Origin of the sequence: Sphingopyxis sp. MC1, assembly GCF_000371385.1 — a bacterium.
GTDB lineage: Bacteria > Pseudomonadota > Alphaproteobacteria > Sphingomonadales > Sphingomonadaceae > Sphingopyxis > Sphingopyxis terrae.
Window position 1 is genome coordinate 1 of record NZ_AOUN01000002.1, and the last position, 115,343, is coordinate 115,343.

Here is a 115,343-nt window from a genome sequence, read left to right on the forward strand (position 1 = left end):
GCCTTGCGCTGCGTGCGGCGGAGGGCGGGCGTAGCCCGACCGGAGGCGCGCGCAGCGCAAGATAGATTTTTGAAGGGGCCGAAGGTGGCGGTCAGCTGCGGTTTTTGAAGCGCCAGCTGTCGTTGCCCGTCTCGATGATATCGCAGTGGTGGGTGACGCGGTCGAGCAGCGCCGTAGTCATCTTGGGATCACCGAAGACGGTAGGCCACTCGCCGAAGGCGAGGTTGGTGGTGATGATGACGCTGGTGCGCTCATAAAGCTTGCTGATGAGGTGGAACAACAACTGCCCTCCGGAGCGGGCGAACGGCAGATAACCGAGCTCGTCGAGCACGATCAGGTCGAGCCGCGACAGCTGCGCCGCCAGGGTCCCGCCCTTGCCGATCCGGGTCTCCTCTTCGAGGCGTGTCACCACCGAAGGGTCCTGATCTGGATCTCATCGAGATGCTGACACTGGATCGCCGGCACTTCGCGAATTCCGAGTTGCGTCGCCGCCGCGATGCGGGCCTGGCCATCGACAACCAGATTACCTGATATGAGGATCGGTACGCAGAAACCGTGGCTGGTGATCGAACGCGCGATTGCTTCAACATGTTTCTGGTCGAGCTTACGGACTTCATGTCCCGTGGACCGGAGTTCGGCGATCGCCGCCGTCTCGAACAGCAGTGTCGGAAGCGGATCGTTCCGCCCGCTACGCTCGGCCACCAATCGCCGCGACGCGAGCGCGTTGCGACGTCGTCCCGTCTTGTCGAGCTTGGCTCCCTTTAAACTACCTTCCTTCAAACGCTTTACAACCATTTCAACCTCCAAAGCAAAACCCCCGCCGGCGCTGGCGCGCGGCGGGGGTCTCGCGGAAGGAAACCGACCGGCCCGCGCGTCTGCGCAAACACTGGTCGACCGATCCTTCCTTGGCTGGTCGAAACGCCTTCTCTCGAAGGCTTGACCTTAATGGATACCTTCTCCGCTCGGTTTGCAAGAGCGCTTTGAAATTTTTCTGGCACTTCCCGTCTATGCCGTAGCTCATGCCGTTAAATCATCCGGGATTCCCGACAAATTCCCGTTATCGAGAAACAGGATTTTATCGGCGTGCCGCGGGAAATCCGGCGCGCATCGCGGAGCGCTCCAGCCTGATGGCACGCGAAATGCCGGAATTTCCCGTTATTTTCCCGTTAAGTTGGGAATCCGACCGGAGACCGGTTCGCACTGGACTACGTCCACCGCCATCAGGACTTGAACCCGCCCGCCGCAGCGTTAAACCCGCGGCATGCGTAACATTCTCGTCCCCAGCGCGCTCGCGCTCGCCGCCGCCCTTTCCACGCCCGTTCTCGCCCGGCCGATGACCGAGGTCGATCTTGCGACGCTCAACCGCGTCGCCGCGCCCACGGCTTCGCCCGACGGGCGATGGGTCGTGTTCCAGATGACCGAGACCGCGCCCGAAACCTACAAGCGCTCGACCGGCCTCTGGCTCGTCGATCGCAAGGCCAAGGACGCCAAGCCCGCTCGAATCGCCGATGCCCCCGGCAAGAACGAAGCATCGCCGGCCTTTGCGCCCGACGGCAGTCTGTATTTCATCTCGAACGCCTCGGGCAGCGATCAGGTCTGGCGGATCGATCCGAAGGCCGGCACGCCCGCGACGCAGGTTACCGATACCAAGGCCGATGTCGCGGGCTTCAAGATTTCGCCCGATGGCGCGCGGCTGCTCGCGTGGGGCGATATCCCCATGGAGTGCGCCGATTTCGGCTGCGACGCGAAGGACGTAAAGGACAAGGGCGCGCTTGTCGGCCCCGGCAGCGGGCGGCTCTACAAGGACGGCACCGGCTTCGTCCGTCACTGGGACACATGGGAGACTCCCGGCACCCACAGCCGCCCCTTTGTTTTCAATCTGGCCGACGGCAAGGCGAGCGCGGCGCGGCCGGTCGCGGCCGGACTGGTCGGCGACACGCCGTCGAAACCCTTTGGCGGCGGCGAGGAGCTTGCCTGGGGCGCCGACAGCCGCACCGTCTATTTCACACTGCGCAAGGCGGACCGCGACGAGCCGACCTCGACCAACCTCGACATCTATAGCTGGCTTGTCGACAGCCGGATGATGCCGGTCAATCTGACCGAGGCGAACCAGGCGACCGACACCCTGCCCACCCCGTCGCCCGACGGCAAATGGCTGGCTTATGTCGCGATGGCGCGGCCGGGGTATGAATCCGACCGGCAGGTGCTGATGCTGCGCAACCTTGCGACCGGCGACACGCGCAAACTCACCGACGCCTGGGACCGCTCGGTCGCGTCGATCGCTTGGGCCGCCGACAGCAAGGCACTGTTCGTCACCGCGCAGGACACGCTCGAACATCCCCTGTTCCGCGTCGACGCGGCGACCGGCAAGGTCGAACGGCTGAAGGCGTCGAACGAAGCCTTCGACGGCAATATCGGCGACGTCAGCGTGCTCGCTGGCGGCGCGCTGCTCTACGCGCGCAACACCGCGCTTGCCCCCACCGACGTCTATGTCCGCGATGCCAAGGGCAAGGTGACGCAGCTTACCGCGGTCAATGCCGATCGCATGGCCGAATTCGATCCGGTGCGGCTCGATCGCATGCAGTTCGCCGGCGCCAATGGCGACAAGGTGTGGGGGATGATCCTGAAGCCCGCGAATGCGACCGCCGCGAAGCTGCCGGTCGCCTTCATCGTTCATGGCGGTCCGCAGGGCACCTTCGGCAACAGCTGGTCGACGCGATGGAACCCCCGCCTGTTCGCGCAACAGGGCTATGGCGTCGTCACCGTCGATTTCCACGGATCAACGGGTTACGGGCAGGCCTTCACCGACAGCATCAACAAGGATTGGGGCGGCAAGCCGCTCGAAGATCTGAAGCTCGGCCTCGCGGCGGCGGGCAAGCAGGATGCGCAGCTCGACATCGCCAACGCCTGCGCGCTCGGCGCGTCCTATGGCGGCTATATGATGAACTGGATCGCCGGCCAGTGGACCGACGGTTTCAAATGCCTCGTCCAGCACGACGGCGTCTTCGACGCGCGTGCGATGGCCTATGAAACCGAGGAATTGTGGTTCGACGAATGGGAGCATGGCGGCCCCTATTTCAAGGTTCCCGAGGAATTCGAAAAATGGAACCCGGTGAACCATGTCGACAAATGGAAGACGCCGATGCTGGTGATCACCAGCGAGAAGGATTTCCGCATCCCCTACACGCAGGGCCTCGCCGCCTTCACCGCGCTTCAGCGCCGCGGCGTTCCGTCGCAGCTGCTCGTCTTTCCGGACGAAAACCATTGGGTGCTGAAGGGCGCGAACAGCGTCCAGTGGCATCAGACCGTATTTAATTGGTTGGACAGCTATCTGAAGAAATAGGCAAGACCGCGTGCTCCCGCGGAGGCGGGAGCCCATCACCGGCCGGTGCAAGTTGGAACCGGCAGAAGATGGGTCCCCGCCTTCGCGGGGGCACGCGATGGCTTGCAGTAAGTGCGTGTCCCCCCTTGCCGCTGCGCGTCCCGGCTGGCAAAGGCGCCCGGCTATGCCGATGGAAAAAACCTTCGATCCCGCCGCTATCGAGGCGAAATGGTCCCACGAATGGGAAAGCCGCGGGCTCTATCGCCCCGCGCGTCCCGACGCGACACCCTTCACGATCGTCAACCCGCCGCCGAACGTCACCGGCGCGCTGCACATCGGCCATGCGCTCGACAACACGCTGCAGGACGTTCTCGTCCGCTATGAGCGGCTGCGCGGCAAGGATGCGCTGTGGGTCGTCGGCATGGACCATGCCGGCATCGCGACGCAGATGGTGGTCGAACGCCAGATGGAAGCGCGGCAGGACAAGCGCACCAATTACAGCCGCGAGGACTTCGTCGAGAAGGTCTGGCAGTGGAAAGCGGAAAGCGGCGGCCAGATCACCGGCCAGCTCCGCCGCCTCGGCTGCTCGATGGACTGGTCGCGCGAACAGTTCACGATGGACCCGCACTTCACCCGCGCCGTGGTCAAGGTGTTCGTCGATCTCCACAAAAAGGGTCTGATCTACCGCGACAAGCGGCTGGTGAACTGGGACCCCAAGCTCAAGACCGCGATCAGCGACCTCGAGGTCGAAACGGTCGAGGTGAAGGGCGGCTTCTGGCACTTCAAATACCCGCTCGCCGACGGTGTGACGCTCGATGACGGGCGTAACTATATCGAGGTTGCGACGACGCGGCCCGAAACAATGCTCGCCGACATGGCGGTCGCGGCGCATCCCGATGACGCGCGCTACAAGAGCGTGATCGGCAAGGACATCCTCCAGCCGATCACCGGCCGCCGCTTCAAGATCGTCGCCGACGAACATGCCGATCCCGAACTGGGCAGCGGCGCGGTGAAGATCACGCCGGGGCATGATTTCAACGACTTCGAGGTCGGCAAGCGCGCGGGCTTCAAACCCGCCGAGATGCTCAACATGTTCGATGGCGATGCGAACGTCATCCAGACTGCCGACGGGCTGATCCCCGACGAATATCTTGGCCTCCACCGCTTCAAGCGCGATGGTGTCGATGGCGCCCGCGAACTGGTTGTGGCGCGCATGAAGGAAGCCGGCTTCCTGATCCCGCACGTCGACAAGGACGGGAACGAACATGACGCCGAACCGCGCACGATCCAGACGCCGTTCGGCGACCGCGGCGGCGTGGTGATCGAACCCTGGCTGACCGACCAATGGTATGTCGATGCCGAAACGCTCGCGCAGCCACCGATGCAGGCGGTGCGCGATGGCCGCATCAACATCGTCCCCAAGACGTGGGAAAAGACCTTCTTCAACTGGATGGAGAATATCCAGCCCTGGTGCGTCTCGCGCCAGCTGTGGTGGGGACACCGGATTCCGGCTTGGTACGGGCCGGTCGAAATGGAGAATGGCGAGTACGCCTATGCCGGCCGTGATAAAGTGGTTTCAGAACCCTTTGTTGGCTGTACGGACGAAGAGGTCATCGACATCGCGGCTGCTCATTATGGATGTGAGCGTGACAAAATCCGTCTCGTCAATGATCAGCAGGATATTGCCGATCAGATGTGGGACAAGCGTTGGATCTGGTTGCACCGCGACCCCGACGTCCTCGACACCTGGTTCTCCTCGGCGCTCTGGCCGTTCGCCACGCTCGGCTGGCCCGAGAATACCGACCTCCTCAAGCGCCACTACCCCAACGACGTCCTCATCTCGGGCTTCGACATCCTCTTCTTCTGGGATGCGCGCATGGCGATGCAGGGGATGGAGTTCATGGGCGATGTGCCGTGGAAGACGCTCTATCTCCACGGCCTCGTCCGCGCGCCCGACGGCGCGAAGATGTCGAAGTCGAAGGGCAATGTCGTCGATCCGCTCGGACTGATCGACCAATATGGCGCCGACGCGCTGCGCTTCTTCATGGCGGCGATGGAAAGCCAAGGCCGCGACATCAAGATGGATGACGCGCGCCTCGCGGGCTATCGCAATTTCGCGACCAAGCTGTGGAACGCCGCGCGCTTCTGCGAAGCCAATGGCATTTCGGCCTCGACCAGCTTCGAAGCGCCCGCCGCAACGCTGCCCGTCAACCGCTGGATCATCGGCGAAGTCGCCGCGACGGTCGCGGCGATGGAGTCCGCCTTCGCCTCCTATCGCTTCGACGAAGCCGCGAACGCGATCTACAGCTTTGCGTGGGACCGTTTCTGCGACTGGTATCTGGAACTGATCAAGGGCGCGATCGACGACGAGACGAAAGCCGTCGCCGGCTGGGTGCTCGACCAGATTCTCGTCATGCTCCACCCCTTCATGCCCTTCATCACCGAAGAGCTGTGGACGGGTCTCGGCGACCGCGCCGACTATCCGCTGATCACGGCCAAATGGCCTGCTCCGGCGGCCGAGAAGGACGCCGGCGCCAGCGCCGACATCGACTGGCTGATCAAGCTCGTCAGTGAGCTGCGGACCGCCAAGGCCGAGCTCGGCCTGCCGCCGGGCGCGCGCCTGAGCGCGCATTTCCCGGCATCGCTCAAGGGCCGTACCGACAAGCTCGCAGCGCAACTCGACCGCCTCGCGCGGCTCGAGGCGATCAGCTTCGACCCCGCGCCTTCGGGCGCCTCGGCACAGCTCGTCGTCGAGGGCGAGACGATCACCGTCCCGCTCGAAGGCGTGATCGACATCGCTGCCGAGCGCGAGCGGCTGACCAAGGCGCTTGCCGCCGCGGCCAAGGAACGCGACAGCCTCGCGGGCCGGCTGAACAATCCCTCGTTCGTCGAACGCGCCAAGCCCGAAGCGGTCGACAAGGCGCGCGCCGACCATGCCGCCAAGGAGGCCGAGGCCGACCGCCTGACCGCCGCGCTGGCCCGGCTGGGGTGAGCGAAGACGCGTCCGTTACGCCGGTAGCCGCCGCTGCCGACCCTGCCGCCGCGCCGGTTCCGCCGCGCCAGACCGCGCGTGGCGCCGGACGCATGAACCTGACCGAAGGGCCGATCGCGAAGACGCTGATCCTCTTCGCCTTGCCGACGCTCGCATCAAACGTGCTGCAGACGCTGTCGGGGTCGATCAATTCGGTGTGGGTCGGCCAGTTCCTCGGCGGCAGCGCGCTCGCCGCGACCGCCAATGCGAACATCATCATGTTCCTGATGTTCGCGACCTTCTTCGGCTTCGGCATGGCCGCGACGGTGCTGATCGGCCAGGCGATCGGGCGCGGCGATACCGACGCGGCGCGCCGCGCCACCGGTGCCGTCGTCGGCCTCGCGCTGATCTTCTCGCTCGTCATCGCCATCGTCGGCTGGTTCGCCTCGACCACCATCCTGCATTGGCTCAAGACCCCGCCCGAAGCCTTTGACCTTGCACATGATTATCTGCGCGTGACCTTCATCGCGATCCCGGCAAGCATGCTGGCGGTGACGCTGATGATGGCGTCGCGCGGCGCCGGCGACGCGGTGACGCCGCTGCGCTTCATGCTGTTGTCGGTCGTCCTCGACATCGCGCTCAACCCGCTGCTGATCCTCGGCATCGGCCCCTTCCCGCGCCTCGGCATCGCGGGCAGCGCACTCGCGACGGCGATTGCCGGGACGATCAGCCTGATCGCGATGCTCGGCTGGTTCTATGCCCGCGACCATGTGCTGCGGCTGCGCGGACCCGAACTCAAATATCTCCTCCCCAATATGGAGGAACTGCGCTTCATCATCGGCAAGGGGCTGCCGATGGGCGCACAGATGCTTGTCATTTCGGGCGCCGGGCTGGTGATGGTCGGGCTGGTCAATCGCGAAGGACTCGTCACCGCCGCTGCCTATGGCGCGACGCTGCAATTGTGGAACTATGTCCAGATGCCCGCGCTCGCGGTCGGCGCGGCGGTCAGCGCCATGGTCGCGCAGAATATCGGCGCCGCAAAGTGGAACCGCGTCACCACGATCACCAACAGCGGCATCGCGATCAACCTGATGATGACCGGGGTGCTGATCGCGCTGCTGCTCCTTTTCGACCGCGCGGCGCTCGCCCTCTTCCTTGGCAGCGACACCGCGGCGATCGATGCCGCGCGCCATATCCAGTTGCTCGCGACCTGGACCTTCCTGCCCTTCGGCACGACGATCGTGCTGATCGGAACGCTCCGCGCCAACGGATCGGTCGTGCCACCGCTCGTCATCCTGTTCCTGTCGATGTTCCCGATCCGCCTCGGCATCTATTATCTGGGTTACCCGGCGCTCGGCGGCGATGCGATCTGGTGGAGCTTTCCGCTGTCGTCGTTCGCGTCACTGACCATGGCGTGGATTGTCTATCGCCGCGGCAACTGGCGCCGCACGTTGCCGCAACCCCGGGTCGCCTGACCGGCCGCGTTTCGACCAAAAGGCGCGCGGCTTCGACTGACGCAGCGCACACACCTAGTTTTTCGCGCCATATTCGCGCAAAAGCGACGGCAATGAACATGACCATCCGTAAAGAGACGCTGCGCGACCAGCGCGCGCGCATGCTGGCCGCATCGCCGGGCTGGCGCGCGTCGGACGCCCGCGTCAATCCCCGCGTCGCGATCGGTTCGATCATCGCGATGTGGCTGATCTATTTCCTGATCACGACCGGCCTTGCATTGCTTGCGGGGGCCGCCGAGCAATGGGGTGCGATCGGCCGCCGCGCGATCGTCGTCGTCGCCGGTATCCTCTGCACCTTCACCCTCTATCAGCTGATCCAGCGGGTCCAGCCCAAAAGCTTTGGCGCGCGGCTCGCCGTCGCGATGGGGGCCGCGGTGCCGCTTGTCGTCATCTACGCGAGCATCAATCTGCTCGTCTTCTTCTACTGGTTTCCGTCCGACGACACGCACAAGATCATCGAAGAGGTGCAGTCCAAATTCCCCATTGCCTGGGAAACGGTGCTGATCCTCGACAGCTCGATCCGCTGGTATTTCTTCTTTGCGGTATGGGCCGCGCTCTATGTCGCCTTCGGCTATGCCAACGAGATGCGCGCGGTTGAACGCCGCGCGAACAGCTACCGGATCGAGGCGCAGGCGGCACAGCTGCGCGCGCTCCACTATCAGGTGAACCCGCACTTCCTGTTCAACACGCTCAATTCGCTGTCGACGCTCGTCATGCGCGGATCGCAGGCGGAGGCCGAGACGATGATCATGAATCTGTCGTCCTTCCTGCGATCGAGCCTCGCGATCGATCCCGAACAGCTCGTCAGCCTCGACGAGGAAATGGCGCTCCAGCGCCTCTATCTCCAGATCGAGCAGGCGCGCTTTCCCGACCGCCTGCAGGTCGAGGTGACGATGCCGAAAGCGCTGGAGAATGCGCGCGTTCCCGTGCTGATCCTGCAACCGATCATCGAAAATGCGATCAAATATGGCGTTGCTCCCAGCAAGGGAAGGATTGCGATCCGCCTGTCGGCGAGCAGCGAATATGGGCTGCTCGTGATCCGGATCGAAAATGACATCGACCCCGCCGCACCGACCCCCGAATCGGGCACCGGCCTCGGGCTCGGCAACGTCCGCGAACGGCTGATCACACGCTACGGCCCGGTGGCAGGCTGCGAATGGGGACGGTCGGACAGCGGCGGCTTCGCGGTATCGCTGTGGCTGCCGATCGCGGGCGAAGGACACTGACATGCTGCAGACGCTGCGCACCCTGATCGTCGATGACGAGCCGCTGGCGATCGAACGGCTTCAGATTCTGGCGGGGCAGCAGGACGGGGTTTCGCTCGTCGGTACCGCCAGCGACGGCGCATCGGCGCTGCGCATGGTCGAGGCGCTCGCGCCCGATCTGTTGCTTTGCGATATCGCCATGCCCGACCTCGACGGGCTGGAGGTGGCGACCGCGCTCGAAAAGCTCGATTGTCCGCCAGCCATCGTCTTCGTCACGGCGTTCGATCGCTATGCTGTCGCAGCCTTCGACGTCGCCGCGGTCGACTATCTGCTCAAGCCCGTGTCGCCCGATCGTCTTGCCAAGGCACTGGCGCGCGTGCGCGAATGGCGCAGCGCTGGGCGAACTGCCCCGCCGAAGAGCCGGTGGATCAACGAATTCTGGGTTCAGAACCGCGGTGAGATGCTGCGCATCGATGCGGCGCAAGTCGATCTGATCGAGGCCGAGCGCGACTATATGCGCCTCTATGTCGGCAGCCGAAGCTGGCTGATCCACCAGACGATCAAATCATTGGAAGAGCGGATGAACCCCGATCAGTTCATGCGCATTCACCGGTCCAAGATGGTCCGGCGCGACGGCATCGTCGGCCTCAAGCATCATGGCGACGGGGCGTGGAGCGTGGACCTGGGCGAAGGCGGACAGCACCGGATCGGTCGCACTTACCTGCACGACGTAAAGGCGATCATGCACGGCGCATGACCGCCTCTACCTCCGGTCAGCGAACAGCGAGTTCCGCCGGGCGTTCGAGCGCCAATTTCACATCGCCGCCGCCGAAGAGGACTGCCAACTGCGGTTCGGCGCTGCGCCGCGCGTGGGCGACACAGTCCCGCTCCAGCGCCCGCTGAGCCAGATTTGGCCGGGGATCGGTGCGGCACATGCCGCGAATGGCCGTGCGCACGCGCGCTTCGAGCCGCGCCTGCCCCTTTTCGCTAGCCAGATTGAGATCGCCATATGGAACGATCACCGTCGGCGTCGCATCGGGATCGGCGAAGCCCGCCTCGGCGGCATTCGCGACGGGGGCAACGGCGCCTGCCGACAATGCGGCGGCGCCTGTCATGAGCAAATATTTGGCAATACGGTCTGACATGGGGGAGTCCTCTCATCCGTTATGGGATGCGGGACACGCTGCGCCGTAACCGGGGAAGTCTGGTCGCCTCGTATCCCGCACCCAAGGAATGCGCCATTATTCCGCACCAGACATGCGGACTTCGATCAGCCCGACCAGCTCGTCGATCGACAGATGAAACGCCTCCAAAGGGCGACCAACGGACGAACGGAAGCGCGCCAAAGAAAAGGGGCCCCGACTTGTCGTCGGAGCCCCCTTAATCTCACGGGATCGCGTGCCGATTGGCAGCACTATTCCTTGGGCTGCGGCTTGGCACAGCGGCTGGTGTCGCCCGCCTTGCAGGCCGCGACATCGGCTTCCCACTTTTGGCGTTCTTCGGCGGCCATCGCCGCGACGCGAGCCTTTTCCGCTTCATAAGCGGCGGTTTCATCGGCATATTTCGCCTGCGCCGCGGCCGTCTGCTCGGCAATCGCAGCCTTTTGCTGCTCATATTGCGAAACGCTCTGCTGGTAGCGCGCGGTTTCGGCATCGGCCTTCGCAAGCTGTTCGGCATTGAGCTTGGCAGTATCCGCACGTTCCTGAACGGTCGTGCCATCTGGCAGCTTCTGAGCCATCGCCGGCGCCGAACTCATCAGCGCCGCGACGACCGCGGCGGCAAAAATCGATCTGGTCATCGAGAAATCTCCTAAATCCGAGCACCCTGCCCGTCCAACGCTTTGCCGCAAGATGCGTTCCGCAGCCAGCGGCATTGCGTGGGATGGGTAACGGGGCGCCGCCGGTTTACCAGATGCGCGTGCGATCCTCGGGCTTCAGATAATATTTGGTCCCCGGCGCGACGTTGAACGCCTTGTACCAGGCATCGACGTTGCGCAGCGGACCGATGATGCGCCAGCGCGCGGGGCTGTGGGGGTCGCTCGCTACCTGCTGCTTGGTCGCATCCTCGCGCGCCTTGTCACGCCACGCCTGCGCAAAGGCGAGGAAGAAGCGCTGATCGCCGGTCAGCCCGTCGATCACTGGCGCTTCCTTGCCGTTCAGCGACCGGTGATAGGCGTCATAGGCGACCTCGAGCCCCGCAAGGTCGGCGAGATTCTCGCCCATCGTCAGATCGGGGTTGATGAACGCACCCGGCGCCGCCTCATAGGTCGCATATTGCGCGCCGAAGCCCTTGGCCTGCGAATCGAAGCGCGCGGCATCTTCCTTGGTCCACCAGTCGCGCACGGCGCCGCTCGCATCGATCTTGCGCCCCTGATCGTCGAAACCATGAGTGATTTCATGGCCGATCACGGCGCCGATCGCGCCATAGTTGACCGCATCGTCGACCGTCTCGCTGAAATAGGGCGCCTGCAGAATACCGGCCGGGAAAACGATCTTGTTTTCAAGCCCGCCGTTGTAGGCGTTCACTTCCTGCGCGTTCATCGACCATTTCTTGCGGTCGACCGGCTTGTCCAGGTCGGCGAGCTGATAGGCATATTCGAACGCCGCGCTGCGCTTCACATTGCCGTAGAGGTCGGCGGGATCGATCTTGAGCCCCGAATAGTCGCGCCACTTGTCGGGGTAGCCGACCATCACGTCCATCTTGTCCAGCTTGGCGAGCGCGGCTTCCTTGGTGGCGGGCGCCATCCAGCTGTTGCCGCGGATGCGGTCGCCCATCGCCAGCTTCAGATTGGCGACGAGCGTTTCCATCTTCGCCTTGGCACTCGGCGGGAAATATTGCTTCGCATATTCCTCGCCGACCAGCTCGCCCAGGCTGCCATCGACAAGGCGCAGCCCGCGCTTCCAGCGCGGCCGCATCTCGGTCACGCCGCTCAGCGCCTTCGAGAATTCGAAGCGGCTGTCGACCCAGTCGTCGGACAGATAATTGGCCGCATTGTCGGCGACATGGAATTCCTGCCACAGCTTCAGCGTGTCGAGCGGCGTCTTGCCATAGAGCGCTGCGATGTCGCGGATCGCGGTATTTTCGTTGACGATGATGCGCTTCTGCGCCGGAATTTCGGCGCCCGCGAACCAGGCGCTCCAGTCGAGCCCGGGCGCATAGGCGGCCAGCGCCTCCGACGACATCGGGTTGTTGATCTTGCCCAGATCGCGGCGCTCGGCGATCGCCCAGCTCACCTTGGCGATCTCGGTCTCGAACGCCAGCACCGCATCGGCCGCCTTTTCGGGATCGGGGTTGCCGATCATTTTCATCGTCCGCGCGATATAGGCGCGATAGGCCTCACGCTGCGGCTTGAAGCTGTCGTTCAGATAATAATCGCGGTCGGGAAGCCCGATCCCGCCCTGCCCGAGCCACAGCACGTTGACCGTCGGCGTGTCGGGATCGGCATAGGGACCGCCGCCCACGATCGAGGCGCCGAAGCTTCCCTGCGACGCGCCCATGAAGCGCGCCATCTCGCTCTTGTCCTTGATCGCCGCGACGGCTGCGATATCCGCCATCAGCGGCTTGGTGCCGAGTTGCGCGACGTGCTTCTCGTCCATGAAGCTTTGATAAAGCCCGCCGACCTGACTGGTCGCGGGCGCGCCGGTGACAAGCTGGCGAAGCTGGCGCTGCGTCAGATTATAGACATCGTAGTCGACGCCCGCCGACGCCTGGTCGGCGGGAATTTCGGTGCGCGCGAACCAGCCGCCATTGGCATATTTGTCGAAATCGTCGCCCGGCTTTACTGACGTGTCGCGCGCGCCCAGATCGACGCCCCAGCTTCCGAAGGTCAGCGGCTTGAGCGACCCGTCTTCCGCGCCGGCCGCAGCATTGGTCGCAGCGACCAAGGAAGCGTCAGCGCCAGCATTGCGGGCCAGAACAGGTGCTGCGATCAGCGCGGCGGCGATAGCGACGGCAGCGGTGCCGCCCAAAAACATCTTCATTCCCCAGTCTCCTACCCCCGCGCACGGTTCAAGGGCCGATCCGCCGCAGGCCATGGCGACTTGTCCGCCCGCGCCAATCGCAGGTCAAGCAAGATGCAGGCCGCTGGTCGAACGCACTCGTTCGTTGGTGGAATCGACGCCCCGTTGCGCGCAAAGCAGCCGCTTCCTATCTAGGCGTTCGAGCGAGCGGCGCCCTCTTGCGCGGCCGGAACAAATCTGGAACATACCCACCCCATGAGTCTCACCCATATTTCGGTGCGCGGCGCGCGCGAGCATAATCTGAAGGGCGTCGACGTCGATCTGCCGCGCGATGCGCTGATCGTCATCACCGGCCTGTCGGGCAGCGGCAAGTCGAGCCTCGCCTTCGACACCATCTATGCCGAGGGTCAGCGGCGCTATGTCGAGAGCCTGTCGGCCTATGCACGCCAGTTCCTGGAAATGATGCAGAAGCCCGACGTCGAACATATCGACGGGCTGTCGCCGGCGATCAGCATCGAACAGAAGACGACGAGCCGTAACCCGCGCTCGACGGTGGCCACCGTCACCGAAATCTACGACTATATGCGCCTGCTCTGGGCGCGTGTCGGCATTCCCTATTCACCGGCGACCGGCGAGCCGATTTCGGCGCAAACGGTCAGCCAGATGGTCGACCGGGTGATGGACCTGCCCGAAGGAACGCGCGCCTATCTGCTCGCGCCTGTCGTGCGCGGGCGCAAGGGCGAATATAAGAAGGAACTCGCGCAGTGGCAGAAGGACGGCTTCACCCGCGTCCGCGTCGACGGCGAATTTTACGAGATCGAGGACGCTCCGGCGCTCGACAAGAAATACAAGCATGACATCGAGGTTGTCGTCGATCGCATCGTCGTGCGCGAGGGGATCGCGACGCGGCTTGCGGACAGTTTCGAGACGGCGCTGAAACTTGCCGAAGGGCTCGCCTATGTCGACCTTGCCGATGGCGAGGTTCCGGGGCGCGACGGCGACGTCGGCGGCGCCATGAAAGGCGCCGGCATCCCTGCCAACCGCATCATCTTTTCCGAAAAATTTTCCTGCCCCGTTTCGGGCTTCACGATCGCCGAGATCGAACCGCGGCTGTTCAGCTTCAACGCGCCGCAGGGCGCTTGTCCCGCATGCGACGGCCTCGGCGAGCGGCTGGAATTCGACCCCGAACTCGTCGTTCCAAACCATGCGCTCAGCCTGAAAAAGGGCGCCGTCGTGCCATGGGCGAAATCGAACCCGCCCTCGCCCTATTATATGCAGGTGCTCGAAAGCCTGGGCAAAGCCTATGGTTTCGGCCTCGACACGCCGTGGCAGGATCTGCCCGGCGAGGTACAGCTCATCATCCTTTACGGCAGCGGCGGCAAGCCCGTCGAGCTGACCTTCAAGGACGGCCGGCGCACCTATACGACGCACAAGGCGTTCGAGGGGGTGATCGGCAACCTCAACCGCCGGATGCTCCAGACCGAAAGCGCGTGGATGCGCGAGGAACTGGGCAAATATCAGACCGCACAGCCATGCGAGACGTGCCACGGCGCGCGCCTGCGCCCCGAACCGCTCGCGGTAAAGATCGCGGGCGAGGACATCAGCATGTCGGCGCAGCGCTCGGTCGCCGACGCGCTCGCCTGGTTCAGCACGCTCGACGAAAAGCTCAATGATCAGCAGCGTCAGATCGCGAAAGCGATCCTGAAAGAGATCAACGAGCGGCTCGGCTTCCTCAACAATGTCGGGCTCGATTATCTCAACCTCAACCGCACCAGCGGCACGCTGAGCGGCGGCGAAAGCCAGCGCATCCGTCTTGCATCACAAATCGGCAGCGGCCTCTCCGGCGTGCTCTATGTGCTCGACGAACCGAGCATCGGCCTGCACCAGCGCGACAACGACCGCCTGCTCGCGACGCTGAAGCGTCTCCGCGACCTCGGCAACACGGTGATCGTCGTCGAACATGACGAGGACGCGATCCGCCACGCCGATTATGTCGTCGACATGGGCCCCGGCGCGGGCGTCCATGGCGGCGAGATCGTCGCCGAAGGCACGCTGAAACAGGTGCTGGCGAACAAGAAGAGCCTGACCGCGGCCTACCTCACCGGCGCGAAGAAGATCGAGGTGCCGACGCACCGCCGCCCCGGCAACGGCTTCGACCTGGTGCTGAAGGGCGCGCGCGCCAACAATCTCCAGAATGTCACCGCGACGATCCCGCTCGGCACCTTCACCTGCGTCACCGGCCTGTCGGGATCGGGCAAGTCGAGCCTCGTCATCGACACGCTCTACGCCAGCGCGGCGCGCACGCTCAACGGCGCGCGGCTCGTCGCCGGGCCGCACGACAGCCTGACCGGCCTTGAGCATTGCGACAAGGTGATCGACATCGACCAGTCGCCGATCGGCCGCACCCCGCGCTCGAACCCCGCGACGTACACCGGCGCCTTCACGACGATCCGCGACTGGTTCGCGGGGCTGCCCGAGGCGCAGGCGCGCGGCTACAAGCCCGGCCGCTTCAGCTTCAACGTCAAGGGCGGGCGCTGCGAGACGTGCACCGGCGACGGCCTCATCAAGATCGAGATGCACTTCCTGCCCGACGTCTATGTGACGTGCGAGACGTGCCACGGCAAACGCTACAACCGCGAAACGCTGGAAGTGAAGTTCAAGGGGATGAGCATCGCCGACGTGCTCGACATGACGGTCGAGGATGCGGCGGAGTTCTTCAAGGCGGTGCCCGCGATCCGCGACAAGATGGAGATGCTCGTCCGCGTCGGCCTCGGCTATATCAAGGTCGGGCAGCAGGCGACGACGCTGTCGGGCGGCGAGGCGCAGCGCGTGAAGCTGGCGAAGGAGCTATCGCGCCGCTCGACCGGACAGACGCTCTATATCCTCGACGAACCGACCACCGGGCTGCATTTCGAGGATGTGCGCAAGTTGCTCGAAGTGCTGCAGGCGCTGGTCGATCAGGGCAACAGCGTGGTGGTGATCGAACATAATCTCGACGTCATCAAGACCGCCGACTGGATCGTCGACCTCGGCCCCGAAGGCGGGGTCAAGGGCGGCGAGATCGTCGCGGCCGGCACCCCCGAACAGGTGGTAAAGGAACCGCGCAGCTTCACCGGCCAATATCTGGCGCCGTTGCTGGCGAAATGACCAGTCCCCCTCCCGCCTGCGGGAGGGGTTAGGGGTGGGTGCGAGCGAAGCAAGCCTTGCCCTTGCCTATGCCCACCCCGCTGCGACTAGCGAGCAAGCTCGCAAGTCTCGCTGCCCCTCCCGCAAGCGGAAGAGGGAGAGAAATCAATGCCACACCGCCGACAGCGGATAGAGCGCGAGGAGCCAGATCAGGCAGGCGACGACGATGCGGCGGTCCTTTGCCGCGATCGCGAGCGCCGCGACGGGGAAGAAGGACCATGCAAGGATGAAGGCACGCACGGTGCCCGCCCTGGGGAGTCCGACAAAGGCCCAGGTGACGGCGACCAGCGCGATATTGGCCAGCAAGACACCGCCGATCACCAGCCGCCGCTGTTTGTCGAAATGGGCGTTAAGGTCGTCCCACGCCTCGGGATCGTCGGGAAAGACCAGGCTGGCCGCGACGAAATAGACCGCGGTGACGACGAAGCCGCCGAACAGGATCGGCCAGTTCAGCGGCAACAGCTCGCGCAGGCTCCATCCGTACATCCAGAAGGTCACCACATCGCACGACACGAACAGGCCGAGCAGCGCGGTCGGCCAGCCGATGCGGACGCGGTGGCTAGCCTTGAGCGCGCGCGCCAGCCCGCCCAGCCCCTCTGCCAGCGCGAGGCCCAGGATCAGGCCGAAAAAGGAAAAGCTGAATTCGAACCCCGTCATATGCCCCCGGCCTGATCTCTCCCCGCCCGCTTGCGGGAGGGGCTGCGAGACTTGCGAACCCGTTCGCTAGTCGCAGCGGGGTGGGCAATCAACATCGGATGCGCGCACCGGCGCGCGGCCCACCCCCAACCCCTCCCGCAAGCGGGAGGGGAGATTTACCCCATCAGCTTCGCCGTCATATCCTCGGCGGCATAGATGCGGATCGCGGGCGGCTGCGGCGAGAGGGCGCGCATGTCGGCGACGAAGGCGCGCGCGGCGGGCAGCGCAAAATGGGCGCGCACCGCATCGACGCTCTCCCACTCCTCGACGAACGTCAGACATTCATAAGCCGAGCCATCCCGAGCCTGTCGAGGCACCGCATCGATATGGCAATGATGCGCCAGACACCCCGGCTCGCCCCGCGACCGCGCGCTATGTTCGGCACCGAGCGCGATCATGCGCTCGCGATGCTCAGGGGTGAGAATGACGTGGCCGGTGATGAGGATCATAATTCCCTCCGATATGATACAAATCGCAGATATGTTGAAGATATGATGACTTGATCCAAATCTGCTTATGTAGATAGAACTTCCGCTAAGGGGGAAGGATATGAATTGGCTGCATATCGTTCGGATTCGTTGCGAACCACTTGCTCAAGCAGGACTCTTTACCAAGGCCAGACATCCGGTTTCTGTAATATCGGATGCTATCCTAGCGCGACCCTCTGCCAACGTTGGCCGCGGCTCGGAATGGCACGTTGGCCTCGCCGAACAGATTGAAGATGATGGCATTTCGTTTCAGATGGGCCGAGTCCAGGCAAGTAAGTCTCCGCAATTCGACGAAAAGGACCATAGCTTTTTTGAGGCGGACACGGAACGGGCGCCATTTACTTGGGGCGTTTTCGACCAGAAAAATCAGAGCTGTGGCATACTTAAGCGCACAGGTGTTTCGTTGAGCGCACGCGAGGTTTCGAGTAAATTAGAAATCTTATTAAACTCAACAAATATTCCTGAAGAAGCCGGATTCAGAATCGTGGTCGATCCGATCGTGGATCCAGAAGGCTTTATTGAACAGCTTCAAAGCGCACATACGATCGTAAAGTTCAGCTTCACAGCCGAATTCGAGAACCCGTTCGATGTCGAAACTCTGATCCAGCGCCCAGCCGAGAAGTTTAATGAAGCGGTTGGCGGATCGCGTACCAAAGTTGAGGTGGAAGGCGACAGTCTAGACAAAGAAATCCTAGAAGACCTGTCACGCGCCGTCGCAGCTACGGGTGATGATGCGGCCGCAAGCGTTCGCACCAGCGAGCGCTCGCCAAGCAAGCGCATCTACTTGAAAGGGACACCATTGCAGGAGCCTGTCGAGACGGAAAGTGCTCTTAATCCTCTTCACGTGATGCTGAAAGCCACTCGAGACGCATACAACCGCCTACGAAACTTGGCCTCGTGATTATCAACTTTTGGAAATGGCTAGCGATCAAAGGTCTGAACGGAAAGAGAGGGATCACGCCGCTTTTTGATCGATGGATATTGCTTCATTGCGCAATCGCCGCAGCATTAGTGGCTTTTCTCAATATCGATCCGTTCAAATTTGCAGGGAAGGCCCTCTTTCCTGCTGCGTCGATCTTGGTCGGCATGGCAGTCGCGTGGACATCGCGAGCTTCAACGATCCTGCACGACGCAAAATTTCGAGAAGCCATCATTTCTGATGACAATCCGCCCGAGAGCTATTTCTACAGCTACCAGCTATCGCTGCTAATAATGATATCAACAGTAGTATATATATCGATTATGGCAGCCGGAGGTTTTTCATTTTATGTTATCGACAGGAATATTTCATCATTATCCTCTGGATTTTTTCTCTACTTTTTATTGAGCGTGTCGATCAGAGAATGTTGGTCGATCGTGAATTTCTCAAGCCTTCTTTCCATCCTCAACGACAAAGCCACTCGCGAACAGCAGCGCCCTCCTCCATGACACTTCCATGACACTCCCTGTCACAAACGCGTCACACAAAACCCCCAAATGGCGCTCAGCGAGTCGCCGCGGGGGTGGCGGCTTGGTTCGGTAACGACCCCCGACAGGATCATTTCATGGTGAAGAAATTTGCCCGCACCACCGGCCTGCTCGCCTGCGCCGCGACCGCCGCGCTGGCGCTTTCGGCGTGTCAGGATCAGGCGTCCTCGGGCGGCGCCGCGCGCGATTATATCAGCGCCGTCGGCTCCTCGACCGTCTATCCCTTTGCCACCGCGGTCGGCGAAAAATTCGCCGAAGCCACGGGCAACAAGACGCCGAAGATCGATTCGACCGGCACCGGCGGCGGCTTCGAACGATTTTGCCAGGGCGTCGGCGGCGACACCCCCGACATCTCGAACGCCTCGCGCCGGATGAAGAAGAAGGAATTCGACACCTGCGTCAAGAATGGCGTCAAGGACATCGTCGAAATCCAGGTCGGCATCGACGGCATCGCGCTGGGCGAAGCGCAGCGCGGCCCCGGCTTCAAGCTGACCGAGGAAGATGTCTATAAGGCGCTCGCGGCGAACCCTTATGGCAAGCCGAACACCGCCAAGACGTGGAAAGACGTCAACCCGGCGCTGCCCGCGGTCGGCATTTCGGTCTTCGGCCCGCCGTCGACCAGCGGCACTTACGATGCGTTCAAGGAACTCATCATGGGCAAGGGCTGCGACGCCGACCCCGCGATGAAGGCGCTGAAGGACAGCGACAAGGACAAGCATGAAGCGGTGTGCACCGGCCTGCGCGGCGCGCCCTTCTATGTCGAACAGGGCGAGAATGATAATCTGATCATCTCGAAGCTCGACAAGAATCCCGACAGCCTGGGCATCTTCGGCTTTTCGTACCTCGATGCGAACAAGGACAAGATCAAGGCGGTGCCGGTGCAGGGCGTCAGCCCGACCTATGACACGATCGCAGGCGGCAGCTACCCCGGCGCGCGCCCGCTGTTCATCTATATCAAGAAGGCGCATGTCGGCGTGATCCCCGGCCTGGCCGAATATGTCGCCGAATTCCTGAAGGGTGCGGCGAAGGACGGCTATCTGGCCGCCAAGGGCCTGGTGATCTCGCCCCCCGACGTGTCGGCGAAGGCCGCCGCCGCGGCGAAGGACATGACGCCGCTCGACGGTTCGGAGCTTAAGTAATCTCCCCCGCCGGCGGCCGGGACGCGGGGGGCCACATCCCCCTGCCCCCGGCCGCCGCTTTTTGGGTCGCTCCCATCCCGTTCGTGTCGAGCGAAGTCGAGACACCCGTCGGGTCAGCGCATGGTCGAGGGGCATCTCGACTTCGCTCGATGCGAACGGACCAGAATGCGGGCGGATCGGAAATTATGACGCCGAGTCATCAAATTGCCACGCGCGGCCGCTTTGGGTTGCGGCGGGCCAGACGATAACGGGGACGATGTGACTTTCAACGCCGCCGCCTTATTGCTCCTGATCGGGGGGCTTGCGCTGATCGGCTGGCTGGCCGGCCGGGCGCGCTCGGCGCTGCTCGCGGGCCGCACGGGCACCCGGCTGCATTCGCGGCCGCAATATCATGGCTGGTATGTCGCGCTGTGGCTGTTCGCGCCCGCCGCGATCTTCCTCGCCGTCTGGTCGAGCATGTCGCCGGCGCTGATCACCAACGCGGTGCTCGCCAGCCCCGAGGCGCAGAGCCTGCCCGCCTTCGGCTTCGAACGCGGCGCGATGCTGTCCGACGCGCGCGCCGTCGCGCAGGGCAAGCAGGCGGCGGTGCGCATCGCCGAGGCGGCACCGCTCGTCAAACCCTATGCCGACGCGACGCACCGTTTCGCGTGGATCGGCATCGCGGCGATGCTCGCGCTGGCGCTCGCCGGCGGGCTTTATGCCTTTACGCGGATCAAGCCCGATTTCCGGGCGCGGACGCGGGTCGAGCGGATCGTGATGGCGCTGCTGCTCATCGCCTCGCTCGTCGCGATCCTGACGACCTTCGGCATCGTGCTGTCGCTGCTGTTTGAATCGATCCGCTTCTTCCGCCTCGTCCCCGCGACCGAGCTTTTGTTCGGCACTTATTGGAACCCGCAGAGCGGCGCGCCGCAGCCCGGCACCTTTGGTGGCATCCCGCTGTTCTGGGGCACGGTGTTGATCGGCGCGATCATTGCGATGATCGTCGCGATCCCGATCGGCATGATGACCGCGGTCTACCTCACTCAATATGCGGCGCCGACGGTGCGCAAATGGGTGAAGCCCTGCCTCGAGATCCTCGCCGGCGTGCCGACGGTCGTTTACGGCTATTTCGCGGCGCTGACCGTCGCGCCGGCGCTGCGCAATTTCGCGGTGATGCTCGGCGTACCGAATGCGAGCACCGAAAGCGCGCTCGCCGCGGGTATCGTGATGGGGGTGATGATCATCCCCTTCGTTTCTTCGATGGCCGACGACAGCATCAACGCGGTGCCGCAGGCGATGCGCGACGGCAGCCTCGCGCTGGGCGCGACGCCGAACGAGACGATCCGCCAGGTGCTGATCCCCGCCGCGCTGCCGGGCGTGATGGGCGGCATCTTGCTCGCGGTAAGCCGCGCGATCGGCGAGACGATGATCGTGGTGATGGCCGCGGGCCTCTCCGCCAACCTCACCGCCAACCCCTTCGCCAGCGTCACCACGGTGACGGCGCAGATCGTCAAGCTGCTGACCGGCGACCAGGAATTCGACAGCGCCAAGACGCTCGCCGCCTTCGCGCTCGGCCTCGTGCTGTTCATTGTTACGCTGCTGCTCAACATCGTCGCCCTGCGCATCGTCAAAAAGTATCGCGAAGCCTATGAATAGAGACGCTTCTTCCCGTTCCACGGCCCCGACCGACTGGAAAGGCGCGGCGATGCAAAAGCGCATCGCGGGCCGCTACGCCGCCGAACGCCGGTTCAAGGCGATGGGGCTGGGCGCGGTGCTGCTGTCGGGCTTTTTCCTCGCCTTCCTGCTGTTCGTGATGGTCGGCAACGGCGCGCGCGGCTTTACCTACACCCATGTCGCAGTGCCGATCGACTTCAAGGCGATGCCGCTGACAGTCGACAAGGCGCGATTGTCGGACGCCGACGCCGATCAGGTGATCGCCAACGCCGGGCTCGCCGACATCGTCGCCTTTGCCGCCGACGAGGCGCTGGGCAAGGACGGATCGCAGCTGATCAGCGAAAATGCGTGGAAGGAAGTCCGCACCCGGATCAAGGCCGATCCCGAACTGCTCGACGGCAAGTCGCTGTTCGAACTCCCCGCATCGAGCGCGGTCGACATCGCGGCCAAGGAAGGCGCGAAGGGCGCGCTGGGCGAACGGGTCGATGCGCTCGAAAAGGAAGGCAAGCTGTCGACGGGCTTTCACACGCCCTTCTTCAAAAATGCCGACGCGACCGATCCTGCCGTCGCGGGGATCTGGGGGGCGCTCAAGGGATCATTGATGACGATCTTCATCGCCTTTCTGATCGCCTTCCCCACCGGCGTGCTCGCGGCGCTCTATCTGGAAGAATATGCGCCGAAGAATCGCTGGACCGACCTGATCGAAGTGTCGATCAACAATCTGGCCGCGGTGCCCTCGATCATCTTCGGCCTGCTCGCGCTCGCGGTGTTCATCAACTGGTTCGGCCTCTGCCAAGCCAGCCCGCTCGTCGGCGGGCTGACGCTGGCGCTGATGACAATGCCGGTGATCGTCATCGCCAGCCGCAACGCGATCAAGTCGGTGCCGCCGTCGATCCGCGACGCCGCACTGGGCGTCGGGGCCAGTCCCGTGCAGGTGGTGTTCCACCATGTCCTGCCGCTCGCCCTGCCCGGCATCCTGACCGGCACGATCATCGGCATGGCGCGCGCGCTGGGCGAGACGGCGCCGCTGCTGCTCGTCGGGATGCGCGCCTTCATCGGCGACGTTCCGGGCGGCCTCTGCTCGCCCTCGACGGTGCTGCCGATGCAGATTTTCCTCTGGTCGGACGAGGTCGACCGCGGCTTCGTCGAAAAGACGTCGGCGGCGATCATCGTGCTGCTGTTCGTGCTGCTGTCGATGAACGCGCTTGCCATCTATCTCCGTAACAAGTTCGAAAAACGCTGGTAAAAATGAGCTCCCTGACCATGACCAACGACGACCTGATCATCGCCGATCCCAAGATGCGCGCCGAGGGCGTCAACGTCTTCTATGGCGACAAGCAGGCGATCAAGGACGTGTCGATCGACGTCGGCACCGACCTCGTCACCGCCTTCATCGGCCCCTCGGGCTGCGGCAAATCGACCTTTCTGCGGTCGCTCAACCGCATGAACGACACCGTCGCCAGCGCGCGCGTCACCGGCCGGATCGAGCTCGACGGCGAGGACATCTACGCGCCGTCGATGGACGTTGTGCAGTTGCGCGCGCGCGTCGGCATGGTGTTCCAGAAGCCGAACCCCTTTCCCAAGTCGATCTATGACAATGTCGCCTATGGCTCGCGCATCCACGGGCTTGCCGCGAACAAGGCCGACCTCGACGTCATCGTCGAGCGCGCGCTGACCCGTGCCGGCCTGTGGGACGAGGTCAAGGATCGGCTCAATGAAAGCGGCACCGCGCTGTCGGGCGGCCAGCAGCAGCGCCTGTGCATCGCGCGCGCGATCGCGGTCGACCCCGAAGTCATCCTGATGGACGAGCCCTGCTCGGCGCTCGACCCGATCGCGACCGCCAAGATCGAGGAGCTGATCCACGAATTGCGCGGCAAATATGCTATCGTGATCGTCACGCACAATATGCAGCAGGCGGCCCGCGTGTCGCAGCGCACCGCCTTTTTCCACCTCGGGACGCTGGTCGAATACGGTAAGACGACCGACATCTTCACCAACCCGAAGCAGGAACGCACCAAGGATTATATCACCGGCCGCTATGGATAAGGCGCGCGCCCCTCTCTTTCGTCATGCTGAACTTGTTTCAGCATCCATGGCCTGCGCTCTCCTGAGACGCTGCGTCGATCGGGAGGACCCACCATGGATCCTGAAACGAGTTCAGGATGACGAGGCAAAAAGTCGGGCGCTGATTTCCAGAGCGGCCGCCTAGGTAGGAAAAGAACGATGGCAGTTGTGAACGATCATACGGTCAAGGCGTTCGACGAGGACATCAATCGCCTCCGCGGCCTGATCAGCGAAATGGGCGGGCGCGCCGAACAGGCGCTCCTCCAGGCGATGACCGCGCTCAGCAAGGGCGACCTCGCCCTCGCGGCGCAAGTGGTGGAGGGCGACAAGAAGATCGACGCGCTCGAAGCCGAAGTCGAACAGCTCACGGTGCAGACGATCGCGCTCCGCGCCCCGATGGCCGACGATCTGCGCGAGATGATCGCGGCGCTCAAGATCGTCTCCGTCGTCGAACGGATCGGCGACTATGCGAAGAATATCGCCAAGCGCGTTGCGCTGATGGATCAGACGCGATCGATCGAATCGATCCCGGTGCTGATGTCGATGTCGGCCATCGTCGCCGAGCTGATCCACGACGCGCTCGACAGCTTCGCGGCGCGCGACGCCGACCTCGCGGTGCGGGTCACGGTGCGCGACAAGAATGTCGACGATTTCTACAACAGCATCTTCCGCACGCTCGTCACCTTCATGATGGAAAATCCGAAATATATTACCGAGAGCGCGCATCTGCTGTTCGTCGCCAAGAATCTGGAACGCATGGGCGACCATGCGACCAACATCGCCGAGATGGTCTATTATGTCGTCACCGGTGAGCGAATGGAGGAGCGCGAACGCGGCGAAACGCCCGAAGACAGCGCGACGGCGGAGAAGGAGCAAGGCTGATGCCGCAGCCCGACCTGCTGCTGATCGAGGATGACGAGGCGATCGCCGAACTCATCGTCTGGCATTTCGCCCGCGAAGGTTTTTCGGTCCGCCAGACCCCCGATGGCGAGCAGGCGCTCGTCCTCGTCGAGGAACGCGTGCCCGACATCGTCCTGCTCGACTGGATGATCGAAAGCCTGCCGGGGATCGAGGTGTGCCGCCGCCTGCGCCGCAACCCGAAATCGGCGAATGTGCCGATCATCATGCTGACCGCGCGCGGCGAGGAAGAAGATCGCATCCGCGGCCTCGAAACCGGCGCCGATGATTATGTCACCAAACCGTTCAGCCCGCGCGAACTGGTAGCGCGCGTCTCCGCAGTGCTGCGCCGCTTGCGCCCGGCGCTGGCCGGCGAGATCCTGGCCTATGCCGACATCGAACTCGATTCGGTCGCGCACAAGGTGGTCCGCGGCGGTCAGGTGGTCAGCATGGGTCCGACCGAATTTCGCCTGCTGCGCCACTTCATGGAGCATCCCGGCCGCGTCTTTTCGCGCGGACAATTGCTCGACAGCGTATGGGGCCAGGACAGCGACATCGAACTGCGCACCGTCGACGTCCATATCCGGCGCCTGCGCAAGGCGATCAACCTGCCGGGCACCGCCGACATCATCCGGACCGTGCGATCCGCGGGCTATGCGCTCGACGCGGGGAAGAGCGTCTGACCCTGCAGAATGTTCGGTTGCGGGGCGGCTCTGCGAATGTCGGCTAGCGACCGATTGCGGACTTATTCTCCTTCGTCATCCCGGACTTGATCCCGGATCCATTCGTCCGACGCTGCGTGAATGGATCCCGGATCAAGTCCGGGATGACGAAGGTATGAAAGTCTCGCGTTGATATTGTGTGCCCCGGCGAAGGCCGGGGTCCAGGGCTTCACAGCACCAACACCGACTTTTTAACTCTCTGGACCCCGGCCTTCGCCGGGGTACACAATGCGGTTAACCGTAACGTCCGCTTCCCTCCCCAAAGCAGACTCCCCCAATCAGAAGTCGATCTGCGTCCGCAGGCCGAAGGCGTCGGCCGAATAGTTGCGGTCGCCGCTCGTGCTGCCGATCGCGGCGTCGTCATACATCAGATGGCCGTAATTGGCGGTCAGGCGCAGATAGGGGATCGGTGCCCACACGACCGCGACGCCCAGCGTGCGCTGGCGCCCGCCGGCGATGCCGGCATCGCTGAGGTCGAGATGGTCGTACCGGGCGTTGATCTCGATCGCGCCGGGGCCGCCCGCGGTGATCGGGCGCGACGGTGCGAGCCGGTCGAAACTGCCGTCCTTGTACCCGCGGCGATCGCCGCGCGTCAGCACATAGCCGACTTCGGCATAGCCACCAAAGAAGGTCGGGTCGGCAAGGCCCGGACGGCGCGCGGTCTGCCAGAAGCCTTCGCTGGCGACGTGGAAGGGGCCGGCGATCAGCGCGCCCTCAAGCCCCAATCCGCGCTCGCTCGTCGCGGTGAAAGTGCCGGTGTCGACAAGGCGGCTGTTGGTCGTGTGGACAAAGGGTCGCGCGGCGTAGCGCACCGCGCTCGGTCCGTCGTTCGCCTTGCGCCAGTGCGCCGATGCCCCGAGGTGAAGCTGGGTATCGCCGAAGCGGGGCATCCACACCACCCGGCCGTCGACGCTCACGCTATTATCCGAATCGCTCAGCAGGTCGTTGGCATTGTCGCCGAACACCCCGCCCTGCACGAGCAGCGCCTTGCCCTTATACTGGCCCGACAGGCCGACGCGCCGCTCGAATCCGAACGCTTGGGTAAAGGCGGCGCGCTCGGCAAAGCTGGTGAAGAGGTCGCTCGTCATTTCCTCGAGCGACCAGAAAGGTTTGATCTGCCCGGCGGTGATCGAGAGCGGGCCGGTGCCATAGGTCAGATAGACGTCGGTCAGTTCGACCGAGCTGTTCGCGACATCGGCCTCGACGCGGTAGCTGATTCCGCCCGGAATCTTGCCGTCGACGCCCAGATAGACGCGGCGGAATTCGGTCGCGAGGCCGCCATGCGTGTCGGTAACGCCCGGCGGCGCGTCGATGCTGGCAAGATCGAGCTGGATGCGGCCGCGCGGCTTGAAGCTCCAGCCATCGGCGGTCTTGATCTCGGGCGCGCCCTTCCACGCGATGTCCGCGCCGGGTTTCGCTGGGGCTGCCGCGGCCGTTACCGGGGCGAGCGCTGGCGTCGCTGCGGTCACCGTGCCCGATGGAACGGCGCCCGGCGCGGTCGCGGCATCGAGGCGGTCTTCGAGCGTCTCGACCTTGGCCTTGAGGGCAGCCAGTTCGGCGCGCAGCGCGGCGGCTTCCTCCGCACTCATCGCCTGCGCATGCGCGGTCGTGGGGATGCAGAACATCGTCGTCGCCAACAGGGCGGCGGTCAGGGTCGGACGCATGCAGAAGGCTCCATTGCGAAAAGGTGACGATCCGGTGGCGCTGTTATGACGGTCAAATGACAGTCGCACGTCATTTTGGTTACATTTCGATGACAGATGACATTTTGTTGCACCCGCCAAAATTGCCCTTCCCCCCTTGCCTGCCCGCCGCGAGCGGTTAAGGACGTGCCAGTTTTCTTGGGCAACCTTTTGCGGGACGCCCCCGATGGGAGATCAGCATGACGATCAAATTTGACGGCCGCGTTGCCATTGTCACCGGCGCCGGCGGCGGCCTGGGCCGCGCCTATGCGCTCGAACTCGCCCGGCGCGGCGCGAAGGTCGTCGTCAACGACCTCGGCGGCGCGCGCGATGGCACCGGCCATTCGGACGCCGCACTGCAGGTCGTCGAGGAAATCCGCGCCGCGGGCGGCACCGCCATGTCGAACGGCGGCAGCGTCACCGAATATGAGCATATGGTCGAAATGGTGGCCAAGGCGAAAGAGGAATGGGGCGGCGTCCACATCCTGATCAACAACGCCGGCATCCTGCGCGACAAGAGCTTTGCCAAGATGACGATGGAGGATTTCAACCTCGTCGTGCAGGTCCATCTGCTCGGCAGCGCCAACGTCACCAAGGCATGCTGGGATCTGATGCGCGACCAGGCCTATGGCCGCATCCTGATGACCGCCTCGTCGACCGGCCTCTACGGCAATTTCGGCCAGGCCAATTACGGCGCGGCGAAGCTCGGCCTTGCCGGCCTGACCAAGACGCTGCACCTCGAAGGCGCGAAATATAACATCCGCTGCAACACGATCGCGCCGGTCGCGGGCACGCGCATGACCGAAGACATTTTCCCGCCCGAACTGTTCGAGAAATTCACCCCCGAAAATGTTGCGCCGGCCGCGCTGTTCCTGGTGAGCGAAGATGCGCCGTCGAACATGATCGTCGGCGCGGGCGCAGGCGCCTATCACGCCGCCTATATCACCGCGACCCCGGGCGTCGCCCTGCCCGAAGACCAGCGCACGCCCGAAGGCGTTGCCGCAGCGTGGGACAAGATCATCGACCGCACCGGCGAAATCGTGCCCCAGTCGGGCAGCGAACAGTCGATGGTGGTGATGAAGGCCTTGCAGGCGCTCGGCTGAGTGGTTGCTCCTCCCTGCCGCGCAGCGGTGGGGAGGTGGCAGCCCGCAGGGCTGACGGAGGGGCGAGGGCGCATCGCCCCCCCACCACCCTTCGGGCGGTCCCCCTCCCCATCGCTTAGCGACAGGGAGGATATGGCGCCCCACTGTATTGACACAGCAATACGCTTTCGCTATGCCCTGCATGGGGCAAGGGGATCGGTCTAAGAAGGACGACCCCGATGTATAGCGAAAGCGACCTGCAAGCTGCGGTCGATGCAAAAGTCTTGACGCCGGAGGCGGCCACCGCCTTTCGGACGCATATTGCATCGCTGCGCGACGCGCCCGGAGCGGATGAGGAATCCTTCCGGCTCATTACCGGTTTCAACGATATTTTCGTCAGCATTGCCGCGGTGATCCTGCTGGTCGCCGTGGCGTGGATCGGCGAATCGATCCATCCGGCGCTCGCGGGGGTCTTCGTCGCCGGGTCGGCGTGGCTGCTCGCCGAATATTTCACCCGCCGCCGCCGCATGGCGCTGCCCAGCATCCTGCTCGTCCTCGCCTTTTCAGGCGGCGTCGCCGCGACGATGATCGGCTTCCTCGTCAAGCATGGCGAGGCAATCTTCGGCAATCATCTGAGCGAAACGACCGGCGCGCTGATCGCCAGCGGCATCGCCTTCGTCACCGCGGGCGCGACATGGCTGCACTGGAGGCGGTTCATGGTACCCGTGACGATTGCCGCCGGCACCGCCGCGCTTGCCGCCACGGCGGTTGCGCTGATCCTTTCGGTCGTCGGGATGCCCGATCCGTCGCAGACGCTGTTGATGGCGCTGATCCTCGTCGCCGGTGTCGGCGTCTTCACGCTCGCGATGTGGTGGGACCGTAGCGACCGGACGCGCACGACGCGGCGCAGCGACGTTGCCTTCTGGCTCCATCTGCTAGCCGCGCCGATGATCGCGCATCCGGTGTTCCATCTGCTCGGTGTCACGAGCGGCGACAATATCACCAGCGGCGCCGCGGTGATGGTCGTCGGCATCTATATCGTCTTCGGACTGATCGCGCTCGCGATCGATCGCCGCGCGCTGCTCGTCTCGGCGCTGGCCTATGTGCTGTTCGCGATGACCGAATTGTTCCGTACCTTCGGCGCGGTCGAACTCAACGTCGCGCTCACGGCGTTCGTCATCGGTTCGGCGTTGCTGATGCTGTCGGCCTTCTGGCAGAATGCGCGGGCGGTGGTCGTCGGCATGCTGCCCGCGGACGTGGCGAACCAGTTGCCCGCTACGATCCGTCCCCAACCAGCTTCATAAGCTTGCGCTCGACGGGGGCGAGCACGTTAGAAAGCTCGTCCCCGCGCTTGAGCACTGCCCCGCCTTCGGAGACAAGGGCCCACATGCCCTGGCGACTCCGCAAGGCGGGGCGCTTTTCTATGCGATATTCGGGGCGTTCCGCGGTGCGCCGAAAGGCCGAAAAGATCGCGACGTCGCGGTGGAAATCCATCGCATAGTCGCGCCACTTCCCCGCCGCGACCATGCGGCCATAGAGGTCGAGAATGCGCATCAGCTCGTCGCGGTCGAAGCCGGTCTGTTGCGGCAATGCCCGCCCCGCATATGGAAGGGGCGTCACCGTCCCCATCAGGCGCTTTTCCGGCCTCCCTTGCGGCGCGGCGCATCATCGCCCTCACCCGGTGCGGCACGCTCTTCGAGCAACGCCTTGAGCTGCTTCTGCAGCACTTCGAGCTGGCATTGCAGGATTTCGAGCTTCTGCGTCGCAGGGTCGAAAGCCTCGCTGCACGGGGTGCCATAGGGCACGAAGTCGCGCGCATATTCGGTCGCATCGAGCAGCGTCGAACGCGCCGGAATGCCGACCATCACGGCGCCCTCGGGCACATCCTTGGTCACCACCGCATTGGCGCCGACGCGCGCGCGCGGATTGACGATCACCGGGCCCAGAATCTGCGCGCCCGACCCGACGATCACATCGTCGCACAGTGTCGGGTGGCGTTTGCCGCCGATGCCGTTCGCGGGATCGGTGCCGCCCAGCGTCACGCCCTGATAGATGGAAACATTGTCCCCGATCTCGGCGGTTTCGCCGATGACGACGCCAAAGCCATGATCGATGAACAGGTGGCGGCCGATCGTGGCGCCGGGATGGATGTCGATGCCCGTCAGCCAGCGCGACAGATGATTGACGAAGCGTGCGAGGAAGAACAGGTCCGCCTCGAACAGCCAGTGGGCAATGCGGTGCATGCCGACGGCGAGCAGCCCCGGATAGAGCAGAATTTCCCAGCGCGAACGCGGCGCGGGATCGCGCGCCTTGATCGAGTCCAGATAGGCGACGAGCCCGTTAAACATCGCAATTTCCCCTGCGACCCTATCTCGTGTGCGCCAAGATAGAGGCTCGGGGGCGGCATTTCCACCCCCGCCACGACACTTTCCCGTCAAAGGCCAGTCAGGCCGATCCGGAAAAGCAGCAAGCCTTCGCTGCGCCAGCGCCGTTCGCCGCCACGTGCCGCAATGGCCGCCGACCAGCGATCGAGCATCAGCAGCGCCCTGCCGCCGAGCAATCCGCGCGGCGGTGCCGCCCGGTTACAGGCATCGCGAAAAAGCTGCGCCGCGGCGTCCGCCGTTTCCTGCTGCCCGGCCAGCCAGACCAGCCCCCAACGCGCCCCGCCCGCGCCGCCCGACAGCGCGAACAGCGCCTCGCCGAACGCTGCGCCGGCCGCGGTCCGCGCTTCGGCGTCTTCGGCAAGCAGCACCGCCTCGGCGGCATCGACCAGCACCTCGAGCCCGTCCTGCCCCGCCCAGCTCTGCTGCAATTCGGCGAGCAGCGGCTCGCCCTTCGGCAGCGCGGCGGGATCGGACGCAAGCAACCCCGCCATGTCGCGCCACCAGGCGAGCTTGATCTGGCCGATCATCGGCTCGCGCGCATCGGCCAGCAATTTGGTCAACCGCTCCGCGAGCGCCCACAGCGCCGCCAGCGCCTCGCGCCGCGCGCGCGGCACCGCGACCATCACGCGCGGGTCGCGGATGTCGGGGTAGGCGCTGGGTTCAGCCGTCGCCCCCGCGAAGGCGGGGGCCGATGTCGGTTTACTCGGCATGGAAGGGTAAGGCCGATGACGGCCCCCGCCTTCGCGGGGGCGACGGACTAGCGATTGCAAACCGTCTTCGCCGCCGCGATCACGCGCGGGACATCGACCAGCGCCGCCTTTTCGAGATTGGCAGCATAGGGCAGCGGAACGTCCTCGTCGGTCACGCGCAACACCGGCGCATCCAGGTCGTCGAAGCCCTGTTCCATCGCCACCATCGCAAGTTCGCTGGCGATCGAGCAGGTCGGCCAACCTTCCTCGACGACGATCATGCGGTTCGTCTTCTTGAGGCTGGCGAGCACGGTTTCGGTGTCGAGCGGGCGCAGCGTGCGCAGGTCGATCACCTCGGCCTCGATCCCCTCACCCGCCAGCGCGTCGGCGGCCTCGAGCGCAAGCCCGACGCCGATCGAATAGCTGACGATGGTGACGTCGCTGCCCTCACGCATGATGCGCGCCTTGCCGATCGGCAGGACATAATCCTCGACGTCGGGAAGCTCGAAGCTGCGGCCGTAGAGCAGTTCGTTTTCAAGGAACACCACCGGGTCTTCGCTGCGGATCGCCGCCTTGAGCAGCCCCTTGGCGTCGGCGGCGTCATAGGGCGAGATCACGATCAGGCCGGGGACGCTGGCGTACCAGGGCGCATAATTCTGGCTGTGCTGCGCCCCGACACGGCTCGCCGCGCCATTGGGGCCGCGGAAGACGATCGGACAGCGCATCTGGCCGCCCGACATATAGTTGGTCTTGGCCGCCGAGTTGATGATGTGGTCGATCGCCTGCATCGCGAAGTTGAAGGTCATGAATTCGATGACCGGCTTCAGCCCGCCCATCGCCGCGCCGGCGCCAAGGCCCGCAAAGCCATATTCGGTGATCGGCGTATCGATCACGCGGCGCGGGCCGAATTCGTCGAGCAGACCCTGCGTCACCTTGTAGGCGCCCTGATATTCGGCGACTTCCTCGCCCATCACGAAGATGCGGTCGTCGGCGCGCATTTCCTCCGCCATCGCATCGCGCAGCGCCTCGCGAACGGTCAGCTTGACCATCGCCGTGCCCGTGGGGATCGACGGATCGGCGGCGCGCATGGCCGGCGCCGGCTTTTCGGCCGCCGGAGCGGGCGTGGCGGCCGGAGCCGGAGCCTCGGTGGGTGCCGGAGCGGCGGCAGGCGCGGGCGCCGGAGCCGCCTCTTCGCCCTCGCCCGAAATCGTCGCGATCACGGTGCCGACCTTCACATTGTCGGTACCTTCGGGAACCAGGATCTGCGCGATCGTGCCTTCGTCGATCGCTTCAAATTCCATCGTCGCCTTGTCGGTTTCGATCTCGGCGAGAATATCGCCCGATTTGACCGCGTCGCCTTCCTTGACGAGCCACTTGGCGAGCGTGCCTTCTTCCATCGTCGGCGACAGCGCCGGCATCTTCAATTCGATGGCCATCTCAATATTGCTCCACCAGCACGTCGGTATAAAGTTCGGACGGATCGGGTTCGGGCGCGCTTTCGGCGAAGTCGGCCGATTCCGCGACAACCGCGCGGATTTCCTTGTCGATGTCCTTGATGCGATCCTCGCCGATGCCGGCGTCGATCATCGCCTTTTTCAGATGCTCGATCGCGTCGCTCTTGTCGCGCACCGCCTGCACTTCCTCGCGGCTGCGATATTTGGCGGGGTCCGACATCGAATGGCCGCGATAGCGATAGGTCTTGAGTTCGAGCAGGATCGGTCCCTTGCCCGCGCGCACCCATTCGAGCGCCGCCTCGGCCGCGCCGCGCACCGCGAGCACGTCCATGCCATCGACCTGCATACCCGGAATGCGGAAGCTCTCGCCGCGGCGATAGAGCTGATCCTCGGCCGACGAGCGGTTGACGCTGGTGCCCATCGCATATTGGTTATTCTCGATCACGAAGATGATCGGCAGCTTCCATAGCTCGGCCATGTTGAAGCTTTCGTACACCTGGCCCTGGTTAGCGGCGCCATCGCCGAAATAGGCCATCGCAACGCCGCCGTCCCCGCGATATTTGTGCGCGAAGGCAAGCCCGGTGCCCAGCGCGACCTGCGCGCCGACGATGCCGTGCCCGCCGTAGAATTTATGCTCGACGCTGAACATGTGCATCGAGCCGCCCTTGCCCTTCGAGATGCCGGCCGCGCGCCCGGTCAGTTCGGCCATGATGACCTTCGGATCGATGCCATAGGCGAGCATATGGCCATGATCGCGATAGCCGGTGATCACGCTGTCCTTGTCGCCGTCGAGCGCCGACTGCAGACCGACCGCCACGGCTTCCTGCCCGATATAAAGGTGGCAGAAGCCGCCGATCAGGCCGAGGCCGTAAAGCTGGCCCGCCTTTTCCTCGAAGCGGCGGATGAGCAGCATCTCGCGATAGAATTTCTCGAGCTCTTCGGGCGTCGCCGCATAGGGGACGGGCTCGCGCGGGGTTTCGCGATTGCTCGCGGCAGCTGGGGTGGATGCAGTCTTTTTTGGCGCGGCAGTCTTGCGCGCGGGTGCTTTTGCCAAGGCGATATCCTTTGCGTTTGGCCGTTACGGCAAGGCCCCTATAGGAGAGCGACGCCCCGCTTGGCAACGCCCCGCGGGCATGGCGCGACTGCGTGGCTACCTATGCATTTATCGGCGGGAAAGCGCCGGTCAGCGCTGGCCGTCGGCCTTGGGCGCGGGGGCCGCGGGCTTTTCCGCGGGGTCCATCGGAATGGCGATCTCGTCGGGGTGCATCACGCCCAGCTTTTCGCGAACATATTCGTCGGCCAGATCGGGATCGACGCGCTGTCGCCCGAGCAGGTTCACCCGGTTCTGCAGCTCGTTCTGCTTCTTGGTGAGCTCGGACAGGATGACGCGCTTCTTTTCGACCGACTGGCCGTAATCGCCCCACGCATAAAGGCCGGTGGGCCCGAAAATGATATAGCCGATCATCGCCAGCACCGCGATCAGCGCCACCGTCGGCCCGACCGCCCGGCTCATCGATTTACGGAATTTGTGGCGCTGCGTCATTTCGGTTCTTGAATCAGAGTTGATTCGCGGCGTCAAGGCGGCAAACCGTAGTTTTCCAATATCATTTGCTATTCGAAAATGCAGGGTCGCAGACGAACCATCTCAAAATGATGCTTCCGACAGAAAGCACTCATATTAACAGCGCCACGTTCGCATCCTTCACGACGACAACGAGATGCCGCCCTTTCCTCACCCAAAGAGTCGTAAAACTCCCTATCCAGCTCTCGAAGAACAATATCTGCAGGGAGCGGATCAGGTGCGCCAAGGGACGGAAGATACGCGTCAAACTTCCAATAATATACGAACGCCTGAACGTAGACTTCATCGTCGGGAGAAGCGGACAACCTAGCAGCTGCATCGCAAACATCTTCAACTGTTTGCGTGTCCAGCCCCTCCCTCGGAAACCCGAGCTGACGCCCAATAACCCCCAGTTCCTCTTCATCCTGATACGCCTCATCGGCAATCAGGACGCAATCGGACGCGACGGTAATTTCGCCGTCAGGAAGATACACCCAACCTTGCGGAAGGCCCCTGCTCACTGCCGCCCTCAACATGTCGGGTAGCGACTTGCGAATAATTCCTTCCGACATACATGGTCACCCCACCCAAGCCATCACCCGAAAATCGCAGCCCCCGGATAGCGGGCCATGTCGCCCAGCTCTTCCTCGATGCGGATGAGCTGGTTGTACTTCGCAAGCCGGTCCGAACGCGCAAGGCTGCCGGTCTTGATCTGGCCGCAGTTGGTCGCGACCGCGAGGTCGGCGATCGTCGCATCCTCGGTCTCGCCCGAACGGTGCGACATCACCGCGGTATAGCGCGCGCGGTGCGCCATATCGACCGCGTCGAGCGTTTCCGACAGCGTGCCGATCTGGTTGACCTTGACGAGCAGCGAGTTGGCGAGGCCGGTCTTGATGCCCTCCTCCAGCCGCACCGGGTTGGTGACGAACAGATCGTCGCCGACGAGCTGGCACTTGTCGCCGATCAGGTCGGTCAGCGCCTTCCAGCCGGTGAAATCATCTTCGCTCATCCCGTCCTCGATCGACTTGATCGGGTAATCCTTGACCAGCGCGGCAAGATAGTCGGCCATCTGCTCAGGGCTGAGCGACAGGCCTTCGCCGCTGATCTCATATTTGCCGTTCTTGAAGAACTCGGTCGCGGCGCAGTCGAGCGCCAGCACCACGTCGCTGCCAAGCTTGAAGCCCGCCTGATCGATCGACGCGGCGATGAAGTCGAGCGCAGCGCGCGTCGACGCGAGGTTCGGGGCGAAGCCGCCTTCGTCGCCAACCGCGGTGGCGAGGCCCTTCGCCGACAGGCCTTTTTTCAGCGTGTGGAATATTTCACTGCCCCAGCGCACGGCTTCGGCGATGCTGCCGGCGCCGACGGGCATGATCATGAATTCCTGGACGTCGATCGGGTTGTCGGCATGTTCGCCGCCGTTGATGATGTTCATCATCGGCACCGGCAGCGTGCGGGCGGAGACGCCGCCGACATAGCGGTAGAGCGGCAGGCCGCGCGCGTCGGCCGCGGCCTTTGCCGCCGCCAGGCTGACGCCCAGGATCGCATTGGCGCCGAGGCGGCCCTTGTTGGGCGTGCCGTCGAGGTCGATCATCGCCATGTCGAGCTCGCGTTGATCCTCGGCATCGAGGCCGATCAGCGTCTCGGCAATCTCGCCATTGACGGCGGCAACCGCCTTCGTAACGCCCTTGCCCAGATAGCGGCCCTTGTCGCCATCGCGCAGTTCGACCGCCTCGTGCGCGCCGGTCGAAGCGCCCGAAGGAACCGCGGCGCGGCCGAAGCTGCCGTCTTCGAGCAGCACGTCGACTTCGACGGTCGGATTGCCGCGGCTGTCGAGAATTTCGCGGCCGTGAATGTCGATGATGGCGGTCATGGGTCGGGTCCTGCTGCGGGGCCGAAGGGGCGGCCGGTTGGAAAGGCGCCCGCCTGTTATCGGCGCCCCGCCGCCAAAGCAACACGTCGCATAGGAATTTCACGGGATTTTCGGCGCGCTATGGAACCAAATCGCCGCGCTTGCTATATAGATTGAGGTAGGACCGCGGACGGCGCGACGCGTGCGCGCCCCCAACAAGAATGAAGAGGACGATGTGATGGCCAAAGCCGCTACTCCCGCGACCAAGAAGGCAGCTCCCCGCCCCAAGGCACCCGCAAAGCCCGCCGCCACCAAGGCAGCGCCGGCCGCGAAGGCGAAGGCGGCGGCAAAGGATCATCCGATCCGCGACCAGCTCGCCGTGACCCGCGACACGATCAAGGCCGAAGCGTCGAAGAAGGCCGCATCGATCAAGGAAGATGCGACGAGCTTTGCCAATCAGGCATCGGCAAAGGCGCGCGAAGCCGCGACCAAGGGCAAGGACAAGGCGGCCGAAACCGTCGGCAGCCTCGCCAAGATGCTCGAGGATAGCGCTGACACGGTGGATTCGAAATTCGGCAAGCAATATGGCGATTATGCCCGCTCCGCCGCGACCACGGTGGCCGGCCTTGCCTCGTCCCTCGATCAGAAGGATCTCGACGAACTGGCGGGTGCGACCCGCGATTTCGTCAAGAAGAGCCCGGCGGTCGCGGTTGGTGCGGCGGCGGTGATCGGCTTCGTGCTGGCCCGTATGCTCAAGGGCGGGTCGAGCAACGACTGATCGCCCCTTGCCCGCACAGAAACCGACCCCTCCACCGACCTCTGCATCGGCGTCCGATCCGCACGGCTTCGGGGGCGTCAGCCACGGCTATGCGCCCGACGGGCCGCCCAGCACGCCGCCGCCGGTACCGCTCGAAGATATCGTCCGCGATCTCGTCGACGATGCCAAGCAGACGGTGCAGGCCGAACTGGCGCTTCTCGAAGCGCGCGGTGCGCTGGCCTCGCACGGGGTCAAATGGGCGTCGGCGTGGGGCTTCGTCGCGGCCTGCGCGCTGCTCGTGGCGTTGCTCGCGGTTGCCTTCGGCGCGATCCTGGTGCTCGCGCCGCACGTGGGCCCGCTGCTCGCGACGCTGATCGTGGTCGCGGCGCTCATCGGGCTCGCGGGCTTCGCCGGCTGGCGCGCAAAGCGAAGTGCGGGCGATGTGAAGCTTGCCCTGCGCAGCGACCTGTCACCGCAAGGGAGTGACGACTGATGTCCGCCGCCCGCAACCGCCTCGTCAACGCGCTGCGCCGGTCGATGCTGCAGCGCGCGGCCTTGCGGCGTCAGGCCGACACGGCGCGCGCCGCCTTCAAACCGAGTGCGCTCATCGATCGCGGCAAATATCGCTTGCAGGCAAAGGTCGACGACACCGCGCAGGCGGTCCGCGATGAATTTCGCAGCAACCGCCTGCCGATCGCGCTGGCCGCGGTCGCCGGTACGCTGTGGCTCCTGCGCGAGCCGATCAAGGAGCATGCCCCCCGCCTCGCGCGGCGCATCCAGAATGTGGCGAGCGATCTTGCCGACCGGCTGCGTCCCGCTACCGCGGGCGCGGCCGAAGATATCGAACAAATGGAGGAAGATGATGAAGCCCTTCGGTGAAACCGCCCGCGACGCGCAGGCAAAAGCGAGTGAACTTGCGGAGAAAACCGCCGAAAATGCGCGTGCGACCGCCGAGGCGGCCAAGGCGCGCATCCAGGAAGGCTATGGCCGCGCCCGTGCTGCGACGAGCGACCTCGCAGACCGCACCCGCGCCGCGTCGAGCGAGCTTGCCGCAAAGGGGCGCGAACAGGCCGACGCCGCGCGCGAAGCCGCCGGTCACGCCTATGAAAAGGGCAAGGCGCAGGCGACCCGCGCCAACGGCAAGCTCAAGGACATCGCGAAGGACCAGCCGCTGACGCTGCTCGCCGGTGCCGCCGCGATCGGCGCACTGCTCGGTTCGCTGCTTCCGAAGGGTCGCAAATCCGACTAAAGCCTATGCCGGGCCTACTTGCCCGGACGGCGCGGTGCTGTTAGGGGCCTCGGCCTCTCCCCTCCCCACGCCGTAGCGGCAAGGAACCTGAAAATGAGCAAACTGCATCTGGTGTTCGGCGGGCGCGTCAGCGATCCGCAGGGCCTCGATTTCGTCGACCTGTCGAACCTCGACGTCGTGGGCCTGTTTCCCGATTACAAGTCGGCCGAAAAGGCCTGGCGCGCCGCCGCGCAGCGCACGGTCGACGATGCCGAGATGAAATATGTCGTCGTCCACCTGCACAAGCTGTTGCAGCCCGACGCGGAATAAGCGCCGACAGGCGAATGGCCCGCGTCGCCCCCGCAAACCCGGGGACGACGATCAATCAACGGAAATTGTCGGCGTAAGCCTGGATCTTGAGCGTGCGCACCGGGGTCGGCATGACTTCGACCTCGATCCCGTTCTTCGCCGCATAGGCAATCGCTTCGTCGCGCGTTGCGAAGCTCAGACGAAGCTGCCGCTGCGTATCGCCGCTACCCGCCCAGCCCATCAGCGGATCGGCCTTGCGCGCTTCGGCAGGGGCATATTCCAGGAACCAGCGCTGGGTGCCGGCACGGCCCGACTGCATCGCATTCTTGGGCTTCTGGAAAATACGCGCTTTCATCGGAGAGTCCCTGACTGGATTGCTATGCCGTCGCCTTAGCGGCTCTGTCGCGCCGCGAAAAGGGGGCTATTGCGCATCGCGCCGCGCCTGCGCCGCCTTGGTCAGCAACGTCGGGCGCGCGGTCGCCGGATCGTCGGGCCAGCTATGCTTGGGATAGCGGCCGCGCATTTCCTTCGCGACCTCGCGCCAGCTTCCGCTCCAGAACGACGCGATGTCGCGGCTCGTCTGGATCGGACGGTGCGCGGGCGAGGTTAACGCCAGAACCAGCGGAATCGGCGGGTCGCCGACGGTCGGATGGCGCGCCAGCCCGTACATTTCCTGCACCCGCACGCTGACCGTCGGGCCGCCCTCGGCGCCATAATCGATCGCATGACGGCTGCCGGCAGGGGTGGTGTAATCGGCGGGAGCGAGCTTTTCGAGCAATTGCCGCGCCGGCCAGTCGAGCAACCCCATCAGCGCATCGGTAAGCCGGCGATCGCCAATATCGCGCAGCCCGCGCGCCCCATCGAGCAACGGTTCAAGCCACAGGTCGAGGCTGTCGGCGAGCGCGCCCGTCGACAACGCGTCGAGCCCGGCAAAGGACGCGCGCTGGCGCAGCGCCTGCGCCGCGGCCCCCCAGCCGATCAGCCCCAGCCCTTTGTCGCGAACCGCGGCAAGCCGGACCGCCACATCATCCTCCGCGCCCGCATCGCGCCCGGCCTTGCCGCTTGACAGCGCGATCGCGCCCAGTCTCCGCTCGCGCCGGTGATCGACGCGGTCGTTCGCGGCGTCATAGACGCTTGCGCTCTGCTGGACGATGCGATCAGCGAAGATCGCCTCGACCTCGGCCGCCGCGATCGGCGCAGCGGCGAGGATGCGGACGCCGGCGGCATGGCCCTGCGCATCGGCGATGGCGAGCCATTCGGCATTGGCGAGCGGGTCGACGGGATCGATCTTGTAGGCCCGTCCCCCGACGCTGAGATATTCGCCGCGCTGGCCGGCGCGCTGGCGCGCAACGCGGTCGGGCCAGGCGGTGGCGATCCAGCCGCCGATCGAGCGTGTTTCGTCCGTTCGCGGACCGGACGCCAATCGCCCGCCAACCCCGGCAAGCCGTCGCGCGAGCCGCCGCGCACCCTCGGCACGCTCGCCCCTGATGCCGCGCCAGCGCCCCAGCCGTGCCTCGACATCGGCGCCGCGGCCGCCGAGGCCCGGCTCGGTCAGCAGGACCGCCAGTTCCCCTGCCAGATCGCCCTCGCCCGCCGCCGCCGCGTCGAGCAGCATGTGCGCAAGCGGGACCGGCAGCGGCACCGCCGCGAGCGCCTTGCCATGCGCGGTAATCCGCCCATCCTCGCCCAGCGCACCGATCGCCTGCAACCGCGCCTTCGCCTCTGCGATCGCAGCGGGCGATGGCGGATCGAGCCAACCGAGCTGGCGCGGGTCGACGATCCCCCAGCTCGCGCAGTCGAGCACCACGGGCATCAGGTCGTTCTCGTGGATTTCGGGCGGATCGAAGGGGGGCATCCCGGCGGTCGCCGCCGCCTCCCACAGCCGGTAGGCAACTCCCGGCCCCTGCCGCGCCGCGCGCCCCGCGCGCTGCGTCGCCGACGCCTGACTCGCGCGTTCGGTGACCAGTCGCGCGATACCCGCCGCCTTGTCGAAGCGCGGACGCCGCGACAGGCCGGCATCGATCACAATTCGCACCCCGTCGATGGTCAGGCTGGTTTCAGCAATGCTCGTCGCGAGGATCAGCTTGCGCGCGCCGCCGGGGTCGCGGACCAGCGCCTTGCGCTGCATCGCGGGGTCGATCTGCCCATGAAGGCGATGAACCACGAGTGGCAGACCCGCCGCCTCGACCGCCGCCGCTGCGCGCTCGATGTCGGCGGCGCCGGGCAGAAAGGCGAGCATGTCGCCTTCCTTCTCGTCGGCCAGCGCCTGCCGCACCGCCGCAAGCACGCTCGCTTCCAGCCGATCCTCGGCGCGGCGCCCGATATGGCGCAGATCAAGCGGCCAGCTCTTGCCTTCGCTCTTGACCACCGGCGCATCGCCGAGCAGCGCTCCGAAGCGCGCGCCGTCGAGCGTCGCCGACATTGCGACGAGCCGCAGATCGTCACGCAGCCCCTGCTGCGCATCGATTGCGAGCGCGAGCGCGAAATCGCCGTCGAGGCTGCGTTCGTGGACTTCGTCGAACAACACCGCCGACACGCCTTGCAGTTCAGGATCGGCAAGAATGCGGTTGCGGAACAGACCCGGCGTCATCACCAGAAGGCGCGTCGCCGCAGACTGCTTGCTGTCGAGGCGCGTCGCATAGCCGACCGTCCCGCCGACCGCTTCGCCCATTTCCTCGGCAATGCGCTCGGCCGCCGCCCGCGCCGCGAGGCGCCGTGGCGAGAGCAGCCACACCGCGCCCTTGCACCATGGCTCGCGCAGCAAGGCCGGCGCGACGCGCGTCGACTTGCCCGCGCCCGGCGGCGCGACGACGACGGCGTTGGGCTTCAAGAGCAGCGCCGCCATGATGTCGGGCAGCACCGCGTCGATGGGCAGGAAGGGCCCGGCGGTCGTCATCGCCGCCTCAATAGGCGCGGGCGACCGCAAAGGCGACGGCTTCGGTCAGCGCCGCCTTGGCCTGGCTGCTGCGAAAGCCCCCGATGGCATCGACCGCGCGCTGACCATAATGCCGCGCGCGCGCCAGCGTGTCGGCGATCGTGTCGTGCTTGAGCAGCAGCGAGGTCGCATAGGCGAGATCGTCGTCCGAAGCGCGGTGGCCGACGATGGCCTGCTTCCAGAATTCGCGTTCTTCGGCGCTGCCGCGCGCGTAAGCGAGGATGACCGGCAGGGTGACCTTGCCGTCGCGGAAATCGTCGCCGACGCCCTTGCCCATCGTTTCGGCGTCCGAAACATAGTCGATCGCATCGTCGACAAGCTGAAAGGCGATGCCCAGATTGCGGCCGTATGCGTCGAGCGCTGCCTCGGTCGCCTCGTCGCGCTCGGCAACGACCGCGGCGATCTTGCACGCGCTGGCAAACAGTTCGGCGGTCTTGGCGTTGATGATCGCGAGATATTGGTCCTCGCTGGTTTCGACACGGCGCTGCGCCGAAAGCTGGTTCACTTCGCCTTCCGCGATCACCGCCGAAGCATGGCTGAGGATCTTTAGCACCTTGAGCGAGCCGTCCTCGACCATCAGTTCGAACGAACGCGCGAACAGGAAATCGCCGACGAGCACCGACGCGCTGTTGCCCCAGATGATGTTGGCGGTCTTGCGCCCGCGGCGCAGGTCCGATCCGTCGACGACATCGTCGTGGAGCAGGGTCGCGGTATGGATGAATTCGACCGCGGCGGCGAGCTTGCAATGGCGGCGCCCGGGATAGTCGAGCAACTGCGCGCAGGCGAGCGTCAGCATCGGGCGCATCCGCTTGCCACCGCCCGCGATCAGATGGCCGGCGAGTTCGGGAATGAGCGGAATTTCGGACTGCATTCGGTCGAGGATGACCGAATTCACCTCGTTCATGTCGGCGGCGACAAGCGCCATCATCGGATCGAGCGAGGGCGGACGGTCGCCGTGGAGCTGATGGATTTCGGCAGTCATGACACGGGCTGCCTTGGCCGTGCGCCTGCAATTTTGCAACGACTTTCGGCTTGCCACCCGCCCCCCGCCGGTGCCAAGCGTGCCCGACGCAAGAGGAGCCGCGCATGGACGATCAACTCAGCCGCTACCGCCAGAGCATCGACAATATCGACGCGGCGCTCGTCTATATGCTCGCCGAACGGTTCAAGGTGACGAAGGCGGTCGGCGAACTCAAGGCGAAGATCGACCTGCCCCCCGCCGACCCCGACCGCGAGGCACGGCAGGTCGAACGGCTGCGCACGCTGGCGCGCGAGGCCGACCTCGATCCCGAATTCAGCGAAAAATTCCTGCGCTTCATCATCGACGAGGTGATCCGCCACCACGAACATCTGAAGCGGGAGGCCGGCGCATGACCGCTGCACATCCCGTCTTCGCCAAATGGCCCGCACAGCATCCCGAGCGGCTGCAGCTTTTCACCGCGCCGACCCCGAACGGGGTCAAGCCCAGCATCATGCTCGAGGAATGCGGCCTGCCCTATGAAGCGCAGCGCATCGACATCATGGCCAACGAAAGTCATGACCCGGCCTTTCTGGCGCTCAATCCGAATGGCAAGATTCCCGCGATCTACGATCCCGACGGACCGAACGGCACCCCGCTGGCGCTGTTCGAATCGGGGGCGATCCTGATCTATCTCGCCGACAAGACCGGCCAGTTCCTGCCCGCCGAGGCGAACCGGCGTTACGAAGCGATCCAGTGGGTGATGTGGCAGATGGGCGGCATGGGACCGATGTTCGGCCAGCTCGGCTTCTTCCACAAATTCGCGGGTCGCGACTATGAGGACAAGCGCCCGCGCGATCGTTACGCGGCGGAATCGGCGCGGTTGCTGGGCGTCCTCGACGCGCGGCTCGATGGCCGGGACTGGGTGATGGACGCCGATTACAGCATCGCCGATATCGCGATGCTCGGCTGGGTGCGCAACCTGATCGGTTTCTATGGCGCGGCCGACATCGTCGGTTTCGATCGCTTCAAACATGTGCAGGCATGGCTCGACCGCGGCCTTGCGCGCCCGGCCGTCCAGCGCGGGCTGGAGGTCGGCGCGAGCTGATAGCGGCGCAGGCGGCATCCGGCCGAAACCCCCAAGGATAAAGAAAAAGCCCCGCCGGATCGCTCCGGTGGGGCTTTTCTTCGGTGGCGTATCTGCAGCCCCAGGGCGCGAGGACTTAGTCCTCGTCGCTCTGGATCAGATAATCGCCGGCATCGGCGTCGGTGCCGTGGGTTTCCCCTTCGACCGCGCCGAGCGGATCGTCGCCCATCGCCGCTTCGGGGCCCTGCGCCAGTTCGGCGGCATGCTCTTCGGCCGCGGTCTGCGGCGCGATGAGATGCGCTTCATTGGCAGCGCGCATGGCGGCACGCAGCGCCGCGTCCTTCGACGAGGCGGTGACGCGGATGCGGTTCATCGCCGCGCCGGTACCCGCCGGGATGAGGCGGCCGACGATGACGTTTTCCTTGAGGCCCATCAGCGAGTCGACCTTGCCCTGCACCGATGCTTCGGTGAGGACGCGGGTCGTTTCCTGGAACGATGCCGCCGAGACGAAGCTGCGCGTCTGCAGGCTCGCCTTCGTGATGCCCAGGAGAACCGGGCGCCCTTCGGCGGGCTTGCCGTTCTTCGGCAGCTTGGCGTTATATTCCATCATCTCCAGATAATCGAGCTGTTCGCCCGGCAGCAGCGTGGTGTCGCCGCCATCGGTGATCTCGACCTTCTGCAGCATCTGGCGAACGATCACCTCGATGTGCTTGTCGTTGATCTTCACGCCCTGCAGTCGGTAGACTTCCTGGATTTCCGCGACGAGGAATTCGGCCAGCGCTTCGACACCCATCACGTCGAGGATGTCGTGCGGATTCGGCGAGCCCGAGATCAGCGCGTCGCCGCGCTTCACATAGTCGCCTTCCTGCACTTCGAGCACCTTGGATTTTGGGATCAGATACTCGACCGCATCGCCCTCTTCCGGAACGATCGCGATCTTCCGCTTCGCCTTGTAATCCTTGACGAATTCGATGCGGCCCGAAAGCTTTGCGATGACCGCATTGTCCTTCGGAATGCGCGCTTCGAACAGCTCGGCAACACGCGGCAGACCGCCGGTGATGTCGCGCGTCTTCGACGCTTCGCGGGTGACACGGGCCAGAACGTCGCCCGCCTTCACTTCCTGACCGTCTTCGACCGAGATCATCGTGCCGACCGCGAGCAGATAGCGCGCTGCTTCACCCGAAGCATCGTCGAGCAGGGTCAGGCGCGGCTGAAGGTCTTCCTTCTTGCCGCGACCGGTGGTGCGATATTCGATCACGACGCGCTGGGCGATACCTGTCGCTTCGTCGACCTGTTCGGTCAGGGTCTTGGCATCGACCAGATCCTGATATTTCACGATGCCGTTCTTTTCGGTGATGAGCGGCATGGTGAACGGATCCCATTCGGCAATCCGGTCGCCCTTCTTCACCTTCTCGCCGTTCTTGTGCATGATCTGCGCACCATAGGGCAGCTTGTGCGTCGCACGTTCGCGGCCTTCGCTGTCGATGACCGCGATTTCGCCCGAACGGGACAGCGCCAGACGGCGACCGCGCTGGTCGACGATCGTTTCCATGTCGCGATATTCGATCGTGCCGTCCGAAATCGCTTCAAGGTTCGACTGTTCGTTGACCTGCGCCGCACCGCCGATGTGGAAGGTCCGCATCGTCAGCTGCGTGCCCGGTTCACCGATCGACTGCGCCGCGATGACGCCGACCGCTTCGCCGATGTTCACCGGCGTACCGCGCGCAAGGTCGCGGCCGTAGCATTTGGCGCAGACGCCCAGGCTGGCTTCGCAGACCAGCGGCGAGCGGATCTTCACCGCCTGCACTTCGGCTTCCTCGATCCGGGCGACCGTGGCTTCGTCGAGCAGCGTGCCGACGGGAGCGATGACATTGCCGTCCTTGTCGGCAACATCCTCGAGCGTCGTACGGCCCAGGATGCGCTCGCCCAGCGAGGCGATCGTCGAACCGCCCTGGATGATCGCGCGCATTTCCATACCACGGGTCGTGCCGCAATCATCCTCGATCACGACGCAGTCCTGCGACACGTCGACCAGACGGCGGGTCAGGTAACCCGAGTTCGCCGTCTTGAGCGCGGTGTCGGCCAGACCCTTACGGGCACCGTGGGTCGAGTTGAAATACTCGAGAACGGTCAGGCCTTCCTTGAAGTTCGAGATGATCGGCGTTTCGATGATCTCGCCCGACGGCTTGGCCATCAGGCCGCGCATGCCGGCGAGCTGCTTCATCTGCGCCGGCGAACCACGCGCGCCCGAGTGTGCCATCATGTAGATCGAGTTGACCGGAGCAAGCCGGCCGTCGTCGAGCTTCGGCGTCGCCCGGATTTCGTCCATCATCGCGTTCGCGACCTTGTCGCCGCACTGCGACCACGCATCAATGGCCTTATTGTACTTTTCCTGCTGCGTGATCAGGCCGTCCTGATATTGCTGCTCGAAATCCTTCACCAGCGCGCGGGTCTCGTCGACCAGCTTTTCCTTGGCGTCGGGGATGATCATGTCGTCCTTGCCGAACGAGATGCCGGCACGGAACGCGTGGCGGAAGCCCAGCGCCATGATCGCGTCGGCGAACAGCACCGTCTCCTTCTGGCCGGTGTGACGATAGACCTGATCGATCACATCGCCGATTTCCTTCTTGGTCAGAAGGCGGTTGACGACGTCGAAGGGCACGGTGTGCGACTTCGGCAGGCATTCGCCGATCAGCATGCGGCCCGGCGTTGTTTCGAAGCGGCGCAGATATTCATTGCCGGCTTCGTCGGTCTGCGGAACGCGGCTGGTGATCTTCGAGTGCAGCGTAACCGCGCCCGTGTAGAGCGCCTGGTGCACTTCGGCCATGTCGGCCAGCAGCATGCCCTCGCCCGGTTCGCCTTCGCGTTCCATCGACAGATAATAGAGGCCGAGGACCATGTCCTGCGACGGAACGATGATCGGCTTGCCGTTCGCGGGGCTGAGGATGTTGTTGGTCGACATCATCAGCACGCGCGCTTCCAGCTGCGCTTCGAGGCTCAGCGGGACGTGCACGGCCATCTGGTCGCCGTCGAAGTCGGCGTTGAACGCGGCGCAGACCAGCGGGTGAAGCTGGATCGCCTTGCCCTCGATCAGCACGGGTTCGAACGCCTGGATGCCGAGGCGGTGAAGCGTCGGGGCGCGGTTCAAGAGGACCGGGTGCTCGCGAATGACTTCGTCGAGGATGTCCCAGACTTCCTTGCGTTCCTTTTCGACCCACTTCTTCGCCTGCTTCAGGGTCATCGACAGACCCTTGGCGTCGAGGCGCGCGTAGATGAACGGCTTGAACAGTTCGAGCGCCATCTTCTTCGGCAGGCCGCACTGGTGCAGCTTGAGTTCGGGACCGGTCACGATGACCGAACGGCCCGAATAGTCGACGCGCTTGCCGAGCAGGTTCTGACGGAAGCGGCCCTGCTTGCCCTTGAGCATGTCGGACAGCGACTTCAGCGGACGCTTGTTGGCACCGGTGATCGTGCGGCCGCGGCGGCCGTTGTCGAACAGCGCGTCGACGGCTTCCTGCAGCATGCGCTTTTCGTTGCGGACGATGATGTCCGGCGCACGCAGCTCCATCAGGCGCTTCAGGCGGTTGTTACGGTTGATGACGCGGCGATACAGGTCATTGAGATCCGACGTCGCGAAGCGGCCGCCGTCGAGCGGCACCAGCGGGCGCAGTTCGGGCGGGATGACCGGAATGACTTCGAGGATCATCCATTCGGGCCGGTTGCCCGATTCGATGAAGCTTTCGACGACTTTCAGACGCTTGATGATCTTCTTGGGCTTCAGCTCCGACTTGGTCGTCGCCAGCTCTTCCATCAGGTCGACGCGTTCCTGTTCGAGGTCGAGCCCTTCGAGGAGCACGCGGATCGCCTCGGCGCCGATCCCGGCCGAGAAGGCGTCCTCGCCATATTCGTCCTGCGCGTCGAGCAGTTCGTCCTCGGTCAGAAGCTGGAACTTCTCGAGCGGCGTCAGGCCGGGTTCGAGAACGATATAGGCTTCGAAATAGAGGACGCGCTCAAGCTGCTTGAGCTGCATGTCGAGCAGCAGGCCGATGCGCGACGGCAGCGACTTCAGGAACCAGATGTGCGCGACGGGGGCGGCGAGTTCGATATGGCCCATGCGTTCGCGGCGGACTTTGGTCACCGTGACTTCGACACCGCATTTTTCGCAGACGATGCCCTTGTATTTCATGCGCTTGTACTTGCCGCACAAGCATTCATAATCCTTGATCGGACCGAAGATGCGCGCGCAGAACAGGCCGTCGCGTTCGGGCTTGAACGTACGGTAGTTGATCGTTTCGGGCTTCTTGATCTCGCCGAACGACCACGAGCGGATACGCTCCGGGCTCGCGATGCCGATCTTGATCATGTCGAAGGTTTCGGGCTTCGCGACCGGGTTCATGAAGTTGGTAATCTGGTTCATATTCTAGCTCCACTCTTCCCCCCTCCGCCGCTGGCGGAAGGGGGTGAGGAAAATCATTCGGCGGCTTCGGGAAGAGCGTCCGGACCCTGATCGTCGTCATCGTCCGAATAGGACGACAATTCGACGTTGAGGCCCAGCGAGCGCATTTCCTTGACGAGCACGTTGAAGCTTTCGGGAATGCCGGCCTCGAAGGTGTCGTCGCCTTTGACGATCGCTTCGTAAACCTTGGTGCGGCCGATCACGTCGTCCGACTTCACCGTCAGCATTTCCTGCAGCGTGTAGGCGGCGCCATAAGCCTGAAGCGCCCACACTTCCATTTCACCGAAGCGCTGGCCGCCGAACTGCGCCTTACCGCCCAGCGGCTGCTGGGTGACGAGGCTGTACGGCCCGATCGAGCGCGCGTGGATCTTGTCGTCGACAAGGTGATGGAGCTTCAGGATATACATATATCCCACCGTCACCTTGCGGTCGAAACGATCGCCCGTGCGGCCGTCGTACAGATCGACCTGACCCGACCGGTCGAGCCCGGCGCGTTCGAGCATCGTCGACACATCGCCTTCGCGCGCACCGTCGAACACCGGCGTCGCGAACGGAATGCCGAGCGACAGGCGGCCCGCCATCTCGACGATCTGATCATTGCTGCGACCCTTGATGTCGTCGGCATAATCGTCGCCATAGGCGGTGAGCAGCGCCTCACGCACCGCTTCAGGCGGCGCGCCCGCTTCGGGGTTCGGGTTTGCCGCACGCCAATCTTCGAGCGCCGCGGTGATCTGACGGCCGAAACCGCGCGATGCCCAGCCGAGGTGCGTTTCGAGGATCTGACCCACGTTCATACGCGAAGGCACGCCCAGCGGGTTGAGCACCACGTCGACATGCGTGCCGTCTTCGAGGAACGGCATGTCCTCGATCGGCAGGATGCGGCTGATGATACCCTTGTTCCCGTGGCGGCCGGCCATCTTGTCACCCGACTGCAGCTTGCGCTTGATGGCAACGAAGACCTTGACCATCTTGAGCACGCCCGGCGCGAGTTCGTCGCCGCGCTGCAGCTTTTCGACGCGGTCTTCATACTTCGCGTTGATCCGCTTGATCGCGTCGTCATACTGCGCCTTGATCGCTTCGAGCGCGGCCTGCGCCTTGTCGTCGACGACGGCGAGCTTCCACCAGTCGGCGCGATCGAGTTCGGCAAGCTGATCTTCGGTCAGCACGTCGCCCTTCTTCATGCCCTTCGGCACCGCGCTGGTGGCCTGGCCGACCAGCAGTTCCTTGAGGCTGGAGAAGGTCGCGCGGTTGAGGATCGCGCGCTCGTCGTCGGCGTCCTGCTTCAGACGCTCGATTTCTTCGCGTTCGATCGCGATCGCGCGTTCGTCCTTGTCGATGCCGTGACGGTTGAAGACGCGGACTTCGACGACGGTACCCGAAACGCCCGGCGGCAGGCGGAGCGACGTGTCGCGCACGTCGCTGGCCTTTTCGCCGAAGATGGCGCGCAGAAGCTTTTCTTCCGGCGTCATCGGGCTTTCGCCCTTCGGCGTGATCTTGCCGACCAGGATGTCCCCCGGACCGACTTCGGCGCCGATGTAGACGATGCCCGCTTCGTCGAGGTTGCGGAGCGCTTCTTCGCCGACGTTCGGAATGTCGCGCGTGATGTCCTCCGGCCCGAGGCGCGTGTCGCGGGCGGTGACTTCGAATTCCTCGATGTGGATCGAGGTGAAGACGTCGTCCTTCACGATACGCTCGGAAATGAGGATCGAGTCCTCATAATTGTAGCCGTTCCACGGCATGAACGCGACGAGCACATTCTTGCCGAGCGCCAGTTCGCCAAGCTCGGTCGACGGACCGTCGGCGATGATGTCGCCGGTGCGGATCACGTCGCCCACCTTCACCAGCGGACGCTGGTTGATGCAGGTGTTCTGGTTCGACCGCTGGAACTTCTGGAGGCGATAGATGTCGACGCCCGACTTGCCGGGTTCGACAAGGTCGGTCGCACGGATGACGATACGCGTCGCATCGACCTGGTCGATGATGCCGCCGCGGCGTGCCGCGATGGCCGCACCCGAATCGCGTGCGACGGTGCCTTCCATGCCGGTACCGACGACGGGCGCTTCGGCCCGCAACAACGGCACGGCCTGACGCTGCATGTTCGATCCCATCAGCGCGCGGTTGGCGTCATCGTTTTCCAGGAACGGAATGAGCGAGGCCGCAACCGAAACCAGCTGCTTCGGCGACACGTCCATCAGCGTGATCTGTTCGCGCGGCGCCATCAGGAATTCGCCGGCTTCACGCGCCGAGATCAGCTCCTCGACGAAGCTGCCGTCGGGGTTGAGATCGGCGTTCGCCTGCGCGACCGTGTGCTTCGATTCCTCCATCGCCGACAGATAGACGACTTCGCTCGTCACCTTGCCGTCGACGACGCGGCGGTACGGGGTTTCGATGAAGCCATATTTGTTGACGCGCGCGAACGTCGCGAGGCTGTTGATCAGACCGATGTTCGGCCCTTCCGGCGTTTCGATCGGGCAGATACGGCCATAGTGCGTCGGATGGACGTCGCGGACTTCGAAGCCCGCGCGTTCGCGGGTCAGACCGCCCGGCCCGAGCGCCGAGACGCGGCGCTTGTGGGTGACTTCCGACAGCGGGTTGGTCTGGTCCATGAACTGCGAAAGCTGCGACGAGCCGAAGAATTCGCGCACCGCAGCAACCGCCGGCTTCGCGTTGATCAGATCGTTCGGCATCACGGTCGAGACGTCGACCGACGACATGCGCTCCTTGACCGCACGCTCCATGCGCAGCAGGCCGACGCGATACTGGTTTTCGAGCAGTTCGCCGACCGAACGGACGCGGCGGTTGCCGAGATTGTCGATATCGTCGATCTCGCCCTTGCCGTCCTTCAGGTTCACCAGTTCCTTGACCACGGCGAGGATGTCCTCGCTGCGCAGCGTCGTCACCGTGTCCTCTGCATCGAGGCCGAGGCGCATGTTGAGCTTGACGCGGCCCACCGCCGACAGGTCATAGCGTTCGGGATCGAAGAACAGGCCCGCGAACAGCGCGTCGGCGGTTTCGCGCGTCGGCGGTTCGCCGGGGCGCATGACGCGATAGATGTCGCTCAGCGCCTGATCGCGATCCTCGGCCTTGTCGGCCTTCAGCGTGTTGCGGATCCACGGACCGGTGTTGTTGTGGTCGATGTCGAGCAGCACCAGCTTGTCGATGCCGGCGGCGTCCATCTTTTCCAGATTTTCCGCGGTCACTTCGTCACCGGCTTCGATGTAGATCTCGCCGGTCGATTCATTGATCAGGTCATAGGCGCTGTAACGGCCGAAGATTTCCTCGGTCGGGATCAGCAGCGTTTCAAGACCGTCCTTCGCCGCCTTGTTGGCAAGGCGCGGGCTGATCTTGTGGCCGGCAGCGAACACGACTTCGCCGGTCTTGGCGTCCACGATATCGAACGCCGGCTTCGCGCCGCGCCAGTTTTCGAGGACGAACGGAATCTTCCAGCCATCGGCCGCACGTTCGAAGATCATGCGGTCGTAGAAGAAGTTCAGGATTTCTTCGCCCGACATGCCCAGCGCATACAGCAGGCTGGTCACCGGAAGCTTGCGCTTGCGGTCGATACGGACGTTGACGATGTCCTTGGCGTCGAATTCGAAATCGAGCCACGAACCGCGATACGGAATGACGCGCGCGGCAAAGAGATATTTGCCCGACGAGTGGGTCTTGCCGCGGTCATGGTCGAACAGCACACCCGGCGAACGGTGCATCTGGCTGACGATGACACGCTCGGTGCCGTTGATGAAGAAGGTGCCGTTCTCGGTCATGAGCGGCATGTCGCCCATGTAGACGTCCTGCTCCTTGATATCGAGAACCGAACGCGTGTCGGTTTCGCTGTCGACTTCAAAGACGATCAGGCGCAGCGTGACCTTCATCGGCGCCGCATAGGTGATGCCGCGCTGACGGCATTCCTCGACGTCATATTTGGGCTCTTCGAGTTCGTAATGAACGAAGTCCAGCTCCGCGGTCCCGGCGAAGTCGCGGATCGGAAACACGCTGCGCAGCGTCTTTTCGAGGCCCGAGACGTAACCGACCGACGGGTCGGAACGCAGGAACTGTTCATAGGATTCGCGCTGCACCTCGATGAGGTTGGGCATTTCCACGGCTTCGTGGATGTTGCCGAACAGCTTGCGGATTCGCTTGGTTGCGGTTGCTTCGAGGGCCTTGCCCACCGACTTCGCCTTGGTCGCCATAAAGGATTGTCTCGCCTGTAAAAATTCGACTCGCGAGCGCGATAGAGACGCAAAAAAGCCGCAAGCAACCGTTGCCGGTTTACCGCAGCTTTCCAACGCATCTCGAAATCCCGACCGCCCTATTCGTGCCGCCTGCCGCGCAAAGTCAGGCCGCTTCCCGGACGGAAAGGTGTGCGGCGGATATAGGATCGGGGTCGGCCGCTGTCAATTGGCGGACACCAAGATAGCATTTCCTATCGCATCCATCCGTTCCCTGACGTCGCTGCGGGGCGAATATTCCGTGCCTGTCGCGCGCCGCGGCTCGCTTCGTCCCGGCTCTGCCACGGTTCGGCAGCTTTGGCATGGCCTTCGCGTCGCCGGGTGCGTTCAAGGTCCATGTCAATCCAAAAACCACCAAGGAGAAAAGAAGCTATGCGCAAGATCGCAGGCATTGTCACGTCCCTCTCTCTCGGCCTCGCGATGGCCGCCGGCGCGCCGGCATTCGCGCAGAGCGCGCCCGCCGCGGCGCCGACCATCAATCTCGCACCCGGCACGACCGTCTATGATTCGGCCGGCAAGGCGATCGGCCCGATCGCCAGCGTTGCCGACCCGAATGTCGTCATCACGGTCGACGGCAAATCGGTCGCGCTTCCCAAGACGTCGTTCATGGAAACCGACAAGGGTCCGGCGATCACGCTGACCCTCGAACAGCTCACCGCCTGGCTCGACCAGCAGGCCGCCGCCGCCACCGCGGCGCTGAACGCCGCGCTCGTCCCCGGCGCCGACATCCGCAGCGCCAAGGGCACCGCTATCGTTGGCAAGGTCAAGGTTGTCGAAGCCGACGCCGTCGTGCTGACGACCGCCGAAGGCGACATGCGCTTGCCGAAGTCGGCTTTCTTCCAGTCGCAGCAGGGTCTGGCGACCAGCTTCACCGCCGAGCAGTTTGCGGCGGCGATTGCCGAAGCCAAGGCTGCTGCGCAGCCCGCGGCGACCGCCGAAGCGGCAGCCGATCCGGCGCCCGCGGAAGCGACGGCAAAAGAAGCCAACTGATCGCAGCGCGATTGGTTAAAGGTGGGCGCGAGGGACATCCCTCGCGCCCTTCTTTTTGTCCGCGGATCAGGCCGCCATGCGCAGCCGGTTGCGCCCTTCGCGCTTGGCGAGATAGAGCGCCTTGTCGGCGCGGTGCAGCAATTCCTCGACGCTGGCGTCGGCGGCATAGGCCGCGAGGCCGATGCTGATCGTGACATGCGCCGGGCCTTCGGCCTCGACATCGGCCTTTTCAATCGATGCCCGAATGCGCTCGGCGACCAGTTCCGCCGACCGGGCGCTCGGCCCCTGAAAGATGCACACAAATTCCTCGCCGCCATAGCGGCCGACGACATCCTCTTCGCGCAGCGTAGCCTTCGCGCGCTGCCCCACCCAGCGGATGACCTCGTCGCCCACTGCATGACCGTGACGATCGTTGATCTGCTTGAAATGATCGATGTCGAAAATCGCCACTGCGAGTTGCGTCCGGCCCTCGCCTGCCGCCAGCAAGGCACGATTGAGCAGCGCGAGTGTCGAGCGCCGGTTGGGCAGACCCGTGAGCATGTCGGTGTTCGCAGCTTCTTCGGCGATGCTGCGCGCGGCTTCCAGGCTGCGGGCGTTTTCGACCGTCGCGGTGACATCCTGCACCGTACCGAAAATGCCGATGCTGCGCCCGCCGCGCCCGCGCTCGATCGAACCGTGCGATTTGACATAGCGTATCGCGCCGTCGGCGCGGATGATCCGTCCCTGATATTCGAAGGGTTCGCCGGTGCGCACCGCCTCTTCCAATATCGTCCTCACCGCGGGCTGATCCTCTTCGACATATTGCTCGACGCTGGTCGTCACACTGACCGGCGCGCCGGGTTCGAGCCCGTGGATGCGATAGGTCTGGTCCGACCAGTGGATCGTCCAGCGCATCAGATCGACGCGCCAATGGCCCACCAGCGCAGCCGCTTCGGCCTGCACCAGCCAGCGATTGCTCTGCTCGAGCCGTTTGGCGAGCCGGCGCTGGACGACGAGCGATGCAGCGAGCGGCAGCGCGGTCGACTGAAGCGCCAGCAGATAGAATTGCAGGAAGAAGACCTGCTCCTTGACGCTGGCCTCCATCGCCGCGACCGGCCCGTGCCCCTGCCCGGTCAGCCAGGCCGCGATGCCGGCGATGATGAGCATGCCGGCCGCGGCGCCGAACGGACCGACGCGATAGGCGGCGACGATCACCGCGATGACCGGAAGGAATGTCGCCGGAAAGTGCGATTGTTCGAAGCTGACCGCGGTAATCAGCGCCGCAAGCGCGAGCACCGAGATCGCTTCGATCTTCATGCGCATGGTCGCATTGTCGAGCGCCTTCGACGCGACAAGCCGCGTCAGCATGATCAACGGCGGCGCCACGATCAGCATGCCGAGCGCCACGGTCGTCATCCACGAGAGGAAGAAGTCGAGGCCGATGCCGCCGAAAGCCAGCATCGTACCGCCCCCCGCGATCAAGGCACTGGCCATGCTGGCCACGATCACCGCAAGGCAGAAGCTGGCGACGGCGCGCGGCACCATGAACGAGAGGTCCTCGCCCTCGCGGCGGCGAACGATCCAGAAGGCGAGCCCCGCCTCGACCGAATTGGCGAGCGTGAAAATCGCCGCCATCAGGAAGGGCGCCCCGCTCAGCATGTTCGCGGCAAGGCTGGCCGCCGCTGCGGCGCCGATCGCCGCCGGTCGTGCGCGCCCCGGCATCAACAGCAGCAACGCCAGGAAATAGCCGCTCGGCGGCCAGATCGCGGCGATATTGTCCTCCCCCTTCGTCGCATGCAGCGACAGGCTGGCGAGCATGAAATAGCCAAGCGCCATCAGCAGCGACCAGAACGTCGCTTCTACTCGTGGGGGGAGTGTCCGCGTCATGCCCGTTATCTGGCAAAAACTGGAAAACAAATGGCTAACATCGCCACCTGTTTAGCCGGGAACGGGCGCGAAATCTCTGCAAATCATCGCGTTAGTCGAACCCGCCGAAAGTCATTGCGACGACCTGTTCGACCCGCGCTTCGTCCCATTCGATCCGGCGGTCGAGAATCAGCATTGCCAGCCCGTGCACCAATGACCAGGCGTGGAGCGCCGCGACGTCGGGCGCATCGAGCTGCGGCAGCGCCTGCGACACCCCGACGCGCAGCAGGTTGAAGGCGGTTTCGCCGCCATCGGTCCCCGCTTCGCGATAGCGTTCGGGCATCTGGCGCGTGAAGCTGAGCCGAAAGATAGCGGGGTCTTCGTGCGCAAAGCGGACATAGGCGATACCGATCGCAAGAAAGCCCGCCTTGCCGCCGCCCGCCTTGAGCCACGCCTGCGCCTGCAACGCCCCCAGCCGCCGCAATCCTTCGTCGGCCAGCGCGTCGAGCAGCGCCTCCTTGTCGGGGAAATGCCGGTAAAGCGCGGTCGCGCTGACGCCGACGTCGCGCGCCAGCGCGCGCAGGCCGAGTTCCGCATCGTCGCCCTCGGTCAGCCGCTTCATCCCGGCGGCGATCACCGCAGCGCGCAGGTCGCCATGATGATAGCCCTTGCCACGCGGCGTCGCCACCGCATCGACATTTTCCATGTTGACACTGTTATCTTCGTCGATCATGTTTGCACTGTAAACATCGCGAGTCGGTCGCGCAAGCGAAAGGAGAAGGGCATGGCGAGCAATATGGAAACGCTGATCCGCGGCGCGGTCACCAAAGGAATCGGCAAGGTCGCCGATTTCAACCGCAAGCGCCTGCCCCGCCCCACCGACGCGCATCCCTATCTGACCGGCATCCACAAACCGATGACCGAGGAATTGACGATCGAGGCCCTGCGCGTCGACGGGGACATTCCCGCGGCGCTTTCGGGGCGTTATCTGCGCAATGGCCCCAACCCGGCTCTCCCCCCCGATCCCGCGAGCTACCACTGGTTCACGGGCGCCGGCATGGTCCACGGGCTGCGCATCGGCGACGGCCAGGCGCACTGGTATCGCAACCGCTGGGTGCGCGGGACCGAGGCATGCGCAAAGCTCGGCGAGCCGATCCCCCCCGGCCCGCGCACCGACGGCTTCGATGCCCCCAACACCAATGTCGTCGGATTGGCGGGACGTACCTTTGCGATCGTCGAGGCGGGCGGCAAGCCCGTCGAACTCGACGATCAACTCGCGACGATCGCCCACAACCCCTTTGATGGCACGCTCGCCGGCCCCTATACGGCGCACCCGCATCATGACCCGCTCACCGGCGAGACGCATGCGATCACCTACCGCGGCGACGAAATGAACAAGGTCTGGCACGTCGTACTCGACGACAAAGCGCAGGTGATCCGCGAGGAAGCGGTTGCAGTGAGCGACGGTCCGTCGATCCACGACTGCGCCATCACCGAAAATTACGTGCTGGTGTTCGATCTGCCGGTCACCTTTTCGATGAAGTCGCTGCTTGCGGGCTATCGCTTTCCCTATGCGTGGAACGAAGCCCATCCCGCGCGGGTCGGCCTCCTCCCCAGGAAAGGCCGTGGCGACGAGGTGGTGTGGGTGCCGGTCGATCCCTGCTATGTCTTTCACCCCGCCAATGCGTTCGAAACCACCGACGGCAAGGTCATCGTCGATGTCGTCGCGCACGACACGATGTTCGCGCGCTCGAAGCGCGGCCCCGACAGCGAACGGTCGCGCATGGAACGCTGGACGATCGACCCGGTGGCGGGGACGACGACGCGCACGGTTCTGCACGATCATCCGCAGGAATTTCCGCGCTACGACGAGCGCCTGACCACCCGCCCCTATCGCTATATCTACAGCGTCGCCATCCCGGGCGGTGACGCGGTCGAAATGGCGATCGCCGATACCCGCCTCTTTCGTCACGATCTGGAAAAAGGCACGACCGAAGCCCGCAATTTCGGTGCGGGACGCCACCCCGGCGAGTTCGTCTTCGTGCCGCGCAGCGCCGCGGGCGCCGAAGATGACGGCTGGCTGATCGGCCTGGTGGTCGACATGAACAAGGAAACGAGCGAACTCGTCATCCTCAACGCCGACGATTTTGCCGGCACGCCGCAAGCGGTGATCCATCTGCCGCACCGGATCCCGCCCGGCTTTCACGGCAATTGGGTCGCCGATTAGGACGGCCAGCGGTTGACGCGGCGGAGTCATTTCCACATTGATTGGGGAAAGGAGACAGACATGAAGCACTTTGCAGCCGCGTTTGCCGTCTTGGCGTTCCTCTCGTCGCCCGTCGCGGCCGACGAGAATGCGAAGACGCTCAAAGGGACGCTCACCCTTTTCAAGGGTCAAAAGTTCGACGGCGAATCCTATCGCATCGCCAAAGATAATCCCAGCCTGGGGCATGATTTCCTTGTCGGCAGCATAGCCGTCTTTCCCGGCGACGTCTGGGAGGTATGCGATAAGCCTAAATACAAGGGCAACTGCCTGACCCTCTCGGCAGACGAAACCGGTATAGGCAAGGCAATGCTGCAGTCCGCGCGCTTGATCAAAGCCGCAGGAGATTAAGCAGAGAAGCGGCAAATGGTGCTTGTCGTACATGTAAAGACCAGCACTAGACGCCAAGATTCTTCGTCCAATCGCCGGGCCGCCACGGCTCGTCGTGAAAAGCGCTGTCATTTGGCAGCGCTTTTCACGCGCGGTTCGTTTTCCTTTCACTATGACGAAGAAGCTCCCCCTCCTCCGCCCTGCCACGAGCGCGATGGCCGCGTTCCTGGTCCTGTCCACCCCGGCCGCCTTTGCGCAGACCGCGCCGGCCGAAACCACGCCCCCCGCGATGGCGCCCGAACCCGTCGCGCCGCCGGTTGTGATGGTGCCACCGGTCGCCGCACCGGCTCCGCAGACGACGCAGGCTGCGACGCCCGCACCTGCGCCGGTCATCCGCGTGCCGCTCGACGTCGCGCCCCCAGCTACCGAAGCAACGCCGAAGGTGGCGGAACCGCAGGCGGAGGCCGCTCCTGCGCCGCGCGCCGAACGTCAGGCGAAAGCCGCACCGGCCGAGCGGACCCGCGAGCCCGCGGCCGCCCCGGCAAGCCCGGCAACCGAACCGGCCGCACCGACTAGCGCAACCGCATCGACGCTCGCCGAAGACAGCGCGCTGACGCCGCCGCTTGCGACGCCGGTCGCCGAACCCGCAGATCCTATGGTCGCACAGCGCGCCGACGCGGGCGGCGACGCCTTCCCCTGGGAAATCGCAGGCGGTGCCGCAGCGCTGCTACTCGCTGGCGGCGCAGCGTTCGCCTTGATGCGTCGCCGCCGCACCGACTTTACTGTCGAGGACAAGCGCTACGAAGACGTCGCCACCGCTCCGGCGCCCGAAGCCAATCGTGCGCCTGTCTTTACGGCCCCTCCCGCCAAGCCGCGTTCGACGCCCGCCTTTGCCACGGCGCCGCACGGCAGCATGGGCCGCCATGAGGCGCTGGCGATGGCCGGGCCGAGCGAAGACAATCCGTTCCTGACGCTCAAGAAGCGGCTGAAGCGCGCGCGCTTTTATGATCGCCGCGAACGGATGGATTATGATGCGCTGCTTGCCGGACAGAAGGACATGCGCCGTCAGCCCGCCAGCGCGTGGGATATCGCCCAGCGTCCCGAACCGGCCCCGGCGCAGCAGGAAGTGCATCGTCCGGACACCCGCCCCGCGCTCCCGGGCCTGCGCCCCGGTTTCGCCAAGGGCTGAGCCAGAGGCTGACCAGCCGCGCGCGTCCGGTTCGTTCGTCGCTCAAGGAAAAAGGGCGGCGCCGCAAGGCACCGCCCTTTTTCTTGTCGCCATGGTTCCGCCGGGAGCCGGCGGCAACCGCTGCGAACGACAGCGAACTTACTTGAGTTCGACGGTCGCGCCGGCAGCTTCCAGCTTCTTCTTGATGTCTTCGGCTTCGGCCTTGTTGACACCTTCCTTGACGGCCTTCGGCGCGCCTTCGACGAGCGCCTTGGCTTCGCCCAGGCCCAGGCCGGTGATCGCGCGGACTTCCTTGATGACGTTGATCTTCTGACCACCGTCGCCGGTCAGGACGACGTCGAATTCGTCCTTTTCTTCAGCAGCCGGAGCGCCAGCGCCAGCAGCCGGAGCGGCAACGGCGACAGCAGCGGCGGCCGAAACGCCCCACTTTTCTTCGAGCATCTTCGAAAGTTCAGCAGCTTCCAGAACGGTCAGCGCCGACAGGTCTTCAACGATCTTAGCAAGATCAGCCATTTTCATTCTCCATCAGAACCGGGATAGCCCGGTGAATTGGTAAGGGTAGGTAGGGTTTATGCCGCTTCCTTGGCGCCATAGGCACCAAAGACCCGCGCCAGCTGACCAGCCGGGGCTGCCGCAATCTGGGCAACCTTGGTGGCCGGAGCCTGAAGCAGGCCGATAAGCGTGCCGCGCAGCTCGTCGAGCGACGGCAGCGAAGCGAGCGCCTTCACGCCTTCCACGTCGAGGACCACATCCCCCATGCCGCCGCCAACGATTTCAAGCTTGTCGTTGGTCTTGGCAAATTCCACGGCGATCTTCGCAGCCGCCACCGCATCGGTGGAAGCGGCAATAGCCGTGGGACCGGTCAGATAATCGCTGATGCCGGTGTAGGGCGTGCCTTCGAGCGCGATCTTGGCCAGGCGGTTCTTCGCGACCTTGAAGCTCGCGCCCGCGTCGCGCATCTGCTGGCGAAGCACCGTCGACTGGGCGACGGTAAGACCAAGGTTGCGAACGATCACAACCGAAGCCGCATTCGACAGCGTAGCGTTCAGCGAGGATACGGCATCGGCTTTTTGAGCACGATCCATGCCTGTTTCTCCACTCTGTGCCCGGATGCGCGCAACAGGGCGCGCCGCCGGGCGGCTAACGAACGCAAAGGCCAGAAAGGACGCATCCCGTCTGTCCGTTGCGTGGCGATGTCCGATGGGGTCGGTCAAGCCGCGGGCGCCTGGATACAGGCGGGCGACCGAAAAAGACTGTTCCCCGTCTAGGCTGGAAATTAAGCGGAGCAAATCCCCCGCACCAACTGTCTCGGACGGAATTGCCAGGATCGGAACCCTGACAACACGGGGGCGCCTAATAGCGGCGAGCGGCCGCGAGTCAAGGGAAATAGCCGCTCCGGCCACAGAGCGCTCGCGCATAAAATCGCAAAACCCCTTGCGCAATTTTATTTAAGATATATCTTAGAGCTATCTAAACACAGTCTGAAGGATAAAGACATGCACTTTCATGGACATAGAGGCGATCGCGGATGCGGCATGCGCCATGGCATGCGACACGGCGGGCGCGGATTCGGACCCGGCTTCGGCCGCGGGCGCGGCTTTGGCGGCCGTCACGGCCACGATGACGAGGGCCGCGGCCGGCGTCGCCGGATGTTCGACAGCGGCGAACTGCGCCTCGTCCTGTTGCGGCTGATCGCCGACGAACCGCGCCACGGCTACGACCTGATCCGGCGGATCGAGGAACTGACGGGCGGCGCCTACGCGCCCAGCCCCGGCGTGATCTACCCTACCCTCACCTTGCTCGACGACATGGGCCAGATTGCCGCTGCCGACAGCGAGGGCGCCAAGAAGCTCTTCGCGATCACGCCGGAGGGTCAGGCCGAACTCGACGCCAATGCCGCGCTCGTCGACGAACTGCTGGCGCGGCTGGCGGAAGTCGGCGATGAGCAGCAGCGCACCGACAGCGCTTCAGTGCGCCGGGCGATGGGCAATTTGCGTGCCGTATTGATGAACCGGCTGCGCGACCGCGAGCTCGACGAAGCCACGCTCCACGAGATTGTGGCGCGGATCGACGAAGCGGCACAGAAGATCGAGCGGCTTTGATGGAGGCTCAGATGACCCATACCGCCACCGCGCAGGTCCCCACGGCGCATGCGAGCAAATATCTGCAGCAGCTTTGCAAGCATTGGCAGCATAATCTGGCGGTCGCCTTCACCGCCGATCACGGCACCGTCACCTTTCCGCGCGACGCGCGCGGAGCGGACTGGCCCGGCGACGGGCTGGTCACCTTCGACGCCGGCGAAGCCGCGCTGTCGGTTCGCATCGATGCGAGCGCCGAAGGCCAGCTCGAGGCACTGGAAGGGCGCGGTCGCGCGTCATCTCGACCGCTTCGCCTTTCGCGAAGCGCCGCTGCGTGTCGACTGGCAATAGGCAAGGTCGAGCCGGGCGCGCGGTCTATACCGCCGGCCCGGCCGGTCAGCCGATGGTCTGCGTCATGTCAGTCGGCGCGCGCGGGAAGACCGTTGACGAGCTGATGCAGCTCACCGGCTTCCCACATTTCCATCATGATATCGCTGCCGCCGACGAATTCGCCCTTCACATAGAGCTGGGGGATCGTCGGCCAGTCCGAAAATTCCTTGATGCCCTGCCGGATTTCCATGTCCTGCAGCACATCGACGCTGGCATATTCGACGCCAAGCCGGTCGAGCATCGCAATGGCGCGCGACGAAAAGCCGCACTGCGGGAAAAGCGGCGTGCCCTTCATGAAGAGCAGGACGGGATTGTCGGCGACCAGCTTGGCAATGCGGTCGTGAGTGGCTTCGGTCATAACAGGTCTCCGGCACGGGCGCGGGCGCGCCGCATTGGGGTCATACCCCTATGAAGGGATGGCGGTGGTCAATTGCAAGGCGTGAAGTTCGCCGCCCATGCGCCCGCCGAGCGCGGCATAGACCGCCTTGTGCTGCGCGACGCGGCTCAACCCGCGAAAGGATTCGCTGACGATATGCGCCGCATAATGATCATTGTCGCCGGCAAGATCGGTGATCGTCACCTCCGCGTCGGGAAGCGCCGCCTCGATCATCGCCCGCAAATGGGATTCGCGCATGCCCATGCCGGATGTCCTGCCCGATTCCGCGATCAGTTCTGCGTGTCGATGAACTGGCGGCGCGCCTCGGCCGTCTTTTCGTTGAGCATCGAGCGGATTTCGGCGTCGCTGATCTCGACCGCGGCGGCGGTCAGGTCGCCAGCCAGCTTGCGGATCACATCCTCGTCGCCGGCTTCCTCGAAATCTGCCTGCACGACCGCCTTGGCATAGGCGTCGGTTTCCTCGGGCGTCAGCCCCATGCGCTCGGCGGCCCATTCGCCGAGCAGGCGATTGCGGCGTGCGGTGATGCGGAACTGCACCTCCTGGTCGCGGGCGAACTTCGCCTCGAAAGCCCGTTCACGATCGTCGAATCCGCTCATTTCACCCTCTTTTGGAAATTGACCCTGTCGGGATGGCAGATAGGTGGCCGCGCCCCGGCGCGCAAGCCGCCTGTGCGGCAGATCACTTCCCTTTTCGCCACAAGGGGTTTAGGGTCCGCCGCAACGGGAATGGGTCGTACCGCAGCAACAGACTGCGCCTTGCCGCCAACCAGATGGCCAGGTGCCCGATGCCGTGACCCTGGGGGAATATCGTGATGACCGTACGACCTGCGTTTCGCCTGTCCTTGCTGGCGCTGCTCGCCGCATCGGCGCCTGTCCCGGCCTGGGCGCAAGGCGAAGACCCGACGCTCCGCGACAGCTTTTCGATCGGCAGCCAGGGCGGCTCGCTGTGCGAAGTGCAGGCGACGGTCCGCGACGCCGTCGTCAAGGGCATGTTCGACCGCGCCTGGGTGATCGTCTGCCGCGACGCGAGCCAGCCCGTCGGTTATATCCGCGCGCTGCGTGCCAGCGAAGCCGACGCGGTGCAGCGGCTGGCGGCGGCGCGCGATCCCAACATTGCCTGCGGCGCCGACGGTCGCTGCACGATCAAGGGCAGCAGCGTCGAATGGGCGAGCCGCATCGAAATGGACGGCGCGACCGCCTACACCGCCGAAGGCTTTGCCGCTTATGGCGACGCGCTGACGCTCGCGCTCCAGTCGATCCGCCAGCACAAGGTCGCACCGGGCGTCATCAAGGTCGCGACCACATCGGTTGGCGGCGGCGACGAAGGCTTCGCGCGCACGCTCGCCGGGACGATCGACCTCGACCGGGCGCTCGCCGAAGGCTATCGCCGCAACCACAGCGGCGACTATGCCGAAGCGGCCGAATTTTTCGAATCGCTGTCGCGCCGCACCGCGAACGATGCCTCCACCGGCGACATTGATCCGAGCGAATTCACGCTTAACCGCGCGCTTCAGAAATCGAACCTCGGCGAATTTGCCGAAGCCGCGCGCCTGTTCGCCGAAGTCGATGCGATCCCGACGAGCGACCCGGTGCAATTGCGGCTGCGGCGCAATTTTCAGGCGATCGATGCGCTCAACCAGCGCGACTATGCGCGCGCCGCCGAAATCCTGCAGCGTCCGGTGCCGCCGACCACCGCGTCGATCGAAACCGCCGACGGCAGCGTCACGCTGACCCCTGCGATCACCGCGGGGGTCAACAGCGGCAGCAACGCCCGCGCCATCCGCCAGACATCGGACAGCGAGCGTCTGAGCCCGCTCGAGCGCGCGCAGATCATCGACGCACAGGCGACGCATCTGCTCGGCACCGTCGATCGCCTCCGCGGCGATGCGAAGACCGCCAAGCAGCTCCAGCTCAAGGGTCTGACCGACGCGCTGGCCGTGCGGCAGGGGCGTGTCACTTCGATCGTCCGGCTGCGTTCGCAGATGCTCGGCGAGCTTGCGCTGACCGAAGAGGCACTGGGCGACATGGGCGCGGCGGATGCGCGCTTCCGCGAATCGGTCGATGCGCTCGCGATCGAATATCCCGAAACCAATGCGCTCGCTTCGGCCCGCGCGCGCTACGCCGCCTTCCTGACCCGCCAGGGCCGCGACGACGAGGCTCTCGCCCTCTATCACGCGGTGGTAAAGGCGCTCGCCGACACGCAGCGGTCGTCGACCGGCATGGCGAATATCATGGCGCCCTATTACCGCCTGCTTGCGGCACGCGCGCCGACCGATCCCGCCGCCGTCGCCGATTTCTTCGTCGCCAGCCAGCTCCAGGTTCGTCCCGGCGTCGCCGATACGCAGGCCGTGCTGGCGCGCGAATTGTCGGGCGGCGACGGCGACGGCGCCCGGCTGTTCCGTCAGGCGACGACGCTCAATCGCGACATCGAACGCGCGCGGATCGAGGAAGCTCGCCTGATCCAGCTCCCCGCGACCGGCGAGGTCGCCGCACGGCTCACCGACGTGAAAACACAGATCGACAATCTGTCGTTCCAGCAGGCCGAAACCGTCGCCAAACTGTCGGCGTTCCCGCAATATCGCGTCGTATCGTCGGGCAAGCTCGATCTCGGCGAATTGCAGCAGGTACTGCGCCCCGACGAAGCCTATCTGAAGATGCTCGTCGTCGGCGACGCTGTCTATGCGATGCTGATCGAGCCGGGCAATGCCCAGCTCTGGCGCGCCGACATCGACGCCGACGGCCTAGAAAACGCCGTCGATGCGATCCGCTCGACGATTTCCACGGTCGAAAACGGGCGCCGCGTCACTTATCCGTTCGACGCGGCCACCGCGCGCAAACTCTATGTCCAGCTGTTCGGCCCGGCCGCTGATCACCTGCCGGCGGTCAAGCACCTTGTCTTCGAACCCGATGGCGCGATGCTGAAACTTCCCGTCAACCTGCTCATCACCTCCGACACCGGGCTCGCCGCCTATGAACAGCGGGTCAATGATCCCGCCGCCGACCCCTTCGACATGCGCGGCATCGCCTGGCTCGGTCGCTCGACCCGGCCGAGCACCGCGGTATCGGCGCTCGCTTTTCGCAACGCGCGCCAGGCGCCGCCATCGACCGCGCGGCGGCAATATTTCGGGCTTGGCGAAAATCTGCCGCTCGCCGGCGGTGTCCTGCCCTCACTCGGCATCCGAGGCGCGGCGAGCGACAGCGTCGATGGCACCTGCCAGTGGAGCGCCTCGCAATGGGCACGTCCGATCTCGGCCGCCGAACTCGTGACCGCAAGCAGCACCATCGGGCGCGACAGCTCGACCCTGCTCACCGGCGGCGCCTTCACCGATACCGCGGTCAAGGAGCGCGGCGACCTTAGCGACTATCGCATCATCCATTTTGCAACCCACGGCCTCGTCACCGCGCCGAAGCCGTCATGCCCGGCGCGCCCCGCCCTCGTCACCTCGTTCGGCGACAAGGATTCGGACGGCCTGCTCACCTTCCAGGAAATCTTCGACCTGAAACTCGACGCCGACCTGGTGATCCTGTCGGCGTGCGATACCGCGGGCGCCGCCTCGGTCGCCGCAACGCGCGAAGCCGGCGTCGCCAGCGGCGGCGGCAGTGCGCTCGACGGTCTCGTCCGATCGTTCATCGGCGCCGGTGGGCGTTCGGTCATCGCAAGCCACTGGCCGGCGCCCGACGATTTCGACGCGACCAGGCGGCTGATCGGCGGCCTGTTCGCGGCCCCTCATGGCGAAAGCGTCGCCGATGCGCTGTGGACGACGCAAAGCCAGCTGATGAACGACCAGCAAACCTCGCATCCCTATTATTGGGCCGGGTTCGCCATCATCGGCGATGGTGCGCAGCCGCTGCTGCACGGCCTCCCCACGACGACCGCAGCCGCCCCCGCCACCGGAGTTTCGACCCGACGCGCGGCGCGCTGAACCGATGGCCGCGAGCATCGCCCCGGACGCCGCGCCCGACGCGATGCCAGCTGCCGACGGCCCGGCGGCGATCCCGCTGCGCAAGCGGGTCCGGCGTCTCGTCATGCAGCTCGGTCCGTCGCGGATGGCGGCGACGATCCTGTTCCTGATCGTCGCGACGCTGTTCGCGCGCTTCAGTTGGGACATGCCGCTCGTCAACGATGCCGAACGCGCGCTCTACGATGCGCGCGCGACCCTGATGGCACCGCATGTCGCGCAGGATCAGCGCATCGTCATGATCACCTATAATGACGAAACGCTGTTCAACACCGGCATCCGCTCGCCGCTAGACCGGACGCTGCTTGCGCGCGCACTCGCCAATATCGACCGCATGGGCGCGAAAGCGATCGGCATCGATATCGCTTTCGATTCGCCGCGCCCCGACGACGATCTGCTCAAGACGCAGTTGCGCGCCATGACGACGCCGACATGGCTCGCCTATGCCGAACAGGCGAGCAATCCGAACACCATCTTCTACGAACAGCAGAGATTCCTTCAGTCCTTCATCGCCGACGTGCGCACCGACAAGACCCGGCCGACGAGCGTCCTGTTCCGCACCGACGGCGACGGCGTGATCCGCCGTTGGCCCGACCGGCCGAAGAATCTGCCGCCGCTGATGGCGAATGCGCTGGCGCCGGTCGACGCCGCCCACGCCGATTATCAGGGCAATATCCGCTTCCTCCTGCCCGCCCGCGCCAATGCCGGACAGGAGGAGCCGGTCTTCGCCAACATCCCGATCGACACATTTGCGGTGCCGATGGACGATGAAATGCTCGCCGGCCTCGCCGAGCTGGTGCGCGGACGCTATGTCCTGATCGGCGGCGACATCATCGACAACGACCAGTTCAACACGCCAATGAGCCGCTTTGTCGATCCGATCACCGGGCTGCACGAAACGATGATCGGGCTCGAAGTTCATGCGCATATGCTGGCGCAGCAACTCGACGGCGACTGGCCAGCGCCGGTGCCGGGGCCGTCGCTGTGGGTGCTGGCCATCCTCGTCGTCGTCGCCGGGGGACTGACCAGCCTGATCGACATGCGTGCGCGCTGGGTCGCGCTCGCCTTTCTGGGGCAGCTTGCCTTCTTCGTCGCCTTCCCTTTCTGGCTGCACCGCCACGGCATCGACACGACGACCCTGCCCGCCTTCGGCTGGGCGGTCGGCTGGCTGCTCGGCTATGCCGCGGTCGGCACCGCGGCGCGCACCATCGGCTCGCGTCAGCGCGCCTTCGCGCAGTCGGCGCTCGGCAAATATCTGCCTGTCGATGTCGCCGCGCAGATCATGCGCGATCCCGACCAGCTTTCGCTGCACGGCGAACGGCGCAACATCTATTGCGTCTTTACCGACCTCGAAGGCTTTACCAAGCTCAGCCATGCGGTGACGCCGGAGACGGTGGCCCGGCTGCTCAACGAATATCTCGACCGCCTGTCGGACATCGTCCTCGAGCATGGCGGGACGATCGACAAGTTCGTCGGCGACGCGGTCGTCGCCTTCTGGGGCGCGCCGATCAGCCGCCCCGACGATGGCGCGCGCGCCGCGGCGGCGGCGGTCGCCATGTACCAGGCGGGTGAAGCCTTTCGTGTCGATATGGCGGAGGGCGTGCCGCCGATCGGCATGACGCGCGTCGGCCTGCACGTCGGCGACGCAATCGTCGGCAATTTCGGCGGCGAGGACCGCATCCAATATACCGCGCTCGGCGACAGCATGAACACCGCCTCGCGGCTGGAGGCGGCGAACAAGAGCCTGAAGACCGGCGTCCTCATCTCGGCCGAAGCCGCCGAGCGTTCGGGGCGCGACGATCTGGTGCCGATGGGCCGCGTGACGCTGCGCGGGCGGGCGCAGCCGGTCGACGTCTTCACCCCGCGCGCCGACCTCAGCCCCGATCAGCGCGCCGCGATCGCCGCGCTGGTTGCCGCGCATGCGGCGGGCGATAAAAAGGCCTATGTGACCTGCGCCACAGCATTGGCGGCCGAATGGGGTAAGGATTTGTCCATCATGTTCCTGATCGAACGCCTGAACGATACCGACAAGGGAGAAAGCTATGTCCTTTCCTGACTTCCGGACCCGCCGCCTGGGCCTGACCACTGCCGCAGCCGCCATTGCCTTCGCGGTTGCCGGCACCGCCGCAGCGCAATCGATGGTCGTGCGATCGACCGGTCCGTCGGCGTCCAAATATCCGACCGGCGCAAAGCTGAAGGCCAGCGACAAGCTGACCCTCGTGGCGGGCGACAAGATCGTGCTGATGCAGGGCGGCAAGACGCGCACCCTGTCGGGGCCCGGCACCTATGGCGCCAGCGGCCCGATCCAGTCGAACCAGACGATGGGCAGCGCGGTGACGAGGATGCTCGCCAGCGGCCCGTCGATGCGATCGCGCGGCGGGTTTTCGCGCGGTCCCGACGAACCCAAGCCCGCCGAACTGCGTGCGCCGAACCTGTGGTTCATCGACTATCGCGAAGCCGGCACCTTTTGCGTCGCCGATCCCGCGACGCTGATGCTGTGGCGCCCCTATATGGACACCGACGAGCTTCTGAAGATCGAACAGGACGGCAAGACGCAGACCGTTGCTTTCGTCGTCGGCGCCAATTTCCGCAAATGGCCGTCCGATGCGATGCCGGTCAAATATGATGTCGATTATCGCCTGTCGGGCGGTGGTCTCAGCGCCCCCGTCACCATCCGCTTCAAGCCGATGGGAGAGGTGCCCGCGACCCCCGACGCGTCGGTCGATGCGCTGATGGCAAAGGGCTGCACCCCGCAGCTCAACCGGCTCGTCGACACGATGGCGGAAGCCGAAGCGAGCGGCGGCTGAACGCACGGCTGGCGGGCATTGAAGGGGCCGCGCCGGTCTGATATTTGTTGCAGACTATGCGGCCGGATAGAGCCGCAAGTCCTTTCCTTGGGTCGATAAATTGGTCTAGCTGCCCGTGGGGGCGGCAGGATCGCTGGAGCGCGTTCGAAAACGCCTGCGCTCGGGGTTGGGGGTAATATGACGGTCAAGGGCGACAGGACAGGTTTCGGTGCGGCGCTCGCCGGTTCGGTGGCGATCGCCGCCTTGATGGCGCCGGCCGCCGCATCGGCGCAAAGCGCGCCGCCGGTCCCGACGCGCGAGGAAATCGACCGCAGCGCACCGCCGCCGATTGCACCGACGGGCGAGCGCGTCGTATCGGCCGACGACAGCATCGAACACGCCCCCTGCCCGCTCGCCGCGCCCGAATTCGCCAATGTCCGCGTGACGCTGCGCAGCGCCGAATTCTCCGCCGCGCCGGGGATCGACACCGCCATGCTCGCGCCCGCCTGGTCGGACAAGGTCGGCCAGGATCTGCCGATCGCGGTCGTGTGCGACATCCGCGACCGCGCCGCGACGCTGCTGCGCGCCAAGGGCTATCTCGCCGCGGTGCGCGTCCCGCCTCAGACAATCAGCGACGGCATCGTCCGCTTTGACATTCTCTCGGCACGCCTTGCGCGCGTCGAAGTGCGCGGCGATGCCGGCAGCAACGAGCGGCTGCTGCAACGCTATCTCGCGCATCTCGACGATGCGCCGATCTTCAATGTCGAGGATGCCGAGCGCTATCTGCTGCTCGCGCGCGACATCCCCGGCCTCGATGCCCGGCTGACCTTGCGTCCCGGCAATGCGCCCGGCGAAGTGATCGGCGAGGTCACGGTCACGCGCACGCCGTTCGCTTTCGACGCCAATATCCAGAATTTCGGGTCGCACGACGTCGGCCGCTGGGGCGGCATGGTCCGCGCGCGCGCCGCCGGCCTGACCGGCTTGGGCGACCTGACGACCGTCAGCCTGTATTCGACCGCCGATTTCGAGGAGCAGCAGGTGCTGCAACTGTCGCACGAAATGCGTGTCGGCGGCGAAGGTCTGCGGCTTGGCGGCAGCTATACCTATGCATGGACGCGCCCCGATGTCGCGACGCTGCCGCTGAAATCGCATACGCAGATCATCAGCCTGTTCGCCGGCTATCCGCTCGTGCTGACGCAGGCGAAGCGAATTCAGATCGGCGGCGGGCTCGACATCATCGATCAGGACATCGCCATCGGCGGCGTCCCCCTCAACCGCGATCGCGTGCGCGTCTTCAACCTTCACATGGATGGCAACTGGACCGATCCGGCATCGATCGCGGGCCGGCACGGCTACACCCCGGCCGAGCCGCGCTGGGCCTTCGGCGCCTCGCTCGAAGCGCGCCAGGGCGTCGATTTCCTGGGCGCCAGCAAGGACTGCGGCCCCGGCGGCACGGCCTGCTTCCTGCCCGGCGCGGTTCCGCTTACCCGGATCGAGGCGAAACCCGATGCCTTCGTGCTGCGCGCCAACGCACAGGCCGACTGGCGACCGACGCCCAAATTCACCCTATCGGTGGCGCCGCGCGCGCAATGGGCGAGCGATCCGCTCGTCGCCTATGAAGAATTTTCGGGCGGCAATTTCACCGTCGGACGCGGTTTCGACCCCGGCACGGTGATCGGCGACAGCGGCGTCGCGGTGACGACAGAGGCCCGCTACGGCTCGTTCGTCCCCGCCAATACCAAGGCGCTCGCCATCCAGCCCTTCGCCTTTTTCGATGCGGCATGGGTCTGGAACAAGGACAGCAGCTTCAACGGGCTGAATCCGCAAAAGCTGTTCTCGGCCGGTGGCGGCGTGCGGCTTGCCTACGGGACGCTCGGCCGGCTCGACATGACCGTCGCCGTGCCGCTGAACCGTCCGGCGCTGATGGCGCAAAAGCCCGACCCGCGCTTCCTGCTGTCCCTGACGACGCAATTTGGTGTGAGGGCTCGTTGATCATGCAATTCGAACCGGAAACGATCGCCATGCGAAAGACCGCAAACACCGGCATTCCCGCCGCACGCTCGGCGAAGCGCCACTTGTTGCAGGGCTGCGCGATTGCCGCGGGCCTTGCCGCGCTTGCCTATGGCGGGCCGGCACTGGCGCAGGTGCAGGCGAACCCCGTGTTCGTCAATGTCGGGGTCGGCTCTTCGGTGTCGAGCAATGCGGGTACCAGGACGACAACGGTCACCGTCACCCAGAATCAGAGCATCATCAACTGGGTGCCCACCGACACGGCACCGACCGGCGGGGCAATCGACCTCCTGCCCGCCGACAGCACGTGGAATTTCAACGGCAACGGCAATTATGTCGTGCTCAACCGCTTCGTGAACGGATCGGGTGGGTCGCTGAGCCGGCAGATCGCGCTGAGCGGCACGATCAACAGTTTCGATTCATCCGTCAGCGCGCCGGGCGGCAGCATCTGGTTCTACAACGCCGGCGGCATCCTGCTGAACAGCGGCAGCGCGATCAACGTCGGCAGCCTTGTCCTCACCACCAACGATATCGACACTACGGGCGGTCTTTTCGGACCGACCGGCGAAATTCGCTTTCGCGGCGCGCCGGGCAGCACCGCCGCGATCCGCATTGACGCAGGCGCCTCGATCCTCGCCGATACCGGCGCGGCGGGCGGCAGCTATGTCGCGCTCGTCGCCCCGCGCATCGTCCAGGACGGCCGTGTCGAAGTCAACGGGTCAGCGGCCTATGTCGCCGCCGAACAGGCCGACATCCGCATTAACGCGGGCCTGTTCGACATCAACGTCCTGACCGGCGCCGAGGGCGGTCAGGTCATCAGCCACAGCGGCGTCACGACGGGACCGGAACAGCAGGTCAGCGGCGGCGCCCAGCGCATCTATATGGTCGCCATTCCCAAGAATGACGCCGTGTCGATGCTCGTGTCGGGCCAGATCGGCTATCAGGACGCCGTTTCGGCGGTGACCGATTCCGACGGCGCCGTCATCCTGTCGGCGGGCTACAATATCACCGGTGGGGCGATCGACACCGCGTCGGCGAGCGGCGTCGGCGCCAATATCAGGGTCAACGACACGCTGTTCCGCAGCCGCACTTTCGCGCACGCCAGCGGCGATTTTCTGGGCCAGCCCATCGATACGATTCCGCCGGTCGGCGGAGCCTTCGTCCCGCCGCCGCAGCTTGGCCGGATTCTCGTGGAGGGCAATGCCCTGTTCGAGGGCGACAACAGCGCGACGATCAACGTCGGCGCGGTTCAGGCCGTCGGCGCGACCGGCCAGTTCATCGTCCGTTCGAAAGCCGCCTCGGCAATCACCGTCGACGGCGGACAGCTGGCGGCGGGCACCGACATCCTCGTGTCGGCTTCGCGCGATGCCAATGTCGTGACCGGCGTTGGCGAGGGCGGCAATGCCAGTCTGACCGTCCTTAACGGCGGCAGCGTGTCGGCCAATAGCGTGACGGTCAGCGCGCGCGGCCTCGGCGGATTTACCGACAGCGGCGCTGGCGGAACCGGCATCGGCGGAACCGCGAGCATCAGCGTCAGCGGTCCCGGAAGCGCGATGAATGTCGGCTCGTTGATCGTCGATGCCGGCGCGCTCGGCGGCGGCGCCTATGTCGGGCCAAGCGGCCCCACGGTCACCGACGACAGCGGCGACGGCCAGGGCGGCTCAGCCACGCTCGATATCTCCGACGGCGCCACGGTTCAGGCCAGCAACTTCGTTCGCGTGACCGCCGATGGTCAGGGCGAGACCGGCCTTGTCCGCTCGGGCGACGGCGCAGGCGGGACGGCGCGGATCACCGCTGGCGGGCCTGGCACGACCTTCATATCGAGTTCGACCGACATCAATGCGCAGGGTTTTGGCGGCGGAAGCCAGTCGAGTTCCAGCGGATCGATCTTCTCCGCCTCCGCCGGAAACGGCGTCGGCGGCACCGCGTCCTTCGGCGCGAGCGGTGACGATTCGACCCAGATCGCGCCGGGGAACCTCTATCTGTCGGCAAGCGGCCTCGGTGGCGGCGCCAATGCGGACACGGGCCCGCAGGGCGGCAACGGCACCGGCGGCGACGCTTCGGTTTCGGCCGATGGCGCCTTCACGCTCGATCTCAACTCGCTGATCGTTCTCGCCAACGGCGAAAATGGCGGCGCGTCGAGTTCGGGCGGCGATACGGGCGTGTCGGGCGATTCGCTAGGCGGCACAGTCACCGTCGCCGCAAGTAACGGCGCGACGATCGCCAGCACCTTCTATATCCAGCTCGACGCCGGCGGCATCGTTTCGAGCAGCGAGAATATCGGCAACGGCCAGGGCGGCGGCGTCCGCATCGACGCGACGAGTGGCGGGTCGATCACCACCGACGGTATGCTGCAGATGACCGCCGACGGCGGCAGCTTCGGCGGCTTCACGGTGGCGACGAGCGGCGGAACGGGCGACGGCGGCAACATCCTCATCAACGCCGACGGCGGATCGGTCGGTGCGAGCTATTATTATCTGACCGCCAACGGCAGCTCGGCCAATTCGGCGGGCGCGACCGGCGCCGCACAAGGTGGCAATATCGACCTTTTCGCCCGCGGCGGCGGCAGCATCAGCGCTACCGACCCCAGCCAGTTAAGCAGCTTCAATGCCGATGGACAGAGCGGCTACAGCGTTGGCGGCGCCAACGGTTTCGGCGGCTTCATCGGGCTTCACGCCGACGGCGGGACGATCGATCTGGCCGGAACGATCCGGCTGTCGATGGGCGGCTATTCGGGCGGCAACACCGACCCCGCCGGTGGCGCGATCCCGGTGGGCCTCGGCGGCTATGCGCTGATCGAGGTGCTGAACGGCGGCACGATGACCCTCGGCGATTTTGCGGCCGATGCCGAGGGGCGCGGCTATGGCAATGTCGAATCGCCCGGCGGAGCGGGCACTGGCGCGGCCAATGGCGTCGGCGGCGATGTCGTCATCACGCTGAGCGACGGCACGCTGAGCGCAAGCCGCTTCGCCCTGTCGGCCAACGGTTTCGGCGGCCAACCCGGGTCCGGTAGCGGCACCGGCCAGGGCGGCACAATCAGCTATACGCAGACCGGCGGCGACGCGAGCTTCGGCGACATGTCGATCACCGCCAACGGATATGGCGGCTCGACGCTGACCGGCACCGGCAACGGTATCGGCGGCACCGCGACCATGACCCTGTCGGGCGGCAGCTTCGGCGCATCGACCGCAGCCGCCTATGCCGAAGGTTTCGGCGGCGAAGGCAGTTATGGCTACGACGATTTCTCGAACCCGGTTCAGCCTGCGGGCAATGGCGGCGATGGACAGGGCGGCACCGCGACGATCGTCATCGACGGACCGATCGCGATCGATACCGGCACGTTGGCGGCCTATGCGGGTGGCCGCGGCGGCAGTGGCGGCGATTTCAGCAGCATCGGCGTCGCGGTCGGCAACGGCGGCGATGGCGGTGCGGGCACGGGTGGTCAGGCATCGATCACCGTCACCGACGGATCGATCGACACCGGCGACCTGATCGCGGACGCTGGCGGAATCGGCGGCAATGGCGGCAACAGCTATGATTCGGGCAGCTTCGGCGCCCCTGCGGGTATCAGCGTCGGCGGCCGCGGCGGATCCGGCACCGGCGGGACGGCGACGATCAACCTCGCCGCGGCGGTCGGGGTCGCGGACACGCTGACGGCGCGCGCGGCGGCGTCGGGCGGGCTTGGCGGCTATGGCTCGGTCGGTAACGACGGCGGCGCGGCGACGGGCGGCCTTGCCCAGTTGATCGTGACCGATTTCGACGCCGGACCGCTCGGCGTCGTGCTCGACGCCACGGCGCTCGGCGGCGGCGGCGGAATTGGCTATGACGGCGCGGGCGGAGACGGCGGCGCGGCAACCGGCGGCACCGCGCGCGTCGAGGCGACCGGGGCCAACGGCGCGGCGTCGATCACCCAGGCCAACTTCCTGGCCAGCGGCACCGGCGGACGCGGCGGCGACGGCAATTCCACCTTCTTCCTGAACCCCGTCGGCCCCGATGGCGGCAAGGGCGGCGATGGCACCGGCGGCACGATCGAAGCCATCGCGAGCGAAAATGCGACGCTCACCCTCGCCGGCGCGAACGGCGGGCCGGTCACGCTGGCGAGCGGCGGCACCGGCGGCGATGGCGGCAACGGCGCTTTCAATGGCGAAATACCGGGCAGCACCGGCGGCGATGGCGGCGATGGCGGGGCGGGTTCGGGCGGCGTCGTCCATCTGCTTGCCAATGGCGGCACGGTCAGTTCGGCGGGTGCGCCGGTGAACATCAGCGTGGCCGGCACATCGGGCAACGGCGGCATCGGCGGCGACGGCAATGTCGACGCGGGCGGCAACGGTGGCAACGGCGCGAACGGCGCGATCTTCGCCGACCGCGGCGGGCGTATCGTCATCGAGGCGCTGGCAACCCAATCGGGCCCCGGCGCGATGGACCTTGGCGACACGACGCTGGTCGCAAGCGGCGCGCTCGCTGGCCGGATCGAGATCCGCACCGACGGCACGATCGACTTCGCCAGCCTCGATGCCGAAACCTACGGCATCTCCGATCCGACGAACAATGACACCGACGTTGCGACAAGCGGTATCTTCGTCGCGACGACCGATGGCACGATCAATGTCGGCGGCAACGCATCGCTCCGCAGCGACGGCTCGGTCGGCGTCTATGGGCAGGCCGCAGGATTGTTCGACATAACGGGTAATCTGACCATCGAAGCCGGCGACCAGATCGATATCCGCCACGATTTCGGCGAAGGCACGCCGCCGACGATCCGCACCGGCGGCGATTCCACTGCGACCGCGGGATCGGGCATCAGCGGCGCGACCGGTTCGTTCCTGATCGCGGGCGGCGACCTGTCGTTGACCGCGTCCAACGGCGCGATCGGCGTCGATCGGCTGCAGGGAAGCAATATTTTCGTGACCGCGAGCGGTGCGGGATCCGTCGAACATGCCGAAGCGGACAATGATTTCATCGCCAGCGCGGCAAGTTTCCGTACCGGGCTCAATTCGATCATCACCGGCGGCAATATCATCATCACCGCGCCCGGCGCGGTCGACCTCGGCAACTCCACTGCCGGCGGCTATGTCTCGGTCGACGGGGAATCGATCCAGTTCGCGAACATCGGCGCGGGCGGCTTCGTCACGCTCAACGCCTCGGGCACTGCGCTTGGGGCCGAAGGCATCGCCGGCGGATCGATCGACGCGGGCAGCTCGATCAACCTCTCCGGCAACAGCATCGCACTCACCGGCCCCGTCACTGGCGCCGGGCCGCTGTTCGCGACCGGCACCGGCGGCGCGGTAAGCATCAGCGATGCCGATGTCGCGGGGTCGATCGTCGTCGCCGCGGTGGGCAATATCAGCGGTAGCTATGTCTCGGGCGGCGACATCCGGCTCACCTCGGACGCCGACATCAACGCATCGGCGACGGCCAATGGCGGCTATACCGATCCGGCAACCGGCGCGATCGCCGACGGCAATGTTTTCGCCGATGCGGCGGGCAACGCCACGCTGACCGACAGCGGTGCGGCGCGCATGTTCGGCGTCAACGCGGGACAGGCGGCCACGGTCACCAATGCGACCGCCGGCGAGGATCTGCTCGTCCTTGCCGGTACGACCGCCAATCTGACCAATGTCACGGCGGGTGACGACATCGACGTCCGCGCCACTGGCGCGATCATCGCGAACGGGCTCGACGCGACCGGCGCCGGGCTCGACGGCTTCACGATCAACTATGTGCCAGGCAACGGCTTTACCATCGGTCAGGGCGAAGGCACGTCGAGCATCGACGGGTCGGACATCGATATCACATCGTCGGCGGCCTCGATCGACGCCACCAACCTTTCGGCGGGCGACGATATCCTGCTGTCGGCGGCGACGACGATCGCCGTTGACGGCGGCACGACGCTGGGCCTCGGCATCACCGGCGGCGACAGCAGCATCCGCACGCAGGGAGGCGATACGGTCCTCACCAACCTCGACGCGTTCGACGACATCGTCGCGACTTCGGCGGGTGCGATCAGCGGCGACGCCATCGCTGCGGGCCGCAATCTCGCGCTGACGGCCGTCGATGCCATCGATTTCGGCGCCATCACCGTGGGCGGGACGACCACCCTCACGAGCAGCGGCGGCGCGGTCGGCGTCGATGCGCTCAACGCCGCCGGGCCGATCACGGCAAGCGGCGACAGCATCGGCATTCGCGGCGGCGCGATGCAATTTGCGTCGCTTACCGCCAATGTCGGCAACGCGCTGATCCGCTCGACCGGCAATCTTTCGATCGCAAGCGGCAGCGTGGCAGGCAGCGCCGATCTCGCGGCGACAGGCGGCAGCATCGCCCTGACCGACCTGTCGGCGGGCGGCGACCTCAACGCGACCGCAAGCGGCGCCATTCAGGTGGATGGCATCGTAAGCGGTCCGCGCATCGCGCTAGCGTCGAACGACATCGTGATTGCCGGACAAGGCCGCGTCGGGACCGCCGGCACCACGCAGAGCCTGACGCTAACGAACAATGGCGCCGCGCCCACCTCCGTCGGCGGCAACGGCACACAGAACGGCTATCACGCCGACGCGACCGAGATGACGCGGCTGTTCGCGAAGAACATCATCGTCAACGCGCCCAACGGTGCAGCGGCGACCGACCTGATCGTCGACAGCTTCACGCTGGCGGGCAATTCCAATCTGGGCGCGGCGGGCTCGCTGACGCTGCAGACGCCCGGGCGGGCACGCGTGATCGGCGCGGTCGAACTGACCGGTCTGACGAGCGCGAACCGGCTGACGCTTTCGGGCGACGATCGAGTCGAGATCATTCTGGGTCAGGGCAGCATCCGTCTTTCGGCGAATGGCGCTCCCGAAGGCGTGCTGGATCTGCGCGGAAACGATATCTTCGTCGCCACCGCGGCGGCCATCACCGATGTCGAAGCCGCGACCTCGACCAGCGCGATCGACACGCGCCTCGCACAGAATGACGGCGTCACCAGCGACGAAGGCGCTTTGTTCGCCGGCCGCATCGACGTCACGACGTCCCGCAGCTTCTATGTCCAGAACAGCGGTGCCGGGACCGACTACGCACAGCGGCGCGGGCTGACCTTCGCCGCGGGCGGGCTGAACGTCGATGCGCCGTCTTCGGGCGTGCGGATCGTCATCAACGGCGTCCGGCTCGGCGCCAACGGGCAAGTCACCGGGCTCGACACCATCCCCTTCCTCACCGTCAACGGTTCGGCCCCGACCAGCGGCACGATCGACATGCGGTCGACCTTCAACGGGTGCCTGATCATCAGCACCGGCGGCTGCACCTTCGTCGATCCGGGCAATCAGTTCCCCGTGCAGGATGTCGTCGAGGACGAGGTTGGCGGCGATGAGGACGGCGACGGCGGCGGCACCGGCCTGCCCGTGCCGCTCATCACGATCCGCGGCATCGATCCGCTGAGCGGCGCGCCGCTGCTCGACGATCCGGTTACCGGCGCGGGCAACGACGATCTGTGGACGCCGACGACGCCCTGACGCGCGTGTGCACAGTTGACGCCGACGGGCGGGCCGGGGCATGGGCGCGGTCATGACCGATACCCCCGCCCCCGCTTCCGGCGCACCGCTGCGGCTGTTCAACAGCCTGACGCGCCAGTTGGAGCCCTTCGCGCCCGTCCACCCCGGCGAAGCGCGCGTCTATTCGTGCGGGCCGACAGTCTATAATTATCCGCATATCGGCAACATGCGCGCTTATGTTTTCGCCGACACGCTGGGCCGGACGCTGACCTACAAGGGCTACAAGCTCACCCACGTCATCAACATCACCGACGTCGGCCACCTGACCGACGACGCCGATGCGGGCGAGGACAAGCTGGAAAAGGCGGCGGCCGAACGCGCCCAGTCGATCTGGGACATCGCGCGCCATTATACCGAGGCTTATTGGGCCGACATCAAGGCGCTGAACATCCGCCAACCAGCGCATTGGTCGATCGCCACCGACTATGTGCCGCAGATGATCGACTTCGCGAAAGCGATCGCGGACAGACATTGCTACGAACTCGACAGCGGTCTCTATTTCGACACCACGAGCGTGGCCGACTACGGCCGCCTCGCGCGCCACGGGACTGACGAAGGCGAAAGCCGGATCGACCCCGTGGATGGCAAGCGGCATCCGGCCGATTTTGCGATCTGGCGCAAGACGCCGCCGGGCGAAACGCGCCAGATGGAATGGGATTCGCCTTGGGGCCGCGGCGCGCCGGGCTGGCACCTCGAGTGTTCGGTAATGTCGGAGGCGCTGCTCGGCTGTCCGTTCGACATCCACACCGGCGGCATCGACCATCGCGAAATCCACCACCCGAACGAAATCGCCCAGAACCAGGCGCATAGCTGCTCGGCCGACAGCGGCGCGCGGATGTGGATGCACAATAATTTCCTCGTCGAACGCAGCGGCAAGATGTCGAAGAGTTCGGGCGAATTCCTGCGTCTGCAATTACTGATCGACAAGGGCTACCACCCCCTCGCCTACCGCCTGATGTGCCTGCAGGCGCATTATCGCAGTGAGCTGGAATTTTCGTGGGAGGGTTTGGGCGCGGCGCTCACACGGCTCAAACGGCTGGTTATGGGCGTCGCTCCCGTGCGCGACATTCCCGCCGCAGCGGTCGAAGATCGCCGACTGACCGACCTGCTCGGAAAGTTCGACGCCGCCATCTCGGACGACCTCAACACCTCGGTCGCGTTGACGCTGCTCGAAGACGTCATCGCGATGAAAAAGACCGATGCCGGACAAAAGCGCGCCGCGATCGGGACCATCGACGCGGTTCTGGGCATCGGTCTTCTGGATTTGCTGCGCGAAGATCTGCGCATCCGCCCCAAAGCGGCGACGATCACGGACGAGGAAATCGAAACCGCTCTCGCCCGCCGCAAGGAAGCGCGCGCGGCAAAGGATTTCGCCACGTCCGACAAGCTCCGCGACGAATTGATCGCCGCGGGCGTCGAGGTGATGGACGGCGATCCGCTCGGTTGGGACTGGCGGCTGGAAAATTAAGTTCCCCTCCCGCTTGCGGGAGGGGTTAGGGGTGGGCATGAAGGGCCCGCCCGCAGTGCAGGACTGGCCCACCCCCGGCCCCTCCCGCAAGCGGGAGGGGAGATTTTTATGACCAAGACCGTCACCGTCCTGTCCGGCCTGATCCGCCCGCTGGTCGAAGGCCGCCTGCCCGATTGGGTCGAGCCGCGCTTCTTCACGACGAAGGACGAAGCGATGGCGATGGCGCCCGAGGCCGAGATCGGCTGGTTCGATATGTACGACAAGGACGACATGGCGGAAACGATCACCGCCGCGACGCGGCTGAAATGGCTCAACTCCATCTATGCCGGGGTCGATGGCATGCCGCTCGATCTGCTCGCGGAGCGCGGGACGGTCGTCACCAACGGCGCCGGGATCAACGCGATCACCATCGCCGAATATGTCGTGATGGGAATGCTGACCGTGGCCAAGGGCTATCGTGAGGTCGTGCGGGCGCAGGATCGCCGCGAATGGCTGATGGATTCGCCGGGCAAGGTCGAACTGTTCGGATCGAAGGCGCTGCTGCTGGGCTATGGCGCGATCGGCAAGCTGATCGAGGAGCGGCTGAAGGGCTTCGCGGTCGATGTGACCATCGTGCGCCGGTCGCCCCCTAAAGACTCAGGCGACCCCAACACGCTGACGCCCGACCAGTGGCGCGCGAAACTGGGCGACTTCGACTGGGTGATTCTGGCGGTTCCGGCGACGCCCGAAACCGATGGCATGATCGGCGCCGCCGAACTTGCCGCGATGAAGCCGACCGCCACGCTCGTCAACATCGCCCGCGGCAGCGTGGTCGATCAGGATGCGCTGGTCGCGGCGCTCGACGCGAAGCAGATCGCCGCCGCCTTCCTCGACGTGACGACCCCCGAGCCGCTGCCCGCCGACGATGCGTTGTGGAGCCTCGACAACGCGCATGTCACGATGCACCTGTCGGGCCGCGCGCAGGACAAGATGTTCGTCCGCTCGGCCCAGCGCTTCCTTGAAAATCTGGATCGCTGGCACAAGGGTGAAGCGGTCGAACCGCAGGTTGACCTGACCCTGGGTTATTGATCGCCCGCGCCGTCACCTTTCGATCCTTTCGCGCGAATGGGAAGAGACCTCTCCCATCGTGCAAAGGATTGCCATGTTTCCCCTTCTTCCTCGCCGTACGTTGCTGATCGGCGCCGCGGCTTCGACCGTTGCGGCCGCCCTTCCCGCGCGCGCCGCCGCCGCCGCCGCGCCGATCCGCGCGATCGGCTTCGACGGTTTTCCGATATTCGATCCGCGCGGCGTTGCAGCGCGCGTCAAAGCCATCGTGGGTGACAAGGGAGAGGCCTTCTCGGCCCAATGGTCGGCCAAGCTGTTCGGCTATAGCTGGCTCGAAACCGCCGCCGGCCGTTACCGCGATTTCCGCACGACCGCCGACGCGGCGCTGCGGCACACCGCCGCGGCGATGCAGGTGACGCTGAGCGATGCCGACCGCGCGGCGCTTGTCGGCGCTTACGACGCGCTTGACATCTGGCCCGATGTTCGTCCGGCGCTCGAAACGCTGCGCGGCGCCGGAGTTCGCCTTGCCTTTCTGTCTAACCTCGGCGCCGACTCGCTCACCGCCAATATGCGGCGCAACGACATCGCCCATTATTTCGACGCGCCGCTGAGTACCGACCGCGTGAGTGCCTTCAAACCGTCGCCCAAGGCCTATGCGATGGCGCTCGACGCGTGGGACATTCCGCGCGAACAGATCGGCTTTGCGGCGTTCGGCGGGTGGGATGCGGTGGGCGCGACCTGGTTCGGCTATCGCACCGCCTGGGTCAACCGCTTCGGCGTCCCCGCCGAACCGCTGGGCGTCGAACCGGCGATCACGAGCCGGGGGATCGAGGGCGTGCTTGCCCTTGCCGGGCTCACCTAAACCGGCCGCTCCGCCTTGAGTTCGCGCACCAGCGGCTGCAGCCGCGCGTCATATTTGGCGAGCATCGTGTGCGCGCCGGCATGGTCATAAAAGCTGACGAGCTCACGGCCGTTCCAGCGATGGAGCGCATAGGCCGGATCTTCGGCCACGATCATCGGGCGGTCGTCGGGATGATTTTCGTCGATCGGGCGCAGGTCGAGCGACACTTGCGGCGCGGTCGACGAACAGATCGCGACCGTCCGCCCCTCCCACGCCACGGTAACGCTGCGATGCAAATGGCCGCATATCAGGCCGCGGACATGGGGATGGCCGCGCACGACATCGGTGAAGCGATGCACCCATGGTTCGTCGGGATGGGTGTTCATCCACTCGATGCCGCTCTCGACCGGCGGATGATGCATGACGATATAGGTCGGCTTGGCAGTATCGCGGCCGAGCTCGGCGTCGAGCCATGCGGCGCGCGCGTCGCAAAAGGCGCCGCCGTGGCGCCCTTCCTCCAGCGTGTCGATCGTGACCAGCCGCACATCGGGCAATTCGATCGCATATTGCACGAAACCATTGCCGTCGTCGAAGCCCGGAAACTGCGCGTGGAAATTGTCGCGCAAATCATGGTTGCCGACGCTCGGCCAGACCGGAAAGGGGCAGCGCGAAAAGGCGGTGGCGAGCCGGCGATAGCTGTCGGCATCGCCGCGATCGGTGATATCGCCGGTCGCGAGCAACAGGTCGGGCCGGTTCGGGCCCTCGATGAGCACGTCGAGCACATCGTCGAGCCGCTTGCGGTTATATTCGGCCGGATTGTCCGGATCGAACCCGATATGGATATCGGTGATCTGGGCGATCAGCATATCCGTCCCCTGCTCGGCCTCTGGCGGCCTTCAATATCTCACCCGCCCCGCCTTGCCCCGTGCAAGGAAGGTGTGCGCCACGTCACATCATAAAGGCCCCGCCCCTCGGTGCCTGTGATCAGGCTCACATCATAGATAGCAGCCAGAGGTTTATGCGTGATTGCCGCGCTGTTAACCTTCCGCTGACGGGCGGGCATCCAGGGTTTGCCGCCGTCCGAATGATATTCGTGGCACATGGCGCACGGCGATTCGGTCGCGGTCTCGACCTTCACCAGCCGCCCGCCGCCCTCGCCCACATGGCAGTCGCGGCACTGGCGCAGCCCCGGCACCAGCAGGTCGCTGGCCGCCTTCGAACCCGGCGCGGCGGTATGACAGTCGGCGCACTTCGTCGCCTTGTGCGCATCGTGATCGAACCAGCCCTTTTCCAGATAGCGCGGGGTCTGATTCACCGCCATCACCCGCCAATTGTTGCCCGATGCGGGGGCAAAAATCGTGTGGCAGTCGTAACAGGCCCCGCCCTTGGAAAAGACCGCGCGCACCGCATCGGCGGCGCGATTGGGCCGCACCGCGACCTCGCGGAAATAGATATTGTAAAGCTGACCCTCGGCATATTGGCCGGGCCGCCGCCGTTCCATGCCGCCGAGTTGCAGCGGCCGGCTCGGCGGGGTCGAGCGATAATAGGCGTAGAGGTCCGCCACGACCTGATCGGGCTCGCCATGGCGCAGCGTGCGGGTGACGCCGCCGACGGTTTCAAAGGCCAGGCTGTGGCACATCGCACAGTCGCGTTCCATCACGACGGGTTTGATCCGCACCCCGTCGGCATCGGGGCGGTGGCAATTCTGACATTCGAGCTTCTTGCCGAAATCATATTGGCCGCGGAAACTTGCCGCCATCCGCGCCACCCCGCCGTTCGCGGCCAGATGGACGTCGTGCGGAAATTTCAGGCCGTCATAATCGACCAGCGGCCCCGTGCCGGGCATCGCGCGCGCCGGCTTGGCGCCCGGCGCCGCGCGGACGAGCGGGCGGAATTCGGGGTGCGCGGTGCCGAAATCGCCGGCATCGGCAACATCGACCTTGAAGCCTGCCGCCTTGAGCCGCGAAGCCATGCCGTCGTGGCAATCGGCGCAGAATTTTTGCGGCGTCGGCGGCATCGGCCCCGCGCCTTCATGTTCGGTATGGCATTCGACGCAGCGCCCCTGCGGCTTGTTGAACGCCTTGGCGAAGCCGGCGAGGACTTTCTCGCCGACACCCGGCGGGTGCCGTGCGGCGAGCAGCATCGCGGTCGAGGCATCGGCATGGCTCGCGCTCATCGCCTTATGCTCGCCCGTGTGGCATCCGACGCACGCCTTGTCGGTTACTGCGACGAAGGCATCGACATGGCAGGCCTGGCAATCATTCTTCAGGCTGGCGTGCGCGCTCGACAGCGGCCCCGACAGCCACGCCTTGTCGGCATGATAGCCCTGTGGCCGCGCATCGACGCTGCGATAGCTGTGCCAGGCCCAGATCGGCCCGACCAGAAAGGCAAGCAGCACGACCAGCGCAAAGGCCCAGGCGCCCATGCGGCGCCCCGGCATTACCGCGGCGAGCGAAAAGGCCCGGGCCTCGTCGACATCCTTCGACGATTGCGACAGTTCGTCGATCCGCTCGACGAGCAGGATGATATTCTCCCCCTCGCGCGCGATCGTCAGCCGGTGGCCGCCAAAGCGCAGTTCGGCCCCCGCCGCGCTGTCGATGTCGGCGATGTCGAGCGTCCGGCCGTTGAGGTCGAACCCCAGCCCTTCGCTCGCCTGCACCCGCACATGGCGGCCGTCGGCGCTGCTGATCGTCGCATGCTGCGGGTTCACCGCCAGATCGGCGACGTGGATCGTGTTGCCGCCGTCGCGGCCCAGCGTGATGCTGGCACCGGGCAGCGGCTGATCGCGAACGATCTGCTTGCCCGTCTTGGTCGTCGATATGCGGCGCAGGATGAAGCTCATGATCCCCGCCTCACCAGTAAAAGAAGACGCTGATGATATGTGCCGACAGCGCCGCGATCAGCGCGAAGGTCAGCGGCACATGCACATAGAGCCAGATCTCCAGCATCGCCCGGATGCGCAAATGCGCGCGCAGACGCGCCAGTGCAGCTTCCTTTTGCGAAAGCAGTCCGATGACCTTCTGCCGCGCGTCGGCGTTGCCCCCGTGCGAGAGCGACAACGCGCGCAGCGCCGCCGCCGTCGCGTCCTTCGGATAGCGCCCGGAAAGCCGTGCCCTTATGCCTCCCGCAAAGGGATCTTCGTCGAGCGAGGCGAGCACCGGTGCGGTATCCTCCGGCGACAGCGGCTGCGCGGCGGCGTGCAGTTGGCGGTCGAAGGCGCGGATCGCCTCCAGCATCTGCATCTGCGTCATCTCGTCGCGATTGTTCGACAGCGCCGCGGGCAGCGTCGCATAGACGATGACGCCATAAAGCCCCGACAATATGACGAGCATCATCAGCGCCCAAGCGAGCGTATGGACGTTCCAGCCGAGCTGGAAACCCGTGTGCCAGGTGGCGATGACGATCAGGCTCAGCCCCAGATAGACATGCGCCGACGTCCACGCCTTCAGCGACCAGGCATCGCGCGTCATCTTGCGCTTGCGATAGCCGAGCGCGGTGAGCCAGAGGATCAGCAACGCGCCGATGGTGCCGAGCGTATAGCCGTACCAGCTTCCGCCATTGGGCCGCGGCGTCACGTCGATCAGCGCATAGGAGGTGATGACGAGCAGGCAGAGCCCGCCCGAAATCTTCGCCCAGCGGAAATTGGCGTAGCGCAGAAAGCCCTCATGCTTGCGCTCGCGGACGCGTTCGGTCTGCGTGGCCCGGTTGCGGCGGCCCAAAAGCCTTCTGGGAAACAGACTCGCCATCAGCCCGCATCCTCCTCGAGCCGCGCGATCGACAGAAACTCCTCGGGCGACACGCGGATCGCGGCCCCGGTCGGACAGGCGCGCACGCAGGCCGGCCCGCCGGCAATGCCCTTGCACATGTCGCACTTCACCGCGATTTTCTTGGGCTTTTCGTCGCCGAGCTTTTTCTTGGTCCATTTGGGCGACGGTTCGCCCGGCCCCGGCCCCTTGCCGAAGAGCAGCCAGCTAAGCAGCCCCGGCTTCGGCGGCGGCGCGGCCTCCATGCGGATCACGCCATAGGGACAGTTGCGCATGCAGTTGCCGCAGCCGATGCAGCCCGGTTCCATGAACACCTCGCCGTCGGGGCCACGGTGGATCACGTTCGGCGGGCAGTCGGCCATGCAATGCGGATGTTCGCAGTGGCGGCAGCTTGTCGGCACATGCAGATGCGCGAAGGTCTTGCCCGCCTCGCGGTCGAGCCGCGACAGTCCCTCGTGGCTGTCGGCGCAGGCCTTTTCGCAATTGTCGCAGCCGACGCACAGATTTTCGTCGATCAGCAGCGCGTCGGTCGCCTCGCCCAGACCCTCCTTCATGATGAAGCTGGCGGTGTCCGAATAAAGATCGACCGCGCTCGAATAGCTCGCCTTGCGCGATTCGATGAAGGCGTTCATCGCCGCGCGTTCGGCGACCGCCGCCTCGGTGGCGGCGCGCACCTGCGGCCGCGCGGCGAGCATCTTGCGAAAGCTTTCGCCGGTCAGCTTGATGACCTCGCTGCCGACCGCGGCCTTGACCGTCGCATTGCGCGGCTCGCCGCTGAGCACGCCCATCTCGCCGAAATAGCTGCCGGCGGGCAGATAGCGTAGGAAGATCGGCTTGCCGCCGATATCCTTTTCGACGACCATCGAGCCTGACCGGATGACATAGACATCGTCGCCCTGCTCGCCTTCGGTCACGACCACCTTGCCCGCGGGCACGCGCACGACCTCGGCCTGGTCGACGACCTCCTGCAGATCATCGACGGTCAGGCCGCCCTTGAAGATTTGCAGCAACTGGCGTTCGAGCGAGATGCGGTTGATGACGCGTTTCGCCCCCGGCACCGCGGCCATCAGCTTGAGCGCGGCGGTGCGCGACACCTCGACGAAGATGCTGTCCTCGCCGGCGCGGATCGTCGCGCCGCGCTTGCGGCCCGATATCAGCCCGACCTCGCCGAAAATCGACCCCTGTTCGATCGGCACCGTGACACCGGGCGCCACTTCCACCTCGGCGTGACCGTCGGCGATCGCAAACAGTGACGATCCCGGCTCGCCCTTTTCGAACACCACCTCGCCGCGGCGATAGAAGGCGACCTTCGAATCGAGCATGAATTCGCGCATCTGCAGCGGCGACACATCGGCGAAGATGCGAACCCGCGTCCGCAGATAGTCGAGCCATTCGCTGACCGATTTCTTCTGCGGCAAATCGGCAAAGATCGCCGCCAGATCCTTTTCGTCGGCCGGGGTCAGCGCGCTGTTGCCATTGATGAACTCGACGACGTCATAGCCCTGGTTCATGCAATGCTTGATCAGCGGATAGCCCGCGAGTGCGCCGATCACGAAGATGCCGGGCACCGTCGATTCAAAGGTCGGGGACAATTTTGGAAAGGCTTCGCGGTCCGGGCCGGTGAATTCGATCCCCATCGATTCGACGAAGCCGCGCGGCGCGACCGACCCCAGCCGCGCGACGATCACGTCGCATTCGATCCGCTCGTCGCCGTTCGGCGTTTCCAGCGTCAGCCAGCCGGGCTCGACCAGCTTGGGCTGCGTTTCGGTGCGGATCGACAGAAAGCCGTTCTCGCCCGCCTCCATCATGTCGGAGACATTCTTCGCCTTGGCGCGCGCGAAATCCTTCGACCGGTTGAGGATGGTGACGGTGTTTTCGAGCGCTTCCTCGGCGACGCCGAGCGCATTCTCGATCCCCGCATCGCCCGATCCGACCACGGTGATATGCTGGTTCTTGAAATCCTCGGGGTCGTCGACCTGATAGATGATGTGCGGCAGATCATATCCGTCGCAGCGCAGGCGATTGGGATTGCCCTGCGTGCCGATGGCGAGGACGATATTTTCCGCCGCGATCACCGCGCCCTTGGCGGTCATGATCGAAAAGGCGCCCTTCTGCCCCGATACCTCGACGACCTCCGCCTGATAGGCGACATTGACGCCGTTATTCGCGGCATCCTGATCCCAATTGCCCAGGATCGTTTCGCGCGCGCCCTCGGCGAAACGGCAGTCGGACCGCAAATCGAGCCGTTCGGGCGTCGCAAGGACGCGCTTGCCTTTCTGATATTTGAAGATCGTATCCGAAAGATGGTCGGTCTTTTCCAGCAGCACATGCGCCAGCCCGAGCTGCGCCGCGCGCGCCGCGGCGCTCAGGCCGGCGGGCCCCGATCCGATGATCGCGACCTTGACCGCGTCGCTCATGCGCGATGGCTCCGCGACCCGTCGTCGCGCCCGTCGCCGTCGCTGCAGATGACCATGCGCACCAGCATCCCTTCCCCCTCTCGCCGGCCCCATTTGGCGATCAATTTACGGATGCGACCCGGACTTATGTCCTGGAAGGCGTAGCTATGCCCTTGAATGCGGGAAAAGGTCAATGCGGGAAAAGGTCGACCGGCGACGCGCGCACCGCGGCCGGCGAACATGATATTGAAGCGCTAAAGACGCGTCTTGGTCGGTCAGGCGATCTCGAACATCGCGGCAATGCGATCGGACGCCACGGGCTCGCACCGCGTCCAGCCTTCCGGGCCCAGCTTTTCCAGCGGGCGGAAGCGCGCCTTATACGCCATGCGGGCAGACCCTTCGATCCAATATCCCAGATAGACGTAAGGCAGCCCCGCCTTGGACGCGCGGCGGATATGGTCGGCGATGATGAAGGTGCCCAGCCCCTCGCGCAGCGGATGGGCGGCATCGAAGAAGCTGTAGATCATCGACAGGCCGTCGCCCTGACGGTCGGTCAGGCAGCAGCCGACGAGCCGGCCGCGCGAACCGTCGGTCGTCGGCTCGCGATATTCGATCATATAGCTGTCGACCGGAGTTTGCTCGACCATGTCGGCAAAATCCTGTTCATCCATATCGGCCATGCCGCCATCGGGGTGGCGCGCGCCGAGATAGGATCGCAGCAGCGCATATTGCTCCTCGGTCGCCCAGGGTTTGCACGCGGTGACGACCAGATCGGCATTGCGGCGGATCGTCCGCTTCTGCGATCCGCTCGGCTTGAACTCGCCCGCGCAGACGCGCACCGACACACAGGCGGTGCAATCGGCGCAGCTTGGGCGATAGGCGACCGACTGGCTACGGCGAAAGCCGATCCGGCCGAGCGCGTCGTTCAGCTCATTGGCATTATTGCCGCTCAGTTCGGTGAAAACCTTGCGCTCGGTCTTGCCGGCCAGATAGGGGCACGGCGCCGGGCTGGTCACGAAAAAGCGCGGAAAACGGAACGGTGCGGACACGCGGGCTCAACCTCCGGATTTGCAGAAGCGCCCCCACCGCGGTGCGCCGTCGCCTTCGTTCCAGCGACTATGCCGCGCACGGTCAATGGTGCAAAGTCCATTTACCATTTTAAAGCGTCTCGAACTGAATCAGCGCGAAAATTTTCTGAATCCGCCGCTAACTCTTGTCTCGATTTGAATCGACTCGGCCGCGCCGGCGTCCGGTTCAGCTATAGCCGCGCAGTTCGTCGCCGGTCAGCGTCGCGACGTGCAGCACATTGGTCGAACCCGGCGTCCCGAAGGGCACCCCCGCCATCATCACCAGCTTGGCCCCCGCCTTGCCGATGCCGTGGCGTAGCGCCATGCGCTTACCCTTGGCGATCATCTCCTCGAAGCTGCCGATATCCTTGGTCGGCACCGCATGCGCCCCCCACAGCAGCCCCATGCGCCGCGCCGCATCGCGCTTCGGGGTCAGCACGAGCAAGGGCGCATTCGGCCGCTCGCGCGCGACGCGGCGCGCGGTCGATCCCGATGCGGTGAAACAGATGATCGCATCGGCGGCGATCGTCTCGATGATGCTGCCCGCGGCCTCGGCCAGCGCATCGGCGGTGGTCGCATCGGGCTGCGTCTCGGTGAAGTGCAGCCGCCGGTAATAGTCGGGATCGCTTTCGACCGAGCGTGCGATCGAATCCATCATCGTTACCGCCTCGACCGGCCACGCCCCCGCCGCCGTTTCCGCCGACAGCATGATCGCGTCGGCACCGTCATAGATGGCGGTCGCGACGTCGGACACTTCGGCGCGCGTCGGCGTCGGCGAGACGATCATCGATTCGAGCATCTGGGTCGCAACCACCACCGGCTTGCCCATCCGCCGCGCCGCCGCAACGATTCGCTTTTGCAGAGGCGGCACCGCCTCGGGCGGCAATTCGACGCCCAGGTCGCCGCGCGCGACCATCGCCGCGTCGGCGATCTCCAATATTTCCTCCAGCCGCGCGACCCCCGCGGGCTTTTCGAATTTGACCAGCAGCGCCGCCTTGCCGCCGATCAGCCGCCGCGCCTCGGCGACATCCTCGGGCCGCTGGACGAAGGACAGCGCGATCCAGTCGACATGCTGGTCGAGCGCGAAGGCAAGGTCGCGGCGATCCTTTTCGGTCAGCGCGGCGAGCGGCACGACCACGTCGGGGACGTTGACGCCCTTGCGGTCCGAAATCTTGCCGCCGACCTCGACCAGCGTCTCGATGCGGTCGGGCGCGACGCTCTTGACGCGCAGCACCAGCTTGCCGTCATCGACCAGCAGGCGCGTTTCGGGTTCGAGCGCAGCGAACAGTTCGGGATGCGGAAGGTGGACGCGGCTGGCATCACCCGGCGCCTTGTCGGTGTCGAGAACGAAGGTGGCGCCCGTCGCCAGTTCGGCCGGCCCGTCGCGAAAGGTGCCCACGCGCAGCTTCGGCCCCTGCAGGTCGACCAGGATCGTCGTGGGCCGCCCCGTTTCCTTTTCCAGCGCGCGGATCGCCGCGATGACCTTGGCATGGCCTTCATGGTCGCCATGGCTCATGTTGACGCGAAAGGCGTCGGCGCCGGCGCGGTGCAGCGCCGCAATCATCTCGGCATTGGCGCTCGCGGGACCGAGCGTGGCAAGAATACGCACCTTGCGCTGGCGGGGGGTAAAGCTCTGGACCACGATTGCTCCGCTTGTCTCTTGATCTACAATATCGCTACGGCCGCGTGGCATGGCGCGTTGCCTGCCGAAGCGCAACCGCCGTATAGCTATTCATCCACAGACCGGAGAATGTCATGTCGTGCAGCGATGACCAACCGATGACCGCCGACCCCCTCGACAGCATCGACGATGCCGTCGCCGCGGCGGCCTTCCGCCGCCTTGTCCGCCTGCTCCGCCACCGCAGCGACGCGGCGAATATCGACCTGATGGGCCTCGCGGGTTTTTGCCGCAACTGCCTGGGCGACTGGATCGCCGAAGCGGGCGACCTCGACAAGGAAAGCGCCCGCGCCATCGTCCACGGCATGCCGACCGCCGAATGGAAGGCGCGCTTTCACGTTGCCGCCACCCCTCAGCAGCTTGCCCGCATGGAAGAAAGCATGGCCAAGAATCCCTGACCCCGCTAATCGGACGCCCGAGGCGATTCTCGCCACAACCATTCCAATCCATCGGAGCATAAAATGAGCGAAGCCACGACTGCCGACGAACAACTGCGCCTTTTCATCGAGCGCATCGAGCGGCTGGAAGAAGAGAAAAAGGGCATCGCCGACGATATTCGCGACGTGTATCTGGAATCGAAGTCGCAGGGCTATGATCCCAAGATCATGCGCCAGATCGTGCGACTGCGTAAAATGCCGGTCCATGACCGCAAGGAAATGGAAGCGATCCTCGACGTTTACAAATCGGCGCTCGGCATCGTCTGAGCCCGCCCCAAGCCAAGGAGAGTGACGATGTTCAGCACCACGACCAACGCTGTCGAAGGCCATCCGGTCCGCGAATATCTGGGCATCGTCACCGGCGAGGTGATCGTCGGCGCGAACCTGTTCCGCGACCTGTTCGCCAGCATCACCGACATCGTCGGCGGCCGCTCGGGCAAATATGAAGATGTCCTCGCCCGCGCGCGCAAGGAAGCGATTCAGGAAATGGAAGCCGAAGCCGCGCGCCTTGGCGGCAATGCCGTGATCGGCGTCGATCTCGACTATGAAGTGCTCGGCCAGAACGGGTCGATGCTGATGGTCAGCGCTTCGGGAACCGCCGTGGTTGTCTGATCGGCGCCGCCGCCCGTAGTTGTCTGCGACCGCGCTTCGCGCTAGGGGCGGCGCCAGATTTTTCCGTTAAGGGAGGTAGGCCGTGGCCGGCCATAGTAAATTCAAGAACATCATGCACCGCAAGGGTGCGCAGGACAAAAAGCGCAGCAGCCTCTTTTCGAAGCTCAGCCGCGAAATCACGGTGGCGGCAAAGATGGGCCTGCCCGATCCCGACGCCAACGCCCGCCTTCGCGCGGCGGTCAACGCCGCCAAAGCGCAGTCGATGCCCAAGGACAATATCCAGCGCGCGATCGACAAGGCCGCAGGCAATGATGGCGAGAATTACGAGGAAATCCGTTACGAAGGCTATGGCCCCGGCGGCGTGTCGCTGATCGTCGAAGCGCTGACCGACAATCGCAACCGCACCGCGACCAATGTCCGCACCGCGTTCAGCAAGAATGGCGGCAACCTCGGCACGTCGGGCAGCGTCAGCCACGGCTTCGACCGGCTCGGCATGATCAGCTATGCGGCAAGCGCGGGCGATGCCGACACCGTCTTCGAAGCCGCGCTCGATGCGGGCGCCGACGATGTCGAATCGACCGAAGATGGCCATGACATCTGGACCAGCGTCGATTCCTTGCACGAAGTCGCAAAGGCGCTCGAAGCCAAGCTGGGCGAAGCCGAAGGCGTGAAACTCGCGTGGCGCCCGACGCTGAAAAGCGAAGTCGCCGACGAAAGCGTCGCGCAGACGCTGTTCAAGCTGATCGACACGCTCGACGATGACGACGATGTGCAGACCGTGTGGGGCAATTATGAAATCCCCGACGCGGTGATGGAAAAGCTCGGATGACAAACCCCTCCCCTCCCGCTTGCGGGAGGGGCCGGGGGTGGGCCGATGCACGGCGCGCCGCTTGCCCACCCCAAACCCCTCCCGCAAGCGGGAGGGGCTTCTAACATGATCATCCTCGGTCTCGACCCCTCGCTCAGTTGTACCGGCTGGGGCGTTATCCGCGTCGAGGGCAGCCGGATCAGCCACATCGCCAACGGGCAGATCAAGACCGACGCCAAGGCGTCCCTGCCCGACCGGCTCGCCTATCTCGACACCGTGCTCGCCGCCGTGATCGCCGATCACGCACCGGCTTGCGCGGCGGTCGAGGAGGTCTTCGTCAACGACAATCCGCAATCGACGTTGAAGCTCGCGCATGCGCGCGGCGTCGTCCTGCTCGGCTGCGCGCGGGGCGGGCTGACCGTCGCCGAATATGCGCCGCGCCTGGTCAAGAAAGCCATCGTCGGCACCGGCGGCGCGGCGAAGGAGCAGGTGCAGGCGATGCTGCGTATCCTGCTGCCGGGCGCGAAGGTCGCGGGCGCCGACGCGGCCGACGCGCTGGCGGTCGCGATCTGCCATGCGAACCACCGGCCGCGTATTTGAAGGGTTCACGCGAAGACGCGAAGGCGCGAAGAGGCTGGCTCGGGCCGTCAGGCCCCTTTCTCCTTGACGCCGCGTCATCGCGCACCACCCGACGATGAATGCCGCTTTGCGGCAAATGCAACATCTTCCCGCCTTCGCGTCTTCGCGTGAACCAAATCTGTTCCCTTTTCATTCCTATCACGCTAGCACATCGCCATGATCGCAAAACTCACCGGACGGCTCGATTCAAGCGGCGCAGGCCATGCGGTGATCGACGTCGGCGGCGTCGGCTATCTGGTCGAGGCGTCGGCGCGCACGCTCGACGCGCTCGGTCCGGTCGGCGGCGATGTCACCATCCACACCGAAATGCTGGTGGGCGAGGATTTCCTCCGCCTGCTCGGCTTCGCCCGCGCCGAGGAACGCGACTGGTTCCGCCTGCTCACCAGCGTTCAGGGCGTCGGCGCAAAGGTCGCGCTCGCGATCCTCTCCGCGCTCGAAGTCGCCGACCTGCAACGCGCGCTCGCCAGCGGCGACAGCGCGATGATCGCGCGCGCCAACGGCGTCGGACCGAAGCTCGCACAACGCATCGCGCACGAACTGAAGGACAAAGCAGGCGCACTGGGCGGGATCGCGGGCAGCGGCCCCGCGGCCGTCCCGGCCGCCGGCCCGCTCGGCGATGCCGTGACCGCCCTCACCGGCCTCGGCTTCAAACCTGGCGAAGCGAGCGCCGCCGTCGCCGCGGCGAGCGAGGAACTGGGCGCGGGCGCCACTCTGGATGCGCTGGTTCGCGTCGCGCTCAAAAAGGCGGCGAAATGACCGCCCTCACCCGCCACGCCTCCTGCCGCTGCGGCCAGATCCGCATCGCCTGCACCGGTAAGCCGATCCGCGTGTCGGTGTGCCATTGCCGCGAGTGCAAGGCGCGCAGCGGCAGCGCCTTTGCCGCGCAGGTCCGCTTTCCCGTCGAGCAGGTCCGCATCGAGGGCGAAGCGAGCGCGAAGATGTGGCAATATACCGGCGAGAGCGGCAACACCGCCGACTTCTTCTTTTGCGGCACCTGCGGTTCGGGCGTCTGGTATCGCGCGCGCCCCTATCACGACGCCTACGCGATCCCGCTCGGCAATTTCGCACCCGGCCACGGCTTCGTCCCCGACTATTCGGTGTATGAAGAGCGCAAGGAGCCTTGGGTTTCGATCACCGGCGAGGGGATCGAGCATTATGATTGACCGTCGCCTCATCCATCCCGTCACCCTGAACTTGTTTGGCATATATCGCGCTCAAACAAGTAAGTGTTCCCCCGCGAAGGCGGGGGTCCAGCTTCGACGCGAAGCGTCGAAGGCCGCGCTGCCGCGCGTCTCCCTGTTGGAACTGGACCCCCGCCTTCGCGGGGGAACGCACCTTTCTTGTCGCAAGGGGATAATCGCCAACTTGTTTCAGGGTCCATGGCCTGCCCCTTCCTTCGGCGCAGTGCCGGACGAGAGTTCCGCCCGTGGATGCTGAAACAAGTTCAGCATGACGACAAATATGGGTATCGCCGTATCGTGACCGAGCTCACCACCCCTGTCCGCACCCCCGAGGATGCCGATGCCGCGCTGCGGCCGAAGTCGCTCGCCGAATTCGTGGGTCAGGCCGCGGCGCGCGAGAATCTGCGCATCTTCATCGAGGCGGCAAAGGCGCGCGCCGATGCGCTCGATCATGTGCTCTTCTTCGGTCCGCCGGGGCTGGGCAAGACGACGCTGGCACAGATCGTTGCGAAGGAGCTGGGCGTCGGTTTCCGGTCGACCAGCGGCCCGGTCATCGCCAAGGCGGGCGACCTCGCCGCGCTGCTCACCAATCTCGAGGACGGCGACGTCCTCTTCATCGACGAAATCCACCGCCTGTCGCCCGCGGTCGAGGAAATCCTCTATCCCGCGATGGAGGACCGCGCGCTCGACATCATGATCGGCGAAGGGCCGTCGGCGCGCAGCGTGCGGATCGACCTGCCCAAATTCACCCTTGTCGGCGCGACCACGCGGCAGGGGTTGCTGACGACGCCGCTGCGCGATCGCTTCGGTATCCCGGTGCGGCTCAATTTCTACACCCATGCCGAACTCGAACAAGTGATCGGCCGCGCCGCGCGCTTGCTCGGCCTCGGCATCGCGCCCGACGGCGCGCTCGAAATCGCGAAGCGTTCGCGCGGCACACCGCGCATCGCCGGGCGCCTGCTCCGCCGCGTGCGTGATTTTGCGACAGTGGCGGGGGCGCAGATCGTCGACGCGCGGGTGGCCGACGCGGCGCTCAACCGGCTGGAGGTCGATGCGCTGGGCCTCGACGCGATGGACCGCCGCTACCTTGCCATGATCGCCGACATCTATCGCGGCGGCCCCGTGGGGGTCGAAACGCTGGCCGCGGGCCTCAGCGAGCCGCGCGACACGATCGAGGATGTGATCGAACCCTATCTGCTCCAGATCGGCCTGATCGCCCGCACGGCGCGCGGCCGCTGCCTCAACGCCAGCGCATGGAAGCATCTGGGCCTCAATCCGCCCGCGGGGGTGCAGGACGGATTATTCGATTCTGGCGGCGGCGCGGCAAAATAGGACGGAAAAGTGCGGCTTTGAATCCGTCAACCGGCCCCGCGCTGCGACGAACCGTTCAAGAGGGCTTTGCGACGAGTCGAAGCATCGCTATCGCTCGCAACTATGGTTGACGTTCCGCCTCCTTTCATCCCCGGCGCCTTTGTCGGGGCCGCGCATCATTACCGGCTGCGCGTCTATTTCGAGGACACCGACCTCAGCGGCATCGTCTATCACGCCAATTATCTGCGCTATATGGAGCGTGCCCGATCGGACATGCTGCGCATCGCCGGGATCGACCAGCGCGCGGCGATGGAAGCGGGCGAAGGCGCCTGGGCCGTCACCGACCTTGCGATCAAATATGTACGCCCGGCCAAGCTCGACGACGATTTGCTGGTTATCAGCACCGTCGAGGCGGTGCGCGGCGCGAGCGTGATTATCGCGCAACGCATCCTTCGCGGTCAGGACGAGTTAACCAACGGGCGTGTTACCGCAGCCTTTCTGTCGCCCGAGGGCCGGCCGCGCCGCCAGCCCGCCGGGTGGGCCAGCTGCTTTACCGCGATCATGAATGGAGAGACCATCCCTTGCTAGACAATATCAAGCTGGCCGCCGACGCGGCGACCTTGTCCCCCATCGCGCTGTTCCTGCAGGCCGATATCATCGTGAAGGCGGTAATGATCGGGTTGCTTGCCGCGTCCATCTATGTGTGGGCGGTGATCTTCACCCACGGCCGCGGCGTCGGCAAAATGATGAAGGCGTCGGACAGCTTCGAGCGCGATTTCTGGCGCGCCGACAATATCGACAAATTCTATGACAAGAATGGCAATGAAGAATTGCCGAGCGCGAAGGTGCTGGCTGCGGGGATCGGCGAGTGGCGCCGTTCGACGCGGAGCAAGGTCATCGACCGTGAAGGAACGCGCGAACGGCTGGGCATTGCGATGAACAGCGCCGTCGCCGGTGAGGTCGACCGCCTCGCCGAAAAGATCGGCACGCTGGCCACCATCGGTTCGGTTGCGCCCTTCGTCGGCCTGTTCGGGACGGTGTGGGGGATCATGCGCAGCTTCACCGCGATTGCCGCGTCGAACAACAGCAGCCTCGCCGTCGTTGCGCCGGGGATCGCCGAGGCGCTGTTCGCAACCGCGATCGGGCTGTTCGCGGCCATTCCCGCGGTGATTGCCTATAACGCCTTTTCGCAGCGGCTGAACCGGCTCGAATCGCGGCTCGGCCGCTTTGCCGATGGCCTGCACGCGACCTTCAGCCGCGAACTGGAGGTCGAAGCCTGATGGCGATGACCGGACCTTCGGGCGGCGTCGGCGGCCGGCGTCGCGGGCGCGGCGGGCGCCGGGCGCCGATGTCGGAGATCAACGTCACCCCGCTCGTCGATGTCATGCTGGTGCTGCTGATCATCTTCATGATCACCGCGCCGCTGCTTGCCTCGGCGGTGCCGATCGACCTGCCCGAAAGCCGGGCCAAGCCGATCGAGACCGAGGAGCAGGAGCCGGTGCAACTGTCGATCAATGCCGACGACACGCTGTATATCGGCGATCAGGTCGTCCCCGAGGCCGAACTGCCGGCCCGCCTCGATGCCATCGCGCGCGAAACGAAGGACGGCGACAAGCCGCGACAGATCATGCTGCGCGCCGACAAGGGGCTCGACTATGGCCGCGTAATGCGGGTGATGGGCGAACTCAACCGCGCCGGCCTGTCGCGTATCGCGCTGGTGACGACAGGCGCCGACACCGATACCGCCGCTGCCGCCGAAAGCGCGGTCACGGACGGTTCAGAAACGCGGCCATAGGGTCAAGATCATGGCCGAAACGCGGGCATTTGGGGGGACACAAGGACGCGGCATCGCCGTGGCCGCCGCCGCGCATGTCGTGATTATCGTACTGTTGTCGGTGCAATGGACCGCGGGCCAGCGCCGTTTCGACAATCCGCCGATGGAGGTCGATCTGATCGCGGAGACGGCGCCGCAATCGACCGCGCCGGTCATCAGCGCCAATCCCCCCGCCGCACGGCTGGGCGAGGAGGATGCGGCCGATATCGCCGCGCCGCCCGAACCGGTGCCGACGCCGCCGCTGCCCGAGCCCGTCGTCCGCCCGACCCCCGCCCCCGCACCAAAGCAGGTCGCGAAACCCGTTCCGGCGACACCCAAGAAATCCCCGCCAGCGGCCCAGAAGGCGCCGCCGCGGCCGACACCCAAGGCCGAACCGAAAAAACAGTCGTCGCGGCCCACTGGCCGTCTCGACGGCATCGTCGACGGGCTGAGCCGTTCGCAGCCAAAGGCCTCGGCTTCCAAGGGCGCACCGGCCGCCGCGACGGCGGCCGAGGTCAAGCGCTCGATCGACGTCAGCATCAAGGCCGCCGTCGGTCCGCGCTGGAACGGGTGCCGCATCAGCGGCGTCGAGGTCGATCAACTCAAGACCGTGGTCAAATTCCGCCTGACCCAGTCGGGGGCGCTCGCCGGATTTACCAGCGTCGAGACGAGCGGCCAGAACGACAGCAACAAATTCCAGGTCCAGCGGCATCAGGAATGCGCCAAGCGTGCCATCGAACTCGCCGCCCCCTTCGACCTGCCCGAGGAAAATTACAGCTTCTGGCAGAATTACACGCTCGATTTCATCAAGAGGTAAGAGAGATGCCGCTTCGCTCCATCGCCCTCCCGCTCGCGCTCATGCTGTCCGTCGCCCCGGCGTTGGCGCAGGTCGCATCGCCCACACCCGCCCCTGCGATCCCCACCGAACCGCGCGAAACGATCGAAGGCACGCTGTCCCAGGACCGCACGGTCATCGCGGTTCCCGCTTTTGCCACGCCTGCCGTCACCACCGTCGCCGGGCTGCGCACCGACAATCTGGGGCGGCAGATCGCCGATGTGATCGCCGCCGACCTTGAACGCAGCGGGCTTTACGCGCCGCTCGGCCCCGGCAGCGTTCGCGCGATCAGCATGGCGGAAGTGCGCGCGCCACGTTTCGCCGACTGGCAGGCGCGCAACGCCGAAAATGTCGTCCATGGCTTCGTCCAGACGAACAGCACCGGCGGCTTCGTCGTCGGCTGCTATCTCTACGACACTCAGCTCGGCAGCGAGCTGGTGCGACAGGGTTTCGAGATCCAGCCCGGCGACTGGCGCCGCGCCGCGCACAAATGCGCCGACGCCATCTATTCGCGTCTGTCCGGGGAATCTCCCTTCTTCGACAGCCGCGTCGCCTATATCGCCGAGAGCGGCCCCAAGGGGAACCGGATCAAGCGCCTTGCGATTATGGATTCGGACGGCGGTAATCACCGCTTCATCACCAACGGCCAGGCGCTGGCGCTGTCTCCGCGCTTCTCGCCCGATTACAGGAAGATCGTCTATGTCAGCTATCTGAACGACCGCGTCCGCGTCTTCATCTATGACGTCAATGCGGGCACGCAGAAGCTGGTGACCGAAAGCCGCAACGCGACCTTCGCACCGCGCTGGTCGCCCGATGGCCGGCAGATCCTCTTTTCGATGGCAGTCGGCGACAACACCGACATCTATCGCATCTCGACCGAAGGCGGCACGCCGGTGCGGCTGACCAACGCGCCGGGCATCGACGTTGGCGGCAGCTTTTCACCCGACGGCAAGAAGATCGTCTTCGAAAGCGACCGGTCGGGCAGCCAGCAAATCTACACGATGAATGTCGACGGGTCCGATCAGCGCCGGATCAGCTTCGGCGGCGGTCGCTATGCGACGCCCGAATGGTCGCCGCGCGGCGACCTGATCGCCTTCACCAAAATGGGCGGCGGCGAGTTCCGCATCGGCGTGATGACCCCCAGCGGTAGCGGCGAGCGGCTGCTGACCAACAGCTGGCAGGACGAAGCGCCGACCTGGTCGCCCAACGGCCGCGTGATCCAGTTCTTCCGCACCACATCGGGCCGCGAGGGCAAATCGACGATCTGGCAGGTCGACCTGACCGGCGTGAACCTGCGCCGGTTGCCGACGCCGCAGGACGGGTCCGACCCGAGCTGGGGCCCGATCCTGCCCTGAGGCGCGCCGGCGCGCGCGGAACCAAAGGAAAACCGCGGGGTTCAATCCTGTGTTAAATTGACGTTCATCGCATTTCGCCACGACTGAAAACGCAACAAAAAGGACAGACGACATGACGATACGCAAAACCACCGCGATGATCGCGGCGATCACCATGCTGACTGTGGGTGCCTGTTCGAAGAAAGCCCCCGAAACGCTGCCGCCAGCCCCCGAAGGAACCGACACCGGGACCGGTACGGGAACCGACCCCAATGCGGTCATTCCGGGTTCGCAGCAGGACTTCATCGCCAACGTCGCCTCGGACCGCATCTTCTTCGGCTTCGATCAATATAATGTCGATGCAGAGGATATGGCGACGCTGCAAAGCCAGGCGCAATGGCTGCAGCGCAATCCCGCGGTGCGCGTGACGATCGAAGGTCATGCCGACGAACGCGGTACCCGCGACTATAATATCGCGCTCGGCGAACGCCGCGCCAACGCTGCGAAGAATTATCTCGCCTCGCTCGGCATCGACCCGAGCCGTATGAATGTCATCAGCTATGGCAAGGAACGGCCGGCCGAACTCGGATCGAACGAGGAAGCCTGGGCGAAGAACCGCCGCGCGGTGACGGTCGTTATCGGCCGCTGATCAACGGCCAAAGCGGCACCGTCGCCCAAGCGGCGGTGCAAGCGAACACACCGAAGGGGACGGCCCGCATCGACAGCGGGCCGTCCCCTTTTCGCTGCGCACCAAGCGCCCAGACCAGCCCGCCCAGGCTAGCGAGCAGCAACAGCAGCGGCAGCGCCTGCCACCCGATCCAGCACCCGATCGCCGCGACCAGCTTGGGATCGCCGCCCCCCATCCCCTCGCTCCCGCGCACGTGCCGGTAGGCGGCAGCGATGCCGGCGAGGACCAGCCCACCCGCCACCGCGCCGATCCAGCGATCGAGCAGACTTACTTCGAGCAGCGGCCCGGCGAGCAGCAGTCCGGCGAGCGCCAGCACCACGTTGAGCGGATCGGGCAGCCACATATGCCGCGCGTCGAGCAGCGCGAGCGGCAGCAACAGCCAGCCGAACAGCCCCCATAACCAGCCCGCCGTGCCGGGCATCAGCGCGAGCGCCGCTGCCCCGATCGCCGCCGACAACAATTCGACCCGCCAATGCAGCGCGTCAATCGGCGCGCCGCAATGACGGCAGCGACCACGCGCCGCGATGGCCGACAGCAAGGGTATAAGGTCGCGCACGGTCAGCGCCGTGCCGCATGCATCGCACAGCGAACGCCCGCGCAACACCGACCGCCCCAGCGGCCAGCGCAACACCAGCGTCGCCAGAAAGCTACCGAGCAGCAACCCCGCCAACGCGGCCAGGCCGACGCCCATGCCAAAGGGCAAGGCGTCGAGCGCCGCCATGTCAGAATTGACCCGTGGTCGCCAGCACGTAGCCGTCCGCCGCCGGACGGAAGCCGAGCATCGTCAACGCCGCCGCCATCGTCGGATCGTCGTCGACGGTGATCGCGAACTGCGCGCGCCACGCGCCACGACCGTCAAACCCCAGCGTCAGCCGCTCCATCCCCGACTGGCTGCTCAGCGCCGCCTGTGCACGCCCGTTCGCACAGCTCAGCGGGCCCGACAGCCCGCGCGCCAGATCCAGACCGGCGATCGGCGCCGCGATCGAAAGCTGCACCCGTCCGCTTGCTTCCACGCATTTCCCGTCATTGTCAAAGCGTGTGGTGGCGCCTTCGAAGCGGATGGTGTCGACGGGGATCGCGCCGAGGCCGCCCGCGAGCGTCGTGACGCCGTTGACGTCGGCGGCGCCGCGCGGGTTTGTGCCGTAGAGTCGGCCCGACAAGGCGCCCAGCCGATCGTCCTGGCGCGCAAAGGCGAGTTCGGTGCCGCCCGTCAGCAGCGCGAGCGGCGACAAGCTGGCCTTGACCGTGCCGAGCGGCAGCGCGCCCAATCGCGCGTCGACAAGTTCGCCCGACCAGACCGAGCCGCGCACCGTCCGCGCGCTGAAGCCCGCATCGGAGACCCCGGCGAGCGACAGCGCCAGCCGCATCGGAAAGGTCGCGGCGATCAGCAGCAGCGCGAACAGCGCCGCGGCCGCGATCCAGAGGCGGTGCGAGCGGGCCATCACTGTCCGCCCTTGCGCAGTTCGGCGGTCATGCCCACCGTGCCGTCGGCAGCGGGGGTGACCGTGAGCTGATCGACAACGAACCCCTGCGTCTCGAGCGCCGCGAGCCAGTCGTTGAGGACGGGCGCCTTCGCGGTCGCGATGGCGATGGTTGCCTGCGCCGTTCCGCGCGCTTCGTTACGGTCGAGGGTCAGGCCGATCTCGCCCGCCGATTGCGCCAGAAACTGGTCGATCGCTACCGCATCGGTGGCGGCAGCGACCGCCTTCGCCGGACGCTGCGACAAAAGATGCACCTTGGCCGCGACGCGCCCTTCGCGCTCGATTGCCGCGGCATGGTCGCTGCCAAGATCGACCAGCGCCGCATAGGCCGGACGGGCGAGCGCCCAGACGAGCACCGCCAGCGCCAGCGCCGCTGCAATGCCGACAAGCCAATGCTCGCGCCGTGACAAACCCGCCCACCAATTGCGCATCCTGTCGATCATGGCACCGCCCGAACCGTGATATTTGCCATCTGCTGGCCGTCGGTGCCCGCCATCGGCTGCGCGGTCACGCGATAGCCGCGCGCCTGCAGCGCCAGCAGCACCTTGTTAAGATCATCGACGCGCGGCCCCGCCAGCGTCGTCGTCAGCGTCCCGTCGGTGCGGTGCGACAGCGTCTTGAGCGTCACTCCCGGCGTGTCGCGCATCGCATCGAACAGAGCCGACGCCGGAACCGAAAAGGCGAGCGGCCCGCCGCCCGCGCTGGCCAGCCGGCGATCGACTTCGGCCTCCGCCGCGGTCGCATCGGGAGCTTCGATCCCCAGCGTCGCCGCAGCCGCAACAACTGCGGCATCGGCGCGGCGGGTGTCGGCGGCAAGGCGCACCGCATAAACGACCGGGACCAGCAGGCTGACGATCAGCAACGCCGCGAGCAGGCGCTTGCCGATCCGCACCAGATCCGGATCGGCCGCCCAGCGGCGCTTCGGCTTCCAGCTTCCGCTCAGCAGATCGAGCGGCGGCGCGGCGAGCGAGATCAGCAACGCTTCCCGCGCCGCATCGGCGCCCAGCGGGACGATCGTTCGCTCCTGCGCGACCAGCGCGTCGATTTCCGGATCGGAGCGCCATGCCCGATCGGCCGAGCGCAGGATCGCTTCGCCTCCAAGGTCGGCGGTCCACAAATGATCGGCGTCGGGCGGCGGCAAGATGGCGGCGGCGGGAAGGATCGCCGCAGCGGTCAGCCCCTCTGCCGCGAGCCAGCCGGTCCAGGCCGTCATCGCGGCGTGGGTGGTGACGGCCACCGGCACCGCCTGTCCGGTCTCGGCCGGCTCACCGGCCACGATGTGCAGTCCGGCCGCGTCGCCCAGACTGTCGCGCAGCGCGTCGATCCGCGCCGCCGCTGCCGCCTGCGCGGGGGCAGCATCGGGATAGGCGCGCCAGTGGATCGGCACGTCGCCCGCAGGGGCGAGCGCGACGAGGCGATCGTCGCCCGCGTCGTCCTGCGGTTTTTCCCAGGCGTCGACCCAGCCGTCGTCCTGCCCGCTGTCGACGATCACACCATCGTCGACGCGCAGCCAGGCAGGCCGTGCGGCTTCGTCGCCACCGAGCGCCGCCGCCGACGGCAGCCAGAGGATCAGCGTCCGCGCCACGTCAGTCGGCCTCGCCCCAGTCCCGGCGGACGATGACCGGCGGCGCCTGACCGGCGCCCGGCGCGCCGCCATTGACGTCGATAAGCGAATGTGCCGTCAAAAACCCGTCCCCAATCGTCACTTGCGTCGTCAGCGTGAGCCACCGGCTGGTCACCGCGGCCTGTTCGCCCACGTCGGTGGGCGGATCAAGCCGGGCGAGCGAGCGCGCCTCCCAGAATCGCACGCTGCTGCCATAGCCGCCAGCGGGTCGGGCCGCCAGCGCCGCCCGCGCATCGGCGATGCTGATCTGCCCCGGCATCAGCATCGCGATCAGCGGCGCCTGTTCGGGACGCAGCGTGTTGACGTTCAGCTTCACCGGTTCGGCGCGCGGCAAGGCGCATATCCACGGCTTCAGCCGCGCATAGATTTTGGGCGTCACGCCGCGCACCGTGCGCAATTCGCTGACATCGGCCATCTTGCGGTTTGCGGGCAGGTAGGCGCCGGGGAGCGCGCGATAGACGCCATCTTCGGCGCCGAGCGGCCCGTCGTTGCCGTCGCTGTCGATCCAATCCGCGGTCGCGCCGGAAATCGCCATCGCCTGTCCGCGGTCGATACCGAGCAGCACCATCAGCTCGGTAAATTGCGCGGTAGCGCCCGACCGCTGGCTGAGCTTTCCCGGCGCGGTTTCGGCGGCCAGGCTGTTGAGATTGAAGCAATTGTCGGCATCGCTCAGCCGCGCGCTCCCCTGCCCGCCCGGCAGCGGCAGGATAAAATCGCGGTCGAGCCAATCGCCGTCATTCGACAGTCGCGACGGATCGCGCGCCACCAGATTGGCGACGCGCCGCAGCGCAATCTGTTCGGCGGCAAAGGCGTAGGCGCGTCCCTGATCGACCGTCGCGGCGCTGGCCGCGATCCGCGTCGCAAGCGTCAACCGGTCGAGCGCGGTCGCTGCGATCACCGCCATGACCGCGACGAGCAGCAACACGCTGAGCAGCGCCGCCCCGCGATCGTCCTGTCTCGGCCCGGTCATGGCGTCCCCCCAGTCGGCGAAGGCAGCGGCGGTGGGAGCGTCGGCGCGGTCAGAAACAGCATCGTCAGCGGCGGTCGCCCGGCACGGGTCAATCGCACCTCGACCGCGCGCGGCAATCGGTCGTCAGGATCGCTCGACCAGCTTTCGCTCCAGTTGCCGCGCTCGTCGCGGTAGCGCACCGCAGCCGCCGAAACGTCGCCGACCAGCCGGTCACCGTCGCCGAGCGTCGTGCCGTCGAGCGTCGGCTGCACCGCGCGGCGCCACTCACCTCCGATCAGGGCATAGCCGACGCGTTCGACATCGGGCCGCGCGCCCCCCTCGATCGTAGCCGTACCCGCATGAACGAAGGCGAAGCCGTTCGCCGAGCCGGTGAAGGCCGGAACCGCCTCGCCCGCCGCGCCGCGCGTCGGCCGCTGCACCGCCTGCGCCAGATCGTTCGCCATGACCGCGCGGATGCGGTTCATCCCGCTCATCGCCTTGAGCCGCGTCTGTACCGCCTCTTGTGTGTCAACGCTGCTGCGTAGAAGGCTCACCCCCATCGCCGCGATCGCGGCAAAGAGCGAGAGCGCAACGAGCATTTCGACGAGGGTGAAGCCGTGCTGACCTATCGCAACCTCGGTTCGTGCTGAGACTGACGAATCACCGCTCTTTTCTTTGACGCCGAAGAAAGGACGACCCTTCGACAAGCTCTGGGCAAAGGGAGAAGAAATGCGAATGCGCCTCATCGCGCTACCCGGATGATCGTCAGCGCCGCCTGCCCGCGCCCCGCCTCGGGTCGGACGATCAGGTCGATACGCAGCAGGCTGTCGTCGGCGGTCGGGGCGACGCGTTGTTCGATCCGCCAGTTGCGCCCGGCATTGGTCACGCTGGTCGTACTGGCGCCGATCGTCGGTGGCGCCGGATCGGTCCAGAGTTCGACGGCACGATTTTGCGCGACGATGCCCGCGACGGTGCTTTCGTCGAGATCGCCCGCGGTTCGCACCGCATAGGCATCGAGTCTGACGAGCGTCAGCGCCGCAATGCTGATGATGCTGAGCGCGACGAGCATTTCGAGCAGCGTGAACCCGCGCTGGTCGGTGATGGACTGTCTAGCGATCACGGCTGACCTCTCCGGTTGCCGAGACGCGCACCACTTCGCGCGCGTCGCCGCCCGCCAGCACCACCGCCTGCGGCGTCGGGCTGGTACCGACACGGTCGAATAGGATGCGCGCCGCACCCTGCCCGTCGCCAGCGGCGAAGCGGATATCGGCGGGCCAATTGCGCTGCACAAAGGCCCGGCCGGGCAAGGGCGTCCAGGCGCCGTCGACGCGGCGTTCGAAACCATAGCCCGACGGCGCGAAATTGACCGCGACACTGCGTCCCTCGACCACCGCGACGTCGCGCGCCGCGGCGAGCCGCGCCGCCAGCCGGTCGGCCTCGCTGCGCACGCTGCGTTCCTCGCCCGGGATGGTCAGCACGACGGCGGTCGCGGCCAGCGCCAATATCGTCAGAACGACCATCAGTTCGACCAGCGTGAAGCCACGCGCCTTGCCGCGCCGGAGGCGACCGCGGTCAGCTGTCCCCGTGGATGTCGGCATTTTCGTCGGTCCCGCCGGGCGCGCCGTCGGCGCCGAGCGACCAGACGTCGAACGGCTTTCCGTTCGCGGCGGGCGCCTGATAATTATAAGGGCGTCCCCAAGGATCGCTCGGCAGTTTCTTGATATAGCCGCCGCGGCGGTAGCGTTCGGGCTGCGCCAGCGACGGCGGCGGCGTCGACAGCGCGTTCAGCCCGTCGGTCGTCGCCGGATACGTCAGATTGTCGAGCCGATATTGTTCGAGCGCATTCTCCAGCGTCGCAATATCGGCCTTAGCCTTCGTCACCATCGCCTTGTCCTGGCTGGGCAGGACGTTGATCAGCACGACCGTTGCGAGCAGCCCGATAATGAAGATGACGACCATCAATTCGGTAAGCGTGAAGCCGCGCTCGTCGCGCTTGCGGCGGCGCCGCGGCGGGCGTGAGGGATCGAGCATCAGGCGAAGGAAAAGCTGCATCAGCGACATCTATTATAGCCCTGCAAGGTTCTGCAACTGGAGGATCGGAAGCAGGATGGAAAGGATGATAAGCGCGACGCAAGACCCCATAATGACAATTATGACAGGTTCGAGTAGCGCCATCGAAGCGGCGGTAAAACGGTCGAATTCGCGTTCGAGATAATCGGCGGCGCGTTCGAGCATCTGTTCGAGTCGACCCGCGCTTTCGCCGCTTGCGGTCATGTAGACGAGCAGTGGCGGAAACACCCCGGCATCGCGCAGCGCCGACGACAGGCTGCCGCCCGCGCGCACCTGATCGACGATGCGGTCGGTTGCACTGGCAAGCGCGGCGTTGCGGATTGTCGGCACGGTGAGCCGCAACCCCTCGACCAGCGGCAGCCGGCTCGACACCATCGTCGCGAGCGTCCGGGCGAAGCGGGCGGCATAGAGGTCGCGCAGCAGGCGGCCGAGCAGCGGCAGGCGGAGCAACCGGGCATCGACCCCCGCCTTGAAGGCCGGGCGGCGCATCGCGCTGACCCAGCCGAAAATCGCGCCCGCGATCAGCAGCAGCATCAGCCACCACCAGTTCGCCGCAAAGCTGGAAACCGCGATGACCGCGCGGGTCAGGAAAGGCAGTTGCTGCCCGACGTCGTCGAATTGTTCGACAACGCGCGGGACGACGAAGATCATCAGCGCCGCGACAACCCCGACGGCGACAATCGCGAGCACCACCGGATAGGCAAGCGCGGCGATCAGCTTGCCGCGCACCTGCGCCTGGCGTTCGAGCAGGTCGGCGAGCCGCGCGAGGATCGTCGTCAAACTCCCCGTGGTTTCGCCCGCCGAGACCATCGCACGGTAGAGCGGCGGGAAACTGGCCGGCTGCCGTGCCATCGCATCAGCAAGGCGGCGGCCTTCGAGCAGGCCCGCATGCACATCGCCGATCACCGCGCGCGCGCTTTCGGCCTCGCTCTGGCGCGTCAACGTGCGCAGCGCCTCTTCGAGCGGCGCGACTTCGGCGAGCGTCGCAAGCTGGCGCGTGAAGAGCGCCAGTTCCTTCGCGCTCAACCGCGCGCTGCGAAAGGCAAAAAGCGACCGCGCGGGCGCGGCGCGCGTACCCGCTTCCTCGACCGCGACGATATGGAATTTTCGCGCGGCAAGGTTGGCGCGCGCAGCGTCGTCGTTGGCGGCGGTCAATCGTCCCTTGCGCTCGCGGCCCTGAGGATCGATCGCCACATAGCGATAATCAGGCATCGACATCCTCGCGCCGCGCGATGCGGATCGCTTCCTCCGGCGTCGTGATCCCCTTTGCGACCATCGCGCGTGCCGCGCTGGCGAGCGTCGGCGCCTTCAGAAAGGCGTGCTTCGCGATCATCGACTCGTCGCCGCCAGCGTAGATGTAGCGGCGCACCGTCTCATCGACCTTGATCGCTTCGAACACGCCGATCCGGCCCTTGAAGCCCGTATGTCCGCATTCGCCGCAGCCCTTGGGCCGCCAGATCACGGTGCCGATGTCGAGGCCGAGCATCGCGGCGATGCCATTGTCGGCCTGCACCGGCTCACGGCACGTCGGGCACAGCTTGCGCACCAGACGCTGCGCGAGCACGGCACGCAGCGTCGAGGCGAGCAGAAAGGGTTCGACCTTCAGATCCTTGAGGCGCGTGATCGCGCCGACCGCGTCGTTGGTGTGGACGGTCGACAGGACGAGGTGGCCGGTAAGCGATGCCTGCACCGCAATATCGGCGGTTTCGCGGTCGCGGATTTCGCCGATCATCACGACGTCCGGATCCTGGCGCAGGATAGCGCGCAGTCCTGCCGCGAAATCGAGTCCGACCTTCGCATTGACCTGCGTCTGACCGACGCCCTCGACCGCATATTCGACCGGATCTTCGACGGTGAGGATATTGCGCTGACCGTCGTTGAGTTGCTTCAGCGCTGCATAGAGCGTGGTCGTCTTGCCCGAACCCGTCGGCCCGGTGACGAGAATGATGCCATTGGGTTCGGCCAGCGCCTCGCGCAGGATGCGGTCGGCTTCGCCGGACAGGCCGAGGACGTCGAAATCGATCCCCGCGGTATCCTTGTCGAGGATGCGCATGACGACGCGCTCGCCCGCGCGACTGGGCAGCGTCGACACGCGGACGTCGATCGCCTTGCCCGCCAGCGTCAGCGCGATGCGACCGTCCTGCGGCACTCGGCGTTCGGCAATGTCGAGCCGCGCCATGACCTTGATGCGGCTGACGACGACGGGCGCGACATGCGGGGGCATGCGCAGATGTTCGCGCAGCACGCCGTCGGCGCGCATCCGCACGACAAGCCCGCTTTCATAGGGTTCGATATGGATATCGCTGACCCCCTGGCGCACCGCTTCGGCGATGATCGCGTTGATGAGGCGGATCGCCGGGGCATCATCGGCGCTGTCGAGCAGATCCTCGGCGCTCGGCATGCCGCTCGCAATCAGATCGATGTCGCCGCCATCGAGCGAGCCCGCCATTGCCGCCGCCGACGCGTCGACTGCATAATGGTCCGAGAGCAGCCGGTCGAAATCGGCGATGCTTGCCGTCACGACCCGCAGCGGGGCGGCAAGGTAGCGCTTCACCTCGATCAGCACCGCCGGGTCGCTCCCCTCGCGCAGCGTCGCGAGCCAGCCTTCACCGTCGGGTGCGATAACGACGCCGTGACCGCGCGCGAAGCTATAGGGGATGTCGACCGGCACCGCCTGCGGCGCGGCGGCCGGCACAGCGTCGGTCACGGTTGGCCTCCATCGGACGGCGGCACATCGACGGGCGTGACGCTGCCGTCCGGACGGCGCAGCGGGGGCTGCTCGCCCGGCCCGACCGTCACGTCGGCGGCCGTCGCCGCGCTCGGCAGCGGCGGCGTCGTGCCCATATAATCGCGCACCAGCGTGTCGATCGCGGGTTCCTCGCCGGGATTCCGGCGCAGCTGGAAGTCGCGGATATAGCCATAGCGGCGCGCCGTCAGTGCGGCGTTGTCCTCGGCATTTTTCAGGATCGTCGGGCGGATGAAGACCATCAAATTGGTCTTGGCACGGCTGCGGCTGCGCGATTTGAACAGTTCGCCGATCAGCGGGATGTCGCTGAGCAGCGGAATCCGCTCGATCGTCTTGCGTTCGTCGTCGTTGAGCAGCCCCCCGATCGCGAGGATCTGACCGTCGTCGACAGTCAGCGTCGTTTCGAACGAGCGCTTGTTGAGGATGAGGTCGCTGTTGCGCGACGACACGGGGCCGGCGACGCTCGACACTTCCTGACGCAGGAACAGCTTGACCTCGCCCGCGCCATTGACCTGCGGCGTGACTTCCAGCTTGATGCCGACTTCCTCGCGCTGGACGGTGCGGAAGGCATTGTCGAAATTCTTGCTCAACGCCTCGCCCGTCGTGATCGGCACTTCCTGCCCGACCAAAAATTTCGCGGCCTGATTGTCGAGCGTGACGATGTGCGGGGTAGCGAGGAGGTTCGACGTCGTGTCCGATTTCACCGCATTGATGATCGCGCCGAACACCGTGTTCTTGCCGATATCGCCCGCGAAGCCGGCGAATCCACCGGTTGCCGAGAGCAGCGACGCCGCCGCGGCTTCCTGCAGGCTGCTGCCGAGCGCGCTCGACGTCTGGGTGACGACGGTCGTGCCGTCGACGGTCGTCGAATCCTGCGTCAGCTTGGTCGCGGCATAAGCGCCCCCCAGCGTCAGGATATTGGGCTGGGCATTGCCATAGCTCGTCGCGGCGAAGGGGATATTCTTGCCGCCGAGCAGGAACTGGACGCCGAGGCGCTTTGCCGCATCGTCGCCGATTTCGACCACGATCGCCTCGACAAGCACCTGCGGACGGCGCGCGTCGAGTTGGCGGATCAGTTCGCCGAGCATCCGCTGCACATCGGCATTGGCGGCGACGATGATCGCGTTCGCACCTTCGTAGCGGGTGACGATCGCCGGACCGCGCGTCGCGATGCTGCCGCCCGCCCCGCTGACCGTGGTCGGCGCGGCGCTGGCGGTGGTCGTGGCCGCGGGGGCCGGAGTGCCGCCGCTGCCACCCGACGAAGACGATGAGGATGCCGGCGGCAATCCCGCCTTCTGCGCCGGGTCGCTGCCGCCGCCGACAAGCTGTTGCAGCGTCGGCAGCAGCGTTTCGGCATTGGCATGTTCCAGCCAGTAAACGCGCAATTCGGTCCCGCCCGCCGCGCGCATGTCGAGATCGCGCGCCATCGACACGAAGCGCGCAACCATCGCCTGATCGCCGCGCAGCGCCACCGCGTTGCTGCTGTCGATCGGAACGATCGCGACCGGCGCCTGCGCGCCCTCCCCCGCCGCCGGGACCAGCGCCTGAAGCGCGGCGGCGATTTCGCGCGCGCCGGCATTCTTCAGCGCAACGACCTCGCTGGTCGAGGTGTCGCGGTCGATGCTCGACGCGAGCGCACGGATGCGCCGGATATTGTCGGCGAAATCCGCGACAACGAGGCTGTTCGCATTGCGGTTTGCGGTGAGCGAGCCCTGCGGGCTGACCAGCGGGCGCAGCGTTTCGACAGCCGCCATCGCGTCGATATGGCGCAGCCGGATGATTTCGGTGACAAACTGGTTCTGCGCTGCGCCGCCGCTGCCGATGCGCGTCGGCTGCGTCGCCGCGCCGTCGATCGGCTGGATGCGATAGCTGCCGTTGGGATTGGGCACCGCGACCAGCCCGTTGGCGCGCAGCGTCGAGAGGAAAATTTCGAAATATTCGCTGCGCGACAGCGGCCGGTCGGTGACGACCGATACCTTGCCGTTGACACGCCCGTCGATCACGAACGTCCGCCCCGTGATCCGCGCCGCATCCTGGATGAAGGCGCGAACGTCCGCGTCGCGGACGTTCAGCGTATATTGGGCCAGCACCGGCACGGGCGTCGCCGAGACAAGGGCGGCGGCCAGCATGAGAGAGAGTTTGAGGCGCATAAAACCTATTGTTTCGAAAGGAACAGGGCGACGGGAACGACGCTCGCGCCGCGCTCGACCTCGAGCGAGACGCGCGCACCGGGCGCAAATTGGCTGGCGAGCGCGGCGGCATCGGCGGCCGATCCGATCGGACGGCCGTTCACCGAACGGATGACATCGCCGGGGCGCAGGCCCGCGGCGCGGAAGACGGCGCCGTCGCCCTGCGGCTGGACCGAAAGGCCGGTGACCTTGCCGCCTTCGGTGCGCGGCGCGAAGCCGATGCCGGCCTTGAGCGCGGCGGGCGACATCTCGCCGCTCGCCGTGGTGCCGTTGGCCGCCGCGCCGGGGGATCCGACCTCGGGCGTCGGGGCGGGCAGCGGCGTCGCGGGATTGGCGACCGGCGCGTCGCCGCTTTGATCGAGAAACAGGCTTTCGCGCGTGCCGCCGCGGTCGAGGAGCACATGGTCGAAGGCGACGCCGACCAGCTTGACGCCCGGCGCGATCTCGTCGCCGACGGCATAGCTGTTCTGCAGACCGTCATCGCCCGCGATGATCGCGGAGCCCCCGCCGGTCGCTTCGTTGAGATTGATCCCGAACAGCGTCAGGCCGAGCGACGTGACCGTCGCGCTGACCGGCCCTTGCGGCCCGCTGCGGAAGAAGGGGTCGAAGCTCGAGAAAATCGCGCGGCGTTCGGCCGACGATGCGATGACCGCGGTCTGCGGCTGCCACGCGCCCAGCGGGGCGAGCGGAACGATCAACGCCCAGAGGAGATTGACGCATTGCCAGATCAGCAGTGCGCCGAGGATGACGACGCCGATCAGCGGCGCGGCATCGCGCGGCGCCCGCCTGCCGGCACGCAGCCAGCGCGGCAGCCGAACGGCCGATCCCCTCATCAGCGTCGCCATGACCCTATCTGTCCCCCAGCTGAAACCTGTCTCGCGAATCGCCTAGGCGCCGTCCGTGACAATCAGTTGACGGGAAGATTACAGTTTTTTGTCAGAGGGGCGAGTCCGGGCTGGCGCCGGCACCCGCCAGTGCCGCCCCGGCGCTGCGGCCGGGGCGGCTGGCAAGGGATGCCTCAGAATTTCAGCGACCCGCCCAGCGAGAAGGTCGTGCCGGTCTTGTACAGGTTGTAATAGATGCGGTTGTCGCCGCTTTCCTGCATTTCCTTGTATTTCGTACCGAAGATGTTGCGGGCCTCGAACTTGAGTTCGAGTTCCTTGCCAAACAGCGGGATACCCTGGCGCGCGACGAAATCGACCTGGATTCCCGGCCGTTCGAAGATGTCGGGCTGACCCGACGGGCCGCGCCGCGTGACGCGATCGGATGCATAAGAGATCAGGAAAGTCTGCTGCGACAGCTTGTCGGTGTCTTCGAGGCCGAATTCCAGATTGACCAGATGATCCGACTGGCCGGTCAGCGGCGCGCCGTCGCGGAAGAACTGACTCGCCAGCGTCGCACCGGTGAACGGATAAGCCTGAACGGGATCGTTCGGCCCGACCTTCAGCTTCGATTGCGACCAGGTGTAGTTGCCGATCAGCACTGCGCGGCGGCTGGCCCAGAAAGCCCCGTTCATACCGCTGAGGTCGAAATATTTCTGCGCCTCGAACTCGACGCCATAAAGCGTCGCCTCGGGCGCGTTGGCAAAGCGCGTCGTGACGCTGTTGCCGTCGAAGCTGGCGTAGGTTTCGATCGGATTCTTGATCTTTTTCCAGAAGCCGCCGAGCGACACGCGCTGTTCGGGTGCGAAATACCATTCGAGGCGCGTTTCCGCGTTATAGAGCTGGCTGTCGACGAGCTGCGGATTGCCCTGGAACGTGCGGTTGCTGTCCGGATCATAATAGGTCTGGAATACCAGCTCGCGGAACTGCGGCCGCGCGATCGTCTTCGACCCGCTCAGGCGGAATTGCAGCTGCGGCGAGATTTCGTAGGTCAGCGTCGCGGCAGGAAGCAGATAGTCGCGCTTGAGGTTGGTCGCCGGCGGCAGCGTCGGGTTGACCGTATAGACCTGCACCGCGCTCACGCCCTGATTGGCGCTTTCGTAGCGCGCGCCGATGTTGAGGTTGAGCTGGTCGGTCAGATCGGCCTGGAGCTGGACATAGCCCGCATGGTTGCGCAGCGTCGCCTTGAAGGTCGGGTTCGACCCGGTGCTGTCGACGAGCGCGATCCCCGTCGCAACGGGGTTCGCCGGACAATCGGGCGCAACCGTCGCATCGACGCCGGGGAAGCAGATCACCGCCTGCGAGAGCAGCAGGTCGGGGCGCAGCAGCGAAATGCCGAGCGGGATGTTGTTGTTGCCCTGGAACAGGAAGTCGCGGCGTTCGGTGACGCGGTTGGTATCACTGAAGGCATAGCCGAGGATCAGCTTGACCCGCGCCGCCAGATCGTAGGTGACGTCGATACCGGCCGAATAGAGATCTTCGTTGAGGTCCGAAAAGGCGATCGTCGCGCTGCCCGGCCGCTGGCCCGTGTTCAGCGTGTTGGTGAAGAACTGCCCATAGGGATCGGTCGGGCTGTTCGAACGGCTGTACATGAAGCTCAGCTCGAACGGCGCCTCGCGCTGCGAATTGGCGTAGCCGGCGCGGATATCGACATCAAGGCCGTCCATCGGCTTGAACTCGCCGACAAACTGCGTGTCGATCAGCTGGCGGGCGTACCAGGCAGTGTCCTGATACTGGAAGCTGACGCCGGGGTTGGCGTCGGCGGTGTCGGGCCGGTCTTCGGCACCGAGGCGCGCCTGTTTGATCGTGTCGCGGATATAAAGGTTGGTCCAGCGGATCTTGTTATCGCCGAATTCGAGGCTGAGACCGAGCAGCGCGTTGGCAACGACACGGTTGTCGGTAACGACGCGGCGGACATTGGTGTTGAGCGACGACAGGTCGAGCGCGTTCGCAGTCTGCTGCGCAATATCGCGCGTGCGCCATTTGGTCGTGTAGCCAGCGGTCGCGATCAGGCCGAGTTCGGCATCGCCGATCGTCCACGATTTGCCGCCGGTGACGTTCACGCCCCAGTTGACCGGCATATTGTTGTTCTGTTGCAGCACCGCATTGCTGGCGTTGACGAACTGGCCGGCGATCGCCTGCTGGTTGACGCTGGGATCGTTGATGCGCAGCCCCGATGCGCGCCATGCCGCATAGGCGGGCGGCAGATTGCGGCCGCCGTCACCGAAGCCGGTCCAGTCGCTGCCGGTGCCATAATAGGTGTAGCCGAGCTGTCCGGTGGTTTCCGAATTGCCGCCGATGCTGCCGCCGATGGTCAGAAAGGGCTCACGCGGGACCGCCTTGGTCGTCAGGTTGATGACGCCGCCGCCGAATTCGCCGGGGAAATTCGCCGAATAGCTTTTCTGCACCAGCGACGAGGCAATGATGCTGCTGGGGAAAATGTCGAGCGGGACGACGCGCTTGAGCGGTTCGGGGCTCGGCAGCGGCGAACCGTTGAGCAGTGCGAGCGAATAGCGATCGCCAAGGCCGCGAACATAGACGAAGCCGTTGCCGACAACGCTGAGGCCGGTGACGCGGCCGAGCGCGCCGGCGATATTGCCTTCACCCGTGCGCGCGATGTCGGCGGCGCCGAGCACCGAGACGACCTGCGGCGCGGTGCGCTCGATATTGGCGCTGCGGCGGCCGGTGACGACGATCTCCGCGCCGGGGATCGAAATGTCGGTATCGTCCTGCGGCGCTGCTTCGGCAGAGTCTGCGGGCGCGGCGTCCGCGGCAGCTTCTGCCGCGGGTTCGGCCGGAGCGGGGTCGGTCTGCGCCATCGCCGTGGCGGGCGCGACGAGCGCCGTGGTGATCAAAAGCAGGCTGGCGAGCCGGTACGGCTTGGACATGGCGGTTTCCCCAGAATCCGGATCAGATATGCGGGAGGGGACGGCACGCGCCGCCCCCTCCCCGGTCGACGTTTCAATCTCAGCTGGTCGGCAGCGAGGTGCAAAGACCGCTGTTGCCGGTGCCGAAGCTGGCGGTGCCGCTGTTGCAGGTCCAGCCCTGGTACCAGGTGTCGTTGGCGTCCTTGACCGCACCGATATAGGTCGTCTTGTCGAAGAAGCCGGCGCGGGTCAGTTCGATGCTGTTGAAAGTCTGGCCGTTCAGCGTCGACATATCGAACGGCGTCACCGCGGTTTCGGTCGCACCATTGACGAAGAGGCTGGTCAGCGTCGGAACATATGTGTCGCTGTTGCCGTTGCTGCCGGCGCCGAAGATCGCCTGCACCTCGGCCGCGGTTACGCCGCTGCCGATATATTTGGTCGCCGAACACTGCATGAGCACCGACTGGAACACCGGCGCGCCATATTCGTCGATCGCAGCATTCTGCGTCGCCGAAGCCGTCTGCGCGCGGCTGATGCGCAGGCAGGGGTTGTTCGGGCTGAGCAGCACGCTGTTGTAGATGCCGTAGTCGGTGCCGCCGCGCAGCAGGATCGACGCCTGGTCGGACGAGGCGTTGGGCGAATTCTGGTAGAAAACATAGTTGGCGACGCGCGTGTTCTGGCGCGGATTGTCACCGTCGAGCGCATTGTCGGTATCGGCTTCGATCATCGCGTCGCCGATGTTCGCGCGCTGGACGACGATCCCGTACTGGAAGTTCGCCTTGGTCCCGACGTCGGTGTCGAGATTATCGTCCTCGGCGCCGACCGCGATGAAATATTTCATGTGCGCATGGCCACCGAACACTTCGACTGCGTCGTCGGAGCTGTTGTACGACATGATATGGTCGAGCTGGGTGC

98 protein-coding genes and 2 pseudogenes (1 of these 100 running past the window's edge) are annotated in these 115,343 nt (G+C 65.5%); 51 read left to right on the forward strand and 49 right to left on the reverse strand.

What is annotated here, in order from left to right:
- Window positions 1–91: 91 nt before the first annotated feature.
- Window positions 92–412: pseudogene (locus EBMC1_RS00600) on the reverse strand (ATP-binding protein); the annotation flags it as partial.
- Complete coding sequence (locus EBMC1_RS00605; protein WP_081611109.1) at window positions 406–795, reverse strand: ParB N-terminal domain-containing protein; 390 nt, start codon at window positions 793–795, stop codon at window positions 406–408. The pseudogene EBMC1_RS00600 and the gene EBMC1_RS00605, both read right to left, overlap by 7 nt.
- Window positions 796–1,261: 466 nt before the next feature.
- On the opposite strand from EBMC1_RS00605, the gene EBMC1_RS00610 reads away from it, so the two are divergent.
- The 5 genes from EBMC1_RS00610 (at window position 1,262) to EBMC1_RS00630 (ending at window position 9,769) form a co-directional block, all read left to right on the forward strand.
- Window positions 1,262–3,343, forward strand: a complete 2,082-nt coding sequence (locus tag EBMC1_RS00610; RefSeq protein WP_003039030.1) for a S9 family peptidase — start codon at window positions 1,262–1,264, stop codon at window positions 3,341–3,343.
- A 163-nt stretch (window positions 3,344–3,506) separates the two neighbouring features.
- Complete coding sequence (locus EBMC1_RS00615; protein WP_003039033.1) at window positions 3,507–6,314, forward strand: valine--tRNA ligase; 2,808 nt, start codon at window positions 3,507–3,509, stop codon at window positions 6,312–6,314.
- 92 nt (window positions 6,315–6,406) lie between these two features.
- Window positions 6,407–7,768 (forward strand): MATE family efflux transporter, encoded by a 1,362-nt coding sequence (locus EBMC1_RS00620; protein WP_003039036.1) that lies wholly within the window; start codon window positions 6,407–6,409, stop codon window positions 7,766–7,768.
- Between the two features lie 98 nt (window positions 7,769–7,866).
- Entirely contained in the window at window positions 7,867–9,033 is a 1,167-nt protein-coding gene (locus EBMC1_RS00625) for a sensor histidine kinase (protein ID WP_231292841.1), read from the forward strand.
- A 1-nt stretch (window position 9,034) separates the two neighbouring features.
- Window positions 9,035–9,769: a LytR/AlgR family response regulator transcription factor gene (locus EBMC1_RS00630; protein ID WP_003039043.1), complete on the forward strand. Its 735-nt coding sequence runs from the start codon at window positions 9,035–9,037 to the stop codon at window positions 9,767–9,769.
- Window positions 9,770–9,785: 16 nt separating this feature from the next.
- On the opposite strand, the gene EBMC1_RS00635 is transcribed toward EBMC1_RS00630, so the two are convergent.
- From EBMC1_RS00635 to EBMC1_RS00645, 3 genes are all read right to left on the reverse strand, one after another.
- Window positions 9,786–10,127 carry a UrcA family protein gene (locus EBMC1_RS00635; RefSeq protein ID WP_196795379.1) on the reverse strand — a complete coding sequence of 114 codons (342 nt, stop codon included), beginning with the start codon at window positions 10,125–10,127 and terminating at the stop codon, window positions 9,786–9,788.
- A 299-nt stretch (window positions 10,128–10,426) separates the two neighbouring features.
- Window positions 10,427–10,810: a hypothetical protein gene (locus tag EBMC1_RS00640; protein WP_003039050.1), complete on the reverse strand. Its 384-nt coding sequence runs from the start codon at window positions 10,808–10,810 to the stop codon at window positions 10,427–10,429.
- Between the two features lie 106 nt (window positions 10,811–10,916).
- Window positions 10,917–12,992 carry a M13 family metallopeptidase gene (locus EBMC1_RS00645; protein WP_003039054.1) on the reverse strand — a complete coding sequence of 692 codons (2,076 nt, stop codon included), beginning with the start codon at window positions 12,990–12,992 and terminating at the stop codon, window positions 10,917–10,919.
- Window positions 12,993–13,226: 234 nt separating this feature from the next.
- On the opposite strand from EBMC1_RS00645, the gene uvrA reads away from it, so the two are divergent.
- Complete coding sequence (gene uvrA, locus EBMC1_RS00650) at window positions 13,227–16,118, forward strand: excinuclease ABC subunit UvrA (RefSeq protein ID WP_003039057.1); 2,892 nt, start codon at window positions 13,227–13,229, stop codon at window positions 16,116–16,118.
- A 144-nt stretch (window positions 16,119–16,262) separates the two neighbouring features.
- Here the strand turns inward: uvrA and EBMC1_RS00655 are convergent, their stop codons facing one another.
- Together EBMC1_RS00655 and EBMC1_RS00660 are read right to left on the reverse strand one after the other, a co-directional pair.
- A complete protein-coding gene (locus EBMC1_RS00655; RefSeq protein ID WP_003039062.1) occupies window positions 16,263–16,814 on the reverse strand; it encodes a hypothetical protein in 552 nt (183 codons plus the stop codon).
- 155 nt (window positions 16,815–16,969) lie between these two features.
- Complete coding sequence (locus EBMC1_RS00660) at window positions 16,970–17,302, reverse strand: putative quinol monooxygenase (protein WP_003039066.1); 333 nt, start codon at window positions 17,300–17,302, stop codon at window positions 16,970–16,972.
- Window positions 17,303–17,402: 100 nt separating this feature from the next.
- On the opposite strand from EBMC1_RS00660, the gene EBMC1_RS00665 reads away from it, so the two are divergent.
- The 8 genes from EBMC1_RS00665 to phoB all read left to right on the forward strand — a co-directional run bounded on the left by EBMC1_RS00665 (window position 17,403) and on the right by phoB (window position 25,244).
- On the forward strand, window positions 17,403–18,242 hold the full coding sequence (locus EBMC1_RS00665; protein ID WP_156000833.1) for a hypothetical protein: 840 nt from the start codon (window positions 17,403–17,405) through the stop codon (window positions 18,240–18,242).
- Window positions 18,239–18,769: a hypothetical protein gene (locus EBMC1_RS18245; protein WP_156000835.1), complete on the forward strand. Its 531-nt coding sequence runs from the start codon at window positions 18,239–18,241 to the stop codon at window positions 18,767–18,769. The genes EBMC1_RS00665 and EBMC1_RS18245 overlap by 4 nt, the downstream gene beginning before the upstream one ends.
- 116 nt (window positions 18,770–18,885) lie before the next feature.
- On the forward strand, window positions 18,886–19,947 hold the full coding sequence (locus EBMC1_RS00670) for a substrate-binding domain-containing protein (protein WP_003039071.1): 1,062 nt from the start codon (window positions 18,886–18,888) through the stop codon (window positions 19,945–19,947).
- A gap of 258 nt (window positions 19,948–20,205) precedes the next feature.
- On the forward strand, window positions 20,206–21,582 hold the full coding sequence (pstC, locus tag EBMC1_RS00675; RefSeq protein WP_003039075.1) for a phosphate ABC transporter permease subunit PstC: 1,377 nt from the start codon (window positions 20,206–20,208) through the stop codon (window positions 21,580–21,582).
- Window positions 21,583–21,631: 49 nt separating this feature from the next.
- A complete protein-coding gene (pstA, locus tag EBMC1_RS00680; protein WP_003039078.1) occupies window positions 21,632–22,846 on the forward strand; it encodes a phosphate ABC transporter permease PstA in 1,215 nt (404 codons plus the stop codon).
- A 17-nt stretch (window positions 22,847–22,863) separates the two neighbouring features.
- The gene (gene pstB / locus EBMC1_RS00685) at window positions 22,864–23,646 is read left to right on the forward strand and encodes a phosphate ABC transporter ATP-binding protein PstB (RefSeq protein WP_003039081.1); all 783 of its coding nucleotides are present in this window, start codon (window positions 22,864–22,866) and stop codon (window positions 23,644–23,646) included.
- Between the two features lie 186 nt (window positions 23,647–23,832).
- On the forward strand, window positions 23,833–24,546 hold the full coding sequence (gene phoU / locus EBMC1_RS00690; RefSeq protein ID WP_003039083.1) for a phosphate signaling complex protein PhoU: 714 nt from the start codon (window positions 23,833–23,835) through the stop codon (window positions 24,544–24,546).
- Window positions 24,546–25,244, forward strand: a complete 699-nt coding sequence (phoB, locus tag EBMC1_RS00695) for a phosphate regulon transcriptional regulator PhoB (RefSeq protein WP_003039086.1) — start codon at window positions 24,546–24,548, stop codon at window positions 25,242–25,244. The genes phoU and phoB overlap by 1 nt, the downstream gene beginning before the upstream one ends.
- A 317-nt stretch (window positions 25,245–25,561) precedes the next feature.
- On the opposite strand, the gene EBMC1_RS00700 is transcribed toward phoB, so the two are convergent.
- The gene (locus tag EBMC1_RS00700; protein WP_003039088.1) at window positions 25,562–26,947 is read right to left on the reverse strand and encodes an OprO/OprP family phosphate-selective porin; all 1,386 of its coding nucleotides are present in this window, start codon (window positions 26,945–26,947) and stop codon (window positions 25,562–25,564) included.
- Window positions 26,948–27,165: 218 nt separating this feature from the next.
- Here EBMC1_RS00700 and EBMC1_RS00705 point away from each other — a divergent pair, with 218 nt between their 5' ends.
- Together EBMC1_RS00705 and EBMC1_RS00710 are read left to right on the forward strand one after the other, a co-directional pair.
- Window positions 27,166–28,068 carry an SDR family oxidoreductase gene (locus tag EBMC1_RS00705; RefSeq protein ID WP_003039091.1) on the forward strand — a complete coding sequence of 301 codons (903 nt, stop codon included), beginning with the start codon at window positions 27,166–27,168 and terminating at the stop codon, window positions 28,066–28,068.
- 218 nt (window positions 28,069–28,286) lie between these two features.
- Window positions 28,287–29,351, forward strand: a complete 1,065-nt coding sequence (locus EBMC1_RS00710; protein ID WP_003039095.1) for a hypothetical protein — start codon at window positions 28,287–28,289, stop codon at window positions 29,349–29,351.
- Here the strand turns inward: EBMC1_RS00710 and EBMC1_RS00715 are convergent.
- From EBMC1_RS00715 to eno, 8 genes are all read right to left on the reverse strand, one after another.
- The gene (locus tag EBMC1_RS00715; protein WP_003039097.1) at window positions 29,323–29,676 is read right to left on the reverse strand and encodes a DUF2794 domain-containing protein; all 354 of its coding nucleotides are present in this window, start codon (window positions 29,674–29,676) and stop codon (window positions 29,323–29,325) included. The genes EBMC1_RS00710 and EBMC1_RS00715 overlap by 29 nt on opposite strands.
- Window positions 29,676–30,395 (reverse strand): serine O-acetyltransferase EpsC, encoded by a 720-nt coding sequence (gene epsC / locus EBMC1_RS00720; protein WP_003039099.1) that lies wholly within the window; start codon window positions 30,393–30,395, stop codon window positions 29,676–29,678. Before epsC ends, EBMC1_RS00715 begins: the two co-directional genes overlap by 1 nt.
- 86 nt (window positions 30,396–30,481) lie before the next feature.
- Window positions 30,482–31,141, reverse strand: coding sequence for a hypothetical protein (locus EBMC1_RS00725; protein WP_003039102.1), 660 nt, complete (start codon window positions 31,139–31,141; stop codon window positions 30,482–30,484).
- Window positions 31,142–31,188: 47 nt separating this feature from the next.
- Complete coding sequence (locus EBMC1_RS00730; RefSeq protein ID WP_003039104.1) at window positions 31,189–32,556, reverse strand: pyruvate dehydrogenase complex E1 component subunit beta; 1,368 nt, start codon at window positions 32,554–32,556, stop codon at window positions 31,189–31,191.
- 1 nt (window position 32,557) lies between these two features.
- On the reverse strand, window positions 32,558–33,628 hold the full coding sequence (pdhA, locus tag EBMC1_RS00735) for a pyruvate dehydrogenase (acetyl-transferring) E1 component subunit alpha (protein WP_003039108.1): 1,071 nt from the start codon (window positions 33,626–33,628) through the stop codon (window positions 32,558–32,560).
- A 129-nt stretch (window positions 33,629–33,757) separates the two neighbouring features.
- Window positions 33,758–34,117, reverse strand: a complete 360-nt coding sequence (locus EBMC1_RS00740; protein ID WP_003039110.1) for an FtsB family cell division protein — start codon at window positions 34,115–34,117, stop codon at window positions 33,758–33,760.
- 68 nt (window positions 34,118–34,185) lie between these two features.
- Entirely contained in the window at window positions 34,186–34,707 is a 522-nt protein-coding gene (locus EBMC1_RS18250; RefSeq protein ID WP_156000838.1) for a DUF7716 domain-containing protein, read from the reverse strand.
- A gap of 23 nt (window positions 34,708–34,730) precedes the next feature.
- Entirely contained in the window at window positions 34,731–36,005 is a 1,275-nt protein-coding gene (eno, locus tag EBMC1_RS00750; protein ID WP_003039115.1) for a phosphopyruvate hydratase, read from the reverse strand.
- A 181-nt stretch (window positions 36,006–36,186) separates the two neighbouring features.
- Between eno and EBMC1_RS00755 the strand changes: the two genes are divergently transcribed.
- From EBMC1_RS00755 to EBMC1_RS00775, 5 genes are all read left to right on the forward strand, one after another.
- A complete protein-coding gene (locus tag EBMC1_RS00755; protein ID WP_040589091.1) occupies window positions 36,187–36,762 on the forward strand; it encodes a hypothetical protein in 576 nt (191 codons plus the stop codon).
- A 7-nt stretch (window positions 36,763–36,769) separates the two neighbouring features.
- Complete coding sequence (locus EBMC1_RS00760) at window positions 36,770–37,234, forward strand: phage holin family protein (protein WP_003039121.1); 465 nt, start codon at window positions 36,770–36,772, stop codon at window positions 37,232–37,234.
- Complete coding sequence (locus tag EBMC1_RS00765) at window positions 37,234–37,620, forward strand: hypothetical protein (protein WP_003039123.1); 387 nt, start codon at window positions 37,234–37,236, stop codon at window positions 37,618–37,620. The genes EBMC1_RS00760 and EBMC1_RS00765 overlap by 1 nt, the downstream gene beginning before the upstream one ends.
- Window positions 37,601–37,990 carry a hypothetical protein gene (locus EBMC1_RS17665; RefSeq protein WP_231292842.1) on the forward strand — a complete coding sequence of 130 codons (390 nt, stop codon included), beginning with the start codon at window positions 37,601–37,603 and terminating at the stop codon, window positions 37,988–37,990. The genes EBMC1_RS00765 and EBMC1_RS17665 overlap by 20 nt, the downstream gene beginning before the upstream one ends.
- A 93-nt stretch (window positions 37,991–38,083) precedes the next feature.
- Window positions 38,084–38,299 (forward strand): DUF4170 domain-containing protein, encoded by a 216-nt coding sequence (locus EBMC1_RS00775; protein WP_003039127.1) that lies wholly within the window; start codon window positions 38,084–38,086, stop codon window positions 38,297–38,299.
- A gap of 55 nt (window positions 38,300–38,354) precedes the next feature.
- Here EBMC1_RS00775 and EBMC1_RS00780 read toward each other — a convergent pair whose 3' ends face one another.
- The 3 genes from EBMC1_RS00780 to EBMC1_RS00790 all read right to left on the reverse strand — a co-directional run bounded on the left by EBMC1_RS00780 (window position 38,355) and on the right by EBMC1_RS00790 (window position 42,195).
- On the reverse strand, window positions 38,355–38,633 hold the full coding sequence (locus tag EBMC1_RS00780) for an ETC complex I subunit (protein WP_003039130.1): 279 nt from the start codon (window positions 38,631–38,633) through the stop codon (window positions 38,355–38,357).
- Window positions 38,634–38,699: 66 nt separating this feature from the next.
- A complete protein-coding gene (gene hrpB / locus EBMC1_RS00785) occupies window positions 38,700–41,174 on the reverse strand; it encodes an ATP-dependent helicase HrpB (protein WP_003039132.1) in 2,475 nt (824 codons plus the stop codon).
- A 7-nt stretch (window positions 41,175–41,181) separates the two neighbouring features.
- Window positions 41,182–42,195, reverse strand: coding sequence for a polyprenyl synthetase family protein (locus EBMC1_RS00790; RefSeq protein WP_003039135.1), 1,014 nt, complete (start codon window positions 42,193–42,195; stop codon window positions 41,182–41,184).
- A 104-nt stretch (window positions 42,196–42,299) separates the two neighbouring features.
- Between EBMC1_RS00790 and EBMC1_RS00795 the strand changes: the two genes are divergently transcribed.
- Together EBMC1_RS00795 and EBMC1_RS00800 are read left to right on the forward strand one after the other, a co-directional pair.
- Entirely contained in the window at window positions 42,300–42,587 is a 288-nt protein-coding gene (locus EBMC1_RS00795) for a chorismate mutase (protein ID WP_003039138.1), read from the forward strand.
- Complete coding sequence (locus EBMC1_RS00800; RefSeq protein ID WP_003039141.1) at window positions 42,584–43,279, forward strand: glutathione S-transferase N-terminal domain-containing protein; 696 nt, start codon at window positions 42,584–42,586, stop codon at window positions 43,277–43,279. The genes EBMC1_RS00795 and EBMC1_RS00800 overlap by 4 nt, the downstream gene beginning before the upstream one ends.
- A 115-nt stretch (window positions 43,280–43,394) precedes the next feature.
- On the opposite strand, the gene rpoC is transcribed toward EBMC1_RS00800, so the two are convergent.
- Both rpoC and rpoB read right to left on the reverse strand, forming a co-directional pair.
- A complete protein-coding gene (gene rpoC, locus EBMC1_RS00805) occupies window positions 43,395–47,675 on the reverse strand; it encodes a DNA-directed RNA polymerase subunit beta' (protein WP_003039143.1) in 4,281 nt (1,426 codons plus the stop codon).
- 53 nt (window positions 47,676–47,728) lie between these two features.
- Window positions 47,729–51,907, reverse strand: coding sequence for a DNA-directed RNA polymerase subunit beta (gene rpoB / locus EBMC1_RS00810; RefSeq protein WP_040589096.1), 4,179 nt, complete (start codon window positions 51,905–51,907; stop codon window positions 47,729–47,731).
- Between the two features lie 411 nt (window positions 51,908–52,318).
- Between rpoB and EBMC1_RS00815 the strand changes: the two genes are divergently transcribed.
- Window positions 52,319–52,936 (forward strand): hypothetical protein, encoded by a 618-nt coding sequence (locus EBMC1_RS00815; protein ID WP_003039148.1) that lies wholly within the window; start codon window positions 52,319–52,321, stop codon window positions 52,934–52,936.
- Between the two features lie 66 nt (window positions 52,937–53,002).
- On the opposite strand, the gene EBMC1_RS00820 is transcribed toward EBMC1_RS00815, so the two are convergent.
- On the reverse strand, window positions 53,003–54,802 hold the full coding sequence (locus EBMC1_RS00820) for a sensor domain-containing diguanylate cyclase (RefSeq protein ID WP_040589098.1): 1,800 nt from the start codon (window positions 54,800–54,802) through the stop codon (window positions 53,003–53,005).
- 91 nt (window positions 54,803–54,893) lie between these two features.
- On the reverse strand, window positions 54,894–55,514 hold the full coding sequence (locus tag EBMC1_RS00825; RefSeq protein WP_003039152.1) for a TetR/AcrR family transcriptional regulator: 621 nt from the start codon (window positions 55,512–55,514) through the stop codon (window positions 54,894–54,896).
- Between the two features lie 51 nt (window positions 55,515–55,565).
- Here EBMC1_RS00825 and EBMC1_RS00830 point away from each other — a divergent pair, with 51 nt between their 5' ends.
- The 3 genes from EBMC1_RS00830 (at window position 55,566) to EBMC1_RS17670 (ending at window position 58,563) form a co-directional block, all read left to right on the forward strand.
- Window positions 55,566–57,008 (forward strand): 8'-apo-carotenoid 13,14-cleaving dioxygenase, encoded by a 1,443-nt coding sequence (locus EBMC1_RS00830; RefSeq protein ID WP_003039155.1) that lies wholly within the window; start codon window positions 55,566–55,568, stop codon window positions 57,006–57,008.
- 60 nt (window positions 57,009–57,068) lie between these two features.
- Window positions 57,069–57,395 carry a beta/gamma crystallin-related protein gene (locus EBMC1_RS00835; protein WP_003039158.1) on the forward strand — a complete coding sequence of 109 codons (327 nt, stop codon included), beginning with the start codon at window positions 57,069–57,071 and terminating at the stop codon, window positions 57,393–57,395.
- Between the two features lie 151 nt (window positions 57,396–57,546).
- Window positions 57,547–58,563, forward strand: coding sequence for a hypothetical protein (locus tag EBMC1_RS17670; protein WP_051066286.1), 1,017 nt, complete (start codon window positions 57,547–57,549; stop codon window positions 58,561–58,563).
- Window positions 58,564–58,701: 138 nt separating this feature from the next.
- Here the strand turns inward: EBMC1_RS17670 and rplL are convergent, their stop codons facing one another.
- A complete protein-coding gene (rplL, locus tag EBMC1_RS00845; protein ID WP_003039166.1) occupies window positions 58,702–59,076 on the reverse strand; it encodes a 50S ribosomal protein L7/L12 in 375 nt (124 codons plus the stop codon).
- Between the two features lie 56 nt (window positions 59,077–59,132).
- Window positions 59,133–59,648 (reverse strand): 50S ribosomal protein L10, encoded by a 516-nt coding sequence (gene rplJ, locus EBMC1_RS00850; protein WP_003039169.1) that lies wholly within the window; start codon window positions 59,646–59,648, stop codon window positions 59,133–59,135.
- A gap of 450 nt (window positions 59,649–60,098) precedes the next feature.
- Between rplJ and EBMC1_RS00855 the strand changes: the two genes are divergently transcribed.
- A complete protein-coding gene (locus EBMC1_RS00855; RefSeq protein ID WP_003039172.1) occupies window positions 60,099–60,665 on the forward strand; it encodes a PadR family transcriptional regulator in 567 nt (188 codons plus the stop codon).
- Between the two features lie 11 nt (window positions 60,666–60,676).
- A pseudogene (locus EBMC1_RS00860) lies at window positions 60,677–60,992 on the forward strand (DUF2218 domain-containing protein).
- 67 nt (window positions 60,993–61,059) lie between these two features.
- On the opposite strand, the gene grxD reads toward EBMC1_RS00860, so the two are convergent.
- The 3 genes from grxD to EBMC1_RS00875 are packed head-to-tail and all read right to left on the reverse strand — an operon-like array spanning window position 61,060 to window position 62,024.
- Window positions 61,060–61,389, reverse strand: coding sequence for a Grx4 family monothiol glutaredoxin (gene grxD, locus EBMC1_RS00865; RefSeq protein WP_003039178.1), 330 nt, complete (start codon window positions 61,387–61,389; stop codon window positions 61,060–61,062).
- Window positions 61,390–61,437: 48 nt separating this feature from the next.
- Window positions 61,438–61,671: a BolA/IbaG family iron-sulfur metabolism protein gene (locus EBMC1_RS00870; RefSeq protein ID WP_003039181.1), complete on the reverse strand. Its 234-nt coding sequence runs from the start codon at window positions 61,669–61,671 to the stop codon at window positions 61,438–61,440.
- 26 nt (window positions 61,672–61,697) lie between these two features.
- Complete coding sequence (locus EBMC1_RS00875; protein WP_003039183.1) at window positions 61,698–62,024, reverse strand: DUF1476 domain-containing protein; 327 nt, start codon at window positions 62,022–62,024, stop codon at window positions 61,698–61,700.
- A gap of 215 nt (window positions 62,025–62,239) precedes the next feature.
- On the opposite strand from EBMC1_RS00875, the gene EBMC1_RS00880 reads away from it, so the two are divergent.
- From EBMC1_RS00880 to EBMC1_RS00915, 8 genes are all read left to right on the forward strand, one after another.
- Window positions 62,240–65,350, forward strand: coding sequence for a CHAT domain-containing protein (locus EBMC1_RS00880; protein WP_003039186.1), 3,111 nt, complete (start codon window positions 62,240–62,242; stop codon window positions 65,348–65,350).
- Between the two features lie 4 nt (window positions 65,351–65,354).
- A complete protein-coding gene (locus tag EBMC1_RS00885) occupies window positions 65,355–67,442 on the forward strand; it encodes an adenylate/guanylate cyclase domain-containing protein (RefSeq protein WP_003039188.1) in 2,088 nt (695 codons plus the stop codon).
- Window positions 67,429–68,193, forward strand: coding sequence for a hypothetical protein (locus tag EBMC1_RS00890; RefSeq protein WP_003039191.1), 765 nt, complete (start codon window positions 67,429–67,431; stop codon window positions 68,191–68,193). The genes EBMC1_RS00885 and EBMC1_RS00890 overlap by 14 nt, the downstream gene beginning before the upstream one ends.
- A 177-nt stretch (window positions 68,194–68,370) precedes the next feature.
- A complete protein-coding gene (locus EBMC1_RS00895; protein WP_003039193.1) occupies window positions 68,371–70,164 on the forward strand; it encodes a ShlB/FhaC/HecB family hemolysin secretion/activation protein in 1,794 nt (597 codons plus the stop codon).
- 2 nt (window positions 70,165–70,166) lie between these two features.
- The gene (locus EBMC1_RS17675; RefSeq protein WP_003039196.1) at window positions 70,167–77,666 is read left to right on the forward strand and encodes a hypothetical protein; all 7,500 of its coding nucleotides are present in this window, start codon (window positions 70,167–70,169) and stop codon (window positions 77,664–77,666) included.
- 52 nt (window positions 77,667–77,718) lie between these two features.
- Window positions 77,719–79,173 carry a cysteine--tRNA ligase gene (cysS, locus tag EBMC1_RS00905; protein WP_040589229.1) on the forward strand — a complete coding sequence of 485 codons (1,455 nt, stop codon included), beginning with the start codon at window positions 77,719–77,721 and terminating at the stop codon, window positions 79,171–79,173.
- 108 nt (window positions 79,174–79,281) lie between these two features.
- The gene (locus EBMC1_RS00910) at window positions 79,282–80,241 is read left to right on the forward strand and encodes a D-2-hydroxyacid dehydrogenase (RefSeq protein WP_003039200.1); all 960 of its coding nucleotides are present in this window, start codon (window positions 79,282–79,284) and stop codon (window positions 80,239–80,241) included.
- Between the two features lie 73 nt (window positions 80,242–80,314).
- Entirely contained in the window at window positions 80,315–81,079 is a 765-nt protein-coding gene (locus tag EBMC1_RS00915) for a haloacid dehalogenase type II (RefSeq protein ID WP_003039203.1), read from the forward strand.
- Here EBMC1_RS00915 and EBMC1_RS00920 read toward each other — a convergent pair.
- From EBMC1_RS00920 to pyk, 6 genes are all read right to left on the reverse strand, one after another.
- Window positions 81,076–81,924 (reverse strand): metallophosphoesterase, encoded by an 849-nt coding sequence (locus EBMC1_RS00920; protein WP_003039206.1) that lies wholly within the window; start codon window positions 81,922–81,924, stop codon window positions 81,076–81,078. The two genes, EBMC1_RS00915 and EBMC1_RS00920, sit on opposite strands and share 4 nt — an antisense overlap.
- Window positions 81,925–81,962: 38 nt before the next feature.
- Complete coding sequence (locus EBMC1_RS00925) at window positions 81,963–83,900, reverse strand: cytochrome c3 family protein (RefSeq protein ID WP_003039208.1); 1,938 nt, start codon at window positions 83,898–83,900, stop codon at window positions 81,963–81,965.
- Between the two features lie 10 nt (window positions 83,901–83,910).
- Complete coding sequence (locus EBMC1_RS00930; protein WP_040589099.1) at window positions 83,911–84,804, reverse strand: hypothetical protein; 894 nt, start codon at window positions 84,802–84,804, stop codon at window positions 83,911–83,913.
- The gene (locus EBMC1_RS00935) at window positions 84,804–87,239 is read right to left on the reverse strand and encodes a cyclic nucleotide-binding domain-containing protein (RefSeq protein ID WP_003039213.1); all 2,436 of its coding nucleotides are present in this window, start codon (window positions 87,237–87,239) and stop codon (window positions 84,804–84,806) included. The genes EBMC1_RS00930 and EBMC1_RS00935 overlap by 1 nt, the downstream gene beginning before the upstream one ends.
- Before the next feature lie 254 nt (window positions 87,240–87,493).
- Complete coding sequence (locus tag EBMC1_RS00940; protein WP_003039216.1) at window positions 87,494–88,267, reverse strand: arginyltransferase; 774 nt, start codon at window positions 88,265–88,267, stop codon at window positions 87,494–87,496.
- A gap of 205 nt (window positions 88,268–88,472) precedes the next feature.
- On the reverse strand, window positions 88,473–89,927 hold the full coding sequence (gene pyk, locus EBMC1_RS00945; protein WP_003039219.1) for a pyruvate kinase: 1,455 nt from the start codon (window positions 89,925–89,927) through the stop codon (window positions 88,473–88,475).
- A 113-nt stretch (window positions 89,928–90,040) separates the two neighbouring features.
- Here pyk and EBMC1_RS00950 point away from each other — a divergent pair, with 113 nt between their 5' ends.
- The 14 genes from EBMC1_RS00950 (at window position 90,041) to pal (ending at window position 99,582) form a co-directional block, all read left to right on the forward strand.
- The gene (locus tag EBMC1_RS00950; RefSeq protein ID WP_003039221.1) at window positions 90,041–90,361 is read left to right on the forward strand and encodes a DUF1244 domain-containing protein; all 321 of its coding nucleotides are present in this window, start codon (window positions 90,041–90,043) and stop codon (window positions 90,359–90,361) included.
- Between the two features lie 63 nt (window positions 90,362–90,424).
- Complete coding sequence (locus tag EBMC1_RS00955) at window positions 90,425–90,667, forward strand: DUF2312 domain-containing protein (protein WP_003039223.1); 243 nt, start codon at window positions 90,425–90,427, stop codon at window positions 90,665–90,667.
- A 27-nt stretch (window positions 90,668–90,694) separates the two neighbouring features.
- Window positions 90,695–91,012, forward strand: a complete 318-nt coding sequence (locus tag EBMC1_RS00960) for a YbjQ family protein (protein ID WP_003039226.1) — start codon at window positions 90,695–90,697, stop codon at window positions 91,010–91,012.
- An 82-nt stretch (window positions 91,013–91,094) separates the two neighbouring features.
- Entirely contained in the window at window positions 91,095–91,841 is a 747-nt protein-coding gene (locus EBMC1_RS00965; protein ID WP_003039229.1) for a YebC/PmpR family DNA-binding transcriptional regulator, read from the forward strand.
- Window positions 91,842–91,946: 105 nt separating this feature from the next.
- Window positions 91,947–92,420, forward strand: coding sequence for a crossover junction endodeoxyribonuclease RuvC (gene ruvC / locus EBMC1_RS00970; RefSeq protein WP_003039231.1), 474 nt, complete (start codon window positions 91,947–91,949; stop codon window positions 92,418–92,420).
- Window positions 92,421–92,615: 195 nt separating this feature from the next.
- Window positions 92,616–93,215, forward strand: coding sequence for a Holliday junction branch migration protein RuvA (gene ruvA / locus EBMC1_RS00975; protein ID WP_003039234.1), 600 nt, complete (start codon window positions 92,616–92,618; stop codon window positions 93,213–93,215).
- Window positions 93,212–93,622 carry a GFA family protein gene (locus EBMC1_RS00980; protein WP_003039236.1) on the forward strand — a complete coding sequence of 137 codons (411 nt, stop codon included), beginning with the start codon at window positions 93,212–93,214 and terminating at the stop codon, window positions 93,620–93,622. The genes ruvA and EBMC1_RS00980 overlap by 4 nt, the downstream gene beginning before the upstream one ends.
- 267 nt (window positions 93,623–93,889) lie before the next feature.
- On the forward strand, window positions 93,890–94,972 hold the full coding sequence (gene ruvB, locus EBMC1_RS00985; RefSeq protein ID WP_003039239.1) for a Holliday junction branch migration DNA helicase RuvB: 1,083 nt from the start codon (window positions 93,890–93,892) through the stop codon (window positions 94,970–94,972).
- A 102-nt stretch (window positions 94,973–95,074) separates the two neighbouring features.
- Window positions 95,075–95,539, forward strand: coding sequence for a YbgC/FadM family acyl-CoA thioesterase (locus EBMC1_RS00990; protein ID WP_003039241.1), 465 nt, complete (start codon window positions 95,075–95,077; stop codon window positions 95,537–95,539).
- Window positions 95,533–96,231 carry a protein TolQ gene (gene tolQ / locus EBMC1_RS00995; protein ID WP_003039244.1) on the forward strand — a complete coding sequence of 233 codons (699 nt, stop codon included), beginning with the start codon at window positions 95,533–95,535 and terminating at the stop codon, window positions 96,229–96,231. Before EBMC1_RS00990 ends, tolQ begins: the two co-directional genes overlap by 7 nt.
- Window positions 96,231–96,746 (forward strand): protein TolR, encoded by a 516-nt coding sequence (gene tolR, locus EBMC1_RS01000; protein WP_003039246.1) that lies wholly within the window; start codon window positions 96,231–96,233, stop codon window positions 96,744–96,746. Before tolQ ends, tolR begins: the two co-directional genes overlap by 1 nt.
- A gap of 58 nt (window positions 96,747–96,804) precedes the next feature.
- Window positions 96,805–97,581: a hypothetical protein gene (locus tag EBMC1_RS01005; protein ID WP_231292844.1), complete on the forward strand. Its 777-nt coding sequence runs from the start codon at window positions 96,805–96,807 to the stop codon at window positions 97,579–97,581.
- A 5-nt stretch (window positions 97,582–97,586) separates the two neighbouring features.
- The gene (gene tolB / locus EBMC1_RS01010) at window positions 97,587–98,954 is read left to right on the forward strand and encodes a Tol-Pal system beta propeller repeat protein TolB (RefSeq protein ID WP_003039253.1); all 1,368 of its coding nucleotides are present in this window, start codon (window positions 97,587–97,589) and stop codon (window positions 98,952–98,954) included.
- Window positions 98,955–99,066: 112 nt separating this feature from the next.
- Entirely contained in the window at window positions 99,067–99,582 is a 516-nt protein-coding gene (gene pal / locus EBMC1_RS01015) for a peptidoglycan-associated lipoprotein Pal (RefSeq protein WP_003039256.1), read from the forward strand.
- Here the strand turns inward: pal and EBMC1_RS01020 are convergent.
- The 15 genes from EBMC1_RS01020 to EBMC1_RS01090 form a co-directional block, all read right to left on the reverse strand.
- On the reverse strand, window positions 99,569–100,342 hold the full coding sequence (locus tag EBMC1_RS01020) for a prepilin peptidase (RefSeq protein ID WP_003039259.1): 774 nt from the start codon (window positions 100,340–100,342) through the stop codon (window positions 99,569–99,571). The genes pal and EBMC1_RS01020 overlap by 14 nt on opposite strands.
- 1 nt (window position 100,343) lies before the next feature.
- Window positions 100,344–101,063, reverse strand: coding sequence for a type II secretion system protein N (locus tag EBMC1_RS01025; RefSeq protein ID WP_003039261.1), 720 nt, complete (start codon window positions 101,061–101,063; stop codon window positions 100,344–100,346).
- On the reverse strand, window positions 101,063–101,545 hold the full coding sequence (gene gspM / locus EBMC1_RS01030; RefSeq protein WP_003039264.1) for a type II secretion system protein GspM: 483 nt from the start codon (window positions 101,543–101,545) through the stop codon (window positions 101,063–101,065). Before gspM ends, EBMC1_RS01025 begins: the two co-directional genes overlap by 1 nt.
- Window positions 101,542–102,687, reverse strand: a complete 1,146-nt coding sequence (gene gspL / locus EBMC1_RS01035) for a type II secretion system protein GspL (protein WP_003039267.1) — start codon at window positions 102,685–102,687, stop codon at window positions 101,542–101,544. The genes gspM and gspL overlap by 4 nt, the downstream gene beginning before the upstream one ends.
- 1 nt (window position 102,688) lies before the next feature.
- A complete protein-coding gene (gene gspK, locus EBMC1_RS01040) occupies window positions 102,689–103,696 on the reverse strand; it encodes a type II secretion system minor pseudopilin GspK (protein WP_003039269.1) in 1,008 nt (335 codons plus the stop codon).
- Complete coding sequence (gspJ, locus tag EBMC1_RS01045) at window positions 103,693–104,304, reverse strand: type II secretion system minor pseudopilin GspJ (protein WP_269208153.1); 612 nt, start codon at window positions 104,302–104,304, stop codon at window positions 103,693–103,695. The genes gspK and gspJ overlap by 4 nt, the downstream gene beginning before the upstream one ends.
- 113 nt (window positions 104,305–104,417) lie before the next feature.
- Window positions 104,418–104,795: a type II secretion system minor pseudopilin GspI gene (gene gspI, locus EBMC1_RS01050; RefSeq protein WP_003039276.1), complete on the reverse strand. Its 378-nt coding sequence runs from the start codon at window positions 104,793–104,795 to the stop codon at window positions 104,418–104,420.
- Entirely contained in the window at window positions 104,785–105,273 is a 489-nt protein-coding gene (locus EBMC1_RS01055; protein ID WP_003039280.1) for a GspH/FimT family pseudopilin, read from the reverse strand. The genes gspI and EBMC1_RS01055 overlap by 11 nt, the downstream gene beginning before the upstream one ends.
- On the reverse strand, window positions 105,248–105,727 hold the full coding sequence (gene gspG / locus EBMC1_RS01060) for a type II secretion system major pseudopilin GspG (protein ID WP_040589238.1): 480 nt from the start codon (window positions 105,725–105,727) through the stop codon (window positions 105,248–105,250). The genes EBMC1_RS01055 and gspG overlap by 26 nt, the downstream gene beginning before the upstream one ends.
- Before the next feature lie 12 nt (window positions 105,728–105,739).
- Complete coding sequence (gene gspF, locus EBMC1_RS01065; RefSeq protein WP_003039285.1) at window positions 105,740–106,957, reverse strand: type II secretion system inner membrane protein GspF; 1,218 nt, start codon at window positions 106,955–106,957, stop codon at window positions 105,740–105,742.
- Window positions 106,950–108,452, reverse strand: a complete 1,503-nt coding sequence (locus EBMC1_RS01070; protein WP_003039287.1) for a GspE/PulE family protein — start codon at window positions 108,450–108,452, stop codon at window positions 106,950–106,952. The genes gspF and EBMC1_RS01070 overlap by 8 nt, the downstream gene beginning before the upstream one ends.
- Window positions 108,449–110,641 carry a type II secretion system secretin GspD gene (gspD, locus tag EBMC1_RS01075; protein WP_003039290.1) on the reverse strand — a complete coding sequence of 731 codons (2,193 nt, stop codon included), beginning with the start codon at window positions 110,639–110,641 and terminating at the stop codon, window positions 108,449–108,451. The genes EBMC1_RS01070 and gspD overlap by 4 nt, the downstream gene beginning before the upstream one ends.
- A 5-nt stretch (window positions 110,642–110,646) precedes the next feature.
- Window positions 110,647–111,525: a type II secretion system protein N gene (locus EBMC1_RS01080; RefSeq protein ID WP_003039293.1), complete on the reverse strand. Its 879-nt coding sequence runs from the start codon at window positions 111,523–111,525 to the stop codon at window positions 110,647–110,649.
- Window positions 111,526–111,698: 173 nt separating this feature from the next.
- Window positions 111,699–114,449 (reverse strand): TonB-dependent receptor domain-containing protein, encoded by a 2,751-nt coding sequence (locus tag EBMC1_RS01085; protein WP_003039296.1) that lies wholly within the window; start codon window positions 114,447–114,449, stop codon window positions 111,699–111,701.
- A gap of 79 nt (window positions 114,450–114,528) precedes the next feature.
- On the reverse strand, window positions 114,529–115,343 hold the 3' portion of the coding sequence (locus EBMC1_RS01090) for a hypothetical protein (RefSeq protein WP_003039299.1). The gene runs 808 nt beyond the window's last position; only the last 815 of its 1,623 coding nucleotides appear in the window; its start codon lies beyond the right edge, outside the window; the stop codon is at window positions 114,529–114,531.

Coding starts and splice junctions, on each gene's coding strand:
- EBMC1_RS00605 (WP_081611109.1), bottom strand. CDS start 795: ATGGTTGTAAAGCGTTTGAAGGAAGGTAGTTTAAAGGGAGCCAAGCTC.
- EBMC1_RS00610 (WP_003039030.1), top strand. CDS start 1,262: ATGCGTAACATTCTCGTCCCCAGCGCGCTCGCGCTCGCCGCCGCCCTT.
- EBMC1_RS00615 (WP_003039033.1), top strand. CDS start 3,507: ATGCCGATGGAAAAAACCTTCGATCCCGCCGCTATCGAGGCGAAATGG.
- EBMC1_RS00620 (WP_003039036.1), top strand. CDS start 6,407: ATGAACCTGACCGAAGGGCCGATCGCGAAGACGCTGATCCTCTTCGCC.
- EBMC1_RS00625 (WP_231292841.1), top strand. CDS start 7,867: ATGACCATCCGTAAAGAGACGCTGCGCGACCAGCGCGCGCGCATGCTG.
- EBMC1_RS00630 (WP_003039043.1), top strand. CDS start 9,035: ATGCTGCAGACGCTGCGCACCCTGATCGTCGATGACGAGCCGCTGGCG.
- EBMC1_RS00635 (WP_196795379.1), bottom strand. CDS start 10,127: ATGACAGGCGCCGCCGCATTGTCGGCAGGCGCCGTTGCCCCCGTCGCG.
- EBMC1_RS00640 (WP_003039050.1), bottom strand. CDS start 10,810: ATGACCAGATCGATTTTTGCCGCCGCGGTCGTCGCGGCGCTGATGAGT.
- EBMC1_RS00645 (WP_003039054.1), bottom strand. CDS start 12,992: ATGAAGATGTTTTTGGGCGGCACCGCTGCCGTCGCTATCGCCGCCGCG.
- uvrA (WP_003039057.1), top strand. CDS start 13,227: ATGAGTCTCACCCATATTTCGGTGCGCGGCGCGCGCGAGCATAATCTG.
- EBMC1_RS00655 (WP_003039062.1), bottom strand. CDS start 16,814: ATGACGGGGTTCGAATTCAGCTTTTCCTTTTTCGGCCTGATCCTGGGC.
- EBMC1_RS00660 (WP_003039066.1), bottom strand. CDS start 17,302: ATGATCCTCATCACCGGCCACGTCATTCTCACCCCTGAGCATCGCGAG.
- EBMC1_RS00665 (WP_156000833.1), top strand. CDS start 17,403: ATGAATTGGCTGCATATCGTTCGGATTCGTTGCGAACCACTTGCTCAA.
- EBMC1_RS00670 (WP_003039071.1), top strand. CDS start 18,886: ATGGTGAAGAAATTTGCCCGCACCACCGGCCTGCTCGCCTGCGCCGCG.
- pstA (WP_003039078.1), top strand. CDS start 21,632: ATGCAAAAGCGCATCGCGGGCCGCTACGCCGCCGAACGCCGGTTCAAG.
- pstB (WP_003039081.1), top strand. CDS start 22,864: ATGACCAACGACGACCTGATCATCGCCGATCCCAAGATGCGCGCCGAG.
- phoB (WP_003039086.1), top strand. CDS start 24,546: ATGCCGCAGCCCGACCTGCTGCTGATCGAGGATGACGAGGCGATCGCC.
- EBMC1_RS00700 (WP_003039088.1), bottom strand. CDS start 26,947: ATGCGTCCGACCCTGACCGCCGCCCTGTTGGCGACGACGATGTTCTGC.
- EBMC1_RS00705 (WP_003039091.1), top strand. CDS start 27,166: ATGACGATCAAATTTGACGGCCGCGTTGCCATTGTCACCGGCGCCGGC.
- EBMC1_RS00710 (WP_003039095.1), top strand. CDS start 28,287: ATGTATAGCGAAAGCGACCTGCAAGCTGCGGTCGATGCAAAAGTCTTG.
- EBMC1_RS00715 (WP_003039097.1), bottom strand. CDS start 29,676: ATGGGGACGGTGACGCCCCTTCCATATGCGGGGCGGGCATTGCCGCAA.
- epsC (WP_003039099.1), bottom strand. CDS start 30,395: ATGTTTAACGGGCTCGTCGCCTATCTGGACTCGATCAAGGCGCGCGAT.
- EBMC1_RS00725 (WP_003039102.1), bottom strand. CDS start 31,141: ATGCCGAGTAAACCGACATCGGCCCCCGCCTTCGCGGGGGCGACGGCT.
- EBMC1_RS00730 (WP_003039104.1), bottom strand. CDS start 32,556: ATGGCCATCGAATTGAAGATGCCGGCGCTGTCGCCGACGATGGAAGAA.
- EBMC1_RS00740 (WP_003039110.1), bottom strand. CDS start 34,117: ATGACGCAGCGCCACAAATTCCGTAAATCGATGAGCCGGGCGGTCGGG.
- EBMC1_RS18250 (WP_156000838.1), bottom strand. CDS start 34,707: ATGTCGGAAGGAATTATTCGCAAGTCGCTACCCGACATGTTGAGGGCG.
- eno (WP_003039115.1), bottom strand. CDS start 36,005: ATGACCGCCATCATCGACATTCACGGCCGCGAAATTCTCGACAGCCGC.
- EBMC1_RS00765 (WP_003039123.1), top strand. CDS start 37,234: ATGTCCGCCGCCCGCAACCGCCTCGTCAACGCGCTGCGCCGGTCGATG.
- EBMC1_RS17665 (WP_231292842.1), top strand. CDS start 37,601: ATGATGAAGCCCTTCGGTGAAACCGCCCGCGACGCGCAGGCAAAAGCG.
- EBMC1_RS00775 (WP_003039127.1), top strand. CDS start 38,084: ATGAGCAAACTGCATCTGGTGTTCGGCGGGCGCGTCAGCGATCCGCAG.
- EBMC1_RS00780 (WP_003039130.1), bottom strand. CDS start 38,633: ATGAAAGCGCGTATTTTCCAGAAGCCCAAGAATGCGATGCAGTCGGGC.
- hrpB (WP_003039132.1), bottom strand. CDS start 41,174: ATGACGACCGCCGGGCCCTTCCTGCCCATCGACGCGGTGCTGCCCGAC.
- EBMC1_RS00790 (WP_003039135.1), bottom strand. CDS start 42,195: ATGACTGCCGAAATCCATCAGCTCCACGGCGACCGTCCGCCCTCGCTC.
- EBMC1_RS00795 (WP_003039138.1), top strand. CDS start 42,300: ATGGACGATCAACTCAGCCGCTACCGCCAGAGCATCGACAATATCGAC.
- EBMC1_RS00800 (WP_003039141.1), top strand. CDS start 42,584: ATGACCGCTGCACATCCCGTCTTCGCCAAATGGCCCGCACAGCATCCC.
- rpoC (WP_003039143.1), bottom strand. CDS start 47,675: ATGAACCAGATTACCAACTTCATGAACCCGGTCGCGAAGCCCGAAACC.
- rpoB (WP_040589096.1), bottom strand. CDS start 51,907: ATGGCGACCAAGGCGAAGTCGGTGGGCAAGGCCCTCGAAGCAACCGCA.
- EBMC1_RS00815 (WP_003039148.1), top strand. CDS start 52,319: ATGCGCAAGATCGCAGGCATTGTCACGTCCCTCTCTCTCGGCCTCGCG.
- EBMC1_RS00820 (WP_040589098.1), bottom strand. CDS start 54,802: ATGACGCGGACACTCCCCCCACGAGTAGAAGCGACGTTCTGGTCGCTG.
- EBMC1_RS00825 (WP_003039152.1), bottom strand. CDS start 55,514: ATGATCGACGAAGATAACAGTGTCAACATGGAAAATGTCGATGCGGTG.
- EBMC1_RS00830 (WP_003039155.1), top strand. CDS start 55,566: ATGGCGAGCAATATGGAAACGCTGATCCGCGGCGCGGTCACCAAAGGA.
- EBMC1_RS00835 (WP_003039158.1), top strand. CDS start 57,069: ATGAAGCACTTTGCAGCCGCGTTTGCCGTCTTGGCGTTCCTCTCGTCG.
- EBMC1_RS17670 (WP_051066286.1), top strand. CDS start 57,547: ATGACGAAGAAGCTCCCCCTCCTCCGCCCTGCCACGAGCGCGATGGCC.
- rplL (WP_003039166.1), bottom strand. CDS start 59,076: ATGGCTGATCTTGCTAAGATCGTTGAAGACCTGTCGGCGCTGACCGTT.
- rplJ (WP_003039169.1), bottom strand. CDS start 59,648: ATGGATCGTGCTCAAAAAGCCGATGCCGTATCCTCGCTGAACGCTACG.
- EBMC1_RS00855 (WP_003039172.1), top strand. CDS start 60,099: ATGCGCCATGGCATGCGACACGGCGGGCGCGGATTCGGACCCGGCTTC.
- grxD (WP_003039178.1), bottom strand. CDS start 61,389: ATGACCGAAGCCACTCACGACCGCATTGCCAAGCTGGTCGCCGACAAT.
- EBMC1_RS00870 (WP_003039181.1), bottom strand. CDS start 61,671: ATGGGCATGCGCGAATCCCATTTGCGGGCGATGATCGAGGCGGCGCTT.
- EBMC1_RS00875 (WP_003039183.1), bottom strand. CDS start 62,024: ATGAGCGGATTCGACGATCGTGAACGGGCTTTCGAGGCGAAGTTCGCC.
- EBMC1_RS00880 (WP_003039186.1), top strand. CDS start 62,240: ATGACCGTACGACCTGCGTTTCGCCTGTCCTTGCTGGCGCTGCTCGCC.
- EBMC1_RS00885 (WP_003039188.1), top strand. CDS start 65,355: ATGGCCGCGAGCATCGCCCCGGACGCCGCGCCCGACGCGATGCCAGCT.
- EBMC1_RS00890 (WP_003039191.1), top strand. CDS start 67,429: ATGTCCTTTCCTGACTTCCGGACCCGCCGCCTGGGCCTGACCACTGCC.
- EBMC1_RS00895 (WP_003039193.1), top strand. CDS start 68,371: ATGACGGTCAAGGGCGACAGGACAGGTTTCGGTGCGGCGCTCGCCGGT.
- EBMC1_RS17675 (WP_003039196.1), top strand. CDS start 70,167: ATGCAATTCGAACCGGAAACGATCGCCATGCGAAAGACCGCAAACACC.
- cysS (WP_040589229.1), top strand. CDS start 77,719: ATGACCGATACCCCCGCCCCCGCTTCCGGCGCACCGCTGCGGCTGTTC.
- EBMC1_RS00910 (WP_003039200.1), top strand. CDS start 79,282: ATGACCAAGACCGTCACCGTCCTGTCCGGCCTGATCCGCCCGCTGGTC.
- EBMC1_RS00915 (WP_003039203.1), top strand. CDS start 80,315: ATGTTTCCCCTTCTTCCTCGCCGTACGTTGCTGATCGGCGCCGCGGCT.
- EBMC1_RS00920 (WP_003039206.1), bottom strand. CDS start 81,924: ATGCTGATCGCCCAGATCACCGATATCCATATCGGGTTCGATCCGGAC.
- EBMC1_RS00925 (WP_003039208.1), bottom strand. CDS start 83,900: ATGAGCTTCATCCTGCGCCGCATATCGACGACCAAGACGGGCAAGCAG.
- EBMC1_RS00930 (WP_040589099.1), bottom strand. CDS start 84,804: ATGGCGAGTCTGTTTCCCAGAAGGCTTTTGGGCCGCCGCAACCGGGCC.
- EBMC1_RS00935 (WP_003039213.1), bottom strand. CDS start 87,239: ATGAGCGACGCGGTCAAGGTCGCGATCATCGGATCGGGGCCCGCCGGC.
- EBMC1_RS00950 (WP_003039221.1), top strand. CDS start 90,041: ATGTCGTGCAGCGATGACCAACCGATGACCGCCGACCCCCTCGACAGC.
- EBMC1_RS00955 (WP_003039223.1), top strand. CDS start 90,425: ATGAGCGAAGCCACGACTGCCGACGAACAACTGCGCCTTTTCATCGAG.
- EBMC1_RS00960 (WP_003039226.1), top strand. CDS start 90,695: ATGTTCAGCACCACGACCAACGCTGTCGAAGGCCATCCGGTCCGCGAA.
- ruvC (WP_003039231.1), top strand. CDS start 91,947: ATGATCATCCTCGGTCTCGACCCCTCGCTCAGTTGTACCGGCTGGGGC.
- ruvA (WP_003039234.1), top strand. CDS start 92,616: ATGATCGCAAAACTCACCGGACGGCTCGATTCAAGCGGCGCAGGCCAT.
- EBMC1_RS00980 (WP_003039236.1), top strand. CDS start 93,212: ATGACCGCCCTCACCCGCCACGCCTCCTGCCGCTGCGGCCAGATCCGC.
- ruvB (WP_003039239.1), top strand. CDS start 93,890: ATGCTGAAACAAGTTCAGCATGACGACAAATATGGGTATCGCCGTATC.
- EBMC1_RS00990 (WP_003039241.1), top strand. CDS start 95,075: ATGGTTGACGTTCCGCCTCCTTTCATCCCCGGCGCCTTTGTCGGGGCC.
- tolR (WP_003039246.1), top strand. CDS start 96,231: ATGGCGATGACCGGACCTTCGGGCGGCGTCGGCGGCCGGCGTCGCGGG.
- tolB (WP_003039253.1), top strand. CDS start 97,587: ATGCCGCTTCGCTCCATCGCCCTCCCGCTCGCGCTCATGCTGTCCGTC.
- pal (WP_003039256.1), top strand. CDS start 99,067: ATGACGATACGCAAAACCACCGCGATGATCGCGGCGATCACCATGCTG.
- EBMC1_RS01020 (WP_003039259.1), bottom strand. CDS start 100,342: ATGGCGGCGCTCGACGCCTTGCCCTTTGGCATGGGCGTCGGCCTGGCC.
- EBMC1_RS01025 (WP_003039261.1), bottom strand. CDS start 101,063: ATGGCCCGCTCGCACCGCCTCTGGATCGCGGCCGCGGCGCTGTTCGCG.
- gspM (WP_003039264.1), bottom strand. CDS start 101,545: ATGATCGACAGGATGCGCAATTGGTGGGCGGGTTTGTCACGGCGCGAG.
- gspK (WP_003039269.1), bottom strand. CDS start 103,696: ATGACCGGGCCGAGACAGGACGATCGCGGGGCGGCGCTGCTCAGCGTG.
- EBMC1_RS01055 (WP_003039280.1), bottom strand. CDS start 105,273: ATGCCGACATCCACGGGGACAGCTGACCGCGGTCGCCTCCGGCGCGGC.
- gspG (WP_040589238.1), bottom strand. CDS start 105,727: ATGCAGCTTTTCCTTCGCCTGATGCTCGATCCCTCACGCCCGCCGCGG.
- gspF (WP_003039285.1), bottom strand. CDS start 106,957: ATGCCTGATTATCGCTATGTGGCGATCGATCCTCAGGGCCGCGAGCGC.
- gspD (WP_003039290.1), bottom strand. CDS start 110,641: ATGCGCCTCAAACTCTCTCTCATGCTGGCCGCCGCCCTTGTCTCGGCG.
- EBMC1_RS01080 (WP_003039293.1), bottom strand. CDS start 111,525: ATGGCGACGCTGATGAGGGGATCGGCCGTTCGGCTGCCGCGCTGGCTG.
- EBMC1_RS01085 (WP_003039296.1), bottom strand. CDS start 114,449: ATGTCCAAGCCGTACCGGCTCGCCAGCCTGCTTTTGATCACCACGGCG.